The sequence below is a fragment of the Brevibacillus sp. NSP2.1 genome (assembly GCF_000470975.2).
Taxonomy (GTDB): domain Bacteria; phylum Bacillota; class Bacilli; order Brevibacillales; family Brevibacillaceae; genus Brevibacillus; species Brevibacillus agri.
In genome coordinates, this window is sequence record NZ_CP048274.1 from 3,664,470 (window position 1) to 3,779,812 (window position 115,343).

At 53.9% G+C, this 115,343-nt stretch carries 118 protein-coding genes, 1 other RNA gene, 2 pseudogenes and 1 other annotated feature (2 of these 122 cut by a window edge); of the genes and pseudogenes, 35 read left to right on the top strand and 86 right to left on the bottom strand.

Annotated features, from left to right (window positions below; translation table 11 throughout):
• Positions 1–470, top strand: partial view of an alpha/beta fold hydrolase gene (locus M655_RS17805; protein ID WP_005833129.1) — the 3' portion only. Its footprint begins 295 nt before the window's first position; the window shows 470 of its 765 coding nt (coding positions 296–765); its start codon lies beyond the left edge, outside the window; the stop codon is at positions 468–470.
• Positions 471–527: 57 nt separating this feature from the next.
• On the opposite strand, the gene M655_RS17810 is transcribed toward M655_RS17805, so the two are convergent.
• From M655_RS17810 to gpr, 8 genes are all read right to left on the bottom strand, one after another.
• Positions 528–1,421, bottom strand: a complete 894-nt coding sequence (locus M655_RS17810; protein WP_005833132.1) for an ABC transporter permease — start codon at positions 1,419–1,421, stop codon at positions 528–530.
• 17 nt (positions 1,422–1,438) lie between these two features.
• The gene (locus tag M655_RS17815; protein WP_007777512.1) at positions 1,439–2,449 is read right to left on the bottom strand and encodes an ABC transporter permease; all 1,011 of its coding nucleotides are present in this window, start codon (positions 2,447–2,449) and stop codon (positions 1,439–1,441) included.
• Between the two features lie 103 nt (positions 2,450–2,552).
• Positions 2,553–4,214, bottom strand: a complete 1,662-nt coding sequence (locus tag M655_RS17820) for an ABC transporter substrate-binding protein (protein ID WP_007777510.1) — start codon at positions 4,212–4,214, stop codon at positions 2,553–2,555.
• 126 nt (positions 4,215–4,340) lie between these two features.
• Complete coding sequence (locus tag M655_RS17825; RefSeq protein WP_005833137.1) at positions 4,341–5,312, bottom strand: ABC transporter ATP-binding protein; 972 nt, start codon at positions 5,310–5,312, stop codon at positions 4,341–4,343.
• Positions 5,313–5,331: 19 nt separating this feature from the next.
• The gene (locus M655_RS17830; RefSeq protein WP_005833139.1) at positions 5,332–6,300 is read right to left on the bottom strand and encodes an ABC transporter ATP-binding protein; all 969 of its coding nucleotides are present in this window, start codon (positions 6,298–6,300) and stop codon (positions 5,332–5,334) included.
• 313 nt (positions 6,301–6,613) lie between these two features.
• Complete coding sequence (locus M655_RS17835; RefSeq protein WP_007777498.1) at positions 6,614–6,922, bottom strand: DUF3679 domain-containing protein; 309 nt, start codon at positions 6,920–6,922, stop codon at positions 6,614–6,616.
• Positions 6,923–6,927: 5 nt separating this feature from the next.
• Complete coding sequence (spoIIP, locus tag M655_RS17840) at positions 6,928–8,109, bottom strand: stage II sporulation protein P (RefSeq protein ID WP_007777495.1); 1,182 nt, start codon at positions 8,107–8,109, stop codon at positions 6,928–6,930.
• 149 nt (positions 8,110–8,258) lie between these two features.
• Positions 8,259–9,359, bottom strand: coding sequence for a GPR endopeptidase (gene gpr, locus M655_RS17845; RefSeq protein WP_007777491.1), 1,101 nt, complete (start codon positions 9,357–9,359; stop codon positions 8,259–8,261).
• Between the two features lie 177 nt (positions 9,360–9,536).
• Here gpr and rpsT point away from each other — a divergent pair, with 177 nt between their 5' ends.
• Positions 9,537–9,812: a 30S ribosomal protein S20 gene (rpsT, locus tag M655_RS17850; protein WP_005833151.1), complete on the top strand. Its 276-nt coding sequence runs from the start codon at positions 9,537–9,539 to the stop codon at positions 9,810–9,812.
• A 59-nt stretch (positions 9,813–9,871) separates the two neighbouring features.
• Here rpsT and holA read toward each other — a convergent pair whose 3' ends face one another.
• The 4 genes from holA to M655_RS17870 form a co-directional block, all read right to left on the bottom strand.
• On the bottom strand, positions 9,872–10,912 hold the full coding sequence (gene holA / locus M655_RS17855; RefSeq protein WP_005833153.1) for a DNA polymerase III subunit delta: 1,041 nt from the start codon (positions 10,910–10,912) through the stop codon (positions 9,872–9,874).
• Positions 10,913–11,209: 297 nt separating this feature from the next.
• On the bottom strand, positions 11,210–12,067 hold the full coding sequence (locus M655_RS17860; RefSeq protein WP_005833155.1) for a hypothetical protein: 858 nt from the start codon (positions 12,065–12,067) through the stop codon (positions 11,210–11,212).
• On the bottom strand, positions 12,067–12,612 hold the full coding sequence (locus M655_RS17865) for an RNA polymerase sigma factor (RefSeq protein WP_005833157.1): 546 nt from the start codon (positions 12,610–12,612) through the stop codon (positions 12,067–12,069). The genes M655_RS17860 and M655_RS17865 overlap by 1 nt, the downstream gene beginning before the upstream one ends.
• Positions 12,613–12,665: 53 nt before the next feature.
• Positions 12,666–15,041 (bottom strand): DNA internalization-related competence protein ComEC/Rec2, encoded by a 2,376-nt coding sequence (locus M655_RS17870; RefSeq protein WP_026558448.1) that lies wholly within the window; start codon positions 15,039–15,041, stop codon positions 12,666–12,668.
• 215 nt (positions 15,042–15,256) lie between these two features.
• On the opposite strand from M655_RS17870, the gene asnB reads away from it, so the two are divergent.
• From asnB to comER, 3 genes are all read left to right on the top strand, one after another.
• A complete protein-coding gene (asnB, locus tag M655_RS17875) occupies positions 15,257–17,182 on the top strand; it encodes an asparagine synthase (glutamine-hydrolyzing) (RefSeq protein ID WP_005833159.1) in 1,926 nt (641 codons plus the stop codon).
• A gap of 123 nt (positions 17,183–17,305) precedes the next feature.
• Positions 17,306–18,058 (top strand): helix-hairpin-helix domain-containing protein, encoded by a 753-nt coding sequence (locus M655_RS17880; RefSeq protein WP_005833161.1) that lies wholly within the window; start codon positions 17,306–17,308, stop codon positions 18,056–18,058.
• Positions 18,059–18,129: 71 nt separating this feature from the next.
• Entirely contained in the window at positions 18,130–18,963 is an 834-nt protein-coding gene (gene comER / locus M655_RS17885; RefSeq protein WP_026558449.1) for a late competence protein ComER, read from the top strand.
• 256 nt (positions 18,964–19,219) lie between these two features.
• Here comER and leuS read toward each other — a convergent pair whose 3' ends face one another.
• The 9 genes from leuS to M655_RS17930 all read right to left on the bottom strand — a co-directional run bounded on the left by leuS (position 19,220) and on the right by M655_RS17930 (position 27,264).
• Entirely contained in the window at positions 19,220–21,637 is a 2,418-nt protein-coding gene (gene leuS, locus M655_RS17890) for a leucine--tRNA ligase (protein ID WP_026558450.1), read from the bottom strand.
• 148 nt (positions 21,638–21,785) lie between these two features.
• Positions 21,786–22,027 (bottom strand) — a binding site (T-box leader).
• Between the two features lie 51 nt (positions 22,028–22,078).
• The gene (locus tag M655_RS17895; protein ID WP_007777469.1) at positions 22,079–22,816 is read right to left on the bottom strand and encodes a class I SAM-dependent DNA methyltransferase; all 738 of its coding nucleotides are present in this window, start codon (positions 22,814–22,816) and stop codon (positions 22,079–22,081) included.
• Positions 22,817–22,822: 6 nt separating this feature from the next.
• Positions 22,823–23,179: a ribosome silencing factor gene (gene rsfS, locus M655_RS17900; protein ID WP_005833170.1), complete on the bottom strand. Its 357-nt coding sequence runs from the start codon at positions 23,177–23,179 to the stop codon at positions 22,823–22,825.
• The gene (gene yqeK, locus M655_RS17905; protein WP_026558451.1) at positions 23,179–23,769 is read right to left on the bottom strand and encodes a bis(5'-nucleosyl)-tetraphosphatase (symmetrical) YqeK; all 591 of its coding nucleotides are present in this window, start codon (positions 23,767–23,769) and stop codon (positions 23,179–23,181) included. The genes rsfS and yqeK overlap by 1 nt, the downstream gene beginning before the upstream one ends.
• Positions 23,753–24,346, bottom strand: coding sequence for a nicotinate-nucleotide adenylyltransferase (locus tag M655_RS17910; RefSeq protein ID WP_005833174.1), 594 nt, complete (start codon positions 24,344–24,346; stop codon positions 23,753–23,755). The genes yqeK and M655_RS17910 overlap by 17 nt, the downstream gene beginning before the upstream one ends.
• Before the next feature lie 13 nt (positions 24,347–24,359).
• A complete protein-coding gene (yhbY, locus tag M655_RS17915) occupies positions 24,360–24,650 on the bottom strand; it encodes a ribosome assembly RNA-binding protein YhbY (RefSeq protein WP_005833176.1) in 291 nt (96 codons plus the stop codon).
• 36 nt (positions 24,651–24,686) lie between these two features.
• Positions 24,687–25,538, bottom strand: coding sequence for a shikimate dehydrogenase (locus tag M655_RS17920; RefSeq protein ID WP_026558452.1), 852 nt, complete (start codon positions 25,536–25,538; stop codon positions 24,687–24,689).
• An 83-nt stretch (positions 25,539–25,621) separates the two neighbouring features.
• Entirely contained in the window at positions 25,622–26,743 is a 1,122-nt protein-coding gene (yqeH, locus tag M655_RS17925; RefSeq protein WP_005833179.1) for a ribosome biogenesis GTPase YqeH, read from the bottom strand.
• Positions 26,740–27,264 carry a YqeG family HAD IIIA-type phosphatase gene (locus M655_RS17930; protein WP_005833181.1) on the bottom strand — a complete coding sequence of 175 codons (525 nt, stop codon included), beginning with the start codon at positions 27,262–27,264 and terminating at the stop codon, positions 26,740–26,742. The genes yqeH and M655_RS17930 overlap by 4 nt, the downstream gene beginning before the upstream one ends.
• 198 nt (positions 27,265–27,462) lie before the next feature.
• Here M655_RS17930 and M655_RS17935 point away from each other — a divergent pair, with 198 nt between their 5' ends.
• The 3 genes and pseudogenes from M655_RS17935 (at position 27,463) to M655_RS17950 (ending at position 29,495) form a co-directional block, all read left to right on the top strand.
• A complete protein-coding gene (locus M655_RS17935; RefSeq protein WP_026558453.1) occupies positions 27,463–28,026 on the top strand; it encodes a TetR/AcrR family transcriptional regulator in 564 nt (187 codons plus the stop codon).
• Positions 28,027–28,205: 179 nt separating this feature from the next.
• Positions 28,206–29,323: pseudogene (locus tag M655_RS17945) on the top strand (MFS transporter).
• A gap of 25 nt (positions 29,324–29,348) precedes the next feature.
• Positions 29,349–29,495, top strand: coding sequence for a hypothetical protein (locus M655_RS17950; protein ID WP_286085852.1), 147 nt, complete (start codon positions 29,349–29,351; stop codon positions 29,493–29,495).
• A gap of 30 nt (positions 29,496–29,525) precedes the next feature.
• Here the strand turns inward: M655_RS17950 and M655_RS17955 are convergent, their stop codons facing one another.
• From M655_RS17955 to M655_RS17975, 5 genes are all read right to left on the bottom strand, one after another.
• Positions 29,526–29,723, bottom strand: a complete 198-nt coding sequence (locus M655_RS17955) for a hypothetical protein (protein ID WP_005833187.1) — start codon at positions 29,721–29,723, stop codon at positions 29,526–29,528.
• A gap of 12 nt (positions 29,724–29,735) precedes the next feature.
• Positions 29,736–30,788 carry a DNA polymerase IV gene (locus tag M655_RS17960; RefSeq protein ID WP_005833189.1) on the bottom strand — a complete coding sequence of 351 codons (1,053 nt, stop codon included), beginning with the start codon at positions 30,786–30,788 and terminating at the stop codon, positions 29,736–29,738.
• Positions 30,789–30,882: 94 nt separating this feature from the next.
• Positions 30,883–31,326: a peroxiredoxin gene (locus M655_RS17965; protein WP_005833191.1), complete on the bottom strand. Its 444-nt coding sequence runs from the start codon at positions 31,324–31,326 to the stop codon at positions 30,883–30,885.
• Positions 31,327–31,445: 119 nt separating this feature from the next.
• A complete protein-coding gene (locus tag M655_RS17970) occupies positions 31,446–32,180 on the bottom strand; it encodes a gamma-glutamyl-gamma-aminobutyrate hydrolase family protein (protein WP_007777446.1) in 735 nt (244 codons plus the stop codon).
• A gap of 34 nt (positions 32,181–32,214) precedes the next feature.
• Positions 32,215–33,840 carry a peptide ABC transporter substrate-binding protein gene (locus M655_RS17975; protein WP_026558454.1) on the bottom strand — a complete coding sequence of 542 codons (1,626 nt, stop codon included), beginning with the start codon at positions 33,838–33,840 and terminating at the stop codon, positions 32,215–32,217.
• Between the two features lie 108 nt (positions 33,841–33,948).
• On the opposite strand from M655_RS17975, the gene M655_RS17980 reads away from it, so the two are divergent.
• The gene (locus tag M655_RS17980) at positions 33,949–34,761 is read left to right on the top strand and encodes a serine hydrolase (protein WP_005833196.1); all 813 of its coding nucleotides are present in this window, start codon (positions 33,949–33,951) and stop codon (positions 34,759–34,761) included.
• A 121-nt stretch (positions 34,762–34,882) separates the two neighbouring features.
• Here M655_RS17980 and M655_RS17985 read toward each other — a convergent pair whose 3' ends face one another.
• Positions 34,883–36,181, bottom strand: a complete 1,299-nt coding sequence (locus M655_RS17985; protein ID WP_005833198.1) for a phytoene desaturase family protein — start codon at positions 36,179–36,181, stop codon at positions 34,883–34,885.
• A 183-nt stretch (positions 36,182–36,364) separates the two neighbouring features.
• Between M655_RS17985 and M655_RS17990 the strand changes: the two genes are divergently transcribed.
• Positions 36,365–37,051 (top strand): M15 family metallopeptidase, encoded by a 687-nt coding sequence (locus M655_RS17990; RefSeq protein ID WP_051353986.1) that lies wholly within the window; start codon positions 36,365–36,367, stop codon positions 37,049–37,051.
• A gap of 77 nt (positions 37,052–37,128) precedes the next feature.
• On the opposite strand, the gene M655_RS17995 is transcribed toward M655_RS17990, so the two are convergent.
• The 6 genes from M655_RS17995 to M655_RS18020 form a co-directional block, all read right to left on the bottom strand.
• On the bottom strand, positions 37,129–38,259 hold the full coding sequence (locus tag M655_RS17995) for a virulence factor (RefSeq protein ID WP_005833200.1): 1,131 nt from the start codon (positions 38,257–38,259) through the stop codon (positions 37,129–37,131).
• Between the two features lie 112 nt (positions 38,260–38,371).
• Complete coding sequence (locus M655_RS18000) at positions 38,372–39,232, bottom strand: GNAT family N-acetyltransferase (protein WP_007777429.1); 861 nt, start codon at positions 39,230–39,232, stop codon at positions 38,372–38,374.
• A 47-nt stretch (positions 39,233–39,279) separates the two neighbouring features.
• The gene (locus M655_RS18005; RefSeq protein WP_007777427.1) at positions 39,280–39,612 is read right to left on the bottom strand and encodes a hypothetical protein; all 333 of its coding nucleotides are present in this window, start codon (positions 39,610–39,612) and stop codon (positions 39,280–39,282) included.
• Positions 39,613–39,656: 44 nt separating this feature from the next.
• Positions 39,657–40,136, bottom strand: a complete 480-nt coding sequence (locus M655_RS18010; RefSeq protein WP_005833204.1) for a hypothetical protein — start codon at positions 40,134–40,136, stop codon at positions 39,657–39,659.
• Positions 40,137–40,253: 117 nt separating this feature from the next.
• Positions 40,254–40,874 carry a hypothetical protein gene (locus M655_RS18015; RefSeq protein WP_007784851.1) on the bottom strand — a complete coding sequence of 207 codons (621 nt, stop codon included), beginning with the start codon at positions 40,872–40,874 and terminating at the stop codon, positions 40,254–40,256.
• A 275-nt stretch (positions 40,875–41,149) separates the two neighbouring features.
• Positions 41,150–41,908 carry a DUF4931 domain-containing protein gene (locus M655_RS18020; protein ID WP_005833205.1) on the bottom strand — a complete coding sequence of 253 codons (759 nt, stop codon included), beginning with the start codon at positions 41,906–41,908 and terminating at the stop codon, positions 41,150–41,152.
• A gap of 196 nt (positions 41,909–42,104) precedes the next feature.
• Between M655_RS18020 and M655_RS18025 the strand changes: the two genes are divergently transcribed.
• On the top strand, positions 42,105–42,341 hold the full coding sequence (locus M655_RS18025; protein WP_007784848.1) for a hypothetical protein: 237 nt from the start codon (positions 42,105–42,107) through the stop codon (positions 42,339–42,341).
• Positions 42,342–42,429: 88 nt separating this feature from the next.
• Positions 42,430–42,792: a L,D-transpeptidase gene (locus M655_RS18030; RefSeq protein WP_005833208.1), complete on the top strand. Its 363-nt coding sequence runs from the start codon at positions 42,430–42,432 to the stop codon at positions 42,790–42,792.
• 44 nt (positions 42,793–42,836) lie between these two features.
• Here the strand turns inward: M655_RS18030 and M655_RS18035 are convergent, their stop codons facing one another.
• From M655_RS18035 to M655_RS18050, 4 genes are all read right to left on the bottom strand, one after another.
• Complete coding sequence (locus M655_RS18035) at positions 42,837–43,058, bottom strand: hypothetical protein (protein WP_005833210.1); 222 nt, start codon at positions 43,056–43,058, stop codon at positions 42,837–42,839.
• A 108-nt stretch (positions 43,059–43,166) separates the two neighbouring features.
• Positions 43,167–45,083, bottom strand: coding sequence for an ABC-F family ATP-binding cassette domain-containing protein (locus M655_RS18040; protein ID WP_005833211.1), 1,917 nt, complete (start codon positions 45,081–45,083; stop codon positions 43,167–43,169).
• Positions 45,084–45,236: 153 nt separating this feature from the next.
• Complete coding sequence (locus tag M655_RS18045) at positions 45,237–45,959, bottom strand: NAD-dependent deacylase (RefSeq protein WP_026558456.1); 723 nt, start codon at positions 45,957–45,959, stop codon at positions 45,237–45,239.
• Between the two features lie 58 nt (positions 45,960–46,017).
• Positions 46,018–46,809, bottom strand: coding sequence for a cupin domain-containing protein (locus tag M655_RS18050; protein WP_026558457.1), 792 nt, complete (start codon positions 46,807–46,809; stop codon positions 46,018–46,020).
• A gap of 192 nt (positions 46,810–47,001) precedes the next feature.
• Here M655_RS18050 and M655_RS18055 point away from each other — a divergent pair, with 192 nt between their 5' ends.
• The 6 genes from M655_RS18055 (at position 47,002) to M655_RS18080 (ending at position 51,334) form a co-directional block, all read left to right on the top strand.
• Positions 47,002–47,712, top strand: a complete 711-nt coding sequence (locus tag M655_RS18055; RefSeq protein ID WP_286085853.1) for a metallophosphoesterase family protein — start codon at positions 47,002–47,004, stop codon at positions 47,710–47,712.
• A gap of 245 nt (positions 47,713–47,957) precedes the next feature.
• Positions 47,958–48,386 carry a disulfide oxidoreductase gene (locus tag M655_RS18060; RefSeq protein WP_005833216.1) on the top strand — a complete coding sequence of 143 codons (429 nt, stop codon included), beginning with the start codon at positions 47,958–47,960 and terminating at the stop codon, positions 48,384–48,386.
• Positions 48,387–48,389: 3 nt separating this feature from the next.
• A complete protein-coding gene (locus M655_RS18065) occupies positions 48,390–48,860 on the top strand; it encodes a thioredoxin family protein (RefSeq protein ID WP_005833218.1) in 471 nt (156 codons plus the stop codon).
• A 166-nt stretch (positions 48,861–49,026) separates the two neighbouring features.
• On the top strand, positions 49,027–49,896 hold the full coding sequence (gene ctaG, locus M655_RS18070; protein ID WP_007784839.1) for a cytochrome c oxidase assembly factor CtaG: 870 nt from the start codon (positions 49,027–49,029) through the stop codon (positions 49,894–49,896).
• Positions 49,897–49,949: 53 nt separating this feature from the next.
• Positions 49,950–50,561, top strand: a complete 612-nt coding sequence (locus tag M655_RS18075) for an SCO family protein (protein ID WP_007784837.1) — start codon at positions 49,950–49,952, stop codon at positions 50,559–50,561.
• Between the two features lie 5 nt (positions 50,562–50,566).
• Complete coding sequence (locus M655_RS18080; protein WP_007784833.1) at positions 50,567–51,334, top strand: FixH family protein; 768 nt, start codon at positions 50,567–50,569, stop codon at positions 51,332–51,334.
• A gap of 562 nt (positions 51,335–51,896) precedes the next feature.
• Here the strand turns inward: M655_RS18080 and M655_RS18085 are convergent.
• The 3 genes from M655_RS18085 to M655_RS18095 all read right to left on the bottom strand — a co-directional run bounded on the left by M655_RS18085 (position 51,897) and on the right by M655_RS18095 (position 54,792).
• Entirely contained in the window at positions 51,897–52,319 is a 423-nt protein-coding gene (locus tag M655_RS18085; RefSeq protein ID WP_242507505.1) for a histidine phosphatase family protein, read from the bottom strand.
• A gap of 73 nt (positions 52,320–52,392) precedes the next feature.
• Complete coding sequence (locus M655_RS18090; protein ID WP_026558459.1) at positions 52,393–53,376, bottom strand: C40 family peptidase; 984 nt, start codon at positions 53,374–53,376, stop codon at positions 52,393–52,395.
• Between the two features lie 243 nt (positions 53,377–53,619).
• A complete protein-coding gene (locus tag M655_RS18095) occupies positions 53,620–54,792 on the bottom strand; it encodes a UDP-N-acetylmuramoyl-tripeptide--D-alanyl-D-alanine ligase (RefSeq protein WP_007784826.1) in 1,173 nt (390 codons plus the stop codon).
• A 140-nt stretch (positions 54,793–54,932) separates the two neighbouring features.
• Between M655_RS18095 and M655_RS18100 the strand changes: the two genes are divergently transcribed.
• The 3 genes from M655_RS18100 (at position 54,933) to M655_RS18110 (ending at position 57,232) form a co-directional block, all read left to right on the top strand.
• A complete protein-coding gene (locus M655_RS18100; RefSeq protein ID WP_026558460.1) occupies positions 54,933–56,000 on the top strand; it encodes a CapA family protein in 1,068 nt (355 codons plus the stop codon).
• A 261-nt stretch (positions 56,001–56,261) separates the two neighbouring features.
• Positions 56,262–56,561, top strand: a complete 300-nt coding sequence (locus M655_RS18105; RefSeq protein ID WP_242507374.1) for a hypothetical protein — start codon at positions 56,262–56,264, stop codon at positions 56,559–56,561.
• Positions 56,483–57,232: a GNAT family N-acetyltransferase gene (locus M655_RS18110; protein WP_286085854.1), complete on the top strand. Its 750-nt coding sequence runs from the start codon at positions 56,483–56,485 to the stop codon at positions 57,230–57,232. Before M655_RS18105 ends, M655_RS18110 begins: the two co-directional genes overlap by 79 nt.
• Before the next feature lie 140 nt (positions 57,233–57,372).
• Here M655_RS18110 and M655_RS18115 read toward each other — a convergent pair whose 3' ends face one another.
• Both M655_RS18115 and M655_RS18120 read right to left on the bottom strand, forming a co-directional pair.
• Positions 57,373–57,900 carry a CarD family transcriptional regulator gene (locus M655_RS18115; protein WP_005833235.1) on the bottom strand — a complete coding sequence of 176 codons (528 nt, stop codon included), beginning with the start codon at positions 57,898–57,900 and terminating at the stop codon, positions 57,373–57,375.
• Positions 57,901–58,486: 586 nt separating this feature from the next.
• Positions 58,487–58,774, bottom strand: coding sequence for a hypothetical protein (locus M655_RS18120; RefSeq protein ID WP_005833238.1), 288 nt, complete (start codon positions 58,772–58,774; stop codon positions 58,487–58,489).
• Positions 58,775–58,823: 49 nt separating this feature from the next.
• On the opposite strand from M655_RS18120, the gene M655_RS18125 reads away from it, so the two are divergent.
• The 7 genes from M655_RS18125 to M655_RS18155 all read left to right on the top strand — a co-directional run bounded on the left by M655_RS18125 (position 58,824) and on the right by M655_RS18155 (position 62,191).
• Entirely contained in the window at positions 58,824–58,955 is a 132-nt protein-coding gene (locus M655_RS18125; protein WP_007784819.1) for a hypothetical protein, read from the top strand.
• On the top strand, positions 58,915–59,283 hold the full coding sequence (locus M655_RS18130) for an SMI1/KNR4 family protein (RefSeq protein ID WP_005833240.1): 369 nt from the start codon (positions 58,915–58,917) through the stop codon (positions 59,281–59,283). The genes M655_RS18125 and M655_RS18130 overlap by 41 nt, the downstream gene beginning before the upstream one ends.
• Before the next feature lie 44 nt (positions 59,284–59,327).
• Positions 59,328–59,777 carry a hypothetical protein gene (locus tag M655_RS18135; protein WP_005833242.1) on the top strand — a complete coding sequence of 150 codons (450 nt, stop codon included), beginning with the start codon at positions 59,328–59,330 and terminating at the stop codon, positions 59,775–59,777.
• 115 nt (positions 59,778–59,892) lie between these two features.
• Positions 59,893–61,026: a hypothetical protein gene (locus M655_RS18140; RefSeq protein ID WP_026558462.1), complete on the top strand. Its 1,134-nt coding sequence runs from the start codon at positions 59,893–59,895 to the stop codon at positions 61,024–61,026.
• Positions 61,027–61,048: 22 nt separating this feature from the next.
• Positions 61,049–61,255, top strand: coding sequence for a hypothetical protein (locus M655_RS18145; protein ID WP_129552219.1), 207 nt, complete (start codon positions 61,049–61,051; stop codon positions 61,253–61,255).
• A 5-nt stretch (positions 61,256–61,260) separates the two neighbouring features.
• On the top strand, positions 61,261–61,413 hold the full coding sequence (locus M655_RS18150) for a carboxymuconolactone decarboxylase family protein (RefSeq protein WP_155808572.1): 153 nt from the start codon (positions 61,261–61,263) through the stop codon (positions 61,411–61,413).
• Between the two features lie 481 nt (positions 61,414–61,894).
• On the top strand, positions 61,895–62,191 hold the full coding sequence (locus tag M655_RS18155; protein ID WP_005833246.1) for a hypothetical protein: 297 nt from the start codon (positions 61,895–61,897) through the stop codon (positions 62,189–62,191).
• A 316-nt stretch (positions 62,192–62,507) separates the two neighbouring features.
• Here the strand turns inward: M655_RS18155 and sigK are convergent, their stop codons facing one another.
• From sigK to M655_RS18170, 3 genes are all read right to left on the bottom strand, one after another.
• The gene (sigK, locus tag M655_RS18160; protein ID WP_005833248.1) at positions 62,508–63,218 is read right to left on the bottom strand and encodes an RNA polymerase sporulation sigma factor SigK; all 711 of its coding nucleotides are present in this window, start codon (positions 63,216–63,218) and stop codon (positions 62,508–62,510) included.
• Positions 63,219–63,527: 309 nt separating this feature from the next.
• Entirely contained in the window at positions 63,528–63,884 is a 357-nt protein-coding gene (locus M655_RS18165; RefSeq protein WP_005833252.1) for a response regulator, read from the bottom strand.
• Positions 63,885–64,024: 140 nt separating this feature from the next.
• On the bottom strand, positions 64,025–64,435 hold the full coding sequence (locus M655_RS18170) for a CheB methylesterase domain-containing protein (RefSeq protein WP_005833254.1): 411 nt from the start codon (positions 64,433–64,435) through the stop codon (positions 64,025–64,027).
• A gap of 120 nt (positions 64,436–64,555) precedes the next feature.
• Between M655_RS18170 and M655_RS18175 the strand changes: the two genes are divergently transcribed.
• Complete coding sequence (locus M655_RS18175) at positions 64,556–65,749, top strand: transposase (protein ID WP_007787630.1); 1,194 nt, start codon at positions 64,556–64,558, stop codon at positions 65,747–65,749.
• 57 nt (positions 65,750–65,806) lie between these two features.
• Here M655_RS18175 and M655_RS18180 read toward each other — a convergent pair whose 3' ends face one another.
• Both M655_RS18180 and M655_RS18185 read right to left on the bottom strand, forming a co-directional pair.
• Positions 65,807–66,103, bottom strand: coding sequence for a chemotaxis protein CheB (locus tag M655_RS18180; RefSeq protein WP_286085855.1), 297 nt, complete (start codon positions 66,101–66,103; stop codon positions 65,807–65,809).
• 673 nt (positions 66,104–66,776) lie between these two features.
• Entirely contained in the window at positions 66,777–67,970 is a 1,194-nt protein-coding gene (locus M655_RS18185; protein WP_007787630.1) for a transposase, read from the bottom strand.
• A 92-nt stretch (positions 67,971–68,062) separates the two neighbouring features.
• Here M655_RS18185 and M655_RS18190 point away from each other — a divergent pair, with 92 nt between their 5' ends.
• A complete protein-coding gene (locus tag M655_RS18190; protein WP_286085856.1) occupies positions 68,063–69,124 on the top strand; it encodes an IS4 family transposase in 1,062 nt (353 codons plus the stop codon).
• Positions 69,125–69,465: 341 nt separating this feature from the next.
• Here M655_RS18190 and M655_RS18195 read toward each other — a convergent pair whose 3' ends face one another.
• Entirely contained in the window at positions 69,466–70,050 is a 585-nt protein-coding gene (locus tag M655_RS18195) for an HD-GYP domain-containing protein (protein WP_081414796.1), read from the bottom strand.
• Between the two features lie 123 nt (positions 70,051–70,173).
• Here M655_RS18195 and M655_RS18200 point away from each other — a divergent pair, with 123 nt between their 5' ends.
• Complete coding sequence (locus M655_RS18200) at positions 70,174–71,097, top strand: tyrosine-type recombinase/integrase (RefSeq protein WP_051353982.1); 924 nt, start codon at positions 70,174–70,176, stop codon at positions 71,095–71,097.
• Positions 71,098–71,633: 536 nt separating this feature from the next.
• On the opposite strand, the gene M655_RS18205 is transcribed toward M655_RS18200, so the two are convergent.
• The 7 genes from M655_RS18205 to M655_RS18235 form a co-directional block, all read right to left on the bottom strand.
• Positions 71,634–72,047 (bottom strand): DUF4183 domain-containing protein, encoded by a 414-nt coding sequence (locus M655_RS18205; RefSeq protein WP_026558410.1) that lies wholly within the window; start codon positions 72,045–72,047, stop codon positions 71,634–71,636.
• 230 nt (positions 72,048–72,277) lie between these two features.
• The gene (locus M655_RS18210; RefSeq protein WP_005832515.1) at positions 72,278–72,562 is read right to left on the bottom strand and encodes a DUF4183 domain-containing protein; all 285 of its coding nucleotides are present in this window, start codon (positions 72,560–72,562) and stop codon (positions 72,278–72,280) included.
• 391 nt (positions 72,563–72,953) lie between these two features.
• Positions 72,954–73,373 carry an immunity 22 family protein gene (locus M655_RS18215; RefSeq protein WP_005832514.1) on the bottom strand — a complete coding sequence of 140 codons (420 nt, stop codon included), beginning with the start codon at positions 73,371–73,373 and terminating at the stop codon, positions 72,954–72,956.
• Complete coding sequence (locus tag M655_RS18220) at positions 73,370–73,786, bottom strand: hypothetical protein (protein ID WP_007782264.1); 417 nt, start codon at positions 73,784–73,786, stop codon at positions 73,370–73,372. The genes M655_RS18215 and M655_RS18220 overlap by 4 nt, the downstream gene beginning before the upstream one ends.
• On the bottom strand, positions 73,735–74,364 hold the full coding sequence (locus M655_RS18225; protein ID WP_051353983.1) for an SMI1/KNR4 family protein: 630 nt from the start codon (positions 74,362–74,364) through the stop codon (positions 73,735–73,737). The genes M655_RS18220 and M655_RS18225 overlap by 52 nt, the downstream gene beginning before the upstream one ends.
• 277 nt (positions 74,365–74,641) lie before the next feature.
• A complete protein-coding gene (locus M655_RS18230; protein WP_007782270.1) occupies positions 74,642–75,208 on the bottom strand; it encodes a GNAT family N-acetyltransferase in 567 nt (188 codons plus the stop codon).
• Between the two features lie 205 nt (positions 75,209–75,413).
• Positions 75,414–76,478, bottom strand: a complete 1,065-nt coding sequence (locus M655_RS18235; protein WP_005832511.1) for an HD-GYP domain-containing protein — start codon at positions 76,476–76,478, stop codon at positions 75,414–75,416.
• A 260-nt stretch (positions 76,479–76,738) separates the two neighbouring features.
• Between M655_RS18235 and M655_RS18240 the strand changes: the two are divergent.
• Positions 76,739–76,960: pseudogene (locus M655_RS18240) on the top strand (Mov34/MPN/PAD-1 family protein); the annotation flags it as partial.
• Between the two features lie 91 nt (positions 76,961–77,051).
• Here the strand turns inward: M655_RS18240 and M655_RS18245 are convergent.
• The 14 genes from M655_RS18245 to M655_RS18310 all read right to left on the bottom strand — a co-directional run bounded on the left by M655_RS18245 (position 77,052) and on the right by M655_RS18310 (position 93,652).
• Complete coding sequence (locus M655_RS18245) at positions 77,052–78,881, bottom strand: peptidoglycan D,D-transpeptidase FtsI family protein (protein WP_026558411.1); 1,830 nt, start codon at positions 78,879–78,881, stop codon at positions 77,052–77,054.
• Between the two features lie 120 nt (positions 78,882–79,001).
• Positions 79,002–79,643, bottom strand: a complete 642-nt coding sequence (gene udk, locus M655_RS18250; RefSeq protein ID WP_005832508.1) for a uridine kinase — start codon at positions 79,641–79,643, stop codon at positions 79,002–79,004.
• A gap of 42 nt (positions 79,644–79,685) precedes the next feature.
• Positions 79,686–80,330 (bottom strand): O-methyltransferase, encoded by a 645-nt coding sequence (locus M655_RS18255; RefSeq protein ID WP_025847113.1) that lies wholly within the window; start codon positions 80,328–80,330, stop codon positions 79,686–79,688.
• Between the two features lie 71 nt (positions 80,331–80,401).
• Positions 80,402–81,502 carry an endolytic transglycosylase MltG gene (gene mltG, locus M655_RS18260; RefSeq protein ID WP_026558412.1) on the bottom strand — a complete coding sequence of 367 codons (1,101 nt, stop codon included), beginning with the start codon at positions 81,500–81,502 and terminating at the stop codon, positions 80,402–80,404.
• Positions 81,503–81,690: 188 nt separating this feature from the next.
• The gene (locus tag M655_RS18265) at positions 81,691–83,028 is read right to left on the bottom strand and encodes a GntP family permease (protein ID WP_035423375.1); all 1,338 of its coding nucleotides are present in this window, start codon (positions 83,026–83,028) and stop codon (positions 81,691–81,693) included.
• Positions 83,029–83,040: 12 nt separating this feature from the next.
• Positions 83,041–84,234: an iron-containing alcohol dehydrogenase gene (locus tag M655_RS18270; RefSeq protein WP_026558414.1), complete on the bottom strand. Its 1,194-nt coding sequence runs from the start codon at positions 84,232–84,234 to the stop codon at positions 83,041–83,043.
• Between the two features lie 65 nt (positions 84,235–84,299).
• Positions 84,300–85,760: a CoA-acylating methylmalonate-semialdehyde dehydrogenase gene (locus M655_RS18275; protein ID WP_005832498.1), complete on the bottom strand. Its 1,461-nt coding sequence runs from the start codon at positions 85,758–85,760 to the stop codon at positions 84,300–84,302.
• Positions 85,761–85,785: 25 nt separating this feature from the next.
• Positions 85,786–86,685: an NAD(P)-dependent oxidoreductase gene (locus M655_RS18280; protein WP_005832496.1), complete on the bottom strand. Its 900-nt coding sequence runs from the start codon at positions 86,683–86,685 to the stop codon at positions 85,786–85,788.
• Positions 86,686–86,966: 281 nt separating this feature from the next.
• Complete coding sequence (locus tag M655_RS18285; protein WP_005832494.1) at positions 86,967–88,424, bottom strand: sigma-54 interaction domain-containing protein; 1,458 nt, start codon at positions 88,422–88,424, stop codon at positions 86,967–86,969.
• 86 nt (positions 88,425–88,510) lie between these two features.
• Complete coding sequence (locus M655_RS18290; RefSeq protein ID WP_005832492.1) at positions 88,511–88,801, bottom strand: DUF1292 domain-containing protein; 291 nt, start codon at positions 88,799–88,801, stop codon at positions 88,511–88,513.
• A 6-nt stretch (positions 88,802–88,807) separates the two neighbouring features.
• Positions 88,808–89,224 (bottom strand): Holliday junction resolvase RuvX, encoded by a 417-nt coding sequence (ruvX, locus tag M655_RS18295; RefSeq protein ID WP_007782299.1) that lies wholly within the window; start codon positions 89,222–89,224, stop codon positions 88,808–88,810.
• Between the two features lie 9 nt (positions 89,225–89,233).
• Positions 89,234–89,494, bottom strand: a complete 261-nt coding sequence (locus tag M655_RS18300) for an IreB family regulatory phosphoprotein (protein WP_005832489.1) — start codon at positions 89,492–89,494, stop codon at positions 89,234–89,236.
• Between the two features lie 121 nt (positions 89,495–89,615).
• Positions 89,616–92,264 carry an alanine--tRNA ligase gene (gene alaS, locus M655_RS18305; protein ID WP_026558415.1) on the bottom strand — a complete coding sequence of 883 codons (2,649 nt, stop codon included), beginning with the start codon at positions 92,262–92,264 and terminating at the stop codon, positions 89,616–89,618.
• Positions 92,265–92,587: 323 nt separating this feature from the next.
• On the bottom strand, positions 92,588–93,652 hold the full coding sequence (locus M655_RS18310) for an AI-2E family transporter (protein ID WP_025847106.1): 1,065 nt from the start codon (positions 93,650–93,652) through the stop codon (positions 92,588–92,590).
• A gap of 376 nt (positions 93,653–94,028) precedes the next feature.
• Here M655_RS18310 and M655_RS18315 point away from each other — a divergent pair, with 376 nt between their 5' ends.
• Positions 94,029–94,715 (top strand): TerC family protein, encoded by a 687-nt coding sequence (locus tag M655_RS18315; protein WP_007782307.1) that lies wholly within the window; start codon positions 94,029–94,031, stop codon positions 94,713–94,715.
• A 118-nt stretch (positions 94,716–94,833) separates the two neighbouring features.
• Here M655_RS18315 and M655_RS18320 read toward each other — a convergent pair whose 3' ends face one another.
• From M655_RS18320 to cymR, 7 genes are all read right to left on the bottom strand, one after another.
• Positions 94,834–95,028, bottom strand: a complete 195-nt coding sequence (locus tag M655_RS18320) for a hypothetical protein (RefSeq protein WP_235694726.1) — start codon at positions 95,026–95,028, stop codon at positions 94,834–94,836.
• A 31-nt stretch (positions 95,029–95,059) separates the two neighbouring features.
• The gene (locus M655_RS18325; protein ID WP_005832479.1) at positions 95,060–95,266 is read right to left on the bottom strand and encodes a YrzR-like zinc ribbon domain; all 207 of its coding nucleotides are present in this window, start codon (positions 95,264–95,266) and stop codon (positions 95,060–95,062) included.
• Positions 95,267–95,284: 18 nt separating this feature from the next.
• Positions 95,285–95,782, bottom strand: coding sequence for a PRC-barrel domain-containing protein (locus M655_RS18330; protein ID WP_005832478.1), 498 nt, complete (start codon positions 95,780–95,782; stop codon positions 95,285–95,287).
• A gap of 74 nt (positions 95,783–95,856) precedes the next feature.
• The gene (recD2, locus tag M655_RS18335) at positions 95,857–98,118 is read right to left on the bottom strand and encodes an SF1B family DNA helicase RecD2 (protein ID WP_007782317.1); all 2,262 of its coding nucleotides are present in this window, start codon (positions 98,116–98,118) and stop codon (positions 95,857–95,859) included.
• A 101-nt stretch (positions 98,119–98,219) separates the two neighbouring features.
• A complete protein-coding gene (locus M655_RS18340) occupies positions 98,220–99,884 on the bottom strand; it encodes a methyl-accepting chemotaxis protein (protein ID WP_026558417.1) in 1,665 nt (554 codons plus the stop codon).
• Between the two features lie 507 nt (positions 99,885–100,391).
• Complete coding sequence (locus M655_RS18345; protein ID WP_007782325.1) at positions 100,392–101,540, bottom strand: cysteine desulfurase family protein; 1,149 nt, start codon at positions 101,538–101,540, stop codon at positions 100,392–100,394.
• Between the two features lie 32 nt (positions 101,541–101,572).
• Positions 101,573–101,992, bottom strand: coding sequence for a cysteine metabolism transcriptional regulator CymR (gene cymR, locus M655_RS18350; RefSeq protein ID WP_005832467.1), 420 nt, complete (start codon positions 101,990–101,992; stop codon positions 101,573–101,575).
• 98 nt (positions 101,993–102,090) lie between these two features.
• On the opposite strand from cymR, the gene M655_RS18355 reads away from it, so the two are divergent.
• Positions 102,091–102,264 carry a hypothetical protein gene (locus M655_RS18355; RefSeq protein ID WP_007782328.1) on the top strand — a complete coding sequence of 58 codons (174 nt, stop codon included), beginning with the start codon at positions 102,091–102,093 and terminating at the stop codon, positions 102,262–102,264.
• Between the two features lie 16 nt (positions 102,265–102,280).
• Here M655_RS18355 and M655_RS18360 read toward each other — a convergent pair whose 3' ends face one another.
• From M655_RS18360 to M655_RS18390, 7 genes are all read right to left on the bottom strand, one after another.
• Positions 102,281–103,639 (bottom strand): AAA family ATPase, encoded by a 1,359-nt coding sequence (locus tag M655_RS18360; RefSeq protein ID WP_005832466.1) that lies wholly within the window; start codon positions 103,637–103,639, stop codon positions 102,281–102,283.
• Between the two features lie 6 nt (positions 103,640–103,645).
• Positions 103,646–104,401 carry a tRNA threonylcarbamoyladenosine dehydratase gene (locus M655_RS18365; RefSeq protein WP_005832465.1) on the bottom strand — a complete coding sequence of 252 codons (756 nt, stop codon included), beginning with the start codon at positions 104,399–104,401 and terminating at the stop codon, positions 103,646–103,648.
• 69 nt (positions 104,402–104,470) lie between these two features.
• A non-coding RNA gene (gene ssrS, locus M655_RS18370) (6S RNA) lies at positions 104,471–104,652 on the bottom strand.
• 49 nt (positions 104,653–104,701) lie between these two features.
• Positions 104,702–106,492: an aspartate--tRNA ligase gene (aspS, locus tag M655_RS18375; protein ID WP_025847095.1), complete on the bottom strand. Its 1,791-nt coding sequence runs from the start codon at positions 106,490–106,492 to the stop codon at positions 104,702–104,704.
• Positions 106,493–106,526: 34 nt separating this feature from the next.
• Positions 106,527–107,807 carry a histidine--tRNA ligase gene (hisS, locus tag M655_RS18380; RefSeq protein WP_026558418.1) on the bottom strand — a complete coding sequence of 427 codons (1,281 nt, stop codon included), beginning with the start codon at positions 107,805–107,807 and terminating at the stop codon, positions 106,527–106,529.
• A gap of 481 nt (positions 107,808–108,288) precedes the next feature.
• Positions 108,289–109,812, bottom strand: a complete 1,524-nt coding sequence (locus M655_RS18385; protein ID WP_025847091.1) for a coproporphyrinogen III oxidase — start codon at positions 109,810–109,812, stop codon at positions 108,289–108,291.
• A 94-nt stretch (positions 109,813–109,906) separates the two neighbouring features.
• Complete coding sequence (locus tag M655_RS18390; protein ID WP_005832458.1) at positions 109,907–110,077, bottom strand: hypothetical protein; 171 nt, start codon at positions 110,075–110,077, stop codon at positions 109,907–109,909.
• A 198-nt stretch (positions 110,078–110,275) separates the two neighbouring features.
• On the opposite strand from M655_RS18390, the gene M655_RS18395 reads away from it, so the two are divergent.
• Positions 110,276–112,156, top strand: a complete 1,881-nt coding sequence (locus M655_RS18395) for an N-acetylmuramoyl-L-alanine amidase family protein (protein ID WP_051353984.1) — start codon at positions 110,276–110,278, stop codon at positions 112,154–112,156.
• An 86-nt stretch (positions 112,157–112,242) separates the two neighbouring features.
• Here M655_RS18395 and M655_RS18400 read toward each other — a convergent pair whose 3' ends face one another.
• The 3 genes from M655_RS18400 to M655_RS18410 all read right to left on the bottom strand — a co-directional run.
• Positions 112,243–112,794 (bottom strand): short-chain dehydrogenase, encoded by a 552-nt coding sequence (locus M655_RS18400; RefSeq protein ID WP_026558420.1) that lies wholly within the window; start codon positions 112,792–112,794, stop codon positions 112,243–112,245.
• Between the two features lie 27 nt (positions 112,795–112,821).
• Entirely contained in the window at positions 112,822–113,259 is a 438-nt protein-coding gene (dtd, locus tag M655_RS18405; protein ID WP_005832446.1) for a D-aminoacyl-tRNA deacylase, read from the bottom strand.
• 84 nt (positions 113,260–113,343) lie between these two features.
• Positions 113,344–115,343, bottom strand: the 3' portion of a protein-coding gene (locus M655_RS18410; protein ID WP_005832444.1) for a RelA/SpoT family protein. 172 nt of this gene lie beyond the right edge of the window; the window shows 2,000 of its 2,172 coding nt (coding positions 173–2,172); its start codon lies beyond the right edge, outside the window; the stop codon is at positions 113,344–113,346.

Sequence of the window (115,343 nt, forward strand, 5' to 3'; positions counted from 1 at the left end):
TCGTCCTCGAATACTGCCTCCGCTTTCCCGAAAACGTGCGCGGCGCCATCCTCGTCAGCGCCTTTTCCGAAGTAACCGACTTTTCGTTGCACAGCCGTTTTCTGCTCGCCCAATCGCTGTCCTGCCTGCACGCAGCTCCGCTGATTGCCAGGTCGATCGCCGCCTCTCATCTCGACGACCCGCTTGCTCGCTCCCGCTGGATTGAGCATGGCAGCCAAACAGATGCAGCGAGCCTCCGCCACCTGTACGCCGCCGGGCACCGCTACAATTGCACGGATCAGTTGAGCCAGCTCAAGCTGCCGATGCTGCTCGTCTATGGCGCAGACGATGCGAACATGTTGCCGTATGCCAGGCTACTGGAAAAAAAGCTTCCGCAAGCGGAACTGGTGATGGTGCCGTCGGTCAAGCACCAGGTCGTCACGCGCGCCGCAGCAACGTTCAACCAACTATGCCGCCAATGGCTGAACTGAACAAAAAAAGAGGCGAAAAGGACTGCCTGCGTCCCTTTACGCCCCTTTTGCTGCGTATCAGTTTTTCATCCGCGGGTCAAGCGCATCCCGCAATCCGTCCCCGATCAGGTTGAAGCCGAGAACCGTCAGCATGATCGACAAGCCCGGGAAAATGACTGTCCACGGCGCCTTCTGGATGTACTGGCGAGAATCGGAAAGCATTTTCCCCCACTCCGGCTCCGGCGGTTGGGCACCAAGCCCGAGGAAGCCGAGCGCTGCCGCTTCGATAATCGCTGTCGCAATCCCCATCGTCCCCGTCACGATGATCGGCGCCAGGCTGTTCGGCAAAATGTGCTGCATGAGAATGCGCGAGTCTTTCATCCCGATTGCGCGGGCCGCCATGACGAACTCCTCTTCCTTCAGGCTCAACACGCGCGAGCGCACCAGACGCCCAAAGGTCGGAATGTTGATGATGGCAATGGCCAGTAGCGCATTTTGCAAGGATGGCCCCAGAATGGCGACAATCGCAATCGCCAGAAGAATGCTTGGAAACGCCAGCATGATGTCAAAAACGCGAGAGATGACGGTATCAATCCATCTGCCGTAAAAGCCCGCCAAGAGGCCCAAAATCGTGCCTGCCACGACGGAGCCGATGACCGAGAAGGTCCCGACCCACAAGGAAATGCGCGCACCGTAAACGACGCGGCTAAACACATCCCGCCCGTTGTAATCTGTTCCAAACCAATGCTCTTCGGACGGCGGCTTGTTTTTCATCACCAGCTCCCCCTCGTCATACGGGTACGGAGCAATCACTGGCGCAAAGACGGCAACTGCCACGAAAAACAGAATGATCGCCAGCCCCACCATCGCGAGCTTGTTTTTCCGCAAGGCTCTCCAAGCTTCCCGCCAAGGAGAGACAACTTCTTCCTCTTTTACTCTCAGGGATACCGTCTGTACTTGTGTCTCTGCCATGTCTCTTCGTCCCTCCCCTAGCGGTATTTAATGCGCGGATCGATATAGGCATACAGAAGGTCGACCAGGAGATTAATCAAGACGAAAATCGTAGCGATCACCAAAATGCCGGACTGGATCACCGGATAGTCGCGGTTGCCGATCGCTGTGAAAATGTAGCGGCCGACTCCTGGCCAGCCAAAAATCGTTTCGGTCAGCACCGCTCCGCCCAAAAGCAAGCCCGTTTGCAAACCGATCACCGTCAGCACGGGAATCATCGCGTTTTTCAGCGCGTGCTTGTACACGACCCAGAACTGCGCCAAGCCTTTTGCCCGAGCGGTCCGCACGTAATCGGCACGCATGACTTCCAGCATGCTCGAACGGGTAATCCGGGCGATAATCGCCATCGGAATCGTCCCCAAAGCCACGCCAGGCAGGATCAAATGCTTGATGACCTCCCACAACTGATCCCACTGTCCAGCCAAAATCGTGTCCAGTATATAGAACTGCGTAATGGCCTCTACAGGATTACGCGAATTGTCGCGACCAACGGATGGCAGCCATTTCAGTTCTTGCGCAAAGAACCACTGCTCCATCAACCCTAGCCAAAAAATTGGCATCGAAACACCGATCAAGGCGATCAGCATCGCACAGTAGTCAAACCAGGAGTTTTGCTTCCACGCAGACAAAATCCCTGCGTTCACTCCGATAATGACAGCGAAAAGCATGCTGACAATCGTCAGCTCGGTGGTGGCGGCCAAATACGGGCCGATTTCTTGCGTGATGCTTGCCCCGGAATGCAGGGAAACGCCCAAGTCGCCGGTAATAATCTGCTTCAAGTAGTCAAAATATTGAATGTACCACGGATTGTTCAAGCCTAAAACTTCCCGTAAATCTTCAATCGCTTTCGGACTTGCTTTCTCTCCCAATATGGTCAGAGCCGGATCACCTGGGATGGCACGAATGATGGAAAATACGACGATGGACATGCCCAGTAGAACGGGGATGAGCATAAGAATTCTTCGGATGCTGTAGGATAGCAATGCCATCTCCTCGCTTTCCTTACCAAAAAATAATGACTGCGTGCAAGAAAGAAAGGGTAAGAAGAGGGTCGCTCCTCTTACCCTGCTTGCTCATCGGATCAATCCAGTTTTACTTGAGGTCAACCTTCTCCAAGCTCTCGGAGCCTTTTGGATGCGGCTTGTAGTTGATGATGTTGGCCTTGGCAGCAAGCGCAGGCGTCGAGTGCGCCAGTGGCACCATCGGCACGTCCTTGAAGATGATTTCCTGAACTTGCAGGTACAGCTTCTCGCGTTCTTCCTTGGTCGTCGCAGACTGGGCAGCCATCAGCAACTTGTGCGCTTCTTCATTTGCCCAGCGCGTGCGGTTGTTTCCGCCGATGTTGTTTTTATCCAGCAAGGTCGCCAGGAAGTTGTCCGGGTCGCCGTTGTCGCCAGTCCAGCCCAGCATGAACATTTCCTGCTCGCCTGCTTTTGTTTTTTCCAGGTACGTCGCCCATTCCATGGTGACGATTTCCGCTTCTACGCCGATCTTTTTCAGGTCTTGCTGAATCGCCTCGGCAATTTTCACGCCATCCGGCATGTACGGACGAGCAACCGGCATCGCCCAGAACTTGATTTTGAAGCCGTTCGGGAAGCCTGCTTCTGTCAAAAGCTGCTTCGCCTTGTCAATGTTGAACTCGCGGTCTTGGATGTTGCTGTTGTGCCCCCAGATGGAAGGCGGCATCGGGTTCACAGCCGGTTGTCCCAGTCCTGCGAAGAAGGCGTCGATGATCGCCGGCTTGTTGACCGCATACGCGATCGCTTCACGAACTTTCGGGTTGTCCAGCGGCTTTTTCTCTACGTTAAAGCCGACAAAGCCGATGTTCATGGACGGGCGCAGGATCAGTTGCAGATCGCTGTTGCCTTTCACCGTTTCCGCGTCATCCGGGTTCAGACCGTCCATCATGTCGATCTCGCCGGAAGTGAGCGCTGTCAGACGAGCTGTATTTTCAGGAATGACCTTGAACACGAGCTTGTCGAGCTTAGGGAAACCAGCGTTCCAATAGTCCGGGTTTTTCTCCAGCGTAATGGTGTCGTTGCGCTTCCACTCTACGAACTTGAACGGTCCTGTTCCGACCGGTTTTTCGTTGAACTTCTCAGGGCCCATCTCCTGTACCGCTTTTGGCGATGCAATCGCGAAGCAGGACATGCCCAGGTTTTGAATGAACGGGGCGAGCGGGCGGTTCAGGGTGAATTTCACCGTTTGCGCGTCTACCGCTTCTACACTCTTGATGACGTGTGTTTCGTCGCCTTTGTAGCCGCCGAACATGTCGTTGTAGTATTCGAAGCCTTCCTTGTTATGCTGCGGATGGTTCTTGTCGCTCCAGCGCTCGAAGTTCCATTTTACCGCCTCGGCATTGAAATCCGTGCCGTCGTGGAACTTCACGCCGCTGCGCAGATGGAACGTGTACGTCAAACCATCCGGAGAGATTTCCCACTTTTCAGCAAGGGAAGGCACTACTTCTGTGCTTTCTTCCGCGTAGCCTACCAGCGTATCGAATATGTTTTCCGTCACCTTGAACGATTCGCCGTCGGTTTGCGCGATCGGGTCGAGGCCCACTGTGTCGCCGCCGCGGCCGACGATCAGTTGCTTGGGTCCCGTTTTTGCCGGCTCTGGTGCCGAAGTCGCCGGAGCTTCTGTTTTTGGCTGTTCTGCCGGCGCCTGTGTCGTCTGAGAACCGCTGCATCCGGCAAGCAACATAGCCAGCGCCAACAGGCTGGTCATGGCTGCGGAGAGAACTCTCTTCTTCATGAAAACATCCCCCTCTACTAAAGTGAAAACATGTTACTTGGATAGGTGGTCATTCATGTCGCTCCTGCCTCGCATCCCCCCTTTAACAAGGCAACCTTTTCAGCAGGCGGACATCCTACGTGCGGCTTACTGCTTGTACAGATGGCAAGCCACGAAGTGTCCGTCGCCCACATCCTGAAAAGCGGGACGAACAGAGCGGCATTCCTCTGTCACGTGCGGACAGCGCGTATGGAACGTACAGCCGCTGGGAGGATTCGCAGGACTTGGCACGTCGCCTTGCAAAATCACCCGCTCCCGCACAGCGTCGGGGTCCGGAGTCGGCACGGCAGACAGCAAAGCTTTTGTGTACGGATGAAGCGGATTCGTGTAAAGCTGGTTGCTCGTGGTCAGCTCCACGATCCGGCCGAGGTACATCACGCCCACCCGGTCGCTGATATGCCGCACGACACTCAGGTCGTGGGCGATAAACAAGTAGGTGAGGCCCATATCCCGCTGCAAATCTTGCATGAGGTTGAGCACTTGCGACTGAATCGACACGTCGAGCGCAGATACAGGCTCGTCGGCCACGATCAGCTTCGGATTGAGCATGAGCGCCCGGGCGATCCCGATCCGCTGGCGCTGCCCACCGCTGAACTGGTGCGGGTAACGCCTGGCGTGATAGCTGCTCAGCCCCACGACCTCGAGCATTTGCTGCACTTTTCGTTTGCGCTCGGCACTCGTTCCGATCCCGTGAACGATCAGTGGTTCTTCCAGAATCTTCTCAATATTGTGACGAGGATTCAGGGAAGCGAACGGGTCTTGGAAAACAATTTGCATATCGCGGCGCATTTTGCGCATCGCATCCGTTGAAAGCGCGGTTACATTCACACCGTCAAACGTGACTTCACCCGCAGTCGGCTCGATCAGCCGCAAGAGCGAGCGCCCGGTCGTCGACTTGCCACAGCCGCTCTCTCCGACCAGTCCCAGCGTTTCCCCGCGCTTAACCGTAAACGAAACATCGTCTACTGCTTTTACGACGCCTACTTCCCCGCCCAGGATGCCACCAGTGATGGGATAGTACTTTTTCAAGTTTTTTACGACGAGTAGTTCTTCTGTCAACGGGCATGCTCCTCTCGGGTTATTCGCTCAGCCAGCAGCGGGACAGGTGATTTTCCCCTACTGCTTTTAGCTGCGGCATTTCGCTGCGGCAAAGATCAGTCGCCTGATCGCACCGGGGCGCAAAGCGGCATCCGACCGTAAGCGAGCCGGGAATCGGCACATTCCCCGGGATGGAGTAGAGCCTCTCCTGCGACTCTTCCAGCTTGGGCAAGGAGTTGAGCAATCCTTTTGTGTACGGATGCTTGGGCTTTTTCAGGATCGTGCGAACGTCTCCCTCTTCGATGACGTTGCCCGCGTACATGACCACGACGCGGTGGCACATCTCCGCGACCACGCCCAAATCGTGCGTGATGAGCAAAATGGCCGTCTGCGCCTCCTGGTTGAGTTGGCGCATCAGATCGAGAATTTGCGCCTGAATGGTCACATCGAGCGCCGTCGTAGGCTCGTCCGCAATCAACAGCTCCGGATTGCAGGCCATCGCCATGGCGATCATGACGCGCTGCCGCATCCCGCCGGAAAGCTGGTGCGGGTATTCATCGACAATCGCTTCCGCTCGCGGAATCCCTACTTTTTTCAGCATGTCGATCGCGCGAGCCCGCGACTCTTTTTTACTGGCTTTCGTATGTAAGCGAACCGCTTCGCCGATCTGATTCCCGATCGTAAAAACAGGGTTCAGGGACGTCATCGGCTCTTGGAAAATCATCGCGATTTCATTTCCGCGTATGTCCCTCATCCGCTTTTCATCGGCTGTTACGAGGTCTTCCCCTTTGAACTTGATTTTTCCCCCGACGATTTTTCCAGGTGGATTGGGCACCAGCTTCATGACTGACAAGGAAGTAACGCTTTTCCCGCAGCCTGACTCGCCTACGATGCCGACTACTTCTCCTTTGTTAACCGTGATCGTCACGCCATCAACGGCAGGGATTTGGCCGCGGTCCGTGAAAAAGTGCGTCTGCAGGTTTTCGATTTGAAGGACAGGATCTGACACGTGGCTCACCTCTCTTACCGATATATTCAGTAGAAAAAGATCTATCAGTAGACATTATGCCATTAATACAATTTTTTGGCAACACAATAAATTCTAACTATTATATTTTTGCTGACTATATCGAATATTCCTCCTTCCTCCCCCAATTTCATTCAAAAATTTTCGCTTGCGGCACGGAGCGCAGGCGCCATCTGCGTTGCACAGTTTGCGGCAAATCGTTCCCCGCCCGCCTGACACGCAAAAAAGACCCGCTCTGACGGGTCTTTTGTCACTGAGGCTTTGTACACCCCTTCTTTTTGCGCGTAAACAAAATCTACGGCTCGAAAAAACTTCCTACCCAATCGACAAACATTTGCGCGCCATTTTTGATGCTGTCGCCCAATGTCAAGCCCACACGGCTCACGTAGTTGACCATTTTCTCCGGCCCTGCCGTCTGCACCTGCTTGCCCATCACTGCGATTTCCATCTGACCTTGATCGACTTTTTTGATGTAAAAGGTCTGCGCTTTTTCTTCGGGCACTCCGCTCACCTTGGAGATTCCCCGCTCCGCCGTTTGCAGACCAATCACCACGCCGACCAGCAAAATGATTAACAGACCTGTCAGCTTCACCGTCACGTTCATGCCCATCACCTCTTCGCAGGCTCTTCCGCTACTGTTTTGCCTACTTTTTCGGCCTGCAGGTAATAAGCGGCAAAGACATCGGCCAATGCCTCCGCCGTATTCAAGCTCTCCTGCAAGGTGTTCTCCGTGCCACCTATTTCCATTAACAGGCTTCCCGGAGAGATGGACTGATTATACTCGCCATGATCGGTTTTTGCCCCTTTTTCCATCACGCCGCGGGACAGCTCGGGATACATCTTTTCCATCAGCTCGTGCAGTTCGGTCGCGAACGCCTCGTTTTTCTCGTGGCTTTTGTTCCGCTTGCCAATGACGAACATGACGCGTGCGTACGTTTTTCCTTTGATCGTCACGGTCGTGCGATCACGCGGAGCCGTATCGCGGTGCAGGTCGAAGAAGTAGTGCAGCTCCCGATTTTTTTCGACAGCGGCTTTCACTACTTGCAACGATTGGGCGTACGACAGCGCGTAATCCATCTTTTTGTTCAGAAGCTGCTGGTAAATGTCGTCCTTGCTTACATCCGCACCGATTCCCCGCTCGTTCAGCGCCTCGCTCAGATGTTGGCTGACGAGGGAGATGTTTCGGGTCGGATGATCGACAGAAGTGCCGACCGGCTTTGTTTCACTAAACCACGATTCGCGGTTGTGCGAATTGTAGACGAAGACGACTTTTTTGCCGTTCGTCGTGGCTGGCTTTGCCACAGGAGCGGGCTTTTCCTCTGCGGGCTTTGCCGCCGCCTGCTCTTGCGGCTCCACGACGGGCACGAGCTGGGACGTATCTGCCACCTGCTTCGGATGGGCGGGATACTCGACGTAAAAGTCAGCGAGCGTAGCTCCTTTTCCCTGGACGACAAACCGCGCATCCTCCGTCGTCACCATCCCCGGCAGCTCTCTGCCGAGCAGGCTGCGCAAATCGCCTGGCTGAATATTGGTCGCCAGTTGAAAAAGAAAGCCCGTCACGCTATTGGACCTGGCATCGGACGAAGCCTGCACCGTAGCGGAGAGAGCCGGAATCTCCTGCCCCATCCAGTTCAAAATCGCCAGACTCGATATATGCGACGCCGCCTGCTGGATGGCGGAGGAGGTGATCGCGACGCGATTTCCTCCCAGCGACAACACACCCGTCATGACGAACAAAAACGCGGTTATGAATGAAAGAACTGCGAATTGGCGTTGGATTAGGGTCGCCATCTGTCTCACTCCTCTGGCTGTTGCGTGGACGAAGCGCGACGCTCTCTCTCACGCTTGTCTATGCTTTAGCCTATGAGCCTCATAGAGACGATAGAACCCTTTTCTAGCTGTTCTCTCACAATCTAGCGCTTTGCGCGCAAGCTCCTTGGCTAGTGCGTGTAGGCGGCGCTGTTGTCCCCGTCCACGGCCTGATGCAGCGAGCGGTTCAGCCCGGTTGCGATCACGTTGGCTACGCCTTCGATGAAGTCGTCCACCTCTTTTGGCGTGACGACCAAATCTTGTCCAAGCGGCCGGAGCACCTCGTGGATCAGTTGCCGCTTTTCCTCTTCCGGCAGCGAGCCTACCAGCCCCATAAACGTTTTGCGCGATTCCATGTCAGGCAAATCATCCTCGGTGTACGGCTCGCTACGCTCCGGCACCGTGCTCAGCGCCAGCTTGTTGAACGCCCGCTTGCTCTCCACCATGGACTGCCCAAAATGCCCCAGCAAATACGTAATCGCGTCATTGACGATCGTGGAGGCAAAAACGACGGTCGGCACGCCGACTGCGATCACCGGAATCCCGAGCGTCGCCTGGTCGATCGCCTTGCGCTTGTTCCCTACCCCGGATCCGGGATGAATGCCTGTGTCCGATATTTGGATCGTCGTATTGACGCGGTGCAGAGCGCGGGAGGCGAGAGCGTCGATGCAAATGACGAAGTCTGGCTTGCTTTTTTCCACGACGCCGAAAACAATTTCGCTCGTCTCAATCCCGGTAATGCCCAACACGCCCGGCGAGATGGCACTGACCTCGCGATAGCCTTCCCCGACCGTTTCCGGGGCCAGCTTGTACAGGTGGCGCGTAATCAGCAAGTTTTCCACCACCATCGGCCCGAGCGCGTCCGGGGTCACGTTCCAGTTGCCAAGCCCCACGATCAGCGCCTTTTGGTCTTTCGTGATTCCCATTTGCTCCAGAAAAGCGGCAAATTCCACAGCGAACCGCTTTGCGACTTGTTCTTCTATAGAAGTATCGTTTTCGCGCAGCTTGGGTACTTCTATCGTCAGGTAGCGTCCCGGCAGCTTGCCGATTTGCTTGCCTGCCTCTTCCGTCTGTACGTGCAGTCTCGTCACCTTGATATTCGGCTCCCGGTCGTCAGCTTGCAGCCAAATGCCTTCGATATTGCTTTCGTTTTGCTGCTGGGCCAGCTCATGCGCCTCTACGGCCAAATCGGTCCGAATCGAGTAGCCTGACAAATCAATGTTGTGCGCCATGTTCCATCGACTCCCTTCTCGATGAGAAAAACGGTCGTGACCGTTTTCTTCCTGCTACTAGGTTGCTTGAATCCTTTATTTTTATTCCGAATCCTTTCTTGCAAATGGTCTTTGCCCATGCTAGAATTACTTTGTTGTATGACTGTATGTCTATGGTCGTCTAAGGAGGTGACACACATGCCAAACATTAAATCCGCGATTAAACGCACCAAAACAATCGAAAAGCGTCGCGCACACCGTGCTTCTCAAAAGTCTGATCTGCGCACTTCGATCAAGAGCTTTGAGAAAGCTGTCGCCGCTTCTGATGTAGCATTGGCGAAATCCACTCTTCTGGTGGCTGTGAAAAAGCTGGACAAGGCCGCTTCGAAAGGTCTCATTCATAAAAACGCAGCAAACCGTCAAAAGTCTCGTTTGATGAAAAAGCTCAACGTTCTGAGCGCTCCTGTAGCGTAAGAGACCAACCGAAAAAACCCCGCGAACGTCACGTTCATGGGGTTTTTTTATGTTTGGCGCTAGCTCGTCGTTGCTTGCCGCTCGGCATGGGCCCGTGCCACAAACAGCTCCAGCGCAAGACGCTTGTCCACCTGGCCGGACTTCATGCGAAAATCTTCTTCTGCCAGAATCCCCAGCAGCCTTTTCAACGAATCCTCGGAAAAATGGCGCGCCTGCTCCATCGCTTTTTTCACGGCGTACGGATGCATTTTTATCATGCCTGCCATCTGCTGCTGCGAATAACCGCGCGGCGAGAGCTGCTTGACGTGCAGCAGCATGCGAAACTGTCTCGCCAACAGCGCAATCAGCTTGATTGGCTCCTCGCCTGTCTTCATGCAGTCGTACATCATCCGCAACGCCCTGTCCAACTTCCCTGACGCGACCTGCTCGATCAGCCCGAAAACATCCTGCTCCAGCGTCCGTGCGCCGAGCGTTTCGATCACCTCATCCGTAATGCTGGCCCCCGCTCCTACGTACAAAGCGAGCTTCTCCACTTCCTTGTCCAACAGTCGCAGCTCGTGGCCGACGCGCTCCACCAGCTTCATCGCCTGCGGGCGCCCGATCCGCGCCTGGTACTTGTCTGCCTGCCGCTCTACCCAGCCGTACAAATCCGCGTCCTTTAACAGCGGAAACGGAATGACCTTCGCTTTTTGCTGCAGCGTCTTGACGAGCTTTTTGCGCTCGTCCAGCTTTTCGGCTTCTGTATGTAAAATCAGCGTCGTGTACGGAGGCGGATTTTGCAAATAGGCAAGCAGCGCATCCGGATCGCTCTCCACTTTCGTCTGCGGCTTGCTCCCCGTCAAAAAATACGCGTGTTTGGCAATCACGAGGCGATGCTCTCCCAAAAACGGCAAAGTTTCCGCGTCTTGCAATATGTCCGCGAGTCCCGTCTCCGTACAATCGTAGACACTCATGTTGAGATCGCGAAACTGCGGGTCAATCATTTCGTTTTTGGCCAGCGACAAAAATTCTTCGGCTAAAAACGATTCCGGGCCGAAAAGCACGTACAGCGGCGAAAAGTGCTTTTGCCGGATTTCCCGAATGGCCGACAGGAGTGGCATGCGTTTTCTCTCCCTTTCCTTGCAACTTATCTGCGTCATTATAGCATTAGAAAACTTGACTTGCCCATCTTTTTGCCTGGTCAGCGACCAAAAAAACCGCTACCGATTGAACAGGTAGCGGTTTTTCCATCCGTTGGCACCTCTATGTAAACGTTTAGGGAAAAGCCCCGGGATTCCTCCTCCCCAAACGGTAAGCAGGGGGTGCTTGATAATGTACTTTACGCAAGAACCCCCTTAGTGGTGCCAGTCCACATTTGAAAAACACGTTTGCCCTGAAACAGGAAAAAAGCTGGATGATTATTCATCATTCTCTTGCTGGTTTTCCTGCTCCTTCTTTTTGTCTTGTTTGCTGTCTTTCTCCTCGTCTTCATCCCTGTCTGCTTTATCAGGCGCATGTTTGTTGTCATCTTCGTCCGTTTTCTCTTCCAGTCCGATCGGAAATGACGGCGGCTTATCCTCTGTCACTACAGGCTTTGGAGCAACTGCGGGCTTCGAAGCTGGCGGAGTCGTGTTTTGGGCAGGCGGCTTGACCGGTGGCTTTTGATCGGTTTGCGCAGGCGGCTTGGACGTTTTTTTCTTAGGCGGAGTTTCCTCGGACTTCTTCCCCACTTCCTTTTTATTCGATGGAGATGGATTAGTGCTTGGAGTAGGAGCTTCTGGTCCGTACACCACCGTTTTGTCCTCCACGACGGGGGCTGGAGCACTGTCTGTACCTTGGCTTAACGGATCTGGCTCCGGATGCTTCCCGTCGCCGCCTGTGAACAGCATGCCGATCAGCAGACAGGCTGCAACAGCCGTGCTGCCAAGTCCGGCGAGCCATACTTTCATTCGCTTCCATTTTTTCGATTCCGACAGCGAAGACGACTTGCGCTTAACTTCAAGAGTAGGCAAGGATTCCTCAATCGTTGCAGATTTCACAGCTACCGGCTTTGCTGCCGCTGATTCCAACTGTGGCAAAATCGAATCTACAATGCTGAATGAGGGTACGACAGGGGGCAACTGCTCTAGTTTTTGCGACACAGTTTTCAAACGGTTGTACATAAGTTGCAGGTCAGCATCTTTTTGAATAAGGGTGTACAGCACTTGCTGCTCTTGTTCGGACAAGTCCCCATCCAGATCCCTCTGCATGCATTCCCAAATCTCTTCGTTAGTCATCAACCGATTCCCCCTTTCTGGTAGTCGTACAACAGTTCTTGCAACTGTTGCCTAGCCCGAAACAAATACGACTTGACCGTGTTAAGCGGCAAATCCAACGCTTCCGCTATTTCCTGATAGGATAAATCCTCCAGGTAGCGGAGTACTACAACCATCCGGTACTGCTTGGGCAGCTTCCCGATGGCTTCCTGGATGTCATTTGACAGCCCGGTGAGAAGGATCTCATCTTCTACGTTGTTTCGATCAGGTATTATCAGCTCATGCTCGTCGATTGAGACCGTTTCCTTCTTCGCGCGAAATTTATCCATACAGACATTGCTGACAATGCGTTGCACCCAGGTGGAAAACTTTGCCTTTTCCTGATAGGTGTCCAACTTGCGATAAATGCGAATAAGCACTTCCTGAGCAGCATCGAGCGCGTCCTGTTCATTTCCCAGAATATAATAAGCGCTTCGGTAAACGGAGGTCTCAACGGATCGAAGCAGCTCGACAAGCGCATCATGATCCCCGGATTGCGCCAGCCTGATCAGTTCTGCTTCCTGCATAATCTCCTCTCCCCCCTACAGACGGGTCGCTCATGAAAAAGGTTGCAACCATATTATGTATCCAATTGTTGGGTATTCCAAGACAGTCCGGCAGGCGAGATAATCAACGTAATCGCACCGTGCCGATCTGTCCGGTAAATCGTGGTGCCGTATTTCCCCAAACGCTGCAGCACCTGGACGGCAGGATGTCCATACCGATTGTTCACCCCTGCCGAAATGACCGCTGCTTTGGGAGCCGTCGCCGCCAGCAGCTCCTCGGTACTGGAAGTATTGCTGCCGTGGTGGGCGACCTTCAATACATCTACGGGTGACAGGCCGTTTTGGACGAGCACTGCTTCTCCGCTTCGTTCGATGTCGCCTGTGAACAAAACCGTTTTGTTGTATGCGGTAAGCTGAAGAACGACGGAGGCGTCGTTGCCGCGGAGTGTCGTTTCTCCAGGATGAAGCCATTTCCATTCGATTTCCGGTCCATCTGACCATACCTGACCGGGAGTGCCAGTCGTGATCGGGACGCCTCTTTCGCGAAAAAGCTCGCGAATCTGTGCTTCCTTTGCTTCAGGCACTTGTCCGTTCACCAGTACCTCCCCGAAAGAAAAGCGGGGAACCAGCGCTTCCATTCCTCCAATGTGGTCCAGGTCGCCATGCGTCATGATGGCACGATCAATTTTTTCGATCCCACGCGCCATGAGAAACGGGAGAACGACGTCCTTGCCTACTTCAAAAGGGTCGCGCTTCTCCATCCACGGTTCCGCTGCCGGATGGCGCATTGTCCCACCTGCATCCATTAAGTATACCTTCTCGGTGCCAATTTCGACAACGATGGAATCCCCTTGCCCGACATCGAGGAAGGTAATCCGCACTTCATCGCTGCCTGCAAGCGGCTGGCGTGCCGCGACCAAAAGCCCGAGAAATAAGGCCAAACAAAGCGCAACGTCTTGTTTGCGGTGGTAGCCGCGATTCCATAAAATGGGCAGCATCCCGAGAAAACAGGCGTACAGAAGTAGCCACCACCACTTTGGATGCGGCCAGTAGGTAAATGGAATCACCTGTTGATCCAGCGCGTACAGCGGCTCGTGAATCCAGCCGAGCAGGCGGGTCGTAAGCCAGACAGGAACGGCCGCAAGCGCTGGATGGACGAGAGCAAGCACGATCGCGATGTAGCCGAGCGGCAGGACGAGCAAGGAAAGCACAGGTGTAGCCAGGAGGTTGACCAGCCAGGACAGCGGCGAAAACTGATGAAAGTGATAGATGAGAAACGGAAAAGAGACGAGTTGGGCGGAAAACGTGACCGCAACGAGCGTCCTGATCCAGACAGGTACCCGCTCAAACACGTGCAGGCTGTACGGGACAAACAGAATAAGCCCCAGCGTGACCGCAAAAGACAGTTGAAACCCGACATGCCACAACTGGAACGGATTTACCGCAAGCATGACCAGCAAGGCACCTGCCCAAACTTCTTTTCCATCCAGCCTTTTTCCTGCCACCTGGCAAACAAGCCCGACACCGCCCATCAAGCCGGAGCGGACAGCCGATGCGCTCGCCCCGACCAGCAGGACATATCCGACGAGCAAAGAAACAGTCGCAAAAAGCCCCCACCTGCGGCTTACTCCCAGCCTGTCCAGACACCACATGAACATCGAGGTGACCAGCGTCACATGCAAGCCGGAAATCGCGAGAACGTGGCTGAGTCCCAAATTGGCGTACATCGATTCCAGCTCAGGCGTCACGTCTTGGCCAAGCCCCAGCAGCAATGACTTCATATAACCGGCTGTTTCCCGATCGGCAAACAAGCTTTCGATCCGCTCGGCCCCCGCCTTTTGCCACTCCTGAAAACTCCCTTGAATGCTCGCTGCCGCCTCTACCCTCGCGTCCCGGAAGGCTGTCTCCGCCACGACGTGTACCCCTTGCCAGTGCAGGTAGCGCGCATAGTCAAAGGCGTGCGGGTTGCGCGCTCCTTGCGGCAGTCCGAGCTGGGCAAGTGCCACAAGCTCGCTGCCTGTGCGCCACTTCTCGACTGCTGCCGCTTCCTCCGCTGCACTCAATTTGACGCGCAGAGCGATCGTTTCGTTTAGGCCAAGCTCTTGCCAGCTTTCGCCCTCTTCGCGCCACTGGCCCACATCCGCAAAGAAGCGGGCGACATCGCCGTCCCGTTTGACGCCAGAAGCGATTTCTCCGCGCACCCATACGGTTCGCTCCTGTGCCGCCAACGGTTTCATTTCCGACTGCTGGAGAATCTCGTACCCATAATAATAGAGACCTGCTAGAATAGAGAGGAAGGAGTAAACAGCGAGGCGGCCTCGATAGGCGCGCGGAACAAACGCAGCCGCTGCCGCCCACGCCCCGGCCGCTCCGAGCAGCCAGACGGGATGCGCATACGCCGACAGGAGCAAGCCGCTCATCACGGCCAAGCTCGCATTCCAAAGTGACATCGTCTCCCCCTCCGTCCATTTGTCGAACTGTTCTTTTCCTGCGGAGAGTATATCCCCTGACAGGCGGACAAAAATAGAAGAGACGAGGGTCCTTTTTCCCCCTGGCTGTGCAACCGTTTTGCGCACAGGACCGGGCATCCAGAAGAGATTGCGCCAACTTGCGATACGTGATAGAGTTAGCAGGAGCAATCCAGTGAGAGGAAGAGTCATTTCATATGTGTGGAATCGTAACACTCTACAACAAGCGGCAAATGCCAGTTAGACAAGAAGCGATCAGCGCGATGACTGGTGTCATCCTGCACCGTGGTCCAGATGACGATGGTTTTCATCTCGAAGACAACATCGCCCTGGGCTTTCGTCGTTTAAGCATCATCGACGTGGAAGGCGGGCATCAACCGCTGTTTAACGAAACGCGTGACATCTGGATTATTGGCAACGGAGAAATTTACAACTACAAGGAATTGCAGCAATGGTTAAAGGACGCCGGTCACGTATTCCATACCGATTCTGATATTGAAACCATCCTTCACCTCTATGAAGAGGTAGGGACGGACGCGCCCAAGCACTTGCGCGGGATGTTCGGCTTTACCATTTACGACTCGCGCAAAAAACGGCTGTTTGGCGCGCGCGACCATTTTGGGATCAAGCCGCTCTACTATGTGGAAACGAATGATTCCATCGGCGTCGCCAGCGAGATCAAAAGCCTGCTGGAGCTACCCGGCTTTACGCGCGAGGTGAACCACAACGGCTTTTACCACTATTTGACTTTCCAATACGTTCCTGATCCCGAAACGATGTATCAGGGCATATACCGCATCCCGCCAGCCCACTCGTTCATCATCGAGAACGACCAGATCAAGCTGGAGCGTTACTGGGACGTGGAGTTCAAGCCAGACGAGAGCAAGCCGTTCTCGTACTTCGTGGAAGGGACTCGCAGCGTGATGCTGGAATCCATCGACAAGCACCGGATCAGCGAGGTTCCGCGCGGCGCTTTCCTTTCCAGCGGCGTCGACTCCAGCAGCATCGTCGCCATGCTGCGCACCTTTGAGCCTGTGAAAACTTTTTCCGTCGGCTCGGACATTCCTGGTTACAGCGAGCTGGACTTCGCGAAGCGGACGGCTGCCTTTTTGGGCACCGAGCACTTCGAGCGGGTCGTCAACGCCCAGCAGTACATGGATGAACTGCCACGCCTCATCTGGCACCAGGACGAACCGGTAGCGGACCCTTCCGCCATCCTGCTCTACTTCGTCGCGCAAATGGCGAGCGAGCACGTCACCGTCGTCTTGTCCGGCGAAGGCGCCGATGAGTTTTTCGGCGGGTACAACATTTACCGGGAGCCTAGCTCGCTCAAGATGTTTTCCGGCATGCCTGGCTGGATGCGCCAGTCGATCGGTTACATGGCACAGCGCCTGCCCGATCAGGTAAAAGGGAAAAACTTCCTCATCCGCGGCTCGAAGACGGTGGAACAGCGCTTTTTCGGCAACGCCCTGATCTTCAGCGAAGAGATGAAAAGACGCGTCGTGATGGACGACATCGCCCGTTCCGAATCGTACGTCTCGCCGTTTACGATCACAGAAGAGATTTACAAGCGCGCTTCCCAGTACGATGACGTGACCAAGATGCAGTATTTGGACATTCACACCTGGCTGCGCGGAAACATTTTGATGAAAGCCGACAAAATGACGATGGCAAACTCATTGGAGCTGCGCGTTCCTTTCATCGACCTGAAAGTGTTCGAGTTCGCCGCTACCATTCCGACGAAGTACAAGATCGCCAACGGCACGACCAAGCACGTGCTGCGCGAAGCGATGAAAGACTTCCTGCCGCCGGAAATCAAGTCGAAGAAGAAGCTTGGCTTCCCGGTTCCGACTCGCCATTGGCTGAAAAACGAATTTTACAAATGGGCAAAAGAGATCATTTTCGAATCGAAGGTAGACAATTTGATTAATAAGGCCTACGTGCTCTACATGCTCGACGAACACCGTGAAGGAAATGCCGACTATAGTCGCAAAATCTGGACGATCCTCGTTTTCATGCTGTGGCACCAAATCTTTATCGAGCAAAAATATACGTTCGATCCGTACGTCAGCCCGAATGTGGACATTCGCCGCAAAAAAAATTCGCTGCAGCACATCGGCTAAAAGCCAGCGGCGTGCAGACGCAAAAATATTTGCAGACCCTCTCTTACTTTTCGTAGATTGTGACTAGAGAATGCTTTCGCTCTATTCCACAAGCACACGCGAGGTAAGGGAGGGTCTTTTGCTATGCTGTTGGATTGGTGGGAACGTCATCGACGCCTGGTCCTGATCGTGGCGGCGACCTTGTTTGTGGCCGTCAGCTTTTGGCTCTACCAGGGGGAGCAGCGGGCAGAGACCGTCGGTGTACCGCTCGTTTCCTCTGCCTATGCGGAAAGGGAGCGCGTCGGGCAGCCGGAAACTGCCCTACAGAAACGGGAGCCTGTCCTTGACCAACCATCTGATGCGCACGCCCGCAGCGAAGCGGAAGCCGCAGTCGAACGAAAGCCCGCCCCTCCGCCTCTCTACGTCGACGTAAAAGGCAAGGTGAAACAGCCGGGACTGTACCGCTTCACGCCGGGCATGCGCGTAGCGGACGCGATCGAACAGGCTGGCGGCGCCCTGCCCGAAGCGGACCTCGATCAAATCAATCTGGCTGAGCCGTTGGCAGATGGGACTGCGCTTTTGGTTCCGGCAAAAGGCAGCGCGACTGGCGGGCCTGGATCGGCAGTTGGCGCGCCTCCCCTTTCGCCAGTGCCCGCGAGCGTGACCCGTGCTGCGGGGACTGGCGGCGCTGTGCCAAAAGCCAAGCTGCTCAATCTCAACACAGCGACCGTCGAGGAACTGACGAGCTTGCCAGGAATCGGGGAGGCGCGGGCAAAAGCGATTTTGGACTACCGTTCGCAAGTCGGCCGCTTCCGTTCCGCCGACGAATTGAAAAAGGTTTCTGGGATCGGGGCAAAGATGTTCGAGCGGATCAAAGACCAAATCGTTGCGCAATAAAGCACTGTCCGGTCATGATTGCCGATCTTCTCACATAGAATGGGGAAAGAATATCGGAGGGAGGTATGCCCATGGATAAAATCGGGTTCATTGGTACGGGCAGCATGGGCAGTATCTTGATTGAAGCATTGCTGTCCGCCAAAGCGCTGTCTCCCAGCCAGATCATCATCAGCAACCGCACGATCGAAAAAGCCGAACAGCTCGCTAAGCGGCTTGGCGGGCTGGCGGTCGCCCATAGCAATGTGGATTTGGCCAGAGAAGCCGACATGATCCTGCTGTGCGTCAAGCCGCTGGAGTACAGCGTGCTGCTCGAGCAACTCGCCCCTGTCCTGACGGCGGAACAGCTTATCGTCACGATCACCAGTCCGATCAAGCTGGAGCATCTTGAGTCAAAAGTACCTTGCGCCATCGCCCGGGTCGTTCCGAGCATTACCAACGCGGCGCAGAGCGGCGTGAGCCTGTGCGAATTCGGTGCGCGCGTCGACGAAGAGCAGCGCCATTATATTCGCAACCTGTTTGCCCACATCAGCACGCCTGTCGAGATCACCGCGCCTTTCTTGCGAATCACTTCCGACATCGCCAGTTGCGGCCCTGCCTTTTTGAGCTATATTTTGCAGCAGATGATTCAGGATGCCGTCGAAGAGACAGGCATCTCGACAGAAGCCGCTACTTATTTGACCTCGCAGATGCTGATCGGGGTGGCCGATCTGTTGCGCGAAGAAAAATTCACGCTCCCTTCCTTGCAGCAGCGCGTCTGCGTCCCCGGAGGAATCACCGGCGAAGGGCTGATTCCTTTGCAAAGCAAGCTGCCCGGCATTTTTGCAGAGGTATTCCGGCGCACGCGCGCGAAGTTCGCCAAGGATCAGGAACTGCTCGACCGTTATTTGAACGAACAGCCGCAGTAGCTGCGAGAGCGTGGGTTGCTTGCAGTTGCGAGCCTTGCAGAGCGACGACAAGCACGCTGTCAGTATCAGAAAACTGGCAGTACGAAAAAAGGAGCGGAAACCTGTTATTCAAACAGGCTCCACTCCTTTTTCCTTTCACCTCTCACCCGCTTGCCATCACGAGAGGATGACAAGCCGACGGTGAGCGATAGACGCTTTTCGTGCGACTAGCGAGTCGTTTATCTGGCCCGCCTTCTGGATCGTGCGTCTAATCCGACTAACGAACCACAATATTAACCAGCTTGCCAGGCACGGCGATGATTTTGACGATTGTCTTGCCTTCGATCAGTTCCTTAATCAGCTCGTTGCCGAGTGCCAGCTCCTCGATTTGTTCCTTGGTCGAGTCGGAGGCAATGAGCATTTTTTCCTTGTTTTTGCCGTTGATCTGGATGACGATTTCCACTTCGTCCTCGACCAGCTTCGACTCGTCGTAGGTTGGCCATGGCTCGTAAGCGATTGTATCGTTGTGGCCGAGTTTCTCCCACAGTTCCTCACCCAAGTGCGGGGCGATCGGGGACAGCATTTTCACGAAGTCTTCCATGTATTTTTTCGGCAGGACGTCTGCTTTGTACGCTTCGTTGACGAATACCATCAACTGGGAGATCCCTGTATTGAAGCGCAGGCCCTCGTAGTCTTCCGTCACTTTTTTCACGGTTTGATGGTAGACGCGCTCCATGCTGGTCGGTTTGTTCGTATCGACGATTTTCGGGTTCAGCTCGCCGTTGTCTTGAACGAACAGGCGGTACACGCGGTCCAGGAAGCGGCGCGCGCCATCTAGACCTTTTGTCGACCAGGCGATGGATGCATCCAGCGGCCCCATGAACATTTCGTACAGGCGGAGCGTGTCGGCACCATGGCTGTTGACGATATCGTCCGGGTTGACGACGTTGCCTTTGGACTTGCTCATTTTTTCGTTGTTTTCACCGAGGATCATGCCTTGGTTAAACAGCTTCTGGAATGGCTCCTTGGTTGGCACGACGCCGATGTCGTACAGGAATTTGTGCCAGAAGCGGGAGTAGAGCAAGTGCAATACAGCGTGCTCTGCACCGCCGATGTAGATGTCGACTGGCAGCCATTGTTTCAGCTTTTCCGGATCGGCCAAAGCTTTGTCGTTGTGCGGGTCGATAAAGCGCAGGAAGTACCAGCAACTGCCCGCCCATTGCGGCATGGTGTTCGTCTCGCGGCGCGCTTTCTTGCCGGTTTCCGGATCGACGGTGTTCAGCCAGTCGGTGATGTTGGCGAGCGGCGATTCGCCTGTGCCGGACGGCTTGATTTCTTTTGTTTTAGGCAGCATGATCGGCAATTCGGATTCTGGCACAGTTTTCATTGTACCGTCTTCCAGATGCAGGATTGGAATTGGCTCGCCCCAGTAGCGTTGACGGCTGAACAGCCAGTCGCGCAGACGGTAGGTCACTTTGCGGCTGCCTTTGCCTTCTTTCTCCAGCCATTCGATCATTTTGTTGATCGCCTGTTCTTTGTTCAGGCCATCGAGCATGCCGGAGTTGATGTGTTCTCCGTCGCCTGTGTACGCTTCCTTGGAAATGTCTCCGCCTGCGATGACCGCTTTGATTGGCAGATCAAACGTCTTGGCGAACTCGTAGTCGCGCTCATCGTGCGCCGGTACAGCCATGATCGAGCCTGTTCCGTAGCTAATCAGCACGTAATCGGCAATCCAGATCGGCAGACGTTCGCCGTTAACCGGGTTGATCGCATAGGCGCCTGTGAATACCCCTGTCTTTTCTTTCGCCAGGTCGGTACGCTCCAGATCGCTTTTGTGCTTCGTCTGCTCCAGGTAAGCTTCTACCGCTGCTCTCTGCTCTGGCGTCGTAATCTGTTCCACCAGCTTGTGCTCGGGAGCGAGTACCGTGTAGGTGGCGCCGTAGAGCGTATCCGGGCGGGTCGTGAAGACAGTAAAGGTCTGGTCGTGTCCCTCAATGGCAAACGTAACCTCTGCCCCTTCGGAACGGCCGATCCAGTTGCGCTGCATTTCCTTGATGCTCTCCGGCCAGTCCAGCTCTTCCAGGTCTTCGAGCAGTCTTTCCGCATACGCGGTAATTTTCAATACCCATTGTTTCATCGGGCGGCGTTCGACCGGATGGCCGCCGCGCTCGCTTTTGCCGTCAATGACTTCTTCGTTGGCCAGAACGGTTCCCAGCGCCGGGCACCAGTTCACGGCTACTTCGTCAACGTAGGCCAGGCCGTGCTCATACAGCTTCGTAAAAATCCACTGGGTCCATTTGTAGTAGTGCGGATCGGTCGTGTTGATCTCTCTGTCCCAGTCGTAGGAGAAGCCGAGCGACTTGATTTGGCGGCGGAACGTGTTGATGTTTTTTTCTGTGAACTCCGCAGGGTCATTCCCCGTATCGAGCGCGTACTGCTCGGCTGGCAAGCCAAACGCATCCCAGCCCATTGGATGGAGCACGTTGTAGCCTTGCATCCGCTTCATGCGGGACAAAATATCGGTAGCCGTATAGCCTTCCGGGTGTCCGACGTGCAGCCCGGCACCAGATGGATACGGGAACATATCGAGTGCGTAAAACTTTTTCTTGTTCGGGTCCTCAGAAGTTTTGAAGGTCTTGTTTTGCTCCCAGTATTGTTGCCACTTTTTTTCAACATCACGATGACTGAAAACCATGGTAGAGCACTCCCATCTTGAAATAGGTAAAAAATGAAAACTCGGCTACACCGAGCCATTGGCGTAGCCTTCGTTGCACTTATACCGGATAAGAATCTGTACATTCCGGTCCAGTATAAAGAAAACCCCACGTCCCCAGTCGTTCTACGAAAGGGACGAGAGGTTTGTTTATATTCCCGCGGTACCACCCAGATTGGCGAATGAAAAAGCATTCACCCACTTGAAATCCGTAACGGGGATGAGCCGCCTGCCCTTACGCAACCATGTACACATGGCCTTCGGGGCAAGTGCTGGGAGGCGAGTTCAGATAGTCCCGGGTTGACTTGCACCTGCCGTCAACTCTCTGTATGCGCGGGGCATATTCCTACTATTCCTCTTAAACGCGTCGAAATTTGTAGTTATAACGCCATTATAGTCAATATAAACCAACCGTGTCAAACCCTACGGCTTGCGAGCGGCAAAAAATAAGCGTTCGCTCGCTTCCTGCGGCGGCAAATCCGAATAGTCTGCCGTAATGACGATGTCCGTGAAGCCCGCGTCGGCCAGCCAGCGCATCAGTTGGACCGGCTGGTAGGCTCTTTGCCAATGCTCCTCCTCCAGCCGCTCGTACAAGCCGTTTGGCTGGCGGACGAAAAAGGTGAGCTGGTGCTCTACCTCCAGGCGCAGCGGATCGCAAAAACATTGCCAAATGTACGAAACCTCATCGTCGACGTAGGTGAATGTCTCGTCGCCGAAAATATGCAGCATTTTGTACGGGCTGTGCACATCGAACAAAAAGCTTCCCCCGGGAGCAAGGTGAGCGAAGACGCGCCGAAACGTCTCCTGCACGTCCGCTTCTTCTGTCAGGTAGCTGAGAGAGTCGCACAAGGAAATGACCGCGTCCGCCTCCGGCAAGGAAAGCTCGCGCATATCCTGCTCGACCCACGCCACCTCTACTTGCTCCTGCCGCATTTTGTCGTAGGCAATCGCCAGCATCTCGGCGGACAGATCGACGCCCGTGACCCGATAGCCGCGCTTGGCCAGCGGAATCGCAATCGATCCCGTCCCGCAGCCCAGATCAATGACTCGTTTTGGGGCCTCTCCCTTTTGCCAGGTGCGCTCGACCCAGTCCAGCCATTGATCGTAGGGGGTGTCCGCCATCAGCCTGTCGTAAACTGCGGCCATGTGTGCGTACGCCATCCGTTTTTACCCTTGCGCAGCGAAGGACACTTCTTCTGCATCCTTCCAAAGTCGCTCCAGATTGTAAAACTCGCGATCTTCGCGGTGGAAGACGTGAATCACGATATCGCCGAGGTCGACGAGCACCCAGCGTCCCTCATCCGCGCCTTCAATGCCGCGAACGTCAAAACCGTTTTTGTGGGCTTGATCGCGAATTTCGCGCACGATCGCCTGCACCTGACGCTCGTTGTTTCCGTGGCAGATCATGAAGTAGTCTGCAATCACCGAAAGCTTGCTGATGTCCAGCACCTTCAGATTTTCTGCCTTTTTGTCTTCTGCTGCCTTCACTACCAAGCGAGCCAACTCTTCTACTGTTTTAACCATCAAAACCCTCCTTCTTTCCCTTTGCGGGATACCAGATCGTTATAAGCGGTAAGCGTCAGCGGATAGACCGTCTTCTGCTTTTCTATCAAAAACTGGATCGTGCCTCCCAAAGCGAGAGCCAGGGCGGCATCAATGTCTTTCTCGGCCAGCGTGCGAATCTGCTCCACGCCAGGAAAATTCCGGTTCGGTTCTATATAGTCTGCCACACAAACCACTTTTTCTAACAGGGACATCCCGGCTCGCCCTGTCGTATGGTAGCGAACGGCTTGCAAAATATCCGGGTCCGTCACTCCCAGGTCGTTCTGAATGACGATTGCCCCGGCAAAAGCGTGCCACAGCTCTTTTTCCCCTTCCAACAGCTCTGTCGGCATATCGTGGCGAACGAGAATTTCGAACATTTTCTCCACGGGCCAGCATTTGCAGTAGTCGTGCAAAAGTCCGGCAAGCTCGGCTTTGTCAGGGTCAGCGCCGTATCGCTGTGCAAGCTCGCGGGCAGACTGGGCGACCCCCAAAGTATGCTTGTAGCGCTTCTCGTGCATTTGCGCCCGGATGCGCGCAAGCAGTTCCTCCCGATTAGACAAGAGTTTCATAGAATCGGTTCTCCTTTATATAACGCTCCACAGCATCAGGTACCAGATAGCGGATGCTTTTGCCCGCCGCCGCCTTTTCCCGGATTAACGTGGAAGAGATGTCCCAGACCGGCATCTCCACGAAGGTGACGTACTCGCACGCCTCCCGCTCCAACTCCGTGCCCGGTCGCGCCAGACCTATAAAGCGTACCATGCGGATCAACTGTTGGAACTGGTACCATTTGGGCAAGATTTTTACCATGTCTCCCCCAATAATAAAAGAAAACTGACAATCAGGAAACTGCTGCGTGAGCAGAACCATCGTATCGTACGTGTAAGAGGGGCCTTTTCGGGCCAGTTCGATATCCGTCACGCGAAACGACTCGTGATCGGCTATGGCGAGCTGAACCATTTGCAGGCGATGATGCGCCTCTGTCAGCCCCTCCCTGCTCTTGTGCGGCGGAATGTGCGATGGCATAAACCAGACCTCGTCAAGTCCAGCCTGCTCTCTGGCCTGTTCAGCCGCCAGCAAGTGGCCGCAATGGATGGGATCAAACGTGCCGCCCATGATCCCGACTTTTTTTCGTGCGTCCTTCATGGTGTTCGATCACTTACGGCAGCTTGATCGTCTTGTGCTCCCGGGACTCTTTGTACAAGACAACCGTATGGCCAATCAGTTGCACCAGCTCGGCACCCGCACCTGCTGCCAGTTCTTCTGCTACTTCATGCTTGTCGTCGCTGTTGTTTTGCAAAATCGCGACTTTAATCAGCTCGCGCACTTCCAGCGCTTCCTTGATCTGGGTAATCATATTTTCGTTAACGCCGCCTTTTCCTACCTGGAAAATCGGGGTGAGATGATGAGCTTCTGCGCGCAAAAAGCGCTTTTGCTTGCCGGTCAACATCGGCATGCCTCCTTTAGTTCCTGCAATCATGTTCGATCAGGTTGTTTTCGTCAGTTGCTGCAAGACGACTTCGCGCATGACTTCCGTCGGTGCGTCGGTTCCCGTCCACAGCTCAAAAGCAAGGGCGCCCTGGTTCACAAACATGCCGACGCCGGAGTGAACAGTCGCGCCGATCGCCTGCGCTTCGCGGAGCAGTCTTGTCTCCAGCGGGTTGTAAATCAGGTCGCTGACAATCAGCCCGGAGTGAAGCCAGTCTGCTGGCACCGGGGTGTCCTGCACGTTTGGCAGCATTCCGATGGACGTCGTATTAATCAAAAGCGAAGAGTCCGCGATCGCGTCTTTGCCTTCGCCCTGCTCGACGATTCGCGTCGGAACGATCGTGCCTACATGCTCGGCCAGCATGGCGGCTCTTTCCCGCGAGCGATTGATGATGCGGATTTCCTTTACGCCTTTTTCGGCGAGCGTAAACGCAACGGCACGGGCAGCACCGCCCGCGCCCATCATGGTGACAATTTGCTTGTCCAGCACGATTCCCGTCTCTTCCACAAGGGAGCGGACGTAGCCCATGCCATCTGTATTGTAGCCGATCAGCCTGCCATCTTTGCTCACCACGGTATTGACGGCGCCGATTCGCTTCGCCAGCGGATCAATTTCATCGAGCATCGGCATGATCGCGACCTTGTGCGGGATCGTGACGTTAATTCCGCGAAGGCCCAATGCGCGAATCCCCGCTACCGCGTCCTCCAGCGCTTCCGGTTCGACGTCGAAAGCCGAGTAGGCAAAGTCGAGTCCGGTCTCAGCAAAAGCAGCATTGTGCATCATCGGAGACTGCGAATGGGATACCGGATGTCCAAACAGGCCGACCAACTGTGTTTTGCTTGTAATCATGGAGCTTTTCCTCCCCCGTAGCTTCTCTCTCTAGCATATGGCGCAAAGCAAAAGACGCCATCATGCGCGTCGCTGGCAAAAGGCTAGATCAAACCTCTGCGCATGCCCACGCTTACCCCTTTTGGCGCGTGAACGACGACGTTCGCTTCGTACTTGCCTTGAATCGTCACCCAGCCCAAGCCGGAAATGACGATATCCGTAGGGATTTGCGACTGCTTGACCTTGAACGAATGCTTCACAAACGGCGGCAATGCTTTGGCCGCTTCCTCCCCGGTAGGGGGCACGAGCAATGTGCCGTGATGCTTTTGCAGCACCTCGTCCGCCTTTTCCAGCTTCGTGCGGTGAATGTACAGGTCGTTGTCGACATAGACGACAAACGGCTGCTTCGGTCCGCGTACAAAGTCAATGCGGGCAAGTCCGCCCAGGAACAAGGTTTGCCCATCTTCAAGCTGGTACACCTTGGAGTTGATCCGGCTTTTCGGCGTGATTTTCCTCAGATCGGATGGAGAAATCATGTGCCCGATCTGATCGCGGTTGATAATGCCCGGCGTATCGAAAATGGAGCGTCCGTCTTCCAGCGGGATTTCGATTTTGTCCAGGGTCGTGCCTGGAAACGGCGAGGTCGTAATCGTAAGCTCTGCCGCTCCGTAGTCGTGCAGGATGCGGTTAATCATCGTCGACTTGCCGACATTGGTCACGCCGACGATGTACACATCGCGTCCTTTGCGCAGTTCCCCGATCCGGTTGAGCAACTCGTCGATATGCTGCCCTTTTTGCGCACTGATGAGCACGATGTCTTCCGGGCGCAGGCCGCGTTCCTTCGCTTCGTGCTGCATCCAGTTGCGTACACGGTTCAGGTTGATGTTTCTCGGCAAAAGGTCCACCTTGTTGCCGACGAGCAAAATCGGGTTGTTGCCGACGAAGCGCGGCAAGCCTCTGAGCCAGGAGCCCTGGAAGTCGAAAATATCGACGACCATGACGACCAGAGACTGTGTCGAGCCGATGCCGTCCAAAATTTTCAGGAAGTCGTCATCGCCCATCGCCACTGGCGCGACTTCGTTGTAGTGCTTGATGCGATAGCAGCGCTGGCAGATCACCACTTTGCGGCCCAGCGCCGATTCAGGCGCATAGCCGGGCTTTTTCGCATCCTCGGTCTGAAGCGCAATACCACAGCCGGCACAAGTGCCGATTGTTTGTTCCGTCATGCTTTTCTCCTCCACGAAACCATTCCTTTCCTTTCCATCCAGCTCAAAGCCACGCGCTCCATCTGACGGTTAAAGCGCGTCCAGAAACCGTCCGTCTGGGCCACAGGCACGACCAGGATCGTATGAAACCCCAGCCGATTTCCTCCCAGCACATCGGTAAACAATTGATCGCCGATCACGACCGTCTCGGCAATCGTCACATTCATTTGCCGAACCGCCTGCAAAAAGGCACGGTTTGTCGGCTTTCTCGCCGCACAAATAAAACCGAGATCGAGCGGTGCACAGAAGCGCTGGACGCGCTCCTTGTTGTTGTTGGACACGACCGTGACCTGGATGCCTGCATCGTGCAAGCGACCGAGCCAGCTTATTACTTCCGGGGTAGCTTCTGGCCTGTCCCATTCTACAAGGGTGTTGTCCAAATCTGTAATCACCGCGCGGATTTTATTTCGTTTCAATTGATCTATATCAATGTGATGGATAGACTCCACGAACTGACTGGGCATCAGCTTGTTTAAAAACACGGGGCACCTCCATATGATGTGCAGCCATCAACCGCGATTTCGGCACCTACTATACCATAATCGACCACCCTGTTGCAAAAGAAAAACATTAGCTGCCGCTTGCCGTGGACAACGGCTTTGTGCCATAATGGAAACACTAAGAAAACTACTTTTGTTTATCCGGTTTTCAACCGGTGGTTAGGCAGGGGGTCGATGGCGATGAAAGACCGGATCATGAAAGGTTTTATTGATGAGATCAGAGACAAGGGCATGAAGTTTTCCATGGACGACCTGGCTCGCAGGCTCGGCATCAGCAAGCGGACGCTCTACGAGCACTTTTCCTCGAAGGTGGAGATTCTCGAGGCGATCATCTCCCAAACGTTTGCCGAGGCCGATGAAAAAACAAAGCAAATTCTCGACGACGACAGTCTTTCCCTGATCGAAAAAATCAAAGGCGTCATGATGGTTTTGCCGTCACACTACGAGTTTTACGATTTGCGCATTCTCGAACAGATGAAGCGCTACTACCCGGAGCAATGGGCCTTGGTCGACTCCGCGCTCTCGGATGACTGGCAGACGCTGCGCGGACTGATCGAGCAAGGAATCAAGGAAGGGCTGATCGTCAACATGAATGTCACGCTGATGATGAAGCTGATCGTGGACGCGGTCAAATCGACGCTCGACCAGCGTTTCTACATGCAAAACCAGATTACCGTATCGGAAGCTTTGGCCGCGATTGTAGACGTTCTGTTGTACGGACTCGTGCCCGTGGATAAAAGGTGACCCCTTTTATTCCCTTTTTTGCGAAAACTAATAAAACAAAAATAGTTTTTTGAGTTAGATGGGATGAGGTGTTGATGATGTCTTTTTTCACGCAAATGACAAAGCCGCAACGTACCGGTTTGCTTTTTGTGATTCTGATTTTGTTTATCGACATGCTGCTTTACAGCCTGTTGATCCCGATCGTTCCTTATTTTTCCGAGACGCTGCAGCCTTCCTCGACGATGATGGGCGTCCTGTTCAGCAGCTATGCGGTCGCGATGTTGCTCGCCACGCCGATCTTCGGGCCGATCTCTGACCGCTTGGGCAGACGGACAGTGCTGCTCGTCGGCTTGGTCGGGCTTGCCGCTTCGACGCTGCTATTCGCTTTTTCCGAAACGATGGCCTTGCTGATTACAGCCCGCTTCGTGCAAGGGATTGCGGCGGCTGCGACGTGGCCACGGCGCTCGCCCTGCTCGCCGACCTGTTCCCGCCGAAAATGCGCGGAGCGGTCATGGGCACCGCGCTGACGGCCATCTCTACAGGCACCTTGCTCGGCGCGCCGATTGGCGGCTGGCTGTTTGAAATTAGCGATCACCGGACGCCGTTTCTCGCGGCTGCGGCCTTTACGGTCATCAACATCGTCTTGGTGTATTTGTTCCTCAAGGAAGAAACGGCGCGCACAGCGAGCGAAAAGCTTTTGGTCGGCAAATTTTTGCGCAATCCGCAAGTCGTCTTCATCGCCGGGATCGTCCTGCTCGCGGAAGTGTCGCTCTGCCTGCTGGAGCCGACACTGCCCGTCTTTTTGACGCAGAAGCTCAGCATTACGCCGACCGTGATCGGGCTGTTGTTTGGCGCGATGACGCTGGCATACGGATTGATTGCCCCCGTGGCAGGCTCGCTGTCCGGCCGGTTTAACCCGTACAAACTGATGTTTGCCGGGGTCGTTGCACTCGCTGTCTTCATGCCTTTCCTGGTCTGGGCCGACTCGCTGTGGCAAGCCGGAATCGCGATGGCGCTCGTCGGCGCGAGCGTCGGCTTCACGCTGTCCCCTACTCTCCCGACACTCGGGGGGATCATCGACCAAGGGGGAAGCGGCGCTTACGGAACAGCCTACTCGCTGTTCAACATGTTCCACGGAATCGGCATGGTTGCGGGCCCACTGGCTGGCGGGATTTTGACGGATCTCTTGCCTGTGTCCTCGGCTCTCCTCGTCGTCGCGGCAGCGGTGCTCGGCTTTGGCATCTTGCTGTTCATCCAGTTGAAAGCGAGCAAGGCGGTGCGGTATTCCGCACAAAAAGGCGAGATGCACACGCCTTGAGGGGTTGCGATCAAAGCAGGCGACGGTGATGATTTGGCGGCGGTTGGCGGGAGGGGGCGGGAAGCGGCTGGCTCACCAGGCAAACAAAAACGGCTGCGCCCGCGACCGCTCGATGCAGCTCGTCAGACACAACCACCTGACCCAAGCAAACACACCCCCGCTGTCACGCTGAGCCGTGGCATGCGGGGGTGTTGCCATTTCTTTATTCACTCCGGGATTGCTGCTGCCTCGTCTCCATCAGCCGCCTGACCCGCTCCGTCGGGGTCCAGCATTGGAAGCGATAGTCTGGCCGCGTCTCGTAGGTGAGGCGCGAACAGCGGTAGGTCACGACGCCTGGCGCTTTTTCCACGCGAAAATGAATACAGGTCGCACAGCAATGAAACGCATTGTCCGCCTCCATCCCTGCCCCTCCCTATCTCCCGAGCTTCCACGGAAACAGCGAAAGCTGCTCGTAGCGCTCTTTTTGCGGTTCGGCAAAATTGGAAAAGCCAACGCCCACCAGTCTGACACCTTGCGAGTAATCAAACGCATCGAGCAAATCGTCCAGCAGCTCCTGCCAGTTGGCCCCGGCGACTGCCTTGTGCTGCTTCGTTCTTTGCGTAAAATCGGCGTACTTGATCTTGAGCGTGATCGTTTGCGGCTCGACCCCTTCCTGGCGCACGTCCTCCTCGACCTCCCGCAACAGGGAAAGGGCAATCGGCGCGATGGACTCGCGGTCGTACAAATCAAACGACAGCGTCGTCTCCCGGCTGGTCGATTTCGGCGCGCGGTCCATCACGATCTCGCGGCTGTCTTCTCCCCTGGCCCGGTCATACAGGGAACGGCCGAACTTGCCGAATAGCTGCACAACCTCATCCAGCGAAAGCTGCCAAAAGTCCTCCACTGTCTTGATGCCTTTTCTTTCGAGCAGCTCCTGCGACTTTTTGCCGACACCGTGAAGCGTCCCGATCGGCAACGGGCGCAGTACGTCCAATGCCTGCTCGGGCCGGATGATGACAAAGGCGTCAGGCTTTTTCAAATCGCTGGCGATCTTGGCGAGCGACATATTATAAGAAAGCCCGATGCTACACGTAAGTCCCGTCTCCTGTTTGATCCGTCTCTTCAGCTCGCGGGCAACCGGCACGGCATTTTCGTAGTCGGACACATCCAGGTACGCCTCGTCGAGACCGACTGTTTGGTAGCGTGTTGTATAGGAAGTAAAAATTTCTCTGACTTCTGCGGATTTTTCGACATAGCGGCTGTAGCGGACGGGCAGGTACACCCCTTGCGGACATTTTTTCCGCGCCAGCGCAACGGGCATGGCAGAGCGCACCCCGTATTTGCGCGCCTCGTAGCTGCACGTCGAGACGACTCCGCGGTTGGCAGTGCCGCCTACGATCACAGGCTTGCCGCGCAATTCTGGCCGATCCAGTTGCTCTACACTGGCGAAAAAAGCGTCGATATCCAGATGAAGGATTTTTTTCATGACGGATAACCACCAAACATACATTCTCATTTGTATTATCCCTGTTTTGCTCCTTCGACGCAAGCGGTGGATCGCTCCCAGAGTCGCTCCGCGCTTACTGCCCGTGCGCTTCGAGCACTGCCAGCAGCTCGGATACGGGCGGATTGCCTTTTTTCGCGTACACGATCGTCCCGTCCCTGCCGATGATGTAGACGATGCGCTGCTGGAAAAACAGGCCGAGAATTTTCCCTACATCATATGCTTCGCGAATCTTTTGACCTTCGTCTGCGATCAGCGGAAAATCGTAATGGAACTTTTCCGCAAACGACTGCTTTTTGCCCAACTCGCCCGGATTGACGCCAAAGACAGCCGTGTTTTTCTGCTGCAATCTCGCGTAGTTGTCCTGAAGCGCGCACAACTGCTTGGTGCACACAGGCGTGTCGTCCCCCGGGTAAAAAACGAGGACGACCGTCTGCTTGCCGACGTACTCTCCCAGGTCAACCGGACCTTTTGTGCTGTCTGCCGTAAAGACAGGGGCTTTTGCTCCCACTTTCAACATCGCTCTCACCTCTTGGGACCAGTATAACATCGGTTTGGGCGGGGCTTACATGGCTACGAGCACCCGCATGAAAAAAACCGCCCTGCTGGCAGCAGGACGGCTGTCTGTTCACCTGTCGATTATTTCGCTTGCAGCTTCTGCTGCTTTACCCGGGCAATAAATGCCTCGGCGATTTTCAACATCTGGCTGTCGTGCGACCACATCCGCTCTGGATGCCACTGCACGCCGATAGATAGCCCGTCGAGGCTCTCGATTGCCTCAATCACTCCGTCAGCCGCGCATGCTGTCATCTGGAAGCCTGGCGCTACGTCTTTGACAGCCTGGTGGTGCGAGGTGTTTACCAGCACCTCCTGCTGCCCGAGAGCGTCCGCCAAAAAGCCGGGCTTGAGCGTGACCTTGTGTGCGCCGTATTGGCGGGAACCTTTTTGCGCATGCTGGAAGGCGCCCGGAACCTGGCTTGGAATGTCCTGAATGAGTGTGCCGCCACACGCTACATTCAAAATCTGCATTCCCCGGCAAATGCCCAAGATCGGCTTTTTCAGCTCCAATGCCAGCTTAATCACAGCCAGTTCGGCCAAATCTCGCTCGTATTCGATGTTTCCAAGCCCTTGCAGCGGCTCTTCCCCGTACAGATGCGGGGCAGGATCGTCGCCGCCAGTCAGGATCAGCCCGTCCAGCGATTCGATCATCTCCCGGAACGGCGCTTCCTGTACAGTCAGCAGCGGCAGGATGAGCGGAATGCCGCCTGCGCGAGCCACTCCGTCCACGTAGCCGGACCCGACATAGAAAAACTGGTCGAGGTGGTTATTCGGCAAATACATTTTCGTACACGCGACACCAATAATCGGACGCACGCCAAGTCACTCCCTTATGGCTACCTTAGTCTGTTTACTTGACATTCGATGCGTATTTGAAGTCGATGAACCCGAGGGCGTCCACGACGACGTCTTTTACGCTGTCCTGCTTCACCCAGGCATACGTGAAGTAGTAGATCGGCAGCGCCGGCATTTCGTCCATGACGATGGCGTCCGCCTTTTTCAAGATTTCCTTGCGTTTTGCCGGGTCGCCTTCTTTGGCAGACTGTGCGAGCAGGTCGAGGAACTCTTTGTTTTCCCACTTCGACGTGTTCAAACCGCCCTTGAACACTTCGAGGAAGTTGATCGGATCGTTGAAGTCGCCAATCCAGCTTGCGCGGCCAATGGTGAAGTTACCTTCCTTCATTTGCTCGCGGTGCACCTTGTTTTCCTTGTTCACCAGCTTGACTTCGATGCCGAACGCTTTGCGCCATTGGTCCTGGATCACCGTCGCAATGCGCTGGTTCACCTCTGTCGTATTGTAGGAGATAGTCAGCTCAGGCAGCTCGGTCAAGCCCGCTTCCTTCATGCCTTCTGCCAGCAGCTTTTTCGCTGTCTCCACGTCGCCGTCCTTGATGTAGCCATCCGGGTTGAGCGCCATGGTCGGCGGGAGGATTCCGGTCGCTGGCGTGCTCTTGAACGGCACGACGCTTTCGGAAATTTCCTTGCGGTTGACGGCTGTGGCAAACGCTTGGCGAATTTTTTTGTTGTCAAACGGCTTTTGCGTCGTATTGAAGATGTACCAGTACGTGCCTGCCGTCGCTTGCGTCTGCATTTTTCCGGAATCTTTCAAGGCATCCAGGGCATCAAGCGGCAGGTCGCCCAGCGGAGAGCCGGCCCAGTCCAGATCGCCTTTTTCGAACATGGACAGCTCGGTGTTCGGGTCTTCAATCATGTTGATGGTCAGCGTGGACAAATGAACCGCGTCTTTATCCCAGTAGGAGTCGTTTTTGGCAAATTCGATTACCGATTTGTGCTCCCACTTTTTCAGGACGAACGGGCCGTTGCCGATGTACGTCTCCGGCTTGGCTGCCCAGTCCTTGTTCCCCTCCACCACTTTTTTATTGACCGGGAAATAAGTGACCGATGCCACCAGCTCCGGGAAGAACGGCGCCGGGTTTTCCAGCGTCACGACCAGCGTTTTGTCGTCAGTCGCCTTGACGCCGACATCCTCTGCCTTGGCCTTCTTGGCGTTGAACGCTTCCCCGTTTTTGAGATAGTACAACTGGTACGCATATCCGGAGGCTGTCTCGGGATCGAGCACCCGTTTCCACGCGTATTCAAAATCGTGGGCAGTTACCGGATCGCCGTTGGACCATTTGGTATCGCGCAGGTGAAACGTGTAAGTCAAGCCATCAGCGGATACTTCGTACTTTTCGGCGACCGCCTCTTTCAGCTCGCCCTTTTCATTCAGGCGCAAAAGGCCATCGAATGCTGCACGGGCCACAGACATGGAAGGGATATCTTCCGCCAGTCCAGGGTCAATCGAGTTCGGCTCGCCTGTGTTCAGGTTGACCTGCATCGTTTGGGGCGCTCTCGTCTGCTCCTGTTGCGCACCTTGCGGATTTTCCGTGGTGCCTGCTTGCGGCGCTCCACAGCCAGCAAACACCAGACTGGTCACCAAAACGGCGCAAAATGATAGATTCTTCAACTTTTTCACAACAAAACCCCCATCTGTGGAATAATTCTTCTTGATTGTTAGGAGCATGACTAAATAATATTATCTTGAGAAAATTTTGTCTACACGAATAAAAAGGAGATGGGTCTTATGCTATCCGGTCTTTTTGCCCCTGTTTCAGAGCTGCTCGAAGCGGCTGGCGGCGAATGGGGAGTCTATCTGGAAGATTTACAGACAAACGAAAAGCTCGCCATCAACGAAAATCAGCGCTTCTACGCCGCGAGCGTCATCAAGGTGCCGATCATGGCCGCTGTGTTCGCCGAAGCCTACGCCGGCAAGCTCGCACTGGGAGACAAGCTCAAGCTGCGCCAGGAGGACCTCGTGGGCGGAGCAGGCGTCTTGCAGCACATGACGCCCGGGACGGAGTTCACCGTGTACGACCTCGTCACCTTGATGATTATCCAGAGCGACAACACCGCCACCAACATGATGATTGACCTCGTCGGGGCAGACAGCATCCGCAGCATCATGCGCAAAACCGGAATGGAAAACAGCTCCTTTTACAACAAGCTGATGGTCGTGCCAGCCGAGCTGGAAGGCTACAACGAGATTACGGCCGCAGACATCGCAAGCCACCTCCGCTACCTGGCGACGGGAAAAGTCATCTCCTACGACAGTTGCCTGAAAATGATCGCGATCTTAAAGCAGCAGCAGCATCGCGACCGCTTCCCGTTTCTTTTGCCCGATCCGGACGGCGAGATCATCGGGATGGTGCCGAAGTGGGAGTTTGCGAACAAGACAGGCTCGGTCACGAAAATCACGCATGATGTCGGAATTTTCTATACAGGACCGCACGCGATCAGCGTCTCCCTGCTCAACAAGGGCCTGGCCCAAAAGGATGCCGCCAGCGTCATGGCGCGCATCGGCCGCCTGCTGTACGATACGTACGGCCCGAAAGCATAAGCATCCTGTACACCGCTCGCCCGTTTTGCCGGGCGGGCTTTTTTTGGCTGGCGGTTGTGCCGTCCACGCGAAAAAACGGGTCTTCCTCTTCTTTGACGAAAAGGAATGACCCGCTCGCTTTTTACTTATCTTTTTCCAAAATCAGATTGGACACTTGCCATGCGCTGGAGAAAGACAGCTCGGAAAGCTGGCCTTGCCCTTCGCACCAGTCCCCTGCAAAGAACAGGTTGCGGTAGTCCGGGAAGAAGGTAGGCATTGGCTTTTGGTTCATCGTCCATTTGATTTCCTGGACAACGGCACGGGCAGATACGCGCGGTACAACCAGTTGCTCGCGCCAGCCCGGGAAGTGCTTGTCGTACAGATTTTCGATCTCCTGCTTGCGAATCTCCGCCGCTTCCTTGTTGCCTACGTCAGCCTGGCGCATGTAGGCTGTCGCCTGCAAAAGCTGTCCGCCCTCCGGCACGCAAGTACGGTCGTAGTAGGAGATGTCTGTGATGAAAATATTGTTTTGCTTGTCGTAGATGTAGGAGAACGGCACATCAATCCGCTCTTTCAGACCGATATCGTAAACCATGACGACTGTCGGCTCGTATTCTGCGTGCTGGGCAACAGCGTGCTCCAGGCGTGTTTCTGCGAATACTTTTACCAATTCTTTCGGCGGAATACAGCAGACGAACTCATCAGCCGTAAACTCGCCCTCCGGCGTCACCACTCCAACCACGCGATCATTTTCTACGAGAAACTTCTCTACTTTGTTCTTGAGCATGATCGTGCCCTGGTTTGCCTCGATTACGCGAACGAACTCGTTAATCAGCGCCTGCCAACCGCCGCCGATGTACGCAACAGGCTTGTTCGTCGTGAACAGGCGGCTGTAGTACGTGAAGAACACATCAGACGGAATTTTTTCCGGTTCACGCGTAAAGAAGTTGGAGGAGGCGAGCGTCAGCATCATGTCTTGCACGTCTTCGCTGACTTGCTTTTTCTCCATCCACTTCTGAATCGACATGTGCGGATGGCCCTTCTCCATTTTGAGCATCGTTTTCAAAATTTCAAACGTAAATAATACCTTGTCCATCCCTTTTAACAGCTTGGTTTGGAAAAGTCCTTGCACGTTGGAAGGAACGGCAGTCAAATCGCTCCCGATATCGTACTTTGCTTTTGTTGGATTGAAGTCTTGCCAGTCAATGTTGAGTCCGAGTTCTTTTTCAAACGTTCTCAAAACGGAGCTGTCGCGAGCATAAATGGCGTGCGCACCGAAGTTGAAGTTGAAGCCTTTGATCTTCAGTGTAACGGCACGTCCACCCAATTGTCCGCGCTCCAAAACCAAAACCTTTTTGCCTTTCGACGACAGGTAGGCGGCACTGGAAAGACCAGCCAGTCCGGCACCTACAATAACAACGTCATAGTGATTGGTTGTCATACACAATCTCCCCTACGCACTAGCGATGTTGATTACATGAGCTAAACCCTACAATAGAATAAGGGATGGATAAGGTGGAAGTCAACTATTATTGAACTGTGTCTATTTTTATACTGTCCGATACCATTTTTTACCTAGCATACGTGTGCTATGATGGGGAAAAAGGCAAAGGGGATGCCCGAAATGGACTGGAAGATCCCGATTCCTCCCGCGCAAAAAGAGGCAGGTTCGCTTCCTGCCATCCGCGAAAACAACGAGCCGCTCGTTTCTCTCATGCAGTATGCCCCACAGCTTGAGGTATATCCAGCCTACTACCACGAAGGGCTTGCTTGCGCTATGGCGGACTGTCTCGTCCGAAGCTCAGTCGCAGACAGGCTGCTGCAAGCCGCAAAGCTGCTCCCCGCCAGTCTGCGGCTCGTCGTGCTGGACGGCTATCGCCCGCTTCAGGTGCAGCAAGCTTTGTACGACCGCTTCAAGCAGCAGCTTCTTGCCCAAGGCTGGACCGAGAGCGAGGAACTGTACGCCGAGCTGCACCGCTTTGTCGCCCGCCCTACTGCCGATCCGGCAAAACCGCCGCGCCATCTGACCGGAGGGGCTGTCGACCTGACGATTGCCGGCCCTGACGGCTGGCTTGTGATGGGGACCGCTTTTGACGACTTTTCAGAGCGCGCCTGTACCCGCTATTTCGAAACGCTCGCCGACATGTCCGATGCGGACCGGGAAGCACAGGCGAACCGCCGCCTGCTCTACCACGTCATGACTCGCGCCGGGTTTACCAACTACGCAGACGAATGGTGGCATTTTGACTACGGCAACCAGGCGTGGGCGGCCTGCACCGGAAGCGCCTGTGCCATATACGGCGGCGTGTAGCCCGGTTCTTTTTCCACGCCAAACAAAAAGAAGCCCTATCGCGGTCACCCCTCAAAAGGAAGCCGCGATAGAGCAGGCTAGTCGTTGCGTCTTGTCATCTGCTGCCAGACCGTACCGCTGGCTGCTTCCCCGCTCTCGATCCGCTGCACGGCCATTTGCACCTGCAAGCTGACTTCGAACTCAGGGTCGTTCTGGGCTGCGCGCAAGGCGTCCAGCGCCGTCTCGTCGCCCACTTCGAACAGGTAGCGGGCCGCACGCCAGCGCACCAGCTTGTTACGGTCTTTGAGCGCCTCGCACATCGGCCCAATCGCCCGCGGATCGCCCAGATCGGACAGCGTATCGCCTGCCGTGCGTCTCACGGACACGGAATCGTCGCGAAGCGCTTCGAACAACAGCGGGAACACTTCGTCGCCTCCGACCATCCCCAGGTAAACGACAGCGAGCCTGCGAATGGACGGCTTCGGATCGCGCAGCGCTTTTGCCAGAACAGGCAAGTCTTCCTCTGTCGGTTCCATGCGGTCCAGCGCTTCATAGCGTTTTTGCCAGTCCGGATCGTCGAGCATGCCCGGGGTGACGACCTTTTTCTCGCGCTCGACCACCTGCGGCGTCTCGCCCGGCCCGAGCAGCATCGCCTGCTGGACGAGCTCCTCCACGCGGCTCTGCGGATACGTCGCGTCGATCTCCTGCGCTACCTCCTCGCCGATCTCGCGCAAGTCGCCGTAACGGACACCGTGCTCGACCCATTTGCGCTCCATAATCAGGTTCGGGGAAGCAGACCCGGCCTGCACGGCAGCCTGTCCGAAACGCTCAGGCAAGGCGGCGCGAATCTGCTCCGTCCCCATCGTCACCTTGACCTGCATCGGGACGCCGCGAAACATCTGGATGAACACCTGCGCCTCCCCGTAAGCTCCCGCTTGCTCCGCAGAGACGACCGGAATCGCCGTTCCTTTTCCCGCCTGCAAAACTTCCCGCGCCTCCGTCAAAATGCGCTGCCAGTCGGCATTCGACTTCCGCTCCAGAGCCAGGAAGTCCGCCGTATGAAAAATCGACGTCACCCCGTCAATGGCCAGCAGCTCCCGCATCAGCTCCGGCGCTTTCTGCGCTTCTGCTTTTGTATAAACATGTTGCACGCCACCTGGCAGAGTCTCGTCCACGTTCAGCTTCATCACGTTGGGACTCGGCGTCGGTTCGATGGACAACAGTTTCATGCTTTCGTCACTCCTTTTTCCGCAATGCTACCTCCCTCCTATGGTAGCACGGAAGCGGCTTCGTTTGCCAACCTGCGGGTGCGGCAAAAGCAGTTTGCGGCTGGAAGCAGACCTAGAGCTTCAGCCTGTAGTAATCGTTGGCCGACTGCACGACAAAGCCGCACGACTCGTACAGCCCGAGCGCCCGGCTGTTTTCACAGGCGACCTCAAGGGAAATCTCTGCGAAGCCTTCAGCTTCGAGCAACGCAATCGTCTGCGCCAGTGCCTGGCGGCCGTAGCCTTTGCCCTGTTCGTCGGGGTGGACGCAAAAGCCGTAGATGAACGCCTGCATGCCATTTTTGCTTACGCTGATTTTGCCGACCGCCCGTTCCTCTGCCAGCACCAGATACGTACTGGTACGAGGATCGTTCGCCATCTTCTCGTTCATCTCCCGTACCTGCGCTTCCTCCATCTGAAAACCGCGTACATCGAGCTGAATCAACGTCTCTTCATCCGCTGCGGTAGCAGGCCGCAGCCGCACAGCGTGACTCAAGGCTTCTCGTCCAGATTTTCCTAAATCCATCCAGTATTCCGAATACTCGTATGGGGCGCCGATTCGCTTCTGATAAGCGGCCCCTGCCTGCGATTTTTGCTGGACGATAAACAGCAGGGCCGGAATGCCCCGCTTGCGGCACTCTGCTTTAGCCCTGTGCTGCAGTCCGGTAAAAATCCCTTTTCTCCGGTGATCCGGATGGACCATGCCGCTGACCTCCGCCTCTTTGGCGTGGAACACATACAGGCCAAGATATCCGACCAGCTTGTTGTCCGCGTAACAGAGAAAGTCCTCTGTGTGCTCGCCCGAACGCTGTTCCAGCATGTTCGGGTTTATTTTCAAAGCAATGCCGTCATGCCCGTTGCAGATCACAGCCAGTTGGTTGACTTCCTCAAGCTGTGCTGCTGTCAGCGATTTGATTGCCACGATCTCGTATCCCATGCGACTCTCCCCCTTTTTTGAAGTCTTACCTCATCTCATCTTGTTAACTAGGTAATTAGATAAATCACGACTGAAATTATTAGACATGGCAAGCCAAAAAAGAAAAATATTTTAGCCGTTTCTTTTACCTTCTCATTTTCTTTTCGCATCTCATATTTATTGGCATTATTTTCACCAAGAACTTTTGAGGAATCAGGGTTAGACATGTGTTTACGATCAAGACCTAAATATGAACTGAAAATAACCCCTGATAATATTAGTCCCACTACACCAATAAAAAACTCATAAAGAACAAACGTTTTCAAAATGCTAATTTGAAAAAAAGAATATATGAAAACTAAAATCGAAATAATTAGGCTTGAAACTAGGCCGATCCTCATATTAATTCCTCCATCAAAAAGAAGGCGTCTCCCGCCTTCAATTGTTAGAATTTATCTACACTATTTTCTTTTAACGGCCACTCTTGACCAAGATTAAGGTTAAGTTTACTAGTGATTCTTTTTTCTTTCTTATAATTGTCTACAGATTTATTATGTTTAACTATTAATTTGTCCCCCTTTTCTTTTAGTTTATCTTTAAGTTCTGCTGGTATTTTTATAACTACATTTCCTTCTTTATCCTTTATATGAATTATTTCTTTTGACTCTTTAAGACCACCCGCTTTATTTATTTCTTCAACTATCTCGTACACTTCATCAGCCAATGGAACTGTAAGTCCAGTCAAACCGACGTAAACTCCCTCTCTATTTTTATCTAAGACTGTGACTGGAGCACCTACGATAATTTCTTGTTTTTGTTCAGCAAAAAGCTGTGATTCATTTTCTGCTTTGATATTGCTGCTTCCGAATGTTAGTAAAGCTGTAAACGCAATAACCCCTATTCCTGAAAGGACATATTTCCGCACAAAGTATTCCCCCTAATTAATATATTCAGCACCAAAGGTAAAATTCTCTACATTTAAACATTTTGTTTGTGGATCAACATTGAGTAGTAAGACTAAAACTGTGTTTAATCCAAGTACTTATGGATTAAGTTTTACAGTCCCTGTTGACCAGAAAATACCTCTTAATGAGCTTTCTAAATTGGCACCAGCAATAACTTTTAGATGACTGCTTGTTTCCCAATGGTTCCAGTTATAGGAACTATTAGGCTGTAGGTATTCAAAATGAATACCAGCTCCGTAATTTTTGTATCTTACTGACTGTGAAGAGTTGAAGGCCCCAAACCAGTGTTCGATGACATCAATACCATCCGAACCTGGGGAAATAACAATATTTGTTGGTTGTACATAATCAGACTGACAAGACGTCCCTGAACCATAATAACAAGTATAGCCATAGTACCTAAGGTAGTTTCTATTTTGTTTATGCAGCACCCTTGCATGCTGATCGGCTCCACCATTACCTCTATATAAAACATTGACTAATTCACGCGAACTCAAGTCGGCAGTATTTCGTACCTCGTATTGAAGTATTTTGTGATCCACACTCAAAGATGAAGTTAGAGGAGTATTGTTAGCATAGTATTTTTTCAGCGTACCTTCTGAACCTGCGACCAGATTAAGATCGGTTGCAGCGTAAACAGCAACAGCAAAAATAGATACCGATAGTAGCATCGTCAATGAAACTATAAACTTCCTCATCCTAAATAACCTCTCCTTTTTTGTAATATATATCCAATTTCACACATCTTCTATTCATTACAAAAGGGAGCATAGAACCATTATAATAGGTAAAAAAGTCACATAATTAGAAACTTTCAGGGAAAACTATCCATTCACTCGATAAGAAATAAAATCAAACTCTTTCGTCGCGAGCTACTCGTTACGACAAACTAGCAAAGTCATTCTTGTTGTTGATATACGACCGCTATTTTCTTGACTCAATAATGCTTTTCCAGCCACGCCCTAGTCTTTTGTCAAAAATAATGCCTTCTCATCTCCTCCACCATTTCCTCCAGATTGTTCGCTACTTGCGGAATCGAATAGCCGACGTACAGCGGGGAAGTCACGAAGCGCGGCACCGCCTTGGCGATCAGCTTTTCTTTCCATTGATAAAAGAAGAAGTTGTAGCTCTGGTTGCGCGGGTTGACGTGGTGAAGAATCCAGTGCGCCAAAATTTGCAAATAATCAGCCATTTTGGGCAGCCGATCCAGGTCGGACAAAATGACGTTGTACTCAAAAAAGCCCGCGCGCGGATGCGTCGAGAGCGAACACTCCACCCCTGACTCCCGGTCGATGGTGATGCCGTGAAAGTCGCTGTCCCTGAGTTGCGCGCGATAGTCGTAACCCGTCAGCCCGACGATCTGCATGTGCGGGTGGCGAATGCTCCCGCCGGAATACAGCCCGTGGTTTTTGAAAAAGAGCACAGAGCGAAAAGAGCCGCTTCGCTCCATCTCCAGCCACTTTTCCACGCCAAAGGAAAGCAGGGCGTGCACGTGCTCCCGGGAGTAGGAGGACCAGTCGCCGTTGCACTCATCCGATTCAATCAAGACGGTCTGATACGTATCCTGCAGGACGGGAAATTTGTTCATCAGCCAGATCATGGAACCGCGCTGCTCCAGCACATCTGTCAAGCTGCCGCGATCGCAGAACGGACACGCTGTTTCCCTGTTGATTACGCTCTCCGGCTTTTTTCTGCCGATGTGCATGTTAAAGTGCAAGTGTGTCTGCGCCATCCAAAGTGTCCCTCCAATTTCTGGATACCTCCACTTTACACCGATTCGCGCGGAAAATCATGACGTATTTTCGCTCCCGCCATCAACTAGCCACAAATTGGCCTATTTTTCCATTTTTTGCGCGCTCGTTTCTTTTTTTACCCCAAATGGGTTGCATATAATGGGAGCAGCGATAACCGGAAAGGTGTTGGATGCGATGGAAAAATCATTCTATTACCCGGTGAGCTGGAGTGAAGCCCACCGCTACAAGGCGCTGCTCGATCAAGAGGGAGTGCCTTACGAAATCCAGTCTCCGCTCGATCTGCCCATTTTGGAAGAAGGCAAGCTGGCGATTGTCTTCCCTTCCATCCCGCTTCGGCTGTACGCGTGGGTACGTACCTTGTTTTATCGCGACGGCCTGCGCTATCCCGATACGTTTTCTTCCTTCAGGTAAAAGAGCGTGTCCCAAGTACCCCTCCCTCCCTTTCACATAAGATAGGAATAGCAATGTCGCGAGCGGCTGCAAAAAGGGAGGTGAGGGAATGCCTGCATACAACATTCGCATTTCGATCGCGAAGCTCAGGCTCGATCTGTACGACGGAAACAAGCTCGTTCGCTCCTACCCGGTTGCGCTGGGCAAAATCGCCACGGCGACACCGCGCGGAGACTTCACCATCATCAACAAGGTGCCCTATCCGAACTCATACCCCGGAGGCCCGCTCAGCGTCTTCGGGACGTACTGGCTGGGACTCAGCAAGCCACATTACGGCATACACGGAACGAACAACCCGTCCTCCATCGGAAAATACGTCTCGCACGGCTGCATTCGCATGTACAACCAGGACGTCAACGCCTTGGCGAAGCTCGTCCCCATCGGCACCCCCGTGCGCATCCGGCAGCAGTGACGACACGCAAAGACCCGCCTCTTTTTGCAAAAGGCGGGTCTTTTTCACATGCAATGCTTATTCTTTTTGGCGACCGTCTGCTGGTCTTCCGTCTCCAAATATACGAGAAATCTTCGGGCTTGCTTGTACATGATCGACAGCGTCAATTCCCTGATCTTGTTCATGATCGCTTCTTTGTCCTTCGGATGGACTTCGCAAGCGAGCCTTTCTTCTTGCAACGCTAGGTAAGACATCACCCATTCCGGGTCCAACTTATAAGCAGGCAACGACAGCGACTCCTCTACTCTAGTGATCTTCTCTAGTCTACAGGAGATCGGCGTCGCTTTCCCAGCCTCAATAACTGGCTAAGCACACAGAGATTGGCACGCTGCCAATTACTTCCCCTGCTCCAGTTCCTCGACCAGCGCAGACAGCTCCGCCCAACGCTCCACGGCCGCTTCCAACTCGGCTGTCACCTGCTGCTCCTCGGCAAACAGCTTTTCTACCTTGCCGTAGTCGCTGCCCGCCCCGGCAATTTCTTTTTTCAGCAGCGCGAGGCGTTCTTCCAGCGAAGCGATTTTGCCTTCGATCGTATCCCAATCCTTCTGATCTTTATAGGAGAGCTTTTTCGTGCGGTTGTTGCCGCGAGTCGCCTGACTGCCCGGCTGCTTCTCGGCTGGCTGCTGCTGCGCCCCGGCAGAGGCTGCCGCGTTCTCTCTCCGCTTTTCTTCCAGATATTCGGAATAGTTGCCTGTAAAGTGGCGAATCTGCCCGTTGCCCTCAAAGGCGAACAGATGGTCAACCGTGCGATCGAGAAAATAGCGATCGTGGGAAACGGTAATGACCGCTCCGGGAAACTGCTCCAGGTAGTCTTCCAAAATACTCAACGTCTGGATGTCGAGATCGTTGGTCGGCTCATCCAAAAACAGCACGTTCGGCTCGCCCATCAACGTCCGCAGCAAGTACAGCCTGCGCCGCTCGCCGCCGGACAGCTTGGATATCGGCGTCCACTGCATCGACGGGGAAAACAGAAAGCGCTCCAGCATTTGCGAAGCCGTAATCGCCTCTCCGTTGCTCGTCGTAATCACCTCTGCCGCTTCCTTGACGTACTCGATCACTCGCAGCTTTTCGTCCATCTCCACGCTGTCCTGCGTGTAGTAGGCGATTTTCACCGTCGTGCCGACGTCAATCGTTCCGCTGTCAGGCTGGATGCGGCCCGCAAGCATGTTTAAGAGCGTCGATTTGCCGCTGCCGTTTGGACCGATAATCCCGACGCGATCTCCTGGCAACACGATATAGCTGAAGTCGTCGACCAGCTTTTTATCCCCGTACGCTTTTTCGATGTGCTCGATCTCGATGACCTTTTTGCCCAGGCGGCTTGCGCCCAGCGCCATTTCCAGCTTCGCCGCCGGACCGTCCACCGTCCGATCGCGCAACTCCTCTACCCGCTGGACGCGCGCTTTTTGCTTGGTCGTCCGCGCTTTGGCCCCCCGGCGCAGCCAGGCCAGCTCGCGGCGCAGCAAATTTTGCCGCTTGTCCTCTGCCGCCGCCTCGTTTTCTTCGCGCTCGGCTTTTTTCTCCAAAAACGTCGCGTAGTTGCCTTCGTAGCTGTACAGCTTGCCGCGATCCAGCTCGAACGTGCGGTTCGTCACGCGATCGAGGAAATAGCGATCGTGCGTGACGAGCAGCAAGGCGCCTTTGTAGCGGGACAAGTATTCCTCCAGCCACTCAACCGTCTCGTTGTCGATATGGTTCGTCGGCTCGTCGAGAATCAGCAAATCGGCTGGCTGGATCAGCGCTCTTGCCATCGCTACCCGCTTGCGCTGGCCGCCAGACAGCTCTTTTACTTTTTGCGAAAAGTTGGACAGACCGAGCTTGGTCAAAATCATTTTCGCCTGGGTATTGCTCTCCCACGCATCGGCCGCATCCATCCGGCTTTGGACGGCAAACAGCCGCGCCTGCTTTTTCTCGTCTTCCGGGTCTTGCTGCACCGCTTCCAGCGCTACCTCGTATTCCCGCAGCAACTGGATGAGCGGGGACTCTCCGTAAAAAACTTGCGCAAGCACCGTAGATTCTTCATCGAAGCTCGGATTTTGCGGCAAATATTCCACGTGAAAATGGTTCGCATGAATGATTTTTCCGCTATCGGGCGTATCTTGTCCCGCCATGATCCGCAGCAGAGATGATTTTCCTGTGCCGTTGACTCCGATCAGGCCGATCCGCTGCTGCTCTGCGATATGAAAGGAGATGTTATCGAACAAAACTTTCTCTCCGTAGCTTTTGGAGAGGTTTTCTACTGAAATAATCTGCATGGTCGTCGTCACCTGTACTTTTCGATTTGCCGTCCTCACAGAATCGTACCATTTTTTTCGCGGAAGCTCTAGGGACTGACTGCCCGCAAATTTCCTGCCGCCAGATCAAAAGCAGGCGTACTCCCTGCAATCGAGAGTACGCCTGCCGTTCATTCAACGGTGAAGCCACTGTTCCGTGCGCGACAGCAGCTCGCCGATTTTCACATCGTGCACGACCAAGTCCGCCCATCCGTCCAGCGGAGTCGGCTCCTGGTTGACGATCACCAGCCTGGCTCCGTTTTCTTTGGCGCGCTGCGGAAACCAGTTGGCGGGACTGACCGTAAGCGACGAGCCGAGCACGATCAATAGCGGCGCGCGCTCTGTCCATTCCACTGCCAGGTCAATCTGCGACTGGGGCAACGACTCTCCGAACAGGACGACATCCGGACAAACGAAGCCTCCGCACTCACACTGGCTTCCTTCCTCCTGCAAATACCGCTCGCTCGGGTAGCTTTTCCGGCAGCGAATGCAACTGACCGTCGTCAACGTCCCGTGAAGCTGTGCGACCGCCCGACTCCCGGCCCGCTGGTGAAAGCCGTCTACATTTTGCGTGATGATGCCGGCAAGCAGGCCGCGCTGCTCCCATTTTGCCAATATTTCATGCCCGGCGTGCGGTTTGCAGGAGCAAAGCCCCTCGATTCGCATCCGGTAAAACTCCACGAACGACTCGCGGTTGCTTCGCATCGCTTGCGTGCTCGCGAGCTTTTGCGGATCATTTCCGCGCCACAGTCCGGTCTGCGAGCGAAAATCCGGCAAGCCGCTTTCCGTCGACATGCCAGCACCCGTAAAGACGACCGCGCCCGGCGATTCCTGCAGCCATTTGGCAAGCGCTTCCATCTGCATCCCCCTCTTTCTTTTTGCCCCCATTGTATCGGAGGAAAAAGAGGGTGTACAGCTAGTAAGCCGCAGAGTAGCCGTACTGCTGTGGATAAGCGGTTTGCGGCTGGCTAGGCGAATAGTAGGTGTAGCCCGCCAGCTCCGGGTAATGGGTGTACTGTCCGTACTCCGGCGGCTGCGTGTAAGCCGCAGCATCGTAGTAGGAGTTCACCGGCCATTGGCTGGAATACTGACTGGAATAGTCGTAGTGCGGATATTGGCTGGAAGTGTGCTGCCATTGGCTTTGGCCCTGGTTGGGAGCGGGGTTTGCCCCCTGCTGGCAGCCGAGCGGCGGGCCGATGACGACGGTCCGGGTAATCGGCGCAAAGGTGTCTTTTACCTTCGCTTCGTCAAGGCAATACGTGTGTGCCCAGATGCTCGCCGGGGTCAGTCGCAGGATGTCGGAGCCGAAAATCACTTCCGGTACAGGCGCGTCGAATATCGCGATCAGATGGGTATCGTCCGTCAAGGCTACTTCATAGTGCCACCAGCCCTGCGGCACGTTCGCCACTTGCCGCGGCTTGATATTGAAGTTGAGCAACTGGTTCGTAAACGGGTTGATGATCGAAACGATCGCCTCTCCCGTCACACAGTAGACGAGCTCGGAAGCGTTTTGGTGAATATGCGGCTCAATCACATTTCCCGTCGTCAGGAAAATGTCGAGCAACGACGTGTTGCCAAGCGTGTTCAGTTGCTGGATGCCGAGCGCGTCAATGAAGTTCCCGGCGTCTTTGCGAAAAAACGTGTTGTTGCGCAGATCGTATGTGAATTGCGTATTGGGTGAAGTGTAATCCCGATAGGATGTAGCCATCTGTCCAATTTTCCCTCCAACATGTGGGTATATGTCTCATACGTATCCATATTCCGCTGCCCTCAGTTGGTGCGCCCATGTTTAGGCGCCGCTTTGCTCGCTACGGCCTGCGCGCATGCCTTTACACTCTTCCTCCTTTTATACATATGGTGATAACAGTCGCGCCAAGTTCTCTTTTGGAGGGGATGGGAAGTGGCCACCTATTTCGTTTCGGATATTCATGGACAGAATCAGGCTTTTCAGCGGGCATTGCGTGATGCCTCTTTTTCCCCGCAGTCAGGGGATCGGCTCTATGTGATTGGCGACATGATCGACCGCGGGCCCGAGTCCAAGGAAGTGCTGTTCGAGCTGTTCCGCCTCCGCCAGCAGCACCCGAACCAAGTCTTTCTGCTCAAAGGCAATCACGAGCAGATGCTGGAAGATTGGCTGCTTGGGCAAGGAAATCCGGAGCTTTACTTGCGCTACAACGGAGGGGATGCCACGATCCGTTCGCTGCTCGGCCCTCATCCGCTGCGCCGGGCGTTTCTGCATTCCATGCCGTCTGCCGCAGAACAGGAAGAAGCCCGGCGGTTGATTTTGGCCAAGTACCCGGGGCTGTTGCCGTCCTTGTCCAGCCTGCCTTTGTACATGGAGCTTCCGGCTGACCCGCAATCAGGAGCGCCCGCGGTTCTCCTGGTCCATGCCGGGATTCGCCCGGGAATCCTTCTGCACGAGCAAAATCCAGAAGATCTCCTGTGGATTCGGAAGCCCTTCTACCTTTATTATGGAGGAGACAGGCCGATCGTCTTCGGTCACACCCCTGTTCCCCGGTTGCCTGACTATGAGGGCCATGGGCCGTGGCGGCGGGGCAATCTCGTCGGGATTGACGGTGGAGCTGCTTACCGGCGCGGAATCTTTTGGTAGAGTGGCCCTCTTTGCAATCGATCTTCGTCCCGATTCGCGACGCCCAGCCCACCATGTCCGTGCGGATCATCTGAGTTCGACGACACCTCCTTTGTGTGGCAAAGCTTTGGCTCCTACCTGTGGCTACTGCTTCAGGTAGCGTTTCCCGCTTTTTTCGGACAAGCCGCTTTGCTTTTACAAATTGTTACTTTTTATAATCTACTTCCGATTCGTAATATGATAAGATAGAGGGACGAGGTGTTGTTATGAAACGTCAACAAGTGATGGAACAATCCATGTTTGCGGCATGGGGCGTGTCCCTGATTGCCACAGCGGGAAGCCTGTTTTTTTCGGAAGTATTGAAGTACATACCGTGCGATCTGTGCTGGTACCAGCGAATCTTGATGTATCCGCTCATCATTTTGCTGGGGGTGGCCTCCGCCAAAAAAGATTACAAGATGTCATCATACGCCCTGATTCTTTCGCTGATCGGCGGCTGCATCTCCCTCTACCATTACCTGATTCAAAAGGTGCCTGCCCTGCATGAGCTGGGCAACGCTTGCGGTATCGTGCCTTGCAATACGGACTACATCAACTGGTTCGGCTTTATCACGATTCCGTTTTTGGCGCTGGTCGCCTTTACGCTGATTAGCATTCTGCTGTTCATCGTCATGAAAAACGCAAAGGAGATTTGATGCATGAAAAAAATTATCTTTTTTTCCATCCTGGTAGCTGCGCTGCTCATTGGCGCCATTGTGTACTCGGATATTTCCAACCGCGAGGCGGCTGCAGGCAACCCGTACGGAAAAGCCAATCTGAATCCGGCTACCATCGAGCAACTGAAAGATCCGCTGTACGACAACCTGATTATGCCAGAAGAGTTGAAGCAGAAGATCGAGAGCAAGGAAGACTTGTTCGTCTACTACTACAGCCCGCTGTGCGAGCATTGCCGCGCAACCACCCCGGTCCTCGTGCCAATCGTCAAGGACATGCAGATCGACATGAAAAAGCACAACCTGCTTGAATTTAATGCAAGCTGGGATGAGTTCCAGATCGAATTTACCCCGACCCTGGTTCACTACAAGGACGGCAAGGAAGTCGCTCGTCTGGTAGGCGGCCACGAAGCCGACGAGTGGAAGAAATGGCTGGAAGAGCAGAAAAAATCATAGTGGCAAAAAGCCCTCGGACTTTACCGTTCGGGGGCTTTTTGCTGCCTCGGTGACAAATATGTGAACGCATACAACGAGAAATAGCCCAAACGAGTCATTAGGCTTTTGGAAGCGAATGCCTATAATGGGTAATGGGGAATATTCCAGGAAAACGGAGGTAATGGCGTTGACCCTCATCGACTTGACCGAAACGTTTGGCTTTCGGGCGACGTGGAACCCGGAGCTGATTTTGTTGACCGCTCTCATCGGACTTGCCTACTTTTCGCTGACAGGACCTTTGCGCCGGACGTTTCCGGACGCAAAGCCAGCCACGCTCATACAGAAACTGTCGTTTTCCGCTGGCTTGCTGCTGTTTTATTTCGGCATGGGCAGCCCGCTAAACGTCGCTGGCCACTTTTTGTTCAGTGCCCATATGCTTCAGCAGTCCATTCTCTACCTGGTGATGCCGCTGTTGCTTTTGTCTGGCACACCAGCCTGGCTCATGCGCTCGCTGTTTGAACCCAGGGGGCTGAAACAGGTTTTGCGCGTGGCGAGCCATCCGATCCCGGCCGTCCTTTTGTTCAATGCCCTATTTTCGTTTTACCACATGCCTGTTATTCTAGACATGGCGATGAACAACCTGGCCCTACATAATCTGATTCACCTGCTGCTTTTGGTTGCGGCCATTTTGATGTGGTTGCCTGTCATCGCCCCTATTCCGGAGATTCATCGGCTGTCCGAGTTGCAAAAGCTGGCCTACATTTTTGCCAACGGCGTGCTGATTACGCCAGCCTGTGCGCTCATTATTTTTTCGGAATCGGCGCTGTACGGCACGTATGTCAACGGTCCTTCCATGCTGTGTGCGCCGTTCTTCTCCGCGCCGATCGACAAATCGATGTTCGCCGTTCCGCTCCTGCCTCTGGACGATCAGCGGCTTGGCGGAATCATCATGAAGCTGGTGCAGGAGTTGACGTACGGCTCCGTTTTGGCCTATGTGTTTACCGCCTGGTACCGGAAAGAAAAAGATCAGCCGGACGATCAACTGATCCCGCAATAACGGCCCAAAAAGCGGCTCTCTCATTTTACTTGCGAAAAAAGGAGGCATCCCGCGTGCCACTCACCCCGACTGCCGCTATCCGGCTGAGACGGCTGCTGCTGTTTTTGCCGCTGCTCGTCCTCGCCGCGCTCGTCGCCTCGTGGTTTTGGCTGAGCCCGTCGTCGGTTTCGGCCAAGCTGCCGGACGTACAGCTACAGACGCTGGACGGAGAGGCTTACTCCCTCGCGCCGAAGCCCGGGAGCATCCGCCTGGTCGAGCTGATCTATACGCGCTGTCCCGACATTTGCCCGACGACCACCGTGAAAATGGTGCAACTGCAAAAACGGCTGCAAGCGGCTGGACTCATGGGGCACGGCATTGAGTTTTTGACGATTACGATCGACCCGCAAAACGATACGCCGGACGTGCTGCGCTACTACGTCAAACAGCTCGGGATTGCAGACGAAGGCTGGATTGTTTTGCGCGGCGACGAAGAGACGATTCGCACCGTGACCAGCTCTCTCGGCTTCTTTGCGAAAAAGACCGAGGACGGCTTTATCTCGCATACGTCGAGCACTTACCTCGTCGATCAAAACAACGCGGTCATCCGCAAGTTCGGGATGGGCGAGGACTTTGATCCGGAGCAAATTTATCAAGAGTTGTTGAACTTGAAGAAGGAAGGGTAACGCAAATGAAACGCTTTTTCACGCTATGCCTGTCCGCACTGGTCGTTTTGGCTGCGGCTTGTTCCAGCCAGAACGACCAAGCGCTGGAAGCTTCCGGCGCCCCAGTTGACGCCGCTTTTTCGATAGAGCCTGCCGAGCCGGTAGCGGGTCAACCCATTACGTTTTCGGTCAAGGTGACGCAGGAAGGCAAGCCTGTGGACGATGCCCGGGAAGTGTCCTTCGAATGGTGGAAGGATGGACAGGAAAAGCACGAGACGATTCCGGCGAAACTCGTAGCCGATGGCGTCTATACGGCGCAGCAGACGATCAGCGAGCCTGGCTCCTACTTTGTCTACTACCACGTCACCGCCCGCGATTTCCACAACATGCAAAAGACGCCTTTTACCGTAAAAGCCGCAGCCAGCGCCGACCACGCCGCTACGGGTCATGCAGACGGCGGACACGAGCACGGCAAAGCAGCCGCAGACAAAGCGCATGCAGCCAGTGGAGTCGACTTTCACTTGATGCCTCCAGACGAGCTCAAGGCGCAAACCGAAGCGGCCATGGTCGTTCATCTGCTAAAAGACAACCAGCCATTTGCGGAAGGTACGGTCAAGTTCGAGTTTTGGACGGGAGATGAGGTGAAGCACAGCTTCGTCGATGCGAAAGAAACGAGTCCCGGGCAGTACGAAGGCCGCCTCTCCTTCCCCGCTTCCGGGGAATACACGCTGAAGGTCCATCTGGAAAAAGGCGACGTGCACGACCACAAAGATTTCACCGTGACGGTCAAGTAACAGGCACATAAGCCTGGCACCTGATCGGGACGGCAAGCCAAGACGGCCTTTCCCATCCAGGAAGGCCGTTTTGCTAGAAAGCGCTGCGTCTTTTCGTATTAGCAAGTAAAGTAGGCAATCCGGTTCAGTTCCAAGCCATAGTATTCCCAGCGGTTTCCTCTCCAGCGGTAGCCTGTTACGGACGAACGACCGATGAATACGGGATAAAACCAGAAAGACCGCCCATTTTGCAGCCAAATGTACGTATAGCGATACAGGCACGGATAAAATCCGCCTGGTTCAATCCGACGCGTTCCCCCGTATCCTCGCGATCCCGGCGAGCTGGGCGTCCTGCCTGGGGGTGGGCCTGGCGGCGGGGGAGGAAAACCTCCAGAAGAACCTCCGGGTGGCGGTGGCGGCGGGTAACCTCCTGGGGGATACTGATATGACATGACGTTTCACCTCCTACAAGTCTCCCTATAAGAGATGCAGCAAACGCACAGATGGACTGTGCGTTTGCCCGTGGTCATTCACCTATTTTTCCGCTATTGTCCTCTAAAAACTGCTGTTGGCAGCAGACTGGCTATCCGTTCGCAGCCGGTTCGTCCCCGTTCAAATGAGCGGTGCTGTTCGCAAACCGGATGATCTTCCATTTCGGCGTCTGTTCCAACAGATGAATCCCTGTGTTGTCAGAGTGGAAGCAGACGTTATTCTCATGCGGCAACGGAAGGAAGCTTTCTATCAGTTTGGTTATCATTCCGCCGTGGGAAACAATCGCAATCCGCTTGTACGCTTTGCTGTTTTCCTCGATAGAAGAAAGGATGCGTTCCGCGCGTGCCCTGAACTCCCGTATGCTCTCCGTCTCCTGCCTTTCTCTCAGGTCATCCAGATACGCTACCGGACAGCCGACCGCGTCGGCTAAAATCCCGGCTGCTTGACTGGCTCGCTTCAACGTACTGCTCCAAATAAACTCGGGCGGAAACTCTTTTTGCACGCGAGCAGACATTTTCGCCACTTGGATAAGCCCTTTGCTCGTCAAAGGCAAATCGGTAGAACCCGTATAATCCTCTGGCAAAAAGTCAATACGGGCGTCCGCCCATGATGAAGCGGTATTCCCGATGCGTATTTTTGAAATCGGTAATTTTCACGCCGCCAGACTCCTTGGAGAAGGTGTGCAGCAGCTTGTCGTCACCCATGTAGATGCCGACGTGGGTAATGCTTTGCTTAGGCACGTTGATGCCTTTGTAGTCGGACTCCTTGTAGCCTTTATAGGCCATGAAAAAGACCAGGTCGCCTTTTTTCAGCTTGTTAATATCTGTTGTATAAGTGCCGTTGCTTTTCACAAAATTGGCTTGGGAGCGCGCGCCGCCGTTGCCCATGTCGATATTGGCGCCTTCGCGGTACGCCCACATCGTAAACTCGGAGCAATCCATCGTCTTTTTGTTCGCACGGGACGAGCCGTACTCATACGGTGTGCCGATGTATTTTTTCCCGGCCGCAATCACCTTGTCCGCGATTGCAGAAGAGTTGGACTCCTCCTCCTGACCCGGGTCCGGAGTTGTTCCCGTGCCGGTGTCCTCCGCCAAAATTCGGCGTGCGCCAAGCAGCTTCTTCGTATAATTGCTGACTTTTTTCAAAACTACCGCATCTTCGCCTTGCGAAGAGTATATGTACTGGTCATTTCCGATGTAAATTCCCATGAAGGCAGGTGCGCCTTTTCCATTCGAGGAAAAGAACAGCAAATCCCCAGGCTGGATATTGTCTGCCGAGACGGACTTTCCGGCTTTGTACAGCTTGGCAATCGTGTCGTCAATCGTCACGCCGGCCTGTTTGTAGATGTACGTAGCAAGTCCCGCAGAGCCGAACGAGTTCGGACCAACCGCCCCGTATTTGTAGTCTTTGCCGATCAGGGATGTAGCGACCTGCACGATTTTTCCTGCTTTGACAGAAGATTGCGAATCCGCAGTCTTAGCTGCTGCCTGTCCACCTTCTGCGAACAGAAGCAGGGATGTGCTTAGCATGACGGCGACAGTCGACTTTTGCAACCAATCTCGTTTCGTCATTCGTTCTCCTCCTGGCTGTGTTTTTTCCCAACGGATCGGGTACAATCCCACTTTACTGGAAAAACTCGACCCGTTTAAGCCTGTAAATCTTTCCAACAGAGGATTTGATTACATAGTCGGATGACCATAGCCCTGTATCCCAGGCCTGTCTGACCGATTCGCCCCATACCTTTTCCCCATGCCAAAAAGGCCCTTGTCCGCTCCCGGGACAAGCGCCTGCTCGCTTGACAGGTCCTGGCATCGCTACCGAGGTTTTCGCTTCCCTCTCGCAAGCACATTGCACAAAAACTGTACGGTTTCTCCCATTTTCAGCCGATGCGAGCCTTTTATCAAAAAAGTAGTGTCGGGTTTCATTCTTTTGGCGAGACTGCGGTGCAAGACCTCTTTGTTCGGGCAATGCATGACCCGGTTCGCGGGAAAGCCTGCCCGGATGGCCGCGCGCGCAATATGGCGGGCACTTCTCCCCAACGTGTACAAATAATCCACATTTTTTTGACTCAAATACTCCCCGACTTCCTCGTGCCCTCGCACTTCGTAGCAGCCCATCTCCAGCATGCTCGCCAGCACGGCTATTTTGGTGCTGTGTCCAGACTGGCTGAGCACATCAATCGCCGCCTTGGCCGCATCCGGATTGGAGCTGTACGTATCGTCCAGCACCTGGACATTGTGGGCCAACCGATAGCTGACGAGCCGCTTCCGCTGCGGCTGGAACCGGCGCAGCCCCTCCCGAATTTCCTGGAACGGGATGCCGAGTGTATGCGCAACCGCAATCGCCGCCAGCGCATTGTACACGTTGTGTTCTCCCAAAATCGGAATGAACATCGCCTCCCTTTGCTGCTGAAACGAGCAGACGAAGGAAATTCCGCCTTCCTCCTGCGCAATGCTGTCCGCCCGATAATGCGCTTCCTGCTCGACCCCGAACGTAACGAATCTACCAGCAAACGTCCCTGCAAAAGGCTGCTGGGTAAACTGGCGCGAGTATGGACAATCCCAATTGAGAAAGACGATACCGGTAGACTTCATGTTGCGGATCAGCTCGGATTTTGCCATGGCGAGCCGTCCGATGTCTCCGCCGAAATTGCCGATGTGCGCAGTGCCTATGTTCGTTATAACCCCCAGATTCGGCTGAATGATCTGGCAATGCTGGCGAATATGTCCACTCCTCAATATCCCGAATTCAAGCACGGCCGCTTTGTGCTCGTCCCGCAAACGGCTGACATGCGCTCTCGTATTGCCCAAAAAGTTCTTGTTGTACATCGAACGATACGTGGGCATGCGTCTTTGTAAAATCGCATAGATCATTTCTTTCGTCGTCGTTTTTCCGGCGCTTCCCGTCACCGCGATCACCGGCTTGTTCAGAATCACCGTCTTTGACGGCCCTCTTTTTGTCTTTTTCCCTTTCTTTTTCACTGACATTCCCCCCTCTCCCAATCCGCTTTCGTATTGTATGTCCGAGGGAAACAGCCTGTATAGACCGCTATCTATGAAAACGTTCCGCTTCTATCCAAAACGGACGGACGACTTTTGGAATAGAGTAGAGTGGAGAGGTGAAGCCAATGAAAAAGAAGGTCACCATCGCCGCTGTAGGCGATATCCTCATGTGGAAGGAGCAGGTGGCTTGCGCCAAGCTGGCTTCTGTGGATCAGTATTCCTTTGCGGATATGTTCGCTCCGCTCGCCCCCATCCTGTCAGGCGCTGACTTGACGATCGGCAATCTGGAGACAACGTTTTCCGGCAAAGGCCAGCCCTACCAGATCGGCTCGGCACGAACTGGCTATCCTCGGTTCAACTGTCCCGACGAGCTGGCGCGCGACCTGAAGCAAGTCGGCTTTGACGTCGTGACGACCGTGAACAACCACTGTCTGGACGGAGGGCCAAACGGACTTTGCCGCACACTGGACGTCCTGGATCGCTACAAGCTTGCGCACACAGGCACGTACCGCTCCCCGCAGGAGGCGAGCATTCCCTTTGTCCGGGAAGTGAACGGCATCCGCATCGCGCTGCTCGCTTACACGTACGGAACGAACAAACAGGTCATTCCCGCCCACATGCCATGGCTCGCCAATCTCATCCGCCGCGACGCCATTTTGCAGGACATCGCCGCCATCCGCCCGCTCGTCGACCTCGTGATCGTTGCGCTGCATTTTGGCGTGGAATTCCGCTACACCCCGACAGCGAACCAGCGCCTGCTTGTGCAAAGTCTCCTCTACCACGGCGCCGACGTCATTCTCGGCGCGCATCCGCACGTCCTGCAACCCGTCGTCACCCCGGCGATCTCGCTTGCGGGTGGCAGAAAAAAGCGCACACTCGTCGCCTACTCGCTCGGCAATTTCACTTCCGAGAAAATGCTGCACTTCGATCAGTCACAGATTGGGGCCATTCTGCGCTTTTCTGTGGAAAAGGATGCCCACGGGCAGGTCGCCATCGGACAAATCTCCGTCATCCCGACCTACTGCCAGCGCTTCCTGCAAGGAGGCCGCGTCCGTTTTCGGGTCATTCCCATCCGTTCGTACTTGAAGCATCCCGATCCGCACCTTCCCCTGCTGCAACGAAAAAAGCTGCGGCTCCTGTGGAACCGCGCGATTCAAATCATCGGCCGTAAGCCAAGTATTTTGATCGAGTAAAAGGGGGCCAAAAGCCTGGCTCCCTTCCTTCTTTTTCTTCATTCTTTGCCAAGGCTTGCGCCGCCGTTGTGGACAAGCTTGTGGCTGCCCAGCCGTTGCCGCATGCAATTTGACAGTTATCGAAACATTTTGGTAAAATCATCAAGTAACCACCAATATTAATTTGGATAGTTACAGAAAGTTGTTTTATCCGGCATTCCTATGAAAATTTTTCACCTGGGCTGTTCGCTGTTGAATCCGATACAAAAGGGAGAGATTGCTTTGCTGCATGTTCGCGCGATTACCGCCGATGAGGTGACAGCGTTTGCTGCGTTCGGCCGCCAGTCCGGGCAGGTTGTTCACGATGTCGCTACCTATTTGGAAGCGATGCTGGCAAAAGGAGCCATGCGCCGCGAATGGTGCTTTGTCCTGGAGAAAGAGGGGCGTGGCTGGGAAGACTCGCCTTCTGGACGCTGCCTGGAAGCGAAGTGGCGACAGACGTCGTGTTATGGGATGTGCCGTGGGAAGCGGCTGACTGCGCCCGGCTTGGGCTTGCTCTGTTTCGCGAGGCGTGCTTGCTGATGGGCACGCAGTTGGACGGCACGATCGGGCATGTAGTGGACACTCCCCCGATGACGCCGCAGTGGCAAACCCATCCCGCCAAGCGACAGGCCGTGCTGGAAGCTGCCGGCTTTCAGCTCAGCCGGATGACGGACCGTTTTGATTGGCATGCGCCGCCCGACCGCGCGCAGACTGCTCTCGGTCACAGCAAAAACAGCGAACACGAAATCGTGTACCGCACCATGCCAGAGGTAGGGGAAGCGGCGTTCGTCGATGCGATCGAGCGCGTCTCCCGCTTCACCTTCGACCAGTACATCGTCCAAGAGCGCCAGGCAAAAGGAGCCGCGGCTCAGGCCGAGGAAATGTTTCGCGATTTGCAGCGGATGGCCCATCAGCCCAAATGGTGGCAGCTCGCTTATACCCGAGACGCCAAGCTCATCGGGTTACTCATGCCTACGGTCAGCCCGACGTATGCCACCATCGGGTACATCGGCGTCCTGCCTGAACAACGCGGAAACGGCTATATTCATCCGCTGCTGCGCCGGGCAACCGAGCTTTTGCTTGCGGCAGGACAGGCGTATATCCGCGCTGACACCGACCAGCAAAACAAGCCGATGGCCCATGCCTTTTTACGTGCCGGCTATCGCCCGTTTGCCAGCCGCCTGGAGTACAGCCTGGTCCGTTCGCCCTAGTCCGTGAGCAGCCAGGCCAGTTTGCAAAAGCAGATAAGCTGGCCTTGCCGCGCTTTTTAGCAAAAGGCTCGTTGCCAACGGGTAACGAAAAAAAGGGGGCGACTGCCGAAGCAATCACACCCTTTGCTGCCTTTTTCCGTTTACCCCGCATGCACTTTTGATACCGCTGCCCCTGGCTGGGCCAGCGGTTCTTCAGACAGCGCATGACGCAGCAATTGCGTAGCCCGCTCGATGTCCACATTTTTTACGAGAGCAATTTCACTGACCATCATCTGCTGGGCATTGTCTAGCATCAACTTGTCACTCGTGCCCAATATTCTGCCCTGGCTGATCCGCCACAAATCACGGATCACTTCCGCCTGCTCATAAATATCGCCGCTCTTCATTTTTTCTGTATTCTGCTTGTATCTCTGTGCCGCATTCAACGTGGAGTCAGGGCTCTCTGCCTGCATGATCGCCAACACTTCATCCAAAATGCCAGCCTCTACGACCATGCGAATGCCCAGTGCGGACATTTTTTCAACAGGGACCATGATATTCAACTCTTTTTGCAGCATGTTGAGCACATAATAGAGCTGCTTTTCACCCAGGAATTCTTTTTCTTCCACTGCCTCGACTACGCCTGCCCCGTGCATCGGGTAAAAAATCTTGTCACCTACATGAAACATACGTCCACCTCCTACAATGCGATCTAATTCATTATAACACAGTTATCGAATTTAAAAATTTTTATTTTATCATGCACTTTTATTTTAAGTCAATATTTAATTTTGGATAAAAATGCATGAAAGATTCGTGAAGAAAACAGCCGTCCCGATGCGCTTTTGCCTGTCAGGGATTAGGACGGGTTTTCCTTGGCAGGCGATGTCCCTTTCTCTTCCAAAAGCTGTTTATTTACTGGAAGGAGTAAGCAAAAAACTATCCTCGCGAGCTTGCCGAACGGGAAGAGGACTGGCTTGCTTTTGCCCAGCGAAAAGCAGGCATCTGTGCGCGATGCCTGCTTCTTTTCACTCGCTCTATTGGCAACAAAGGCAACCCGTTGGCCTTGTTCGGGGACTTTTTTCATGTGAACGGAACAAAAGGGAAATATTGCTAAAAAACAAGAAAAAACGGGAGCGAATACAGAATAGGATGAAAGGGCAGCTTTATGCCGTTTTGGCCAGTCCTTCGACCTAAAAAGCTTGTTTATCATCCTAACGCCTTGAGTGCGCCACAGGCATGACTTGAACCAGAAGCAGTAGACAAAGCCACCCGTCATCGCGTATGTCCGGTCCCGCCTTCCTCGTGCAGATCGCGAATCAATTTTCTCAGCAAACTCGCAATCCCGATTCCGCCGAGTGCTGTAAGCAAATTGATGCCCAAAAATACAACGGACCAGGTCAGCTCCAGCTTTTGCAAAAACAAAAATCCCGCGATCGCATTGGCGCCCAAAATCATGAGCAGATGAAGCTTTGGCCATACAAAGCGCAACACCCCGCTGAGCACAATGGACAGGAAGTGAAATGTCAGCACTTTTGAACCAATCACAATCAGAAATTCCATACATACACCACTGCCCTTCCATTTCAAATGTTGTTCGGAGGAACCCGACATGAATACCGATTTCCAAACGCTCATTGATTCGCTCGCCGGAGAACTTGTTTACGACGAAGCGAAGCGAGTGGTAAAAATCTTCGGCAGCGTTGGACCAGTTCGTTGCCCGCTACAAATTTTGGCTCCCTGATGATTACCGCTCTTTTATCAGTCAATACAGCAAAGCCGTCCTGTTCCAGCACAGCGACTACGGCGGCGGCTATGACATTTTGAGCCTGTCGGAAGTGATTGACTATTGGAAAGGATACAGCATTGACGATCCGCATTACCCGATCATCTGGAGCAGTCACTCCATTGGCGCCCTTTGTGTAAACCAGGAGCAAGCCGGAGCGGAAAATGGCTACTTGACGTGGATCAGTGCGATGGACCCGGAAAACCCGCTGGACTTGCACATGAGTTTTACCGAATGGTTTATGAAACTGCTCGAACGGGAGGGGAAAGAATTTTGGTTGGAATAGGCCGTTCGCGAAACGGTTCGGATAAAGACCAGGAGGAAACGCGCATGAAAAAATTCAAGCTCTTTGCCCTTTATGTAGGATATGTGATCTTTGCCGCATTCGTCTTGGATCTTGTTTTGTATTACGAACAAGTTTTCATGGCGGAAGCAAAAGCGACGTTTGAGCATTTTCCCGCGATCTTGTACAGCACTCTCTATCCCGTCTCCATCGGCTTGTTGTTTGGGCTGCCTGCTTTTGTTCAAACATGTGCGGCAAAAGAAAGCTGGTCATTTGACTGGATCAAATTCATTGCGTTCGGCATTCCCGCGCTTATGGGCAGTATCCTTTTTCTCCTTTACTATTCTCCCGCAGCGGAATACCTTCCTGCCATGTCGTTTTTTTATTATGGAAGCAAGCTTTCCAGCATTTGCGGCATCGCATTCGGCTATCTCGTCCTGTCCTGCTGGAAAAAGCAAGCCAGCATCCCGGTTTCGACCGATGGCACGGTCCGCTGACCGCTCCTCCTGCACAAGCTAAGCAAAAAGACTGCCAACAGGGAGTCTTTTTTGCTGTTTTGGTAACTTTCCCGCTTTTTGCACGTCTAATCAGTCAGAGAAAGGATGATGCCTGATGAAAAAAACGAAACAACTAGCCTTGGCAGCAGTGCTCCTTGCCGCATCCGTATGCTCTCCGTTAGCCTCGCCCGGAACAAGCGCAGCGAGCGCCGCTTCGACCACAACGAACGCTGCCGCCCAACCTTCGAAAATATACCGGATCAGCCTGGATGGAAAAAAGCAAACGCTCATTGCGCAGCTTCCCGCCGTGCACCGCGCGAGCATGTCGCCGAGCGGACGGTTTGTGTATGCAGAGAAGCAAGGGTTCAAAGCAGGGGAACCGACCATCCCCTATTTGTATGACAGCAAAACGAAGCAACTGCGCCAACTGAGCGGTTTCGCCAAGTGGGCACAGAGCAAGGACGAGCTTCTCCTTATGGACCAAGCCAGCTTGTACCGCTACAACCCGCTCACGAACCAAAAAACGTTGCTCGTAAAAGGGACCGCCGACACACCGATTCTCGATTATGCGCTTGCGCCGGACGGCCACTACCTCACCTTTATCCAGTCGGATCGGAAAGAACCAAATTTGCAAAAGCGCCACAAGCTTTACCTGCAAGACATGAACACGCTGAAAATGAAGGTCAACGACCAATTTTCGCTCCCGGCTGAAGAAGAAAGCAGCACACAGGCGGTAAAGCTGCTCTACTGGATACCCACATCCAAAAAAGTACTGTACAAGGCAAACGGCACAATTAAAGAGCTTGATTTGCCGACAGGGCTCAAGTACACGCATTCGTTCAAAAGCTTTCCTTCGTATTCGAACGATATGAAGCTGCGCTTTGACGTCAAAGAATGGCACGGCTTTATAACCGACCTGCAAACAGGCAAAAGCGTGCCGACCGCCGATAACCCTCATCCCGTGTCTATGGACCGCGACTTGACCAAAGTTTTCTGGTCCCCGACCGGTCATAACTACGTCGCAGAAAAATTTCTCTTCACCTCCAATGCCCAGGATGCCATCGAGCAGCTTGTCGTAAAGACGGCGAATCAAACGTTTACATACCCGCTCGACGGCAGCTCCTATTTGGACACCATCGACAACATCCAATTTTTGGGATGGGCGGCTGATGGCAAGTCATTTTTTGTCGGGGATTTGGACTCGGTGCACATGAGCCGTTTTGAAGGGTGGCAATCGCGTGTGAGGTAGGGGGAGGAGCAAGAACTTCATAGTGAGATGGGCAACAGTAGTTGCGGAGCCAGCAAAAGAGAAGGAGCCACAGCTTGCCTATAAAGCTTCTATAAAACTGACGGATGAAACCCGGACAATGAGCGCCTACTTGCTGTATCGGCATGGCGTGAAGCGCCATACTTCCACGATAGCGAGCGTGCTGCCCTTGCTCTCAGCGAAGCGGTTACCCGAATCAACGACCGGGTAGATCCAGTGCCGGATGAAATCTTCCATGACGCTGCACGCCATTTCGAAGGGCAGGCACTGGCGACCTTGATCGCCGGGATCGCCACGGCCAACCTGTGGAATCGGCTGAACGTTTCTACCAGACAGATCGTAAGCGCTTCTGCGAGCAAAACATTGTAACGAATATGGCGGTCAGTAATGGAGGGAGGCATAGTTTGCCCCCTCCATTATTCTTGCTTGCAAAACAGGTTATGGGTATTACCATTATGGATACCGTATTGTAGATCAGGGCCAATCCACACGGTCGTGAACAATCATCCAGCATACAAGCTGGCAAAGAGTTTATCCAGACTTATCAACCGCCATCCGAATGACGAAGTGATCCGGCTTGATCTGTATAAAATGGCGATCCTAGCGGCTGGGACAACTGAGGGCTGGTGTTACATTTGAACAGTTGACTGAGTATGATTGAGTTGGATTTGAAAAAGCTTGCAGAAAAAAATGAAAAAATAGTGCCCATCGTAACTTCTAATTTATTGAAAACGTATTATATTATGGTATCTGAAGTTCATCATGCACCATTTCATTTTCATAGAACTAGAAAAATGTGGTGATTATTATAAAAAAGACTAGAAATTGGATCATTGGGATTGTTCTGGCTATGATCGTGTTAACTGTTTTTTTTCAATTCAAAGACCTGCCTGGTAATATGGGGGCACTGCTTACCGTTAAAGAATTCATCAGTGAACACAACAAAGCATCAAACGAGTTGGAAATGGCAGGCGCTAAAAATCATACCAATATCCAATTTGCTGAAGGGAAATATCATGTGGATGTTAATAAAAAAGTCACGACAAGTGAAGGGAACTTGCGCGTAAACCACTATGAATATGTTTTAGTGTACGAAAATTTGGAATGGAAAGTAATCAGGGAGAGACTCACATACACAGATATATAACCTGTTTTTCGATGTAAAATTACGATTACTGGAACAACTATTGCATATTCGCAAAAGCTCTTGGCATTACACCTTCATTATTGATGCACAGACTGACGAAATGTGCAATCACGAAAGAAGATAAATAAATAAGAACCGTTCTATACCTCGCATCAAACAAAAGGAGTACCCGAAGGCACTCCTAACGCTTTTTTCGTATAGTGGCGAGCGTTTGCCTCACTTCGGCACAACGTTGCCGGATACAGGACATTTCGCTGCGTTTCGTACATATGGGGATAAAACCACTAGCCGAAAACCGCCAGCGGTTTCTATCTGTTTATCTCCCCTGTGTCTGTTTCGTCCGGTAAAACTCATTGAACAGCTTCATCAGTGCCCGCTTCTCGATGCGGGAGACGTACGAACGGGAAATGCCAAGCTCGCGGGCAATTTCGCGCTGCGTTTTTTCTTTGTCCTGATCGAGTCCAAACCTGCCAATGATAACCTCTTTTTCCCGATCGTCGAGGATGTGGATGTGCTGATAAATCTTGTTCGATTCCAGCTTGAGCTGGACAGCATCCACCACTGCGTCCGTCTCCGTACCGAGCACATCGATGAGCGTGATCTCATTGCCTTCCTTGTCCGTGCCGATGGGATCGTGCAGGGAAACGTCCTTTTTGGTCTTCTTCAAACTGCGAAGGTGCATCAGGATTTCGTTTTCAATACAACGCGCCGCATACGTAGCAAGCTTGGTTCCCTTCTCCACCTGGTAGCTCTCGATCGCCTTGATGAGTCCGATCGTGCCGATGGAGATCAGATCTTCACTGTCTTCGCCGGTGTTTTCGAATTTCTTCACAATATGCGCCACCAGCCGCAAATTGTGCTCGATCAGCTTGTTGCGGGCGTACGGATCGCCTTTTGCCATGAGTCGGAGGTACTTTTCTTCTTCCGTATCCTGAAGAGGCTGGGGGAACGCGTTGTTCTTGACATAAGCGACAAACATGAGAAGTTCCTTGAACACAAGGGAAAGCGCCGCGATGATGCTGGACATGGCTGCCACCTCCACGTCTGGATAGCTTACTTCTATCCTTATGTGGGCGAATACCCAGATGTGCAAGTACCACATGAAAACCCCTTACAAATGTGAAGTGTCCAAAGACCAATCTCGTCCAGTTTCTGTAATAATTCTCGTTAAGACAGGAACCCAAGTTTGTTTTTTAACATTCAATAAGACTTAAAAAGGGGCTGTCTCAAAAGTCGATATTTCGACTTTGAGATGCCCCTTTGTATGTCAGAAACGTTGATATAGCAATGTTTCTGATTTTTAAACGTTAGCGGATTTGCCCTTTTTGGACAGCCCCTAGACAATCTTTTTGATGGCATCGAGTACCCGGTCTGCTTGAAAAGGTTTCACCACAAAATCTTTCGCGCCAGCCTGAATAGCATTTAGAACCATTTGTTGTTGTCCCATAGCAGAACACATGATAACTGATGCATTGGGATCGATTTTCTTAATGCCCTTTACGGCATCTATTCCCTCCATCACAGGCATTGTAATATCCATTGTGACTAAATCAGGCTTTAATTGTGCATATTTTTCTATTGCCTCCAAACCATTCTCAGCCTCACCAATTACCTCATGCCCGCCTTTTGTCAAAATGTCCGTTAACCGTAGTCTCATGAACGCAGCATCATCAACGACTAATATTCTAGCCATAAATTACATCTCCTCAACCTTTTGTCCTAGTAACATATACCCATTTTCAATAGGAGTAAACAATAGCAATAGAATACTTGATTGGAAAGGATTCATGTAATAAGGAGAGCATACCTGTGTTTGGCAAAATAAAGATCCATCTAAATAAATGATAGAATCTCTTGATATATATTAGGTAAAGACACTTGTCGATCAGCGTACCCCGCCTCATAAACAGCTTTAGGCATACCATATACGATACATGATTCTTCAGCTTCAGCGATCACATGACCCCGTTGCCGCTTCACTTCACTACAACCAATTAACCCATCCGTGCCCATTCCTGTAAGAATAACGACCAATAAACGGTCGCGATAAATCAAAGATGCGGAATGAATCGTAACATCAATGGATGGCTTGTACAATTTGCTCTCATCCAGCACAATTTTTAGTATGGTCTTTCCGTCATTTGTTTTTTGAAATAAAGTTTGATACCCTGCAGGAGCAATATAAATGATCCCTGGCATCACAACATCGCCATCTTCTGCTTCTTTCACTTTTAAATTGAGCATTTTGCAGAAATCTGAGCCCTTGAGACACAAGGATTTCTAGGGATAAAAAAGGGACTTCACCCCAATTTGGAGAAGTTTTTCGGTGACCAAACCAAAAACGCCCAAAAGGAGGAAGTCACCTTGTATATTCTTCAAGAAAGTCTGTTTTCCTTCGAGGAACTGCAAAAACTTGAATCCAAAGAACGATTGCCTATCTTTTTCAGCGCTCTTGACCTACGTCCTTACGCCAAAGAACTGAGAAGCCGTTCCCCCCGAGGCGCTGACGGTCACTGCAGACAAGGAATCCTTCGGGCTTTGCTTGCAGCTCCGCTTGAGAATATCAGTACGTTCACTGGCCTACATCGCCGGCTGGATATGGATCTTCGTTTTCGCTATCGATGCGGACTTCGGCTTGATCGGAAAGCTCCTTCCGTGGCAACGTTGAGCCGCGTCTTTGCCGAGCTTACGAGCAAAGACCTGGTCAAGCGACTTTTTGAGGATCTGGTCACACGCTGCAAGCAAGAAGGCATCGTCGATGGAAGTCATGTGGCCATCGATAGTGCCGCGATCCATGCCTACGAGAAGAAACAGCCGAAACGTAAAAGCGAGCTCACAGGCAATGCAAACTGGGGTGCCAAGTTCGACTCCTTCGGCAATAAGGTGAAGTGGTTTGGCTACAAGCTTCATCTCGCCGTCGATACCAAAAGCGAACTGCCGATGGCGCTCGCCGTGACACCGGCTCATGTCCATGACGGCGATATGGCGCCAGATCTGATGGAACAAGTCGCGGCAAAAACCAAAGTCAGCTTCTTTGTCCTCGATGCTGGGTACGACCAACTAAAAAACTATGAGGCTGCCCGGAATTTGAAAGCACAGGCGATCATCCCGATGAATCTTCGCAATGAGAAAGAGCCGCCTGCCGGCATGACATCAAACGGAACGCCTTGCTGCTCCATGGGTTTTCCGATGACCTATTGGGGAGCGGATGGCGATGTTCTGAAATTCCGCTGTCCCCATGCTACAGGCAAGGTAGACTGCCCGCTCGGAATGGCCGCTTGTTCGTCTTCCAATTATGGGATGGTCGTTAAGGTGGATACAACCAGTGATCTGCGCCGCTACTCCACACCGCATCGGGAGAGCAAGCGTTGGAAAGAACTGTACAACGAAAGAACTAGCGTGGAACGATGCAATTCCCGCTTGAAAACCTATCTAACTGCCGATGCGATGCACGTTTGGGGAATTCAGAAAGTCACAACGCACCAGTACCTTAACGCCATTGTATTGCTGGCTTCTGCACTAGCCATGGTTAAGCATTCAAGCAAAGCCGCAGCTTAAATTTTTCAGCATAGACGAAAATTCTGCAGGTCTGCCCATTTTTCCAAAGCCATCACATCACGACATTGAAACCAACCACAGGCCATATAAATCTGTTGTCTTTTTCTCGAAAATGGAATTATGCAAAGTGCTCAAATTACAAATAGTATCGAAACGGTCTGCCAAAGGTTTGGTAAATCCGGGCGGCATATGTTGTACAACCACAATTCCTGCCGGAAAGTCCGGCGTAAATCGAGGCAGAATGGATTGCATGGCAGACGGTCCACCTGTGGAACATCCGATAATGAGCAGATCAACGGAAGCGGAGCCCGGTTTCTTTTTTTCTTTCACTGCTTCTTTTACAGATGCAATCACTAGCGTTGCATTAATCTTTTCCCATCATTCAAAATACACATAATCTTTGGTATTTGGTTGTCTAGGGAACAAAAAAATCCTTTACACTGGAAAGGTCAGGTAGTTCCTGTCCAAATCCAACGCAAAGGATAGCTCATGGACAAGAATACCCTATTTTCTTCATTTGGTAAATGGGTTGCACCCATCAATATTATGAAACTTCAACAACGAATTGACGAAACGGATCAAGACAAGTACGTGAAGAAGCTGACGACAAAAGCGTATCTTCTCCTATGTGAACGCTCACCAAAAAGTTGACCACTTTGCTCATCATAAAGTTACCCACCTGACAGTTTGAGCACACGTCATCATTTTCACACCTAATTGCAAATGTTTTTACTGAGCCAAGGATCGTCAAGGGCTTGCGTAGCAAGGGGTTTACCCTTTATCCTTGACGATCCTTGGTGCAGGAAATAAAATGCTACTTTGTGTGAAAAAAAGCATCGTAGGTGGTCAACTCGAAGATGAGCGTTTGCTCCAAAAATGGTCAACTTTTTGATTGAGCACTTTGCATAATTCCATTTTCGAGAAAAAGACAACAGATTTATATGGCCTGTGGTTGGTTTCAATGTCGTGATGTGATGGCTTTGGAAAAATGGGCAGACCTGCAGAATTTTCGTCTATGCTGAAAAATTTAAGCTGCGGCTTTGCTTGAATGCTTAACCATGGCTAGTGCAGAAGCCAGCAATACAATGGCGTTAAGGTACTGGTGCGTTGTGACTTTCTGAATTCCCCAAACGTGCATCGCATCGGCAGTTAGATAGGTTTTCAAGCGGGAATTGCATCGTTCCACGCTAGTTCTTTCGTTGTACAGTTCTTTCCAACGCTTGCTCTCCCGATGCGGTGTGGAGTAGCGGCGCAGATCACTGGTTGTATCCACCTTAACGACCATCCCATAATTGGAAGACGAACAAGCGGCCATTCCGAGCGGGCAGTCTACCTTGCCTGTAGCATGGGGACAGCGGAATTTCAGAACATCGCCATCCGCTCCCCAATAGGTCATCGGAAAACCCATGGAGCAGCAAGGCGTTCCGTTTGATGTCATGCCGGCAGGCGGCTCTTTCTCATTGCGAAGATTCATCGGGATGATCGCCTGTGCTTTCAAATTCCGGGCAGCCTCATAGTTTTTTAGTTGGTCGTACCCAGCATCGAGGACAAAGAAGCTGACTTTGGTTTTTGCCGCGACTTGTTCCATCAGATCTGGCGCCATATCGCCGTCATGGACATGAGCCGGTGTCACGGCGAGCGCCATCGGCAGTTCGCTTTTGGTATCGACGGCGAGATGAAGCTTGTAGCCAAACCACTTCACCTTATTGCCGAAGGAGTCGAACTTGGCACCCCAGTTTGCATTGCCTGTGAGCTCGCTTTTACGTTTCGGCTGTTTCTTCTCGTAGGCATGGATCGCGGCACTATCGATGGCCACATGACTTCCATCGACGATGCCTTCTTGCTTGCAGCGTGTGACCAGATCCTCAAAAAGTCGCTTGACCAGGTCTTTGCTCGTAAGCTCGGCAAAGACGCGGCTCAACGTTGCCACGGAAGGAGCTTTCCGATCAAGCCGAAGTCCGCATCGATAGCGAAAACGAAGATCCATATCCAGCCGGCGATGTAGGCCAGTGAACGTACTGATATTCTCAAGCGGAGCTGCAAGCAAAGCCCGAAGGATTCCTTGTCTGCAGTGACCGTCAGCGCCTCGGGGGGAACGGCTTCTCAGTTCTTTGGCGTAAGGACGTAGGTCAAGAGCGCTGAAAAAGATAGGCAATCGTTCTTTGGATTCAAGTTTTTGCAGTTCCTCGAAGGAAAACAGACTTTCTTGAAGAATATACAAGGTGACTTCCTCCTTTTGGGCGTTTTTGGTTTGGTCACCGAAAAACTTCTCCAAATTGGGGTGAAGTCCCTTTTTTATCCCTAGAAATCCTTGTGTCTCAAGGGCTCAGATTTCTGCAAAATGCTCGATTAGCATTCACACTCCTATTTTTACATGCCCAACTTCAGCAACGCGAAGGGCTTCGAGCCATTGCTGACGATGTTCTATCAAAGAAATTTCAGCAAGAATTAGGACTGTCATCGATCAGCCCCGCACAGCTTAGTCGAAAAAACAATCGGGTAGAACCTGCTTTGCTTGAAGAAGTTTTTGTCGACCTTGTCCAGCAAATTCAACGCGTTTCTGGAAAAGCCTGCTCTCTTCGAAAACACATAAAGATCATTGATTCCACTACAATTGGATTATGTTTGCAAAAGTATAAGTGGGCAACCTTTCGCGAAACAAAGGCAGGAATCAAAATTCATCTTCGTCTCGTTTTCGCAAGCCAGGAGGATGTCTATCCTGAAAAGATTTCCCTAACTTGTGCCAAATCCAATGACCGCACCCAAATGGAGTCGCTGATTGATGAGATCGGAGCCATGTACGTCTTTAATCGAGGGTACGTGGATTATGAAAAGTTCGATGAGTATACCGATCAGGGCATCTTTTTTGCTTCACGTCTCAAGGATAACGCGGAAACTCGTCATTTGTATACTTTCAAAGTACCACCAGAAAGCTCCGTTTTATCCGACTCCATGATCCTTCTTGGAACGCCACAAAAACGGGTGGATAATGTGTTACGACTGATTGAAACGCATGATTCGAAAGGAAATCGTATTCGAATCATCACCAATCGGTTCGACTTAGAAGCAGAAGAATTGAGCGACATCTACCGTTGGCGCTGGCAAATAGAACTGTTTTTCAAATGGATGAAACAACACGCAAAGATCAAGACGTTCTATGGAACAAGTGAAAATGCGGTCTGGAATCAAGTTTTTCTCGCTCTCATTGCTTACTGCTTGTTGCTTCTTGTAAAGCTGGAAAGAAACAGTCAGCACAGTCTGCTGCAAATCAGTAGATGGCTCAAAGTGTTTCTCTGGCAGACCTTTGAACAATGGATAGGCAGAATGGATTACCAATCCAAACGAACATCCAGAGGGCGACAGAAAAGGAAGTAAGTGTTGTTTGTTGTTGTCGATGTTGTAATAAATGTATAAAACTACTAAATGGATAGTGGCTACCTTTTGCTTGGCTGTTCTCGTTTTTGGTTGTGAAGTTGAAAATGTCATTCAGAATAATTTGACAATAGATGGATTCATTTTTTATGCAACGCTAATGTAATTTCATAGACTTCGGAAATCTTCAGAGCATATTTTTCTGTGCCAAGCTCAATCACTATATACTGGTCTTGCTGTGAAACTTCCATTGTTTCACCCCCTAGGTATATTCACTCAACCAAGGAATGCGGATTCGGATAGAAGATACGGCAGATCATGCCAAGAAAAGATACTGTCTGTTTTTAACATTCATGAGTATGGTACAGCTCAATAAAGTGCGATTCACACATTTGTAGAAATACAGTCAAATAATACGGATCAAATTGCGTGTTTCGACTTTTCCACAACTCTGTTTTGGCATCCGCGAACGAAATGCTTTTACGGTAAGGGCGATCCGAAACCATGCAGTCGAACGCATCCAATATGGAACAAATTCTGGCGTAGAATGGGATGTCACTGCCAATCAAACCGAATGGGTAACCCGTTCCATCCAGACGTTCATGATGGTAGAGAACCGAACTGGTAACATCCTGGTTGGTGATGCCCTCCTTCTGTAAAAATTCGTTTCCCCATATCGGATGTTGCTTAATTAATTCCCATTCATTTTGGGACAGTGCGGAGGATTTTCTTAAAATGGATTTTGGAACAAAAATTTTACCGATATCGTGCAAGGAGCATCCCAGTACAAGTTTTTGCGATTGCTCTTGATTTAAATTTAATTCTGCGGCCATTCGTCTTGCCATATTACTAACGCGAATACTGTGATGATAAGTAGTCGAATCGTGCAACCATAATTTGTGCAGCCAACTTGCGATACGCTGATTCAATAGGATGTCCCTCCATTAAAGATAATGTTGACAGGACCCATATTGTTTTGTAACTTATTGCCTTAAGTGCCATACACACAATTTCGCACAACTGAACTTGTACGACATCAGGAGGGACAAAAAATGAAACATGGTATCGTGGGGCCAATTGAGAAAGAGCAAGATGAGTTGACGGACGAAGAAATTGTCAGTATGTTTTTGGCAACATATCAACACTCAAAAAACACGTTGCGAAATTATAAGTACGCGATTGAACGATTTCAAAAATTCATCGGTAAAAAAAGGCTTAATGAAGTTACTTGGAGGGATGTCGAACTTTATAAACTGAGTCTGCTCAAGAGGGATGAAAACAATAATCGCCAATATGCCACAGCGACAATCTCCGTATTACTGGCTCCGCTTCGTTCTCTTTATAAGTGGGGGAATAGTGTCAATATTAATTGTTTTACCCACGATCCGGCAGCATGCATCAAAAAACCGAAAGTTTCAAATAACAGCAGGCGGCATTTTTTAACGAAACATGAGGTTGTAATGATATTACAGCAATTAAACACCATGGGGCTTCGCAATTATGTCATCGGCTTGACTTTGGTTTTGCTTGGTCTGAGAGTTTCCGAATTGGTTTCTATGGAATGGGACGATTTTCATTCGGATCCCATGGGAACTTCCATTTGGTTGACCGTGCTTAATGGAAAAGGTCGGAAAGAACGGGAGGTGAAAGTACCCGAGATGCTCTGGAACCTGCTTTGTTCATACCGTATGGAAGATAGAAGAAGTGGCAAAGTTTTTCCGATTACCTCCCGTCAGGTTGAACGAATCATCGAGATCGCCCGTAAAAAAGCGAATTTTTCCAAGAAGGTAACCCCCCACTGGTTGCGGCACACCAATGCAACCTTGGCTTTGTTGAACGGGGCGTCCCTTCAACAGGTGCAACAGACTCTGGGGCATTCCCGCATCAATACGACACAACGTTATATACATACAGTGGAGCAAATCAAAAAAGCAGCTCCGGATTTTGTCGAAGATTGCCTGAAGGAAGTACTCTAGTGTGCAAGTTGAACAACATACTCTCTAAAAAGAAAATGATTGAAAATAATTGTTTTTTCATGGTATATTTGGATCGATATTTGCAGAATTTTGTCTTAATATGTCGTACAAGTTCAGTTGTGCGACATTAATAATGATAATTATATTATCATTATCCCAATTAGCGGTAAATTCATACATAATTCGCCAAGATATCATTATCCGTAAGATAATCTCCATTCTCTTGAGACTGGCTTTGAGCCGCACACATCAATACTTACCCGTTTCGCTTACCTGTTTATATAATAAAGTATCTGTTTGTAGAGTAGAGAACTGAAACGAGTTCTGGCGACCTGAAGGTCGCCAGAACTCGTTTCAGTTCTCCCTCATCAAACCGTACGTGAGGTGGATCGGCTACACTGAATTCCTTCAGCACAAGGGAAAGCGCCGCGTTGATTTATGTGGGCGAATACCCGTAAGTGCAAGTACCAACGGAAAAACGGGCTCTGCCTCCTGGCGGGCTTGCCTTTGGCTTTTCGTTCCTTTACATCCCAGTTTCAGGAAGTTGCAATTTGGATAAACTGCAAAATAATCGGGACGCCTTGGGAGGGTACCTCGCTCAGAACCAGCAGCCCGTTTTGCACGACATAGCTGTTGGGCGGTTGCAAAATCCCGTTGATGAACAAATTGACGATCGAAACCGACTGCTGTCCGAGAATCCCTGAGGTGCTGAGCTGTGGCACGGCATCCGCGTCGGTGTACACATTTTTTTGTCCATCGGAAAACGTCGTGTATTGATAAATCGTGGTGGTCAGCAGTCCTGGCGTGCACGGACACGGCGGGCAAGGGGGGCAGGTAGGGCACGGCTGTCCCGGAAAAATGTCTGGACATCCCAAAGGCATGAGCTGATAGCGCACATTTAGGGAGTACGTCCGATTGGCGGCGCTGCACTGGATGTTTCTTTGCTGCAAAACTTTTCCCTCCTCTCTATACGAATGATGCGTGCGTTTTTGCGGCTGCCGGTTCACCTCCAAAGCTTTCCATGCGTAACTCGGCTAAGCTGTTTTTGGTCCAACGAGAACGGGCAAAAAAGGAGCGTGCGCCACTTCTCCCCCCCATGTCAGACAGTCTGGCGACGGAACGAGAGTACCCCAGGCATGTACAATCGCCTGGGGCTTCCCGTTTGAGTGGATCTCTTGTTTTAGTTGACGACGAATTCAACCAAGACAGGTGTCCCCGCATTCTCAGCGTCGCCATCCGGGATCGTGATAGTGGTTGTGCTGATGGTGGACGTGTTTCCTGGCTGCAGGACGCCGTTGATGTAGAGATTGTAGAAGGCAAAGGTACTTGGGAATGCAGTAGCCGCAGTACCCGCATCTGTACTGAACTCGGTTGCTGCAATCGCAAAAGTGGCTCCTGTACCTGTTCCGGCTCCCATCGTCGAGGTGAAGCGCAGAGACGTCATAAATGGTTTGATGATTGGCATGCACACCAACTCCTCATGTAAAGTACGTAAGGAAAAAACCTTACAATACATATCAAATGAACGAATCTGCGTTCCCGAAACGGACAAACATCATCTGGGAGGACGTATATTTTATCGGTTTCGAACCTGCACACCGTGTATTTATCTGCGTTGCCAGAACAACGCAGCCAGACGGAATGAGCCCTATTCGAAACAAAAGATAATCTAGGCTCCTTCTTGCTAGAAAAGTGCCCCCTCTTGCCTTGCTGCCCTTTCGGCACCTCTCTTCAATAGAAGAAAGGCAATAGCGCGTCTGTTCCCAAACGTTAGCCTTCTGCTTCCCCTTTATGACTCAACCTCTCCCCAGCTTGAAAAATAGAAAAAGCGCCCGCACTCAGCCGGACGCCCCTGCTCATTCCTCATATTCGATTGTCGCCAACAGCTCCACAAGCCCATCGCCTACGTGCTGCTCACCCGTCAGCGCAAACAAAGCTTCATTCACAGTCCCGTAGTTGGTCACTTGCCCGTAGAGCAAAATAACTGTCGGAAAACGGGCAATCTCCCCGGACAGGTTCGGCGGAATTTTTTCGGCAAAACTCTCCCCGGCGGATACGCACTCGCGCTGCAAATAAGCCAAAAACGCTGCCCGCTCCTCTACCTGCGCCACCGCGTGCACCTCGAAAAAATCTTCGTCAACCCAATCCAGCCCTGCGGCGGCCATAAATCCGGACGGGATCACGTCCCCGTCCTCCGTGTACTCAGGCTGCAGGAAAGACTGCAGCTCTTCGTCCGTCTGCAAGGTCGTTCCCCAAATCGCAACGACATGCTTCATTCCCCGTTCCCCTCCTGCCCGACATGATCTGCCTCCACTCCCGGCCTCTTCGTCCAACTCCGCAAGAACGAGCGGCAGCCCTTCTGCTTCCGGCAGGGCAGGCACGCTGCGGTCAAATAAGCCCGCTGGCTGCCAGACACGAGCTTTTCTCCTTCCTGCGGCTTCCACAGCGAACGAACCCAGCCCGCAGCATTGGCTCCCTGCGTTTCCGCCAAAAGCTCGCACCATGGCTCCCTTCCGGAAAAGGTCTTTTCCTGCGCGATTTTCGTCACCCATGCTTGCAAAATGCTGTCCGGCGCATACTGGCGAAACGCCACCCGGACGCGTTCGTCCCCTGCTCCGTGCATCGCGGCGTATTCGATCAGCCAGGAAAAGTCAGTAGCCGCTTCTTCCAGCGAACGCTCTGCAGCCACCGCTTCCAGCTTTCTGCGTTGTGCCCGTGCACATCCAGGCCATCCGCTCCGGCAAACGGCTCGTAGTTCCAGCTCTCTGCCCCGATACACCCAAGCGCTGTCACCCGGTCGACAAATGCCGTGAAGCTTTGCCCGAGCAAAAGAAACTCGCCTGTCTCATGCCCCCAGGCATACACGGGCGGATCGTCTGCGCCAGCTCGCAAATCCAGCAGCAGCATGTCGCCATTGCCTCCTGTGTGGAAGCAAAGATACCGCTGCTCGTCGCTCGGGTCTTCCTCGTCGCCAAAATAAGGCCACTCGAAGCCGTCCAGGCTCCAGCCGAAATCCCCGCTGAGGGAAAAAGGCTCGCCCGTTCTCGCTGGCAACGACCAGCCAACCTGGACGCGACTCGTCCCCGCAAGCAAAATCCGGCGAATGGCCGCAGGCAACCTGATCCCCAGCCGCGCTTCCGCCTCTGCGACTTGCTCTGGCACAGCAGGCGGCCCGATGATGAGCGGCCAAATACGCGCCCCTTGTCTTTCCATGTCCGTCATAAGCGTTTTCCACGCGTGAACCCACTTTTCCATCTGCTCGCGCATTCAGGCAGCTCCTTTTTGTCCATGCTTGACTTGACCTGCTTTTTCTTATTGTTACGAATGTAGCCGTCGATTTTCAATCTTCCAAAGAACCAATTTCAACCAAATTTTCCACGCTAACATGCTCAAAACTTGGCTGGCCCCATGCTGACCGTACCTGTCGTCCCCAACCGCCACTTACCAATCACTCCAGCCGCTCCATCTCCCCATGCCACCGCACACCCGCATGCAAAAAAACGTTTCCTTCGAATCGGAAACGTTTTTTCTACACCGGCACGATCTATACCGGCACTAATACGCTTTTAACCATATGGCGGAATTGATGTCCGCTCACCATTACCGTCCCGTCCTGGCGATAGCCCAATGCTTCGTAGAGCTGGCGCGCACGCGGATTTTCCTCGTCCACCAAAAGGGCGATGCGGTCATGGCGGCGCTGGATTGCCTCCTGCTCGAACGCTGCCAGCAGCTTTTTGCCGATCCCTCTGCCCCTCTTGTCCGAGCGCACCGCTATCGAATCGAGGTAAAACTCATCGTCGCGCGCTTCCTTGACCAGCGCGGGAGCTACGCCCGTCCGCTTTTGGACAAACTCGACAAACGGCCGATCGAGCGCTTCGGTCTGGCTGCCATGATAAAACAGCGCCAGTCCCATTGGCTCGTCTCCTTCCATGGCAATGACGGCATTTTCGTAGCTGAGCCGATTTTGTTGCTGCGCGAAAAACTGCGCCATCAGCGAAATGGCCTCGTCAGCCTCCGTCGCTCCCGTCAAGGTGTACGCGATATCTCCAATGGCTTCATAAATCAGCGGTGCCGCAAATGCTGCATCTCTCGGTTCCGCTTTACGTATCATGGTACTCTCTCCTTGCGTGTACTGTACGTGTCCATGCGCCGTCCCCTAAACAGACGGCTGCGAAAGGCGACCCGTTTTTTTGCTGGCCAAAGCCAACATCAGTCTCATTGTGGCACACTTTGCGCCCAAGGTCGAGCTACCCGCACAACTGTCACAAATTGGCAACAAAGAAACCGCTCTCACATAGAGAGCGGTCTGTCTACGCCTACCCGATCATTTTTTCAATCGTCAGCTTGCGCTCGTAACGCAAATCGAGAAACTCGCCGCTGCGCCGCACCAATGGCCGCATCGGCTCGTCCTGGTGAATCAGAATTACTTCGACCTCTTCCCCGCTGCTCAGGCGCGCCCTCGCCCCGACGTACAGCAAAGCGATGTAGCGCACAAAAACCGAGACCACCTCAATGTTCAACAGCCCGTTGCAAGCTTCCTTCCACAGAAGCTGCGCCGCCTCGAACGGAGAAGTTCTGCCTTTGTAGACCCGGTCGGAGCAAATCGCGTCGAACATGTCGGCGATCGCCAAAACCTGGCACTCCAGCGGTATTTCGTCGCCTTTTCGCTGTTCAGGATACCCGGAGCCATCCAGCCGCTCGTGGTGAAGCAGCGCGCAGAGCGCCAGCTTCTCTGAGCCGCCTTCCATCTTGCGAATCATGTCGTAGCCGTAAGTCGTGTGCTTTTTCATGATCGCAAATTCTTCCTCTGTCAGCTTGTCCGGCTTGAGCAGCACTTCCTTGGGAATGCGCATTTTTCCCACGTCATGCAAAAATCCTGCGTTCCCCATAAACGTCACCTGCTGCTCGTCCCACTTCAACAGCCGGGCGATCAGCGAACACAGAATACCTACGTTCAACGAATGCCGATATGTATAACTGTCCGCCCCTTCCAACACGTACAGGGAACGAAACAGTCCCAGATGCTTCGTCGATTTTTCCAGCACATTCGCAAAAATTTGCGAAAACTGCTCCAGACTGCCCACCTTGTCCTGCTGCAGTTGATCGAAAAGCAGCCGCGTCTGGTCCAAGGCTTGTACGTAAGCGGCGACAGTCTCCGCGTCAGCCTCCAACTGGAATAATTGTGTAGAAACCTGCTCCCCCGTTCCTTCCGTCCAGGTTTGCACGACCGCAACCTCTCGCACTCGCTGTTTCAGAAGAATATGTACATGTGCAGCCGTAATCGTCGTATTCTTTCCCAGCAGCAAAACTCCGCTGTTGGAGTAAAGATCCTCTGCTAATACTTGCCCAATCAGTTTGTGATCGACGGGTGCCGTAGGCATACAATCAACCTTTCCAGTCATGTATTTTCCTAAATTATAGAAAGGAAGGGGAAGAGTTACAATCTTTTTTTCGACAATTGTCATGATTTCGCGAGCGGGACGTTCTGCTTGCGCCGCACATACGATATAGAGCGAATGCTAGCGGTGATTTCAAGGAGGGAACGCGTTTCATGACGACACTGTACATCACGCCAAAGGCATGGAAACAGATCGAACAGACTGTACGAAAAAAACCCTCGCTGGAAACAGGAGGGATCATGATGGGATATCCGCTCGGGGATGAAAAGTGGGTCGTGACGTTTGCCAGCGACCCGGGGCCAAATGCGATTCATCAGCCGCACTCGATCTTTTTCGATGATGACTACTTGAAAAGGCTCGTCCGCAAGCTGAGCCGAAACCGCCAGTGGCAGTACATCGGCGATTGGCATAGCCACACGATCAAGCGGCTGTCCCCGAGCAAAGGGGACAAACGAACCATCTGGGCAAAAGCTTCGCAATCCGTGTACATGTCTTCCTCCCCGCTGATGCTGATTGTCGGGCTTGGCAAGCGCAATCAGCTTCAGGCGCGCGGGTTCATTCTCGGGAATACCCTGCGCGAAGTTGGGAAGATCGAGCTGTATAATCGGCAAGCTCATCGACAGCCCGGCGAAAAAGCTCCATCGCCTGGTTCTTCCCCCAGCTTGGCTGGTTCTCTGCTACGACACAGATCGCATAGCGCGGCTCCTCCAAAGGAGCGTAGCCGACAAACCAAAGGTGATTTTTGGAATCGCTTGTACTCCCTGTCTGGGCGGTCCCGCTCTTCCCGGCAACCTGCCAGGAAGAATCCAGCAGTATTTGGCCGGTCCCATCTGTAACGACCTTGCGCATCATTTTGCGTAGCTTGCTCGCTGTCACATAGTCGATTCCGGCGGCAGAGAGCTTCTGCTCCGGAAACTGGTAGAACGGCTGTCCGTTTCGATAAGCAATTTCCTTGACCAGACGTACCTGCGCGGGTTGGCCGCCGCGCAGGATCGTCACCATCATGTTCGCCGCCTGCAGCGGAGTAATCCGCACATCGCGCTGGCCGATTGCGCTCTGGATCAAGACGCCCTCGTCGCTGTAGGAGACATCCTTCGCAAACACACGGCCGCTTTCTTCGCCATCAAGCTGCTTGAATCCATCCAGCTTGAACAGATGCGCAGTTGCATGCCCCACCTGAGCGGTCAAGCCCAGTCTCCGGGCGTACTCCTCCAGCTTTTCTGAGCCGACTCTTTTCGCAATTTCCGCAAAAGCGATGTTGCACGACTCAGCGTAAGCCTCCTCCATCGTGACGCTGCCGTGCCCTTCCTTTTTCCAGCAGGAAAAATGGTACTTGCCGTACTCGCCCGTACACGTAAACCGCTCCGTAGGGGAAATCACGCCTTCCGCCAAGGCGGCAGCGGCTACCACCGTCTTGAAGACAGAGCCTGGCGGCAACTGCTTGAACGCCCTGTTTTTCCACTCGCCGGCTTGGCCGCCTACATTCGTCTGGTCGTAGCTTGGCCGGCTGACAGCGGCGAGAATATCGGCGTTTTGCGCATCCAGGACGACGACGCTGCCTTCCCGCAGGCCGACCTGATCTGCCGCCGCCTCCATTCGCCGCTGAATGTCCACATCGAGCGTGGTCGACAGCGAAAGCGGGTAATATTGATTGCTAGGCTTCGTATAGCGAATGTCCAGTCCGCGCAGCGGCTTGCCCTGGCCGTCGACGTAGTAGGACAAGACCGACGGCTCCACTCCTTGCAAAAAGCGGTCAAAGCTTCTTTCCAGCCCGGATGCGCCAACGGTAGATTCCGCATTCATTTTGCCGCTCGCCCATTCGTCCGGGTAGAGCGTCTCGACCATGCCAGGATTTTTGTGAATGAAGCCGATCAGATGCTTGGCCACTTCATCTGTGCGGTAGCGCTCCGTCACCGCCAATGCTACTACACCGGGAATCGCAAGCGCGTTGATTTCGTCTGCCTGCTTTTGGGTAAGCTCGATCAGCTTGCCTGTTTCGCTGCGCAGAAGCAGCGGGACCTTTGCTTTTTCCATCGTCTCGGACAGCCGTTCTTTTGGCTGGCCTGTAATTTCCGCCAGCCTGGCAAGCCCTTCTGTCCCTTCCAGGCTGCCGCGGGCAAGCGGAAACAAAATCAGGGCGAGATGCTCTACGCCTGTAAACGCATAGCCGCCGCGATCCAAAATATCTCCGCGGCCGCTGTGCAGCACAAAGCTTTGCTGCCGCTGCTTCACCGAAGCTTTCACCAAGTCGATTCCGCGCCGGGAAAAGCGATGGGGCGCGCCGAGCTGTATCCACCACAGCCGGGCAATCAGCCCTACCCAGAGTAGCGTCATCGCCATCAACACGAGAAAATGCCGTCGTTTGATCCGTCGATCAAGCTGCATGCCGTTTCCCTCCCCGCCCTTTTTTTCCCAGTATTGCCGGAATCGCCGGGCGAGAAACTTTTCCATGCAAAAAACACACTGCAACTGGCAGTGTGCTTTCGTTCAAAACCGGATTGGATGCTACAGCCTGGCTGGCTGCTGTTTTTCCAACAGGATGTTTTTGATTTTCGTCGACAAAAGATCGAGTGCCACGCGGTTGTATCCGCCCTCGGGAATGATGACATCCGCATAGCGCTTGGTCGGCTCGATGAACTGCAGGTGCATCGGACGCACAACATTCAAATATTGATTGACCACAGAATCCAGCGAACGGCCGCGCTCCTCGATATCGCGCACGATCCGGCGAACGATGCGCACATCCGCATCCGTGTCGACAAACACCTTGATATCCATAAGATTGCGAATCCGCTCGTCTTCTAAAATCAGCATCCCTTCGAGAATGATGACGTCCTTCGGGTCTACCTGGATTTGCTCGCTCTTGCGGTTGTGCACCTTGAAATCGTAAATCGGCTTTTGGATCGCCCGTCCTTGCAGCAGTTCCTGCAAGTGGTGCAAAAGCAGATCGTTGTCAAATGCAAGCGGATGGTCGTAATTCGTCAAGGCGCGCTCTTCTATACTCAGATGGCTCTGATCCTTGTAGTACGAATCTTGCTCGATCATCGTCACGCTATCGTTGCGGAACTGGTGATACAGCTCCTTTGCCACCGTGGTCTTTCCCGAACCACTGCCTCCTGCTACCCCAATCAATACGGGGTTACCCATGCCACATGTCCCCTTCCTCATGCTGCTTCTAACGAAATCACCCTACGGCTGCATGCGTTTCTTCAAGCTGACAGCCAGTCCGTCCCCTACTGGTATGAACGTCGTCTCCAAATCCGGCCGCTCTGCCAAATGCGCGTTGAAGGCGAGCAGCTTGTCCACCATCGGCCGTTGTCTTTTGCCTGCCTCGTCTGGCGTCGCCACCAATCCGCGGAACAGGACGTTGTCGCTGATGACAAGTCCCCCCTCCCGGAGCAGGGGCAAGTACAAATCGAGAAACGCCCGATACTGTCCTTTGGCCGCGTCGATAAACAGGCAGTCAAACTGATAGGAATCAGGCAGTCCAAGCGTCGCGTCGCGCGACAGGATTTCAACCCGGTCCGCGCAGCCCGCTTCCGCTACATTGGCCCGTGCCCGCGCCAGGCGTTCTTCATCTATGTCCATCGTGACAATCCGCGCCTGTGGTGCTGCTTCGGCAAGCCAAATGGTCGAATAGCCGATCGCTGTACCTACCTCCAAAATCGATTGGGGGCGATGCAGCAAAAGCAGCATTCTCATCACCTGAGCGGAAGCAAGCTGAACGATCGGAATATTTTCTTCGGCAGCTTCCTGTTCCAGTCGCGCCAGAAGCGGCGATCGCGCCGGAACCAGGCCCGACACGTAGTCGTCGATTGCGGGATTGGTTATCATGATTTCACTCCTCTTTCGTTACAACCGCATTATTATAGCATACCTCGCCAAAAAGAACAGAGGAAACCTGGTTAGTTTCCCCTGCTTTTTGCATCATTTGCGTTGTGCTCAGAAAGTGTTTTGGAGAAGTAATGCTCCGAGGTTCCGTCTTTTTTCGTGACGTAGAAAAAGTAGTCGTGCTGTGCGGGATTGACAACCGCTTCCAGTGAGGCTCTGCCCGGATTGGCAATCGGTCCCGGCGGCAAGCCCGGGTTCAGGTACGTGTTGTACGGGCTTTTCACCTTCAAATCTTCATACGTCAGCCGATCGCGTTGCTTGCCCAAAATAAACTGCACGGTGGCGTCGGCCTGCAGCGGCCATTTATCGCGGATGCGGTTGTAGTACACGCCGGCGACGAGCGGCCGCTCCTTGTCTACCGTCACTTCCCGTTCCACGATGGAAGCGAGGCTGACCGCCTCATCGAGCGTCAGTCCGCGCTGTTTGAGCTGCTCTGTCCACTGCGGCTGCCATATTTTCTCGAATTGGGCCAGCATCCGCGAGACGACTTCATGCGCAGTGGCGTCCTTGTCCACCTCGTACGTCTCCGGGAACAAATACCCTTCGAGACGGTGCTTGCGATCCTTGTTTTTCGGAATCTGCGCCACAAATTCGTACTCCGGAAATTCTCCTTCGTTCACTTCTTTCAGAAAAGCTGCTTTCTCGACAATGCCTTCCTTGTCCAGATGTTCGGCAATCTGCTCAATGTTCCAGCCTTCCGGGATGGTAAAACGCGCTGCGTTCACTACCGTTTTTCCCTCTGCCATCGCCGTGAGCATATCGTCAATGGCTTGTCCTGTTGTAAACTGGTACTCGCCTGCCTTCAGTTGCGGGGCCACGCCTTTGTACTTCACGTAGTACTGGAACAGATCGGCATTGCGGATCAGCCCTTGCTCTTCCAGCAATCTGCCGATTTCCCGCACGGAAGAACCAGTGGGAATCGTCACGTTTTTGGCCGTTTGCGGTCCGTCTACGGGTTGCAGTCCTTCGTACATATACCACGCTGCTCCCCCGGCAGCCACGATGGCGATGAGAAACAAGGCTACCAGCCACATGACAATCCGGCCGCCTCTCCTGCGCCGGTACGCAGCAGGTCTGTCTGATCTGAAATCAGGCTTCGCTGACATTGGTTTCAAGCTAGAAATCCTCCCTTTAGGGTCTCTTCTCTCCATCCTGTCTATTATACAAGAGCTGTCATTCGCTGTCACTGCATACGGTTTTTTGGCAAAAAAAGACAAAAGATCAGGAATGGTAGCGAAAACTCTCCACTCAAAAAAAGCGCTGCCCGGTAGCAGCGCTTGCAGCACACTTTTGAACTTTTCTCTCAAGTAAACATCATGTACAAAACGATAGCCAGGCAAAGGACGGCAAACGGGATGACGACACTCAACACAAAAATCGGTCGATAGGCCCGCTGATGGGTTTCATGGCAGACCGCGCGCACAGTCGTCACGATGTATCCGTTATGCGGCAGCGAGTCGAGAGCGCCGGAAGCGAGCGCAGAGATGCGATGCATGGCTCCCCGGTCCAGACCTTGGCTCATGTAGATCGGCGCCAAAATCGGCAGGGCGATGCCCAAGCCACCGGAGGCAGAGCCTGTGATCGCGGCAATCAGCGTGACAGACAGGCCCAGACTCACGTATTCCAGGCCCTCCAGCCCCACGAGCGTATCCACAATCGCGCTAAAAGCAGGGACCTTCGCCGCCACAGCTCCGAAGCCGACGACCGCGCACGTATTGGCCGTGGCGATCAGGGCGTTTTCTGTCCCTTTGGCAAACATCGCCCAGTAATGTCTCGCGTATTTGTTCATCAGCACAAGCCCGGCGAATATCCCGATCAAAAGCGCGATCAAAACGGCGGAAGTAGTGGAAATGTAAGAGGACAATAGGTTGAGCGCTGCGACAACGAGGACGAGCGGAGCTATTGCCAGCAAAATAGGCGGCAGCTTCGTCTCGGCTGCTTCTGCGGCGGTCGCCGCGACTTCCTCGTTTGCCGAGCCGGCTGCTTTCGGGTCGTACGTATATCCGAAGCCTTCGCCGCTTTTCACCGCTTTCGCAACGGCGCGGCTCAAGTAAAGCCCGCCAGACACCATCAGCAACAGCGCCATCGCGACGCCGATCCAGCCGCCCGCCCCAGGCGTCGTCCCGAAAAACTGGGTCGGAATCAAGTTTTGAATTTCCGGCGAGCCGGGGGACGTCATCGTGAACGTAATCGAGCCGAAGACGAGCGCGGCGGGAATGAACCGATGCGGAAGGTCGGCTTCCTTGAACAAGGCTACCGCAATCGGATAGACAGAAAAGGCGACGATAAATACACTGACGCCCCCATACGTCATGATCGCGCACGCCGCCACGACAGCGAAAACGGCCCGACCCGCTCCGAGCTTTCGCCGTACCCAGTCGGCGATCGCTTTCGCTGCCTGCGTGTCCTCCATCACTTTTCCGAAAACAGCGCCGAGCAGAAACGTCAAAAACCACGATTTAAAAAAGCCCGTGAACCCGTCCATGTAATGGGTCGACATCGCTTCTTCCAGTCCCAGCCCGCCGCTTGCCGCCACCACGGCAGCGCACACGATGGCCGCGACGATGATGTTGATGCCGCGCATCGTCAAAAAGATGAGCAGACCTAATCCAATTATCAAGCCGAAAAAGCTGAGCAGCATGCCCTCATCTCCTCACGCATTTTGTAGCTTGCCGCGAAAATCGTAGTCATAGGCAATGTGATACAGCCGGACAATCTCCTCAACTGTAGGAATTTTCGGATTATTACCCGGACTTCCGCTCGCCAAAGCGTCCACAGCCATCTTGGGCGCGGCCTTCTGGAAGGCCTGCTGGTCAATTCCCCAATGGCGCAAGCTCGGAATGTGCAAATCGAGGCACAAGCTCTTGATCTCTTCGATTGTCGCTTCTGCCGCCTGCTCGTCAGAAAGCGCTTTGATTTCCGGCTGCATCAGCCTTCCGATTTCGGCGAGCCTGCCCACTGCCGCCTCTTTTGTATAGGCCAGCACGGCAGGCAAGAGCATCGCGTTTGAGATGCCGTGCGGGACGTGGAAAACGGCTCCGATCGGCCGGGACATGCCGTGCACGAGCGCGACAGACGCATTGGAAAAGGCGGCGCCAGCCAGCATCGAGGCAAACGCCATCTTGTCCCGGGCCTCGAAGTCCGCTCCGTCTTCGTACGCGCGCCGCAAATGGGTGGCGATCAGCTCAATCGCCGTCCTTGCCCATATGTCGGTAGCTGGCTGGGCGCGCCGGGAGAGGTAGGCTTCAATCGCATGGCAGAGAGCATCAATTCCTGTCGCTGCCGTAACATTCGGCGGGCAGGACACGCTCAACAGCGGATCGACAATCGCCGCGTGCGGCAGCAGCGTGGGGTCTGCGAGCATCATTTTCACCTGGCGGGCCGTATCGGTAATGACGGTCATTTTCGTCACTTCCGAGCCTGTGCCTGCGGTCGTCGGCACGGCAATCAGCGGCAGCGGCTTATTGACAACCGTTTTGGCTTTGGCGACGTACTCCGCGATCTGCCCTTCATTGGTCATCAGCAAAGCGACTGCTTTTGCCGTATCGAGGCAGCTCCCGCCCCCTACGGCCACAATCACGTCGCACCGTTCGTCCCGGCAGAGGGCCAGCGCTTCCGCGAGATGAATGTCCGTCGGCTCTGAATCCACTTTCGCATAGGTGACGCAAACGAGGCCCTGCGCCTGCAAGTGCTCTTCGCAGGCAGCTACATTGCCCACCTTTTCCATCACCGGATCGCTAATCAACAATGCTTTTTGCCCCAGTCGCCGCGCTTCCTGGCCGACCTCGGCAAAGCTTCCTTGCCCGTAGACGATGCGCTGCGGCATCAACAGTTCATGAAACGCCATGACGGCTCCCTCCTTGAATGGGGGCAAACGCTGCGCTCGCCCCCTGATCCGTTTCTTTAGACAAATCAGAACCAGCGGGCGGTCACCGTTTTTTTGCGGGTGAAAAACTGGACGCCATCTGTTCCGTTCGTGCCCAAATCCCCGTAAAACGACGCTTTGTTGCCAGCAAAGGTGAAAAACGCCATCGGCGCAGGCACGTTGACATTCACGCCAATCATGCCGGCATCAATATTTTCGCGGAAATGGCGCACGTTTTCGCCAGAGGTGGTGTAGAGTACGGCTCCATTGGCAAAATTCGATTTGTTCGCCAGCTCGATCGCTTCATCCAGGCTTTTCACCCGGACGATGCTCAAGACCGGGGCAAAGATTTCGTCCTGCCAAATCTTCATCTCCGGCGTGACCCCTTCAAAAATGGTCGCCCCGAGGTAGTAGCCGTCCGGCAGCTCCTGCATCACGCTTCTGCCATCAAGCAGCAGGCTTGCTTCTTGCTCTTCGCCGCTCTCGATATAGCTGAGCGCCCGCTTGCGGTGCGAATCGCGAATGAGCGGAGCGATAAAAGCCGATTCGTCCAGCGTATCGCCTGCCAAAAGCTGCTTCGCCTCCTCTACGAGACGGGCGATAAACGCATCGGCAATATCCTCCATGACACACACGACAGAAGTTGCCATGCATCGCTCTCCGGCACTGCCAAAAGCCCCGTTGATGATTCCTTGCACGGTTTTCTCCAGGTGGCAGTCGGACATGACTACCGCGTGATTTTTCGCCCCGGCGAGAGCCTGGACCCGCTTGCCATTGGCTGCTCCGGTTTTGTAGACGTACTCCGCCACTGGCTGGGAGCCGACGAAAGAAATCGCTTTGATGGCGGGATGCTCCAAAATGCCGTTGACGACGTCGTGGGCGCCGTGCACCATGTTCAGCACCCCTTTTGGCAGACCTGCTTCCATCATCAGCTCTACCAGCTTTTCAGCCAAAAGCGGCGTGCGCTCGGACGGCTTCAGCACAAAGGTGTTGCCGCATGCGAGAGCGAGCGGGAACATCCACAGCGGAATCATCATCGGGAAGTTGAACGGCGTAATGCCAGCCACTACCCCAAGCGGGTAACGGTACGTGACCCCTTCGATGCCCGTGGCAATTTCCGGCAGCGCCTGCCCCATCATCAGCGTAGGAGTCGCGGTAGCCACTTCCAGCGCCTCAATGCCGCGCTGCACCTCTCCGCGCGAGTCTTTGATGTTTTTGCCGTTTTCTTTCGTAATGATGACCGCCAACTCTTCGGCGTGCTCCACCAGCAACTGATGGTAGCGGTACAAAATGCGCGTGCGGTTGGGCACAGGCGTTTTTCGCCACCAGGTGTACGCTTCCTCCGCCGCCTTCACCGCCGCCTCCAGGTCTTCGCGGGAAGACAGGGGGACTTCGGCAATCACTTGCCCCGTGGCCGGATTGATAACCGCTTCGAAGCGATCGGAGCTGGACGGAATCCACTCGCCGTTAATAAAGTTGCGGATGCGTTTGACCGCTGTTGTCGTCATGAAAAACTCTCCTCTCCGTAAATGGTTACGATTGAACCGCGCTTTGCGACTGGCAGATGTAGGCGTACAGGGCAGCCATATCCTGCTCGCCAAAGCCGGCTTCCTGCGACTGCTCGTAAATCGCGAGCAGCTCGGCCGTGATCGGCAAGGACAGGCCGGACTGCTGCGCCATCTCCTGGGCGATCCGCAAGTCTTTCAGCAGCAAATTCAACGAGAAATGGGGCGCGAAATCGTTGGGGGCAATGAAGCTTTTGTAATTGCGCTCGTAGATGCGACTCTGCCCGTAGCTGACATTCAAAATGTCAAACAGCAGGTCGAGGTCGAGGCCCATCTGCTTTGCCAGCGCCACCCCTTCGCTGACCGCAGACGTGTAAAAGCCGATCAGCAAATTGTTGATGAGTTTGACCGCCGTGCCGCTGTCCACTCGTTCCCCGACGTGAAAAATATTTTGGCCGAGCGCCATAAAAACCGGATAGACGCTGTCGTACAGCTCCTTCGGGCCGCCGACCATAATCGTCAACGTCCTGTTTTTCGCCCCGACAACCCCGCCGCTGACAGGGGCGGCCAAATACCCGATTCCCTTTGCCTGGCTCGCCCGTGCCAGCCGCTCGTTCAACTGGGGCGTTACTGTGCTCGTATCGACTACAGTCTGTCCGGCCCGCGCATGTTCCAGGATGCCGTCCAGGCCTGTAAAAACGCTTTCAACAATGTCCGGCGAAGGCAGGCTGGTGAGAATGACGTCTGTTTTTTGCACGACCTCCGCGACCGTCAAGCCCGTCTTTCCGCCGACGGCTGCAAATTCCAGCTCCGCCTTCGCATTGACGTCGAAGCCGTACACTTCATAGCCCGCTTGTACCAAATTGGTCGCCATGGGCATTCCCATATTGCCAAGACCGATGATGCCGATTACAGGTGTATCCGCCATATACTTCCCCCTCTGTCATTTGTTCGCGCTGGCAGCGGTTGCGAAAAGTTTCCTTGACGAAGCTGGCATTCCCAAGCCTGAAGCCGCCGAAAGTCCCCGCTTCCCCCGGAGCGCAAGCGCTCCTTTTTGACTATCGTTATCTAGCACATTGCATGCCAGCAGACGATGATGTTGCCGCGCCGCTTCTTTTTTGAGTCTGACTGTTCAGAAAATACAAAAAGTGTCCAGACATTACACAACGATTGTCTAGACACTTTTTTCAGCGACCGCCTGCTTACCGCTTAACCCAGTTGATACTTGTTCAGCTTGTTGTACAGCGTCGCCCGGGATATGCCGAGCTTTTTCGCTGTCTTGGACTTGTTGCCGTTCATTTCCTGCAGTACTTCGAGGATGCGCTTTTTTTCATCCTGCTGGCCGCGCTTGACCGAGACAGGCTGCTTCCATGACGCGCTTGGCTCCTGCTCGCCACGCCAAGCCCCTTTGCCGAAAAAAACTTCCGGCAAATCACTCGTCCGGATGCGATCGTCCTCGGACAAGGTGACGAGCCGCTCGACCGTATTGACCAGCTCGCGGATGTTGCCCGGCCAGTCGTAGTTCATCAGCAAAGACATCGCTTCCTTGTCGATGTCTTTTGCCGGCATGTTGTTTTTCTGGCTGATCGCTTGCAGTTGGGCGGCGATCAACAGCGGGATATCTGTCCTTCTTTGTGCCAGCGGCGGAATGTGAATCGGAATGACGTTCAGGCGGTAGTACAAGTCTTTGCGGAACGTCCCCTCCCGCACCATTTCCTCCAGGGAGCGATGGGTAGCCGCCACCAGGCGAAAATCGACAGGTATGCTCTTCGTTCCCCCGACCCGCTCTACTTCCCGCTCTTGCAGCACGCGCAAAATTTTCGCCTGCATGTGCAGCGGCATGTCCCCGATCTCGTCGAGAAACAGCGTCCCTTTGTTCGCCAGCTCGAATTTGCCTGGCTTTCCGTCTTTTCGCGAGCCGGTAAATGCGCCTTCTTCATAGCCGAACAGCTCCGATTCGAGCAAATTTTCCGGTATAGAGGCGCAATTGACACTCACGAGCGGTCCGTTTTGAAACGGGCTTAAATAATGAATCGCTTTGGCAAACAGCTCCTTGCCCACACCGCTCTCTCCGGTCAACAAAATCGTAGCGGACGTTTGTGCGGCGCGGCGGGCGATTTTTTTCGCCTCGGCAATCGACTCGCTTTCTCCGATGATCTGGTCAAAGGTGACTTTGTTGCTTTTCGGCTTCGGCGATTCGAACACGATCCGGTTGTCGCCGATTTTCTCGTGCAAGATTTGCATGCGCTCAAAAATTTTGTACAGCTCCGACACGCCTTCAAAAATCAGCATGCCGACTGCGCCGATGACCTTGTTGTCCTTCCAGATCGGGATGCGGTGTACGACCATGTCCTGGCCGAGCAGCCGATGCGCCTGGTTTCGCTCCGGTATCCCTGTTTGCAGCACGACCGGCAAACGCGTATTTTCGATCACTTCCTCCACATAACGCCCGACGACATCTTCTTTGCGCACACTGATAAAGCGGCAGTACGCATCGTTCATCATTCGTATGTAGCCGCGCTCGTCCACGATCGTAATGCCTTCGTACGCGGTATCGAAGCAAACTTTGAACCATTCGATTGAATTTTCAAGCTCTTTCAACCGTTTTTCGGCTTCCTTGTACTTTTCCCAAATCAATTCGGAGCCGGATGCGCCCGTGATATCCATTTCGCTTTCTCCTATCTGTTTGTTTTCGTTTACAAAACAGTTATTTTGATAGGAAAAAGAGAGGGCATGCGCCCCCTCTCCAAATGTTAAATCCCGTCTTTCTCTAAATCAGCAATCAACGTTTCGAAGGTCGCTTCTACTTGCTCCCACTCTTCATCGTCTTCGATTGGCTGCAGCATGTCCGTACCGTCGTAGCGCAGGAAGTGAACCTCGTACTCTTCTTCTTCCTCCTGATCGACCGGAACGAGCACCAGGTAGCTGCGGTCCTCGATATCAAAAATGTACATGATCCGAAAATCGCGCGGCTCCTCCGTTCCCTCTTCTGTCAGGGCAATCACGTCGCCTACTTCGAATTCTTCCATCATCTCTTCACTCACTTTGGGTCACCTCGATTTCGCGTCCAAAAATCCTTGCAGGATCAATGTGGCCGCCATTTTGTCTATTACTGTCTTGCGCTTTTGACGGCTGACATCCGCAGAGATCAGCATGCGCTCCGCTGCCATCGTCGTCAATCGCTCGTCCCACATGTGGACAGGAAGAGATGTCCGTTCCTCCAAAAGCTTGCCGAATGCCTGGCACATCTCGGCGCGCGGTCCGATTGTGCCATTCATGTTTTTCGGCAATCCTACTACGAAAGCACCTACTTGATAGTGCGCTACCAATTCCTGGATGCGGGCCAAATCTTTTTCCTTTGATTGCCGCTTGATCGTTTCCACCCCTTGGGCGGTCCACCCCAGCTCATCGCTGACCGCGATGCCAATCGTCTTGTCGCCTACATCCAATCCCATCAATCTCGTCATGTTCAAGGTCTACTTGCGCTCGGACAAGTAAACGGTCACCAACTCTTCTATGATTTTGTCCCGTTCCAGTTTGCCAATCAGGCTGCGCGCGTTGTTGTGGCGAGGGATAAACGCCGGGTCGCCAGAAAGCAAGTAACCGACGATCTGGGTGATCGGGTTGTATCCTTTTTCCTGCAGGGCTTTGTACACCTCTGTCAATGTTGCCTGCACATCCGCCGTATTCGCTTCCTTGGGCACCGTGAATTTCATGGTATTATCCAACGAACTCACAATCAACACCTCGATTTCCTTCAAGACTTAAAGGTTGTATGGACTTTTCGCTTCCTTACTGTATTCGACTCGGATGCAACCTACTCCTTGTCGATTTTGCAAATTTCTTGGCGGGAATCGGCTATTTCGCTACGGCCTGGCTTTTGACCAGCTCCGCGACCGCATCCAATGCCTCTTGCAGCTTGGAAGGATCTTTTCCGCCCGCCTGCGCCATGTCAGGACGACCGCCGCCGCCGCCGCCGCAACGGGTTGCCACTTCCTTGATGATTTTTCCGGCGTGGATGCCTTGATCCATCAGGTCTTTGGTGACGCCAGCCACGAGATTGACCTTCTCGCCATCGACGGAGCCGAGCACGATCACTGCGGAGCCGAGCTTGTTTTTCAGCTCGTCCACCATGCCGCGCAGGTTGTCCATGTCAGAAGCCGATACGCGGGTAGCGAGCACGTTCATGCCGTCTACTTGCTTCAGTTGATCGGTCAGGGATGCCGCTTCGATGTTGCCCAGTTTGGCACGCAACGATTCGTTTTCACGCTGAACCTCTTTCAGTTGCTGCTGCAAGCTCTCCACGCGCGCAGGCGCTTCTGCCAGCACAGGTGCTTTCAGTGCGTGAGCCACTTCTTTGAGCGTCGTGAACTGCTGGTTCAAGAACTGGTAAGCCCCGCGTCCGGTCACAGCTTCGATCCGTCGCGTACCCGCGCCGATGCCGCTTTCGCTGACCAGCTTGAACAGTCCGATTTCGGCCGTGTTATTGACATGGCATCCGCCGCAAAGCTCCAGGCTGTAGTCGCCGACTTTGACCACGCGCACGATGTCGCCGTATTTTTCGCCAAACAGCGCCATCGCGCCCATTGCTTTGGCTTCCGCCAGCGGCTTGTTGGAAATTTCGACAGCCAGGTTTTCCCACACTTTTTCGTTGACGATCGCTTCGATGCGCTCCAACTCTTCCGGCGTGATCGCGCTGATGTGCGTGAAGTCAAAGCGCAAACGCTCCGGTGCCACGAGGGAACCTGCCTGATTGACGTGCGTGCCCAATACGTCTTTGAGCGCCTGGTGCAGCAAGTGTGTCGCTGTATGGTTTTTCGTAATCGCCAGGCGAGCTTCGCGGTTTACTTCCGCGCGAACAGTGTCGCCTTTGCGCAGTGTGCCTGCTTCGATGGTGACAGAGTGAACGTTTTGGCCCTTTGGCCCTTTTTGCACATCTGTCACGCGCGCTTTGACAGAATCGGAGAGCAAGTACCCTTCGTCGTTGATCTGACCGCCGCTTTCAGCGTAGAATGGCGTCTGGTCGAGAATGACCTGTACCGTTTGGCCTTCTTCTGCTTCGTCAGCCAACTGGTTGTCCAAAATAATCGCTTCTACTTTTCCTGTTGCTACCAATTCAGTATAACCAACAAACTCGCTTGTAACCGTCAATTCGGACAACGGCCCCCCCTGGATTTGCATGCTGTCCACGTCCTGACGGGCTGCACGCGCACGTTCGCGCTGCTCCTCCATCGCTTGCTCGAAGCCGTCGCGATCCACTGTCAGACCTTGCTCGTTCGCGAAGTCCTCTGTCAGATCGACCGGGAAGCCGTATGTGTCGTACATTTTGAACACATCTTGACCGGACAGTTGCGATTGGCCGCTTTCTTTTGCCGCCTTCACCATCTCGGACAGGATCGCCAGTCCGTCGTTCAGCGTCTCGTGGAAGCGCTCTTCCTCCGCACGGATCACTTTTTCAATGAACTCGCGCTTTTGCACAACTTCCGGGTAAAATTCGCCCATCATTTTGCCGACTGTTTCGGTCAGGCTGTACAGAAACGGCTTCTCCACACCGAGCTTTTTGCCCATGCGCACAGCGCGGCGCAACAGACGGCGGATGACGTAGCCGCGGCCTTCGTTGGAAGGAAGCGCTCCGTCCCCGATCGCGAACACGACAGTGCGCGCGTGGTCCGCAATGACTTTCAGCGCTACGTCCAGCTCTGGGCTTGTCTTGTACTTCACGCCGGAGATCGCGCTCGTTTGCTCGATCAGCGGGAACAACAGGTCTGTTTCGAAGTTGTTGTCCACGCCCTGGAGAATGGAGGCCATCCGCTCCAGCCCCATGCCGGTGTCGATGTTTTTCTTAGGCAGCGGCGTGTAGGTGCCGTCCGGGTTGTGGTTGAACTGGGAGAACACCAGGTTCCACACTTCGAGGTAACGCTCGTTTTCGCCGCCCGGATACAGCTCCGGATCGTTCGGATCGTTGCCGAACTCCTCTCCGCGGTCGTAGAAAATTTCCGTATTCGGACCGCTCGGACCTTCCCCGATGTCCCAGAAGTTGCCTTCCAGACGGATGATGCGCTCTTCCGGAATGCCGATTTTTTTGTTCCACAGCTCAAACGCTTCTTCGTCTTCCGGGTGAATGGTGACGGAGAGCCGCTCCGGATCAAAGCCGATCCATTTCGGGCTGGTCAAAAACTCCCATGCCCACTCAATCGCTTCTGCCTTGAAGTAGTCGCCGATAGAGAAGTTGCCCAGCATTTCGAAGAACGTATGGTGGCGAGCCGTGCGGCCAACGTTTTCAATATCGTTGGTACGGATTGATTTTTGCGAATTGGTGATGCGCGGATTGTCTGGAATGATGCGGCCGTCAAAATACTTTTTGAGCGTCGCCACGCCGCTGTTGATCCACAAGAGGGACGGGTCGTCGATTGGAACAAGCGGAGCACTCGGCTCGATGCGATGTCCTTTTTCTACAAAAAAATCAAGGAACATCTGGCGGATTTGATTGCCTGTCAGCTTCTTCATCTGCATTCTCCTCTGTTAAGAAAAATAAATAAAAAAGCTCCCATCCCCTCAGGGACGAGAACTGTTTTTTCTCGCGGTACCACCCTGCTTACAGACTCCATTGCAGGCCAAAAGGCGCGGACAGTCTGTCGCTTTTGGGCATGTAACGGTGCCAACCCGCCGGTTTTTGCCCGGTCTTAGGAGTAGCCTTCCGTTGCACTTCTTCTGAGCGCCCTCTCAACCGTGGAGCACCCTCTCTGTAGAAGGTCTGCAACGTACTCGTTCCCTCATTGATCTCACTTGTACTCATTTGTTCGTATTATAAATTTTTTTCCTGATCCATGTCAACTTTCATGCATCATGACGGCGATTCGACTGATGACCACCTTGCATACGGCGAGCACAGGCACCGCCACGATCAGGCCGATAATGCCCCCGAGCGTCTCCCCGACCAGCAGCGCCACAATGATCGTCAGCGGATGCAGTTGCAAGGAGCGTCCGACGATGTTGGGCGACAAGATGTTTCCTTCCACCACCTGTATGACGAGGTTGACGGCGATGACGAACAGCAGCATTTTCGTCGAGATCGTCAAGGCGACGACCATCGCAGGCGCAGCGCCGATCAATGGCCCGATGTAAGGAATGATGTTCGTCAGGCACACGACTGCGGCGAGCACGAACGGATACGGCATGCCGATCAGCCAATAGCCGAGGTAAGCCAGCACGCCGACGACCAGGGCCACGATCATCTGCCCGTGTATGTAGTTGCCGAGCGATTCGTTGATGTCCCGCAAGACGACCAGCACCTGCTTGCGGTACGACTTGGGCACGATCGACATGCCCGTCTCATGCAGCGCCTTCATGTCTTTTAAAAAATAGAAGGCGATAAACGGAACGATGGCGAAGGCGAACAGCTTGCCAAGCGAATTGCGCGCGTTGTTGACGAGCTTGGTCACAGAGTGGGACATCCCTTCCTGCGACTGGATAATCACCCGGTCGACCCCGTGCGAGATGCTGTCCGGCAAAAAGTATTTGTGCGCCTCCCACTCGCTCATCCACGTGTAGTACCACTCCATCAGCCGGGGCAAGTCGTCGGACAGCTCCACAAGCTGATTGGTGAAAACGGGGATGGCGTTGATGACAGCGACCGTGATGACCAGCACAAACGATGCGTAAATAAGCAGAACGGCCATCAGCCGTGGGACTCTCCTTTTTTCCAGCAGCACGACAATCGGGTGCAGCAAATACGCAATGACCAGGCCCAGGATGATGGGAATCAGCACTTCCTCCAAAAGAGCAAAAAGCTGGGCAAGGACCGGGCGAAGCATCCACAGCAGGTTGCCGATGACGAGCAGCGCGATCAGCCAAAGCGCAGCAGCAAACAGACGGCTTCGGCGCAGTTCATCCACGAAGGACACCTCCTCTCCATTTCCATTAGGGTGTGTTCTTCGCACAAAAATCATGTAACCTATTGACACCCGGAATACGCCGCAGTAGTATGGAGTTACAAGAGGATATCTCCAAAGGGGAGTAGCTTTTTCGCAACATAGTCGTCATTACGGGAGAAATCCCCGGCTATGTTGGCAACATGCTTTTTGGATGTTGTAAGCAAGACCTTTGCCTAACAGGTAAAAGGTCTATTTTTGTTTTCAAACGACCTTTGCCTGTCCAGGGAAAGGTCGTTTTCTTTTGTCTCCCTTTACACACACTATTAGGAGGTATCGAGAAAACGGCCGGTGGATGACTCGCTTTATTTTCAAACAGGATGAGGAGGAGGAAGAGAAAATGGAATTATTAATGCAACCTGAATTTTGGTCCGCCCTGCTTGCCATCATCGTCATCGACCTCGTGTTGGCCGGGGACAACGCGATTGTCATCGGGATGGCCGCGCGAAATCTGCCTGCCGAACAGCAAAAAAAGGCAATCGTCTGGGGAACGGTCGGTGCGATTATCATCCGGGCTTTGGCGACGCTGGCCGTGGTCTGGCTGCTGAAAATCCCTGGCCTGCTGCTTGTCGGTGGCTTGATCCTGATGTGGATTGCCCTCAAGCTGCTCGTCTCGGATGATGGCCACGAAAACATGAAGGCAAGCGGAAGCCTTGGCGCTGCGATCTGGACCATCATCGTGGCCGATACGGTCATGGGTCTCGATAACGTCATCGCCGTTGCCGGTGCTGCGCATGGTGATTTTCTGCTCGTCATCATCGGGCTGGTCATCAGCGTGCCGATCATGGTGTGGGGAAGCACGCTGATTTTGAAAGTCATGGAGCGTTTCCCGATCGTGATCTACATCGGGGCTGGCGTTCTCGCCTATACGGCCGCAAGCATGGTGACAACCGAAAAATTCCTGGTGCCGTTCTTCACCGCGTACCCGTGGGTCAAATGGGTGTTCATCGTCGCTGTCGTCGTCGGCGTGCTGTTGATCGGACGCATGAAAAGCCAGCAGCAAAAACGACTGGCCGAACAAAACTAAGCTGTATTCCAAAGCTCCGTCGCCTCGATGCGACGGAGTTTTTTCATGCACAAAAAAAGCACCCGAACTCATCCTATGTTCGGGTGCTTCTGAACGTTCCTGTTGCCGCCACTTCTCGTTACCGGGTAACCGCACGCATCAGCTTGCGTCCCGTCTTCATCATCCGCGTCACATCGCGCATGGAGAAGGGCAACTGGTTCCAATTCAGCGAAAACCGACTGCGGCGGCGTGGGGCCATCAAATAGCCGATGACAGCCACAATTCCGCTTGTGGCAAGGACGCGCAAAAGGCTTCGAGTAAACAAGCGTGCCACCTCCAGTTGTTTTTACCGCATTGAGCAGTAGCTACATGTTCAGTTGTGCGGAAACGGTTTGATCTTCAATAAACAGATCGTTGAGCGAATGCAAGGACCCGTCTTCCTCCACCTGGTAGACAGAAGCAATCTGCTCGTTGGAAACGCTCATCTCTATAAAGCAATTCCAGCAGTAGTATTGATTGGTTCCAATCTTCCCTACGTCTTTGGAACTGCAGTTCGGGCAAATGACACGCATCACGCTTTTCCTCCCTTATCACGCCTGGCTACGAACAAAGTCCGGCACGATCAGGTTTTCCTCCCCGATGATGACGGAAGCCGGTGCAGACAGGCGTTTGCGCCCTTCTGTCACATCTGCAAACCAGCCGTTAGACAGTTCGTACCCTACAAGTTTCTCCCAGTTCGCTGAAAAGTAAACATCTTCCAGCCTGCCGAGAAGTTCTCCGGAAGCGGTAATGACCGCTTTTCCTTTTAGCTTTGTTTTTCCCGTCACGATGCCGACAGGTTCAAAACCGGCGAGATGAGGCAAGGGCGTGATCGCGTCTTTCCCCGTTACGGTAAGGCAGGACTCCCCTACCGCGTGAATCTGTTCGGTAGGAATATAGGTGCCTGAATGGAACCAACCCTGCTCGCTCAGCAAGACTCCTCGTACATGCCAAGTGGAGTCGCAAAGAATGTCACGAACGGTGCCAAGCGTCTCTCCGGTTTGGAGGCAAACTACTGGCAAGCCGACTGCATCCATTGCCTTGCGCATGTGGGACATCCCCCTTCCGCTCTTTTAGTATCGGGCGAAAGGCGCATGTCCATTCGGCGCAAATGGTTCCAGCTTTACTCCTGCTTCAGCCGCTCCTGCAAAAAGCTGTACCGCACACCTTCCTCGTCGGTTTCCACGGCTGCGCGAAACGCATCCGGCTCCCCGCACATGATGAGAAAAGACTTGCTCCGCGTAATGCCCGTATAAACGAGCTTGCGCCTGAGCATCCGGTAGTAGCTTTTGACGAACGGCATCACGACGATCGGAAATTCGCTCCCTTGTGATTTGTGTACGGAACAGCAGTAGGCAAGCGTCAGTTGATGGTAATCCGAACGCTTGTACACCACTTCCCGATTGTCAAAGGCAGCAACCAGCATCTCCTGGTTTTCTGCGTTTTCATTCGGGAAAAAAATCGCAACAATTTCACCCATATCACCGTTAAACACCTGTTCCTCGGCATTATTCACCAACTGCAGGACTTTGTCGCCTGTGCGAAAAGTCGTGTCCCCAAACGTCACCTCGCGCTTTTGTGGCGTTTTCGGGTTAAACAGCTCCTGCAGTTCTTCATTCAGCCGGTTTACCCCGGCATTTCCTTTATAAATAGGTGCCAAAACCTGTACATCTTTTGCCGTATATCCTTTTTTTACGGCTCCCAGGCAAATTTGTTTCACCGCTTCGGGGACATCTTGTGGCGAACTTGTGAAAAATCGCCTATCCGGGGTCGTATCGAGCAAATCGGCCGGAACGTGTCCTTTGCGCACATCATGCGCCAGCCGGATGATGGTAGACTCTTCGGCCTGGCGGTAAATCTCCGTCAACTGCACCAGCGGCAGCAGGCCGGAGCGGATCATGTCGAGCAGCACGTTACCCGGGCCGACGGACGGCAACTGGTCGGGGTCGCCGACCATGATGATCTGCATGTCGTCCGGCACGGCGCGAAACAACTGGTTCGCCAGCCAAATGTCGACCATCGACATCTCGTCCACGATCAACAGCCTGCCGCGAATCGGATGCTCGGCGTCGTGCTCGAAGCTCTCGCCTTTGTAGCCCAAAAGCCGATGGATGGTCATTGCAGGCAAGCCCGTCGTCTCCGTCATCCGTTTGGCAGCGCGTCCGGTCGGGGCCACGAGCAGGATCGGGAACGGATTTTCTTCGTTGTATTTTTTCAGGTCGAGCGACAGTCCGTGCAACTGCGAAAAGACGCGGCAAATCCCGCGAATCACCGTCGTTTTGCCCGTACCCGGTCCACCTGTGAGTAGCATCAGCCCGGATGTAATCGCCTGTTCAATCGCATCCCGCTGCGTCTGGGCATAGCTGATTCCAAGCTCGTCCTCCACGGCTCCCAGGGCCCGGTAAAATTCGGAGGCCGGAAACGATCCGAACGAATCGCGCCGGGCGAAGTGCCGCAGCCTTTTCGCCAAGCCCAGCTCCGCAAAAAACAGGGAAGGCAAATAGACGCGCTCGTCCTCCCAGGCAACTTTGCTCGCGACAAACAAAGCCTCGACAGCGCGCGTAATGTCTTCGCCGGAAAAAGCGTGCCCGCCGCACTCCGTCAACAGGCGGAGCGTCTTTTCACACAGCTCATCCACGGGCAAATAGACGTGGCCCTCGGAATAGGACGCCTCCTGCAGCACGAACAAGGCCGCCGCTTTTACGCGCTCTTCCGATGAGGCCGCTATGCCTGTCGCGCGGGCGATATCGTCTGCCCGCTTGAACCCGATTCCGGTAATATCCTCAATCAGCCGGTACGGCTCTTCCTTGAGCACCGTCATCGTCTCCAGCTTGTACGTCTGGTAAATCCTGAGCGCCATGTTCACGCCAATCCCGAAGTCGTACAGAAAGACCATCGCGCTCTCCAGCGAGCGATGCTCCAGGACGGACTCGTAAATGAGCTTGGCGCGCGATTCGGAAATGCCCTGGATTTCGGCAAGCCGCTCCGGATGATCTGCAATAATCGTCAACGCATCTACCCCAAGGTGCTCCACGATGCGCTTCGCCATCTTTTTGCCGATGCCTTGAAACAGCCCGCTGGCCAAATAGCGCTCCACGCCTGCCAACGTCTTCGGCGTTTCCCGCTCGTAGCGCTTGGCTACGTACTGCTGTCCAAAGCGCGCATGGGTCTTCCACTCGCCGTAGAACGTGTACAGCTCGTCCGGGTGAGGACGAGGGAAGTTGCCGACAATGATGACGTCCGATTCCTTGATCGCTTCCGTCGTCTCTTCTATTTTTAGACGAATCACGCCGTACCACGTTTCTTCGTTGTAAAAAATTTCTTGTGTCATATAGCCGCGAATAAAAGTTTCCGCAAACAGGGAGATTGATTGCTGCTCCTCCATCTCACCCTCTCCTCTCTTGCCTGCTCAAAGACGAGCAAAGTGGCACGAACAGAAAAATCCACTTTTCCTGTTAAAGTGGATTTTTCTCGTAGTCATACGTTTTAAATTGTAAAGCGTTTTACTTGCTCTGACAACTGCTCCGCCATCTGGGCCAATGTTTCGGACGCTGCCGTCATTTCCTCGGTCGTCGCAGTCTGCTGTTCGGAAGCGGCCGCTACCTCCTGCGTATCCTTCGCGGCCGTATCCGCCAGCTCAGCGATTTTTTCGGAGTGTTCGACGAGCCGGAGCGTATCGCGGTGAATGGCCTGCGCGGCCTCGTTCATGCGGTACACTTGCTGGCTGACGTCCTGGACGGCGACCAAAATTTGCTGGAAGCTCTCGCCTGCGACGGCTACGCCGCCTCGTCCTTTCTGAACCGCTTCTGTCGTCGTCCCCATCGCCTGGACGGCCGCCAAAATATCGGTGTGAATCGTATGAATCAGGGAGGCAATCTCTTCTGCAGCATGCCCTGACTGCTCCGCGAGCTTTCGCACCTCCTGCGCGACTACGGCGAAACTTTTCCCTTGTTCGCCTGCGCGTGCCGCTTCAATCGCCGCATTCAATGCCAGCAGGTTCGTTTGATCGGAAATTTGCCGGATGATCGTGATGATCCCGATGATTTTTTCCGATTGCATACCCAGCTCGCGGATGACCTGCTCGGTATTGCGGGCGTGGGTCGTAATCTCGTCCATCTCTTGCACAAGCCCTTTCAGCTTGCCCTCGCCATCCTGCGCCAAGCGGAACGCCTGTGTCGCATCGGTATTGACCCGCTCTGTGGCGGTCGCGATTTGCTGGATGTCGCCGCCGATCCGCGTCAAAAACCGCGTCGTATCGGCTACCGTCTGTTTTTGCGCCTCAGAGCCAGACGCGATCTCTGTGGAGGCGAGCGAGATTTGCTCCGCGGCGCGAGCGCTTTCTGCGGCACTGGCCGTCATTTCCTCGGAGGCGGCCGCCACCTGCTGGGACACGCGCTGCACCTCGCTCAACATGTTGCAGAACACTTCCATCATCTCGTTGTACATCGCAGACAGCTCGCCAAGCTCGTCCCGCGAGCGGACAGTCGCCCGCTTGGTCAGATCGCCTGCCTCGGCTATCTTCATCGCCGCTACCAGCTCCTTCAACGGACGAACGAGCCTGTTGACGATAAAAATTCCGGTAGCGAGCGCCACGATTGCGCTGATTAGATTCAACAAAAACATCACCGGACGGCTGCTCTCGATCGGCGCGAGCAAGTCGTCCTGATAGCTGCCGATGGCGAGAATCCATCCGTTCGGCAAAGCCTCGTACACGGCCAGCTTCGTCGCTCCCTGGAACTCGTATTCCAGCCAGCCGTTCTTCTTGCTCAGCATCTCCTGCATGAACGCCTCGCCCGCAAGCGACGTATTTTGCACGCTCGGGTCAGGGTGGAAGATCGGCACCCCTGTTTCATCGACAATATAGGCGTAGCCGACCATGCCATTCGGCTTGTAGTAGCTGTCGGCTACCTCGCGAATGATTTCATCAATTTTCTGTCTATTTCCGTCATTGAGCGTCGTCGCCTGGACGTAAGGGGCCAGTTCCCGCGCTTTCATTTTGGTTATGTATTGCAAGTCGGAAACAGTCAACCGATAGACTGCACTCCGAGCATTTTCAAACTGGATATACCCGACTACCATCAGCGGAAGCATGGTCAGGAAGAGAATGGTAAGCACCAGTTTGTAGCGAATCGAGAAACGTCTGGCCATCATGATTTTCCTCTCCTTTAAGATGCCGAAAGATTTGGTTCTTCCGACATAGTTCTACAGAATCATTTTATCATTGTCATCCACAATTAACCACAAGTGCCACATAATTAGAAAAATTGGTTAGAAAAACAAAAGCAGATTGCAAACTATGCTTGCAATCTGCTTTTTCTTTACGTCACGGTCGTCGTCGAGGTCGGGGCGTAGCTGACGATTTCCAGCACGATGACGGTGCTGAGCGCAATCGTCTGGCCGGACGGCACGGTAATGTCCAGCTTCCTACACCCGCACCGCCCGGCGTATAGGTGGTAAGCCCGCCCATTTGCATGATCCCGTTGATGTACACGTTGTAGTAGCTGTTGTTGCCGTTCAATCAACCATTTTTTTCCACGGGACAAAAACCAATAAAACTTGGCTGTGCCAGGCGATTGGCGAAGCTTTGGTTGCACAAAAAACCGCTCGGAGGCACTTTCCTGCTTCCGGGCGGTTTTCGCTGGTTTGTCGTGTGTTCCATTACTTGCTGCGCACGAGACGATTGACGATTTGCGCCACTGTCTGCGCGGCTTGTCTTGCTTCCTCGACGGTGTTCGTAATGCCGAAGCTGAAGCGGATCGCGGACCGGGCGATTTCGTCTTCCAGTTGCATCGCCACGAGCACGTGCGACAGCTCCAGGGAGCCTGACGTGCACGCCGAGCCGCTGGCGGCTGCGATTCGCGCCAAATCGAGATTCATCAGCATCGTTTCCGTGTGTACGCCCGGGAAGCTGACATTGAGAATGTGCGGCAGCACGTTTGTCGGGTGTCCATTGACGTGGAAAGCGATTCCCGCCTCTTCCCAAACCGCGCGCATGGCAGCCTTCATTTGCTCGTATTTGGCAACGCGGTCTGCCATCTCCTCCGTCGCTACTTTTGTCGCTTCGGCAAATCCGACGATTCCCGCCAGATTTTCCGTGCCTGCCCTGCGCTTGCGTTCCTGCGACCCGCCGTGCAAGATCGGCGAAACCGGCACCTTGCGCCCGAGGTACAGGGCGCCTACGCCTTTGGGACCGTTGATTTTGTGCGCGGACACGGAGAGCATGTCCACAGGAAGCTGTCTTGCGCGAATCGGCAGCACGCCGAATGCCTGAACGGCATCCGTATGAAAAATAATGCCTTTTTCCTGCAGGAAAACGCCGATTTCTTCAATCGGCTGAATCGTTCCAACCTCGTTGTTGCCGTACATGATCGAGACGAGCACGGTATCCGGTCGGACAGCCTGCTTCACATCTTCCAGCCGGACAGAGCCTGTCTTATCTACAGGCAAATACGTCACTTCAAACCCTGCCTGCTCCAAATATTCGCAAGCGTGCAGGACGGCGTGGTGCTCGATTTGCGTCGTAATGACGTGACGGCCTCGTTCGCGCTGCGCCATCGCCCCGCCAATGACCGCCATATTGTCGGCTTCCGTCCCGCCGCTGGTAAAGATGAGCGATTGCGGATCGGCATCCATAAAGCTTGCGATCGCATCCCGTGCTTGCTCCAGTGCCTTGCGCGCCTCGCGTCCGGCAGCGTGGACACTGGACGGGTTGCCAAATACTTGCGTCAAGTACGGAGTCATCGCCGCGAGTACGCGGGGATGCACCGGAGTCGTAGCAGCGTGGTCAAAATACAACATGTCAGACACTGTGTCACCTTCTACTGGCTTGGTAGCCGTGCTTAAATGTAAAACATATAGTTATCGGTATGCCCGTCGTCTTCATAGCTAATCAAATCTTGCAGCGAGGTGGCATCGAGCACCGCCGAAATGCTGTCGCGAATGCGCAGCCACAAATGGCGCTTCGCCGGGTCCTCTTCCTCCGCAAACTCAACTGGGCTGATCGGCCCTTCCAGTACGCGAATGACATCCCCTGCGGAGATTTCATCCGGTTGTTTTGCCAAAACGTAGCCGCCGTAGGCTCCGCGAATACTTTTTACCAATCCTGCGTTGCGCAAAGGCGCAATCAACTGCTCCAAGTAATGCTCGGACAATTCGTGCTTCTGGGCAATGCTGCGCAAGGAGGTCGGTCCCTCTCCTACACGGTTGGCCAACTCCATCATGATTGTCAGTCCGTAGCGTCCTTTCGTAGAAATCTTCACGTAGCAACTCTCCTCTTATTCTTGTGTTTACCCACTCCCTTAGCCTACATGACTTGGGCGTCCTGGGACACACTAGCATCTTGGGGGGTGAAATTAAAATGGCAACGAACAAACGCTCGGAACGAGGACGCAACCACCCGTCCGACACCTTGTACGACCAGCCTGCGGGCACCATTGCCCACAAAGCCCGCTACGGGGCAAGCGAACAGAGCAAACAGCCGAATGAAAATGGCGATTTGCCGAACAAACCCGGCGGAGACGTCCGCACCTGATGTTTGGCTCCCCCTCTTACTCGGGGGAGTTTTTCTTCGGCAATCCGCGAGCATCCAGCTTTTGCCGCTCTTCCTGAAAGCGCCGGATATGCCGCTCATAGCCAAAATCCTTTGGCTGATAAAACGAATAATTCACACCGTCAGGCAGATACTGTTGGGGCACATATCCATACGGGTAATCGTGCGGGTACAAATATCCCTGACCGTGTCCCAGCTTGGCTGCGCCCTTGTACGCCGAATCTCGCAAATGAATCGGAACCTGCTTGTGGCCGTCCGTCCGAATCCGGGCCAGCGCCGAGTTGATTCCGTTGTAGGCAGCATTGCTTTTCGGAGCCGTAGCCAAATACGTCGTTGCCTGGGCCAGAGGGATTCGTCCCTCGGGCATCCCCACCAATTCTACCGCCTGAAAGCAGGCCACCGCAACCGAGATCGCCTGCGGGTCCGCATTTCCAATGTCCTCGGAAGCCGAAATCACCAGTCGGCGCGAAATGAAACGGGGATCTTCTCCCGCATCAATCATCCTCGCCAGCCAATATAACGCGGCATCCGGGTCAGAGCCGCGGATGGATTTGATAAAAGCCGAAATCGTATCGTAATGATTGTCGCCGCTCTTGTCGTAGCGAACAGCGCGCCGCTGGATGGACTCGACGGCCACGTCCAGGGTCACCGTCACGCCGCCGTCCGGACCAGGAGGCGTCGTCGTCACCGCCAGCTCCAAGGCGTTCAACAGCCGTCTGGCGTCTCCTTCCGCGTACTGGATCAAGTGTTCGGCCGCTTCCTTCGTCACGGTGACAGACAGTTCTGCCAATCCGTTTTCTTCATCGTTCAGCGCCCGCTCCATCACCTGCTGCAGCTCCTCATGCGACAGCGACTGCAGGGCAAACACTTGCGAGCGCGACAGCAAGGCCGGATTGACCTCGAAATACGGATTTTCCGTCGTGGCGCCAATCAAAATGATCGTTCCTTCCTCCACGTAAGGAAGAAGCGCGTCCTGCTGGGACTTGTTGAAGCGGTGAATCTCGTCGACGAACAGCGTCGTCCGCTGGTTGTCCATCACGAGCCGCTCTTTCGCTGCGTCCACGACTTTGCGGATGTCCGCCACCCCTGCCGTGACCGCGTTCAGCTCGGAAAAATGCGTCCGGGTGGTGCGGGCAATCACTTTGGCCAGCGTCGTCTTTCCCGTGCCGGGCGGACCGTAAAAAATGAGCGACGACACTTGATCGGCTTCAATCGCCCGGCGCAGCAGCTTGCCCGGCGCCAAAATGTGCGATTGGCCGATCACTTCCTGAATCGTCTTGGGCCGCATGCGCGCAGCGAGCGGCTTTTGCTTGCGGCCCCCTTCTTGGTCATAGGCATACGAAAACAGATCGTTCATGCTATCCTATCCTTTTACGGGCTGCCAGTCCAACAGGTCACGCACGACGACGCTGGCCAGAATCAGGCCAGCTACGGATGGAACAAAAGCGTTGCTCGCTGGAGGCTGCCGCACTTTGCTGATCGGGGAGTTCGGGTTGGACACGATTTTTTCCCGCACATCTGTGCGAACGGTCACCGGAATCTCTCTGGAGTAAACCACCTTGACGCCTTTGTAAATGCCTTTTTTGCGCAGTTCGCGGCGAATGACCTTGGCAATCGGGTCATAGCTCGTCTGGGAAATATCCGCGACCTCAAAACGGGTCGGGTCCATCTTGTTGGCGGCCCCCATGCTGGAGATGATGGGAATATGGCGGCGCTTCGCTTCCTGGATCAGATGCAGCTTGGCCGACATCGTATCCATGGCGTCCACGATGTAGTCGAACTCGTGGGCAAACAGTTGCTCGGCCGTCTCTTCGTTGTAAAACATGTTGAGCGTCACGACTTCGCATTCCGGATTGATCGCGGCGATCCGCTCTTTCATCAGCTCTGCCTTTTTCTGTCCGATCGTGTGGAGCGTCGCGTGAATTTGACGGTTGATGTTGGTGATGTCAACCACATCCTTGTCCACGAGCACAAGCTTGCCGACACCTGTACGGGCCAGCGCTTCCACTGTGAAGGAGCCGACGCCGCCGACACCGAGAACGGCGACGCGGCTGTTTTTCATTTTTTCCAAACCTTCGGGACCGAAGGCCAATTCGCAACGGGAAAATTGATGAAGCATCGTAGGTTTCACCTTTCATTCGCAAGTAAAATGATAGTCAATCGGAAAAGTAGGAATCACAAAGAAAAAAGGAGCCCCATTATGCCGTGTAGCTCCTTAGTTTTGAACCTGCTAATCGCAGGTGGGTGTCTTGCCCAACTGTTGCAGACGTCCACTCGACGGAGGCATGCCTTTACAATTGCGGACGAAAAACTCCCGAGACAAACTTTGTGGCTCAAAACTATCGGATGTCACGAACATCGCAGGGCTTGTAGCTAGTATTACCAATGTATCAAAGAGCAATGCAGTTGCGCAAGTCGATTACGCTTCTACCTTTTCTTCTTCTTTTGCCAGCGTGGCGATAGACAGCTCTGTCAGTTGCTTTGGCGCTACCACATCTGGCGCATTGACCATCAGGTCGCTTGCGCTTGCCGTTTTCGGGAACGCGATGACTTCGCGCAGGTTGGTGCGGCCAGCCAGCAGCATAATCAGACGGTCCAGGCCGAGCGCGATACCGCCGTGCGGAGGCGTGCCGTACTCGAATGCATCCAGGAGGAAGCCGAATTGTTCATGCGCTTCTTCTTGTGTGAAGCCGAGTGCCTTGAACATTTTTTCCTGCACGTCGCGTTTGAAAATCCGCATGGAACCGCCGCCCAGCTCGTAGCCGTTCAGTACCATGTCGTACGCTTGCGCACGGATTTGGCCCGGATCGGTGTCGAACAGGTGCAGGTCTTCGTCTTTTGGACGAGTGAACGGATGGTGCAGCGCCACGTAGCGTTTTGCTTCCTCATCCCACTCGACCAGCGGGAAGTCGACGACCCACAGGAACGCGAACTTGCTCTGGTCGATCAGGCCGAGTTCCGCACCGAGCTTGGAGCGCAAGGCGCCCAATGCGTCCGCGACGACTTTTGGCTTGTCGGCGACGAACAAAAGCAGGTCGCCTTCTTCGACTTCGAGGCGTTTTTTCAGTTCGTTGATCTCTTCTTCTTTAAAGAACTTGGCGATCGGGCCTTTTACTTCGCCGTCCTTGAAGCCCATGTACGCAAGACCTTTCGCGCCGTAGCGGGCCGCGAATTTTTGCAGGTCATCCGCTTCTTTGCGGGAGTAGTGGCCGCAGCCTTTGGCGTTGATCGCTTTTACTTGTCCGCCGCCAGCGACAACGCTTGCGAAAACTTTGAAGTCGCTTGTCGCAACCAGGTCGGATACGTCTGTCAGTTCCATGCCGAAGCGCACGTCCGGTTTGTCGGAGCCGTAGCGCGCCATCGCTTCCGCGTAAGTCAGGCGCGGGAACGGCGTCGGAACGTCCACGCCGATCGTTTGCTTGAACACGTGCGCGACCATTTTTTCCATCATCGGCAAAATTTCTTCCATCGACAGGAAGGACGTCTCGATGTCCACCTGGGTGAACTCAGGCTGGCGGTCAGCGCGCAAGTCTTCGTCGCGGAAGCAGCGCACGATCTGGTAATAGCGCTCCAGACCGGATACCATCAGAAGCTGCTTGAACAACTGTGGCGATTGCGGCAGCGCGTAAAACTCGCCTGGATGCACGCGGGATGGCACGAGGTAGTCGCGCGCGCCCTCTGGCGTGCTCTTGGTCAGCATCGGCGTCTCCACTTCCACGAAGCCGTTCTCGTCGAGGTAGTCGCGGAATGCTTTTGCCGCTTTGCTGCGCAGAATCAAGGAACGCTGCATTTCCGGACGGCGCAGGTCGAGGTAGCGGTATTTCAGGCGAACCTGTTCATCGACGTCGATGTCGTCCTCGATTTGGAACGGAGGCGTTTTGGCGTCGTTCAAAATTTGGATTTCGGAGATGTGAACTTCGACTTCACCCGTTTTCAGCTTCGGATTGACGGCTTCCGGCGCGCGGTTCACGACGTTTCCTTTTACCACCAGCACGTACTCGCTGCGCACTTTGTCAGCGGCTTCCCACGCTGCCTTGTTGTGCTCCGGATTGAAGACGATTTGCACGATCCCTGTGCGGTCGCGGAAGTCGATGAAAATGACCCCGCCGAGGTCGCGGCGCTTTTGCACCCAGCCGTTCAGTACGATTTCCTGCCCTACATGTGCTGTTGTCACTTCACCGCAATGTACGGTGCGATATTGCCAAGACATGATGATTTCCCCCACTTTTGGTTTGTTGGTTTTGTTAGTTTGCTTGTTGTACTTTTGCCGCCAGGACAGAGACAAATTCGTCCTGCTTGATCTCCTGCTGCTCGCCTGTTGCCATTTCCTTCAGGACAACCGTGCCGCTTGCCAGCTCGGACTCTCCGATGATCGCGGTGAAACGGGCAGACAGCCGATCCGCTTGCTTGAGCTGCGCCTTCATTTTCCGGTCGAGATAGTCCAGCTCAGCGGCCACGCCCGCCTGACGCAGTTGGTCGACGAGAATAAACGCGCCTTTTTTCGCTTCCGGCGTCTGCACGACGACGAAGCAGTCGATCCCGCCGGTAATCGGCAACTGCACGCCCTGCTTTTCCAGGGCCAGCAGCAAGCGCTCGATACTCAGCGCGAAGCCGATTCCCGGCATGTCGTCGCCGCCCAGCTCCGCGACCAGACCGTTGTAGCGTCCGCCGCCGCAAAGCGTTTCCACCGCGCCGATTTCCGCCATCTTGATTTCAAAAGCGGTCAGTGTGTAGTAGTCCAGTCCGCGAACCAGACGCGGGTTGACATGGTACGGAATGTCGAGCGCAGTCAGGTAGTCTTTCACGGCTTCGAAGTGAGCCGCCGACTCTTCGCTCAAGTAATCCAGAATGGATGGAGCGTCTTTGGTTAATGTTTTGCACTTTTCGTTTTTGCAGTCGAGCACGCGCAGCGGATTGCGGTCAATCCGGGATTGGCAATCCTCGCACAGCTCGGAGCGCACGCCGTTCAGATGCGCCAGCAGGTGCTCGCGGTGGCGCGCCCGGTCTTCTACCGTCCCGACGCTGTTCAGCTCGACGGACAGCCCTGTCAGTCCCAGCTCCTGGTACAGACGAATGGCAAGCCCGATCACCTCGGCGTCAATCGCCGGATCGCTCGAACCGATCGCTTCCGCCCCGAATTGCACGAATTGGCGGTAGCGCCCTGCCTGCGGACGCTCGTGTCGGAACATCGGCCCCAGGTAGTACAGCTTGGTCGGCTGATTTGGCGAACCGTACATCTTGTTTTCCACGTAGGAGCGAACGACGCCCGCCGTCCCTTCCGGACGCAGCGTGAGCGCATCGTTGCTGCGCGGGTTGGCCACGCTGTACATTTCTTTTTCCACGATGTCCGTAGTCTCGCCTACGCCCCGCTGAAACAGCTCCGTGCTCTCGAACAGCGGCGTGCGAATCTCCGCGTAGTTAAAGCGGCGGCACAGCTCGCGGGCTTTTGCTTCTACGTAGTGCCACAGCTCTACGGTACCTGGCATAATATCCTGCGTACCGCGGGGAATCTGGATTCTCGTCATTCCTCTCGAACCTCCATGTCTTTTGAAAAACTCGGGCTACGCCAAACCTCCAGGATGAGACAACTTTTTTCGCTGACAAATAAAAAAGTCCCTCGCCTCCTGACATTCAGCAATTCGCCACATGTCAGGGACGAGAGACTGGTTATACTCCCGTGGTGCCACCCTGTTTGAACAGCCTTATGTAAAAAGGCTATCCCACTTATTAGCCGTTAACGCCGGCGGACGCCTGCCAGTTACTGAGGAGTCGAGGCCGATGCCTCGCCCGTTCACTGCGGTCTTCGGGGATGTCATTCACCAAGTCGTGATACGAAAGCACTCTCAGCCACGGCGCTTCCTCTCTGGTTATCCGTTTCATTGGATACTTGTTCCCGTCATCAGATCGTTTTATCAAAAAGCTTATTGTGAATCATAGCAAACCAGTCAGCGGGCGTCAACAGGCGCCCCATAAAACTTTTTTTACTACGCTATGCGGCAAGACGCCCTATGCGTGCGCCTCTTTTTCTCTACCTGTCGCCCCGGCGTAAATTTCGTCCAGGTCGCGCAGCTTGTTGTCCACCAGCGTCTTGTACGTGTCGTTGTACGTCTTCGGGTCTTTCGGATTCGGAAACCGCTTCAGCTTGCCGCTGCCCGGCGCCATCAGCTTGGAGACGGCGCCGCAGCCAAGGCCGAGAATCGTCTGCACCTCTTCCATAATCATGATGTTGTAGATGCTTTCCTGACCGGGCTTGGCATAGCCGACATTCTCTAGGTTACCCAAAATGTTTTTTTGGCGATACAGATAATACGGATCGTAGCCGTTCGCGGCTGTCCAGGCGGAAGCCATCTCCATCATCCTGCTGATCTCGTCGCGGCTGGCTACCTTGTAGCGCTCCTTGTTCTGGGTCATCTCGGAAGCTCGTTTAAACGACAAGGTATGCACAGTCAGCGAGGCTGGCATCAGCTTCTCCACTTGTTCGAGACTGTGCACAAGCTCGGCCACCCCCTCGTTGGGCAGCCCGATAATCAGGTCCATGTTGATATTGGTCAGGCCCATTTCCATAGCGAGATGGTACTTTTCAATCGTCTCCTCGACGGTGTGGTGGCGGCCGATCGCGCGGAGCGTCTCTTGCGTGAACGACTGGGGATTGATGCTGATCCGGTCCACCTCCCAGCGCTTCATCACGCTGAGCTTTTCGGCGGTAATCGTATCCGGCCTGCCCGCTTCGACGGTCAGCTCGCGCACCCCGTCCATATGCGGAAAGCTGCGGTGCATCGTCTCAAACAACTGGTTCATGTCCTCTGCCGTAATGCTCGTCGGCGTGCCGCCCCCAAAGTAGATGGAGGTGATGCGCTGGTCGTTTTTCGTCAGCCACTCGCCCATTTTCTCGATCTCGTAGTGCAGCCCTTCGAGGAACGGATTGACCGAAGCCGTATGGCTGCGAATCGCATAGGCAGGAAACGTACAGTACGCGCATTTCGTCGGACAGAAAGGAATGCCGATGTACACGGACAGCTCGCGGTCGATCTGGTACAGGTCGGGTACCACCTGAAGCTGCTTGTCGACGATCGCTTGCAAGAGCTTCAGCTTGTACGGGCGCAAAATCACATCCTGCTGGAGCTTCCGGTGCGCTTCCTCGCGTCCGACACCTGCCACGTTCAACTGGTGCAGCAGCTTGGTCGGGCGAATGCCTGTGAGGATGCCCCAGCCTTGCTCGATCCCGGTATATTCTTCCAGCATCAGCAACAGGGCGTAGCAGAGCGCCTGCTTGGCCGTTTTGCGCATCGCTTTTTCATCGCGCGAGACGTAATTGCGCTTGACTTGATGGGCGAGTTGCCTGTTTCCGGCGAAAAGCTCGCCCGAAGCTACAACTCCCTCTTCCTGTACAGCAAGTGCCAGCTTTATTCGCATATCGGCGTCGCCTTCCCACGAAGAGACGAAGGCGAGCGCGGGGTCTTCGTAAAACAAGGCGAGAATCAAGGAGAGTTCGCGCTCAAAGGCGTGTCCCTCGCACTTTATTTGAATCATCGTTCGTTCACCTGCTTTTTTAAAATGCCACTCCTCATCATAGCTGACGGAGTTCCCCCCGGTCAACAAAAGCAAGGAGCGGCACTTCAGGCGATTACTTCCTTTTTTGACGCGGCTGCTGCAGGTCGCGCATGCCGACAAAAAAATCTTGGGACATTTCTACATTTGGCCGTGACGATTCTTTGGCCAAATCGTCATGAAAGTCGACGGAAAAAAATTGTCGATTCAAGCCTTGCGCAAATGTTTCCTTGTTGGACTGCCTCACAATCTACTCCTCCTGCGTGCAATAGTGCTCTTTTGTCCTAGTATGGCCTATTGCGAGACATTGCAGTCGGCGGAAGGACTTGCAAAGCTTTGTCGCTTCTTGCAGGAAAAAGCCGAAGCAGGCGCGAAGTGATTGTGTTGGCAAAAACATGAAAGAAACGTCCCTTGACGACTCTAGCATTTCAATTATTGGGAAAGGATGTCTACCGTGTCTGTACGTCAAAAAATCGTGAGGTCGCTACTGACTATCGTCTGCGCCATCTCCCTCCCCGTTTCGTCAGCCTGGGCTGCCGGTTCTGTTCAGGTCACCGTGGACAAGCTCAATGTCCGCTCCGGCCCGAGCCTTCAGGACGCCGTCGTCACCACACTGCCGAACAAGACGGTGCTGCCTGTCATCTCCACCAAAAACGACTGGGTGCAGGTCAAGCTGCCCAATGGGCAAAGCGGCTGGGTAGCCAACTGGCTCGTCTCGGCACAGCAGCAGCCCGCGCCCGCTGCGGCAAAGACTGTCGAGAGCACGACGACCAACCTCAACGTGCGCTCCGGTCCCAGCCAGACTCATCCGGTCATCCAGACGATCAACCCCGGGACGCGCTACCCGATCGTGCAAAAAAACGGCGATTGGATCATGATTCAGCTCAGCGGCGGCAAAACAGGCTGGGTAGCCGCCTGGCTCGTCAAAGACAGCTCGTCTGCCTCGACAGGCTCCACGCCAGGCGCTGGAACAGCCGGAACGCCGCCAACCGGACAGGCAGGCGGCAATCCGCCGAGCACTGCCGGAGGCGCTGTCACACCGAAGCCGTCCGCCGTTCAGGGGGCAAGCCTGACGCTGGAGTTCGCCCCTTATGTGTACCCTACACCGGATGCGAGCACGCCGGCGATCGGACAACTGCACGCGGGCGAGACGATTACCGTGCTGACGCAGCAAAACGGCTGGATTCAGTTCCCCTACGACGGGGTGAACGCCTGGATTTCCACGAACAGCAACGCACCTGCCCAAGACACCACCACGGCGCCAAGCACAGATACAGGTGGTGCAGGCAATACGAGCACGCCCGCTCAGCCGAGCACGCCTGCCACACCCGCTGAGCAGACAGCGACGGTGCAAACAGACGGGCTGAATTTGCGCAGCGAGTCCAATACGTCCAGCGCGATTCTCGCCACGCTGCCCATCGGCAGCAAGCTGAAGGTGCTGGAAAAGCAAGGCGATTGGTACCGCGTGCAAACTTCTGCCGGAAAAACGGGCTGGGTAGCAGGCTGGCTCGTCACCGTCTCGGGAGCAAACACGCCTACGCCAAGCGGCCCATACGTCACGATCATCAATGCCAATACGAATGTCCGCTCCGGTCCCGGCACCGAACATAGCGTGCTGCGGCAAGTACAGACAGGCGAGAAATACAGCATCGAAAACAGAGAGGGCGACTGGTTCAAAGTCACGCTCAGCGATGGCACGACAGGCTATGTGGCCGGCTGGCTCGTAGCGGCGAGCGGAGCGCCTGCTGTCATTCGCAGCCAGGCGCTCGCCGGAAAACTGATCGTCGTCGACCCCGGACACGGCGGAAACGACAACGGCGCGACCGGCTCCAGCTTTTCCACCCTGGAGAAAACCGTCAACCTGCAAGTCTCCTTGCTCCTGCGCAACAAGCTGGAAGCGGCCGGAGCCAAAGTCATCATGACGCGGGCGGACGACCGCAAACTCACCTTGCAGCAGCGCGTGGACGTGGCCGTGCAGAACAAAGCCGACATTTTTGTCAGCATTCACCACAATACGCATCCAAACACGGCGACCAACGGCTCCATCGTGTTTTTCTACCATCAAGGCAATTCCAGCAAGCTCGCTTCGCTGGTGCAAAACGAGCTGGTGAAGGCGACGAACTACAAAGACTTGCAGTCCCGCTTCGGCGACTACTTCGTCCTGCGGGAAAATTCCGTTCCCTCCATCCTGGCCGAGATCGGGTTCCTCTCCAACTACAACGACGAGATTCGCGTCCGCTCGGAGAAGCAGCAGGATCTGGCGGCAGAGGGCCTGTTCAAAGGGATTGTCCAATATTTCAACTCGTTGCACCCGCAGGGCGGTTGATCTTTGGGGAGTCGCCCTTCGCGCAAACAAAAAAACGGTTGCCTCGGCAGCCGTTTTTTGTTTGGATCTTGCACCTGTTCGCTTGTTCAGTAGGTTGGGCGCCTCTCCCACGGCTCGACCTGGCCGACGATCGTCTGCGCTGCTTTTTCCCCGATTGCCCGGATGACGCCATTGGCAATTTCCGCGTTGGTCAGCCAGCGCGCATCTTCCCCTTCGCACACGAAGCCGAGAATGACACGCTGGTACGCGCACGTCGTCGGCACATGGACAGCCGGAGGATTTTTCCAGGCGCGACTGCCGCAGACGTGGTACAGCCGAAACGGCTGCTTGGGGCGGGACAGCTCTGCCAATACGGTCGCAAGCGCATCTGGCGCCGTTTGATGAATCCAGGCCACGACCAGCTCCATCGGCCCTCGGCTCGCCACCAGCTCTGCCATGGCGGCGCGCAGCGTCTCCGTCTGCCCGTAATCGAGCGCGAGCAGATGAACAGAGCCAGGGTTCAAAGCCCCGTTTCTTACCTGTTCGAGCTTTTGGCGATCTCGTCCCACCACTGTTACTTGCCAGCCTTCTTTTGCGAGCCAGCGCGCCACCTCTGCCAGCATCCCGCTCGCTCCGATTACCAATGCTTCCCGCGCCATTTGCCCGCCCCCCACGTCGTTTCTGTGTTACGCTTCCACAATCAAGGTGACTGGCCCGTCGTTCTGCAGACGCACGTCCATCATCGCGCCAAAGCGCCCCGTCTCCACGACCAGACCTTTTTCCCGCAGCTTGGCATTGAACAGCTCGTACAGCGGTTCTGCCTGCTCCGGGCGAGCCGCCGCCATGAAGTTTGGCCGCCTTCCCTTGCGACAGTCCCCGTACAGCGTAAACTGGGACACGGACAAAATCTGCCCGCCCGTCTCCAGCACGGAAACGTTCATTTTGCCTTCTTCGTCTTCGAAAATGCGCAAATGGGCGATTTTGTCCGCGACGAACTCCACCTCTTTTTCGCTGTCCTCATGGGTGATGCCTACCAACAACAGCAGCCCGTGCTCGATTTGCCCGACCACCTCGCCGGCAACGGTCACACTCGCTTCCTTCGTTCTCTGCACAACTACTCTCACGTCGATCCATTCCTTTCGTTTCGTGTCTTGCCCTGCTGATCGCAGCCGCTCGCCGACAAACAAGAACACCCGATCCACGAAGGATCAGGTGCTCAAAATGCGGCGAACCGAATAAATATCTTTAATGCGCTTGATTCGTTCCACAACCTTCAAGAGATGATCCACATTGCTGATCGAGATGGTCATATGAATCGTCGCCACCCGATTTTTATCTGCTTTGCCGCTGACCGCGGCAATATTCGTCTTCGTCTCGGCTACGACTTGCAGCACGTCGTTCAAAAGGCCGCTGCGGTCGTTGCCCGTGATCTCGATTTCCACGTTGAAGTTGTGCTTCTGGTCCGTGTCCCATTCGACGTCGATCAAACGCTCCGAGCACTCGTCTGCCAGCACGTTCGGACAGTCCTTCCTGTGCACAGACACCCCGCGTCCCCGGGTAATAAAGCCGATGATCTGGTCGCCTGGAACCGGCGTGCAACAGCGCGAGATGCGCACCAGCAGGTTGTCTACGCCGCGCACCTTGACGCCGGATTCGCTCTTTTGCGCACGGTGGGCCGGATTTTGCTTGATTTCCGGGATGACCGGATTTTGCTCTTCCCGCTCGCGGCGGAGCTTGTCGAGCAGCCTTGTGGCAATCTGCGAGGCGGTAATGCCGCCGTAGCCGACTGCCGCAAACATGTCCTCGGCCCCCTGAAAATTAAAGCGCGCCGCCGCTTCCTTCAGGTTCGTCTCCGTCATCGCTTCCTTGACGTCGAAGTTGCGCGACTTGATCTCGGCTTCCACCATTTGCTGGCCTTTGGCGACGTTTTCTTCCCGCTTTTCTTTTTTGAACCACTGCTTGATCTTGTTGCGCGCATGGGCGGACTTGGCCATTTTCAGCCAGTCCTGGCTCGGCCCGTACGAATGCTTGGAGGTGAGAATCTCGACGATATCGCCCGTTTTCATGGCGTAGTCGAGCGGGACAATCTTGCCGTTTACTTTCGCCCCAATCGTCCGGTTTCCAACCGCCGAGTGAATGCGATAGGAAAAGTCGAGCGGCACGGAGCCTTTTGGCAGCTCCACGACATCGCCTTTTGGCGTGAAGACAAAGACCGTATCCGAGAACAAGTCCTGCTTGAGACTTTCCATGAACTCCTGGGCGTTGGGCGCTTCCTCGGAGCCGCCTTCGATGATCTCGCGCAAGCTGCCCAGCTTCTCGGCAAACGAGCCTTGCACGACACTTTTGCCTTCCTTGTACGCCCAGTGCGCCGCGATCCCGATTTCTGCCGTCTGATGCATATCCCATGTGCGAATTTGCACTTCCAGCGGCTCGCCTTTTGGCCCGATCACCGTCGTGTGCAGCGATTGATACATGTTCGTCTTGGGCATCGCGATGTAGTCCTTGAAGCGGCCAGGCATCGGCTTCCACAAGGTGTGGACGATTCCCAATACCGCGTAGCAATCGCGAATGTCGTTCACGATAATGCGCAGCGCCAGCAGATCGTAAATTTCGTTGAACTGCTTGTTTTGCTTGGTCATCTTTTTAAAGATGCTGTATATGTGCTTGGGACGCCCCGATATTTCCGCCTCGATATTCAGCTCGCCCAGCTTCTCCCTGATCGTGTCCGACGCTTCGTTCAGGTAAGCCTCTCGCTCCACCCGCTTTTTTTGCATCAGGTTGACGATCCGGTAATACTGCTGCGGATTCAAATAGCGCAGCGCCGTGTCCTCCAGCTCCCATTTGACGGAGGCAATCCCCAGGCGATGGGCAAGCGGCGCGAAAATTTCCAGCGTTTCATCGGAAATTTCCCGCTGCTTTTCTTCGGACATGTGCCGCAGCGTCCGCATGTTGTGCAGCCGGTCTGCCAGCTTAATCATGATGACACGGATGTCCTGGGCCATGGCGACCAGCATCTTGCGGTGATTTTCGGCAAGCTGCTCTTCCTTGGACTTGTATTTGATTTTTTCCAGCTTGGTTACCCCATCTACCAGCAGAGCCACATCAGGCCCGAACTGTTCCCGGAGATCGTCAAGCGTAACGTCGGTGTCTTCCACCACATCATGCAAAAACCCGGCCGCAATCGTCACGGCGTCCATGTGCAGGTTTG

Coding starts and splice junctions, on each gene's coding strand:
- M655_RS17810 (WP_005833132.1), bottom strand. CDS start 1,421: ATGGCAGAGACACAAGTACAGACGGTATCCCTGAGAGTAAAAGAGGAA.
- M655_RS17815 (WP_007777512.1), bottom strand. CDS start 2,449: ATGGCATTGCTATCCTACAGCATCCGAAGAATTCTTATGCTCATCCCC.
- M655_RS17820 (WP_007777510.1), bottom strand. CDS start 4,214: ATGAAGAAGAGAGTTCTCTCCGCAGCCATGACCAGCCTGTTGGCGCTG.
- M655_RS17835 (WP_007777498.1), bottom strand. CDS start 6,922: ATGAACGTGACGGTGAAGCTGACAGGTCTGTTAATCATTTTGCTGGTC.
- spoIIP (WP_007777495.1), bottom strand. CDS start 8,109: ATGGCGACCCTAATCCAACGCCAATTCGCAGTTCTTTCATTCATAACC.
- gpr (WP_007777491.1), bottom strand. CDS start 9,359: ATGGCGCACAACATTGATTTGTCAGGCTACTCGATTCGGACCGATTTG.
- rpsT (WP_005833151.1), top strand. CDS start 9,537: ATGCCAAACATTAAATCCGCGATTAAACGCACCAAAACAATCGAAAAG.
- holA (WP_005833153.1), bottom strand. CDS start 10,912: ATGCCACTCCTGTCGGCCATTCGGGAAATCCGGCAAAAGCACTTTTCG.
- M655_RS17860 (WP_005833155.1), bottom strand. CDS start 12,067: ATGACTAACGAAGAGATTTGGGAATGCATGCAGAGGGATCTGGATGGG.
- M655_RS17865 (WP_005833157.1), bottom strand. CDS start 12,612: ATGCAGGAAGCAGAACTGATCAGGCTGGCGCAATCCGGGGATCATGAT.
- M655_RS17870 (WP_026558448.1), bottom strand. CDS start 15,041: ATGTCACTTTGGAATGCGAGCTTGGCCGTGATGAGCGGCTTGCTCCTG.
- asnB (WP_005833159.1), top strand. CDS start 15,257: ATGTGTGGAATCGTAACACTCTACAACAAGCGGCAAATGCCAGTTAGA.
- M655_RS17880 (WP_005833161.1), top strand. CDS start 17,306: ATGCTGTTGGATTGGTGGGAACGTCATCGACGCCTGGTCCTGATCGTG.
- comER (WP_026558449.1), top strand. CDS start 18,130: ATGGATAAAATCGGGTTCATTGGTACGGGCAGCATGGGCAGTATCTTG.
- leuS (WP_026558450.1), bottom strand. CDS start 21,637: ATGGTTTTCAGTCATCGTGATGTTGAAAAAAAGTGGCAACAATACTGG.
- M655_RS17895 (WP_007777469.1), bottom strand. CDS start 22,816: ATGGCGTACGCACACATGGCCGCAGTTTACGACAGGCTGATGGCGGAC.
- rsfS (WP_005833170.1), bottom strand. CDS start 23,179: ATGGTTAAAACAGTAGAAGAGTTGGCTCGCTTGGTAGTGAAGGCAGCA.
- yqeK (WP_026558451.1), bottom strand. CDS start 23,769: ATGAAACTCTTGTCTAATCGGGAGGAACTGCTTGCGCGCATCCGGGCG.
- M655_RS17910 (WP_005833174.1), bottom strand. CDS start 24,346: ATGAAGGACGCACGAAAAAAAGTCGGGATCATGGGCGGCACGTTTGAT.
- yhbY (WP_005833176.1), bottom strand. CDS start 24,650: ATGTTGACCGGCAAGCAAAAGCGCTTTTTGCGCGCAGAAGCTCATCAT.
- M655_RS17920 (WP_026558452.1), bottom strand. CDS start 25,538: ATGATTACAAGCAAAACACAGTTGGTCGGCCTGTTTGGACATCCGGTA.
- yqeH (WP_005833179.1), bottom strand. CDS start 26,743: ATGACGGAACAAACAATCGGCACTTGTGCCGGCTGTGGTATTGCGCTT.
- M655_RS17935 (WP_026558453.1), top strand. CDS start 27,463: ATGAAAGACCGGATCATGAAAGGTTTTATTGATGAGATCAGAGACAAG.
- M655_RS17955 (WP_005833187.1), bottom strand. CDS start 29,723: ATGGAGGCGGACAATGCGTTTCATTGCTGTGCGACCTGTATTCATTTT.
- M655_RS17960 (WP_005833189.1), bottom strand. CDS start 30,788: ATGAAAAAAATCCTTCATCTGGATATCGACGCTTTTTTCGCCAGTGTA.
- M655_RS17965 (WP_005833191.1), bottom strand. CDS start 31,326: ATGTTGAAAGTGGGAGCAAAAGCCCCTGTCTTTACGGCAGACAGCACA.
- M655_RS17980 (WP_005833196.1), top strand. CDS start 33,949: ATGCTATCCGGTCTTTTTGCCCCTGTTTCAGAGCTGCTCGAAGCGGCT.
- M655_RS17985 (WP_005833198.1), bottom strand. CDS start 36,181: ATGACAACCAATCACTATGACGTTGTTATTGTAGGTGCCGGACTGGCT.
- M655_RS17990 (WP_051353986.1), top strand. CDS start 36,365: ATGGACTGGAAGATCCCGATTCCTCCCGCGCAAAAAGAGGCAGGTTCG.
- M655_RS17995 (WP_005833200.1), bottom strand. CDS start 38,259: ATGAAACTGTTGTCCATCGAACCGACGCCGAGTCCCAACGTGATGAAG.
- M655_RS18000 (WP_007777429.1), bottom strand. CDS start 39,232: ATGGGATACGAGATCGTGGCAATCAAATCGCTGACAGCAGCACAGCTT.
- M655_RS18005 (WP_007777427.1), bottom strand. CDS start 39,612: ATGAGGATCGGCCTAGTTTCAAGCCTAATTATTTCGATTTTAGTTTTC.
- M655_RS18015 (WP_007784851.1), bottom strand. CDS start 40,874: ATGAGGAAGTTTATAGTTTCATTGACGATGCTACTATCGGTATCTATT.
- M655_RS18020 (WP_005833205.1), bottom strand. CDS start 41,908: ATGGCGCAGACACACTTGCACTTTAACATGCACATCGGCAGAAAAAAG.
- M655_RS18025 (WP_007784848.1), top strand. CDS start 42,105: ATGGAAAAATCATTCTATTACCCGGTGAGCTGGAGTGAAGCCCACCGC.
- M655_RS18030 (WP_005833208.1), top strand. CDS start 42,430: ATGCCTGCATACAACATTCGCATTTCGATCGCGAAGCTCAGGCTCGAT.
- M655_RS18040 (WP_005833211.1), bottom strand. CDS start 45,083: ATGCAGATTATTTCAGTAGAAAACCTCTCCAAAAGCTACGGAGAGAAA.
- M655_RS18045 (WP_026558456.1), bottom strand. CDS start 45,959: ATGGAAGCGCTTGCCAAATGGCTGCAGGAATCGCCGGGCGCGGTCGTC.
- M655_RS18050 (WP_026558457.1), bottom strand. CDS start 46,809: ATGGCTACATCCTATCGGGATTACACTTCACCCAATACGCAATTCACA.
- M655_RS18060 (WP_005833216.1), top strand. CDS start 47,958: ATGAAACGTCAACAAGTGATGGAACAATCCATGTTTGCGGCATGGGGC.
- M655_RS18065 (WP_005833218.1), top strand. CDS start 48,390: ATGAAAAAAATTATCTTTTTTTCCATCCTGGTAGCTGCGCTGCTCATT.
- M655_RS18080 (WP_007784833.1), top strand. CDS start 50,567: ATGAAACGCTTTTTCACGCTATGCCTGTCCGCACTGGTCGTTTTGGCT.
- M655_RS18085 (WP_242507505.1), bottom strand. CDS start 52,319: ATGTCTGCTCGCGTGCAAAAAGAGTTTCCGCCCGAGTTTATTTGGAGC.
- M655_RS18090 (WP_026558459.1), bottom strand. CDS start 53,376: ATGACGAAACGAGATTGGTTGCAAAAGTCGACTGTCGCCGTCATGCTA.
- M655_RS18095 (WP_007784826.1), bottom strand. CDS start 54,792: ATGTCAGTGAAAAAGAAAGGGAAAAAGACAAAAAGAGGGCCGTCAAAG.
- M655_RS18100 (WP_026558460.1), top strand. CDS start 54,933: ATGAAAAAGAAGGTCACCATCGCCGCTGTAGGCGATATCCTCATGTGG.
- M655_RS18115 (WP_005833235.1), bottom strand. CDS start 57,900: ATGTTTCATGTAGGTGACAAGATTTTTTACCCGATGCACGGGGCAGGC.
- M655_RS18120 (WP_005833238.1), bottom strand. CDS start 58,774: ATGGAATTTCTGATTGTGATTGGTTCAAAAGTGCTGACATTTCACTTC.
- M655_RS18125 (WP_007784819.1), top strand. CDS start 58,824: ATGAATACCGATTTCCAAACGCTCATTGATTCGCTCGCCGGAGAACTT.
- M655_RS18135 (WP_005833242.1), top strand. CDS start 59,328: ATGAAAAAATTCAAGCTCTTTGCCCTTTATGTAGGATATGTGATCTTT.
- M655_RS18140 (WP_026558462.1), top strand. CDS start 59,893: ATGAAAAAAACGAAACAACTAGCCTTGGCAGCAGTGCTCCTTGCCGCA.
- M655_RS18155 (WP_005833246.1), top strand. CDS start 61,895: ATGATCGTGTTAACTGTTTTTTTTCAATTCAAAGACCTGCCTGGTAAT.
- sigK (WP_005833248.1), bottom strand. CDS start 63,218: ATGTCCAGCATCATCGCGGCGCTTTCCCTTGTGTTCAAGGAACTTCTC.
- M655_RS18165 (WP_005833252.1), bottom strand. CDS start 63,884: ATGGCTAGAATATTAGTCGTTGATGATGCTGCGTTCATGAGACTACGG.
- M655_RS18170 (WP_005833254.1), bottom strand. CDS start 64,435: ATGCTCAATTTAAAAGTGAAAGAAGCAGAAGATGGCGATGTTGTGATG.
- M655_RS18200 (WP_051353982.1), top strand. CDS start 70,174: ATGAAACATGGTATCGTGGGGCCAATTGAGAAAGAGCAAGATGAGTTG.
- M655_RS18210 (WP_005832515.1), bottom strand. CDS start 72,562: ATGCCAATCATCAAACCATTTATGACGTCTCTGCGCTTCACCTCGACG.
- M655_RS18215 (WP_005832514.1), bottom strand. CDS start 73,373: ATGAAGCATGTCGTTGCGATTTGGGGAACGACCTTGCAGACGGACGAA.
- M655_RS18225 (WP_051353983.1), bottom strand. CDS start 74,364: ATGCGCGAGCAGATGGAAAAGTGGGTTCACGCGTGGAAAACGCTTATG.
- M655_RS18230 (WP_007782270.1), bottom strand. CDS start 75,208: ATGATACGTAAAGCGGAACCGAGAGATGCAGCATTTGCGGCACCGCTG.
- M655_RS18235 (WP_005832511.1), bottom strand. CDS start 76,478: ATGCCTACGGCACCCGTCGATCACAAACTGATTGGGCAAGTATTAGCA.
- M655_RS18245 (WP_026558411.1), bottom strand. CDS start 78,881: ATGCAGCTTGATCGACGGATCAAACGACGGCATTTTCTCGTGTTGATG.
- udk (WP_005832508.1), bottom strand. CDS start 79,643: ATGGGTAACCCCGTATTGATTGGGGTAGCAGGAGGCAGTGGTTCGGGA.
- M655_RS18255 (WP_025847113.1), bottom strand. CDS start 80,330: ATGATAACCAATCCCGCAATCGACGACTACGTGTCGGGCCTGGTTCCG.
- M655_RS18265 (WP_035423375.1), bottom strand. CDS start 83,028: ATGCTGCTCAGCTTTTTCGGCTTGATAATTGGATTAGGTCTGCTCATC.
- M655_RS18270 (WP_026558414.1), bottom strand. CDS start 84,234: ATGGCGTTTCATGAACTGTTGATGCCGCAGCGCATCGTCTACGGGCAA.
- M655_RS18275 (WP_005832498.1), bottom strand. CDS start 85,760: ATGACGACAACAGCGGTCAAACGCATCCGCAACTTTATTAACGGCGAG.
- M655_RS18280 (WP_005832496.1), bottom strand. CDS start 86,685: ATGGCGGATACACCTGTAATCGGCATCATCGGTCTTGGCAATATGGGA.
- M655_RS18285 (WP_005832494.1), bottom strand. CDS start 88,424: ATGGATATCACGGGCGCATCCGGCTCCGAATTGATTTGGGAAAAGTAC.
- ruvX (WP_007782299.1), bottom strand. CDS start 89,224: ATGACGAGATTGATGGGATTGGATGTAGGCGACAAGACGATTGGCATC.
- alaS (WP_026558415.1), bottom strand. CDS start 92,264: ATGAAGAAGCTGACAGGCAATCAAATCCGCCAGATGTTCCTTGATTTT.
- M655_RS18315 (WP_007782307.1), top strand. CDS start 94,029: ATGGAATTATTAATGCAACCTGAATTTTGGTCCGCCCTGCTTGCCATC.
- M655_RS18325 (WP_005832479.1), bottom strand. CDS start 95,266: ATGCGTGTCATTTGCCCGAACTGCAGTTCCAAAGACGTAGGGAAGATT.
- M655_RS18330 (WP_005832478.1), bottom strand. CDS start 95,782: ATGCGCAAGGCAATGGATGCAGTCGGCTTGCCAGTAGTTTGCCTCCAA.
- recD2 (WP_007782317.1), bottom strand. CDS start 98,118: ATGGAGGAGCAGCAATCAATCTCCCTGTTTGCGGAAACTTTTATTCGC.
- M655_RS18340 (WP_026558417.1), bottom strand. CDS start 99,884: ATGATGGCCAGACGTTTCTCGATTCGCTACAAACTGGTGCTTACCATT.
- M655_RS18355 (WP_007782328.1), top strand. CDS start 102,091: ATGGCAACGAACAAACGCTCGGAACGAGGACGCAACCACCCGTCCGAC.
- M655_RS18360 (WP_005832466.1), bottom strand. CDS start 103,639: ATGAACGATCTGTTTTCGTATGCCTATGACCAAGAAGGGGGCCGCAAG.
- M655_RS18365 (WP_005832465.1), bottom strand. CDS start 104,401: ATGCTTCATCAATTTTCCCGTTGCGAATTGGCCTTCGGTCCCGAAGGT.
- aspS (WP_025847095.1), bottom strand. CDS start 106,492: ATGTCTTGGCAATATCGCACCGTACATTGCGGTGAAGTGACAACAGCA.
- hisS (WP_026558418.1), bottom strand. CDS start 107,807: ATGACGAGAATCCAGATTCCCCGCGGTACGCAGGATATTATGCCAGGT.
- M655_RS18385 (WP_025847091.1), bottom strand. CDS start 109,812: ATGATTCAAATAAAGTGCGAGGGACACGCCTTTGAGCGCGAACTCTCC.
- M655_RS18395 (WP_051353984.1), top strand. CDS start 110,276: ATGTCTACCGTGTCTGTACGTCAAAAAATCGTGAGGTCGCTACTGACT.
- M655_RS18400 (WP_026558420.1), bottom strand. CDS start 112,794: ATGGCGCGGGAAGCATTGGTAATCGGAGCGAGCGGGATGCTGGCAGAG.